The sequence below is a fragment of the Psychrobacter sp. NPDC078929 genome, assembly GCF_050267985.1.
Lineage (GTDB): Bacteria > Pseudomonadota > Gammaproteobacteria > Pseudomonadales > Moraxellaceae > Psychrobacter.
Genome location: NZ_JBNNFX010000002.1, coordinates 1 through 115343, shown reverse-complemented (window position 1 = coordinate 115343; position 115343 = coordinate 1). Strand labels below are relative to the sequence as shown.

Sequence of the window (115343 nt, the reverse complement as noted above, 5' to 3'; positions counted from 1 at the left end):
ATGGTGGAGTCAATGGCACAGGTGTCAGGTATGCTTGGTTTTATTAGTGCAGGGCTAACGGCAGAAGACGGTTACCTCTATCTGTTTGCAGGTGTGGATAAAGTCCGTTTTAAACGCCGTGTGATTCCTGGTGATCAGCTTATCATTCGTGCAAAGACCGTGATGCAAAGACACGGTATCTATAAATTTGATTGTACTGTTCATGTCGAAGATGAACTGGCTGCTAGTGCTCAAATCATGATTGCACGTCAAGAGCAGCAAAAACCTGCTAACACGAAGGGTGCTTAAGTTTTCAATAAGCCATACTGTACAAAGAGCGATATTGAAATCGCTCACTATCACTCCAATAAACAGCTATATGTAAACTCAACAACATAACTGGTATTAGCTTCGTTAGTAACACTGAAATAGCGATACTTTTTTATTATTTACTCGCATCAAATGATACAAGGGCCCATCTTATGAGTCAGATTCATCCTACAGCACTCATCTCACCGTCCGCGCAGATTGACGAGACTGCTATCATCGGACCCTATTGTATCGTTGGTGATGAAGTATCAATTGGTGCGCATACGGTTTTGCATAGACATGTCGTTGTGACTAAACTGACTCGTATTGGTCAACACAATGAGTTTTATCAGTTTGCGAGTATCGGTGAAGATCCTCAAGATTTGAAATATGCAGGTGAGCGTACTTGGCTTGAAATCGGCGATCACAATACGATTCGTGAAGCCTGTAGTTTACACCGTGGTACAGCGCAAGACGGCGAGCTGACTAAAATCGGCAGTCATAATCTACTGATGGTAAACACCCATGTCGCACATGATTGTGTCATTGGCGATCATAACGTACTGGCTAACAATGTCGGTGTAGCGGGGCATGTGACTATCGGCGATCATACCATTATTGGTGGTAACTCAGGCATACATCAGTTTTGTACAGTAGATGACTATAGCTTGATTGGCGGAGCAAGCCTTATTTTAAAAGATGTGGCTGCATTTACGATGGTGTCTGGCAATCCGGCAAAGGCCCATGGACTCAATATCGAAGGTATGCGCCGTAAAGGTTGGTCAAAAGAAACGATTAATGTATTACGTCAAGCGTACCGTACGATTTTCAGATCAGGTTTGACCACTGCGCAAGCGTTGGAAGTCTTACATAGTGAGCTATTGGCTAAAGAGCCAAAAATTCAGCTACTTATTGATTCATTACAAAATAGCAGCCGCGGTGTTGTGCGCTAAAAAAACAACTCGATTAATGATGAGTTTGATACTTTTAATCAGCTAAATTCTTATGGAATGAAGGCGAATTAGATGAAAGCCATAACTATTTGTTATGGCTTTTTATATTTATGAGCACTTGACTTTTTTGGTCGCTTAGCAGAAACTGAGCGTTTACGATATTGTAATCAATTCTTTCTTAATGTTGCTGGGCGTTTCACATCGAAGCGTTTACTAAATAGTCCAACGGTAAAGCCGACTATTTATGTTGATCAAGGAAGATTATCAGTAACGTTAATTGAAGCACGAGGACGGAAAAAATGGCTATCAATAAACAAGAACATGCCCAATGGAGCTCAAGCTTTGGCTTCGTATTGGCAGCAGTAGGCTCAGCAGTTGGTTTAGGAAACATATGGAAATTTCCATACATGGTTGGCGAAAGCGGTGGTTCAGCTTTCGTTATTGCCTATTTGTTCTGTATCGCGCTGGTCGGTTTTCCGATATTAGTTGCTGAATGGTTAATTGGTCGACGTGGTCAAAAAAACCCAGTCAATACTTTTTCAGACGTAGCAGCGACTGAAGGTAAGTCGCGTAGTTGGGGCATCGTTGGTGCTACTGGTATCTTAGGTGGTTTCTTAATTCTATCGTTCTATAGTGTGATCGGTGGTTGGGCGCTTAACTATATTACTAAAGTTGCAACAGGTAGCTTTGCTGGTCAAGACAGTGATTCTGTTGCTGCAACCTTTGATGCTATGCTTGCATCAGCTGGTACATTGACGATCTGGCATACGGTATTTATGATTTTAACCGCTGTCATCGTTGGTATTGGTGTGACAAGTGGTATCGAAAAAACAGCTAAGATTTTAATGCCATTATTGGGTGTAATTCTGTTCGTTATCGTCGGTTATAACGTGATGAACGGTGGATTTGGTGAAGCAGTTGCTTACCTATTTACACCAGATCTTAGCAAACTAACGGCTGATGTTATGCTTGCAGCATTAGGTCATGCATTCTTCACACTATCAATTGGTATGGGTATCATGGTTGCTTATGGTTCGTATTTGGGCCGTGAAGTAAACTTGCTAAAAACAGCACGTACCGTTGTTATTTTAGATACGGTTATTGCGTTGGCTGCTGGTCTTGCCATATTCCCAATCATCTTTAGCAATGGTCTAGATCCTGCATCAGGTCCTGGTCTTATCTTTGTGAGCTTGCCAATTGCTTTCGGTAGCATGGGTGCGGGTACCATTATTGGTGCATTGTTCTTCTTGCTTATTACCTTTGCCGCTATCACCTCATCTATCTCGTTGCTTGAGCCAACCGTTGAGTTGTTAGAAGAGCGTACATCGATGAGTCGTACTGTATCTACTATCGTGGCAAGTACAGTAATCTGGTTGTTAGGTATTGCAGCATTGCTATCGTTCAACCTATGGTCTGACTTCACTATCATGGGTAATGGTATCTTTGATGCATTAGATAAGCTTACTAGTAAGTTCCTATTGCCTCTAACAGGTCTGGCTGCAATCGTATTTGTTGGTTGGAAAATGGATCAACGTAACATTCAGCAAGAGCTTGGTTTATCTAATGGTACATGGCAGCTTTGGCAAATCGTTGCGAAATTCATCGCACCAATCGCTGTTATTGTAGTATTTGTGACGTCATTGATGGGATAGTAGTCAAGATTGACACTATATTAATCATTAGTTGATAATCATTAAATAATAAAAGCAGCACAGAAAAAGGGCTTAAGATTATTCTTAAGCCCTTTTTTATTTCAACAGATTCGTTACACAGTCGTGAATGTTAAACAGGATTAGCGCAAGTTTAACTCAGGAACCGTTTGACCGCGTTTGGCATAAAACTCACTGACAAACTCATCAAATTTATCTTGCTCGATAGCATCTCTAATACCCTGCATCAAACGTTGGTAATAGCGTAAATTATGAATAGTGGCTAACTGAGCACCTAACATCTCTTTGCACTTATTAAGATGGTACAGATAAGCACGGCTAAAGTTTTGGCAAGTATAGCAGTCGCACTCAGGATCTAATGAACATTCATCATTGCGATATTGGCTATTACGAATACGTACCACGCCAGCATTGTCTGCATCGCCCGTCACAAAGTAATGGCCGTTACGCGCGTTACGCGTTGGCATCACACAGTCGAACATATCCACACCGCGGCGTACGCCTTCAACTAAATCCTCAGGCTTACCAACACCCATAAGATAGCGCGGCTTATCTGCTGGCATATCATCAGGCAGGTAGTCTAGGACGTCTATCATCTCTTCTTTAGGCTCGCCAACTGATAGACCGCCAATAGCATAACCATCGAAGCCAATCTCTAACAGGCCTTCAAGTGATTGCTGACGCAAATCAGGATACATACTGCCTTGTACAATACCGAATAAAGCATTGGTACTGCCCAGTCTGTTGTGCTCATCGATACAGCGTTGTCCCCAACGTAATGATAACTCTAACGACTTTTTCGCTTCATCATGAGTGGCTGGATACGGCGTACACTCATCGAACTGCATGACGATGTCTGAGTTCAAGCTGTACTGAATCTGCATAGATTTTTCTGGTGAGAGAAATACCTTTGCGCCATCGATAGGAGATTTAAAATTTACGCCTTCTTCGGTAATTTTACGCATTGCGCCGAGGCTGAATACTTGGAAACCGCCCGAATCGGTCAAGATAGGCTTGTCCCAATGCATAAACTTATGTAAGCCACCGAATTTATCAATGACTTCAGTACCCGGACGTAACCAGAGATGGAAGGTATTGCCCAAGATAATATCAGCGCCAATGGCTTCGATATCACGTGGCAGCATACCTTTGACGGTACCGTAAGTACCAACAGGCATAAAAGCAGGCGTTTGCACGTCGCCATGATTGAGATGAACCGTACCACGGCGTGCACGCGTTGCACCGCTGGCCGTTTTATGTAAGACAAATTGCATATGATAACCGCTATTTAAGCTATGAAAATGGCGCTAATTATAGCATTGTTAGCGGTTTTTTTGGACATATAGTCAGAGAATCACTGAACTACTATGGCATTACTTTCCCTAAATATACTACTTGTACGATTTTCAATCGGCGGCCTTGTATCCGTTTTAGCGTTCTCTAACTATAAATATTAGGTGTCATCGATATACGCGCAATATACACTTTGGTCAATACCGCTTTACCATAACTAAAAAATACAGACAGCACGCCAAAAGACACAGACAGTGCTAGAGGTCTATTGATACAGTAGAAGTTATACAGGTGAGGTGATAATCATTACCATATCATGCTTTTAGATGCTGGAGACATAATATGAAAAAGACAGCTTATTTATTATTGAGTGGTTCATTATTGATATCAGGAGGGGCTATGGCTACCGAAGAGCCGAAATATACGGTGTTGACCCAAGCAGATCACTTTGAGCTGCGTCGCTATGATGAGCAACTAGTGGCGCAAACGTGGGTGAGTGGTGACCAAGACTCAGCAAGTCGTGAAGGGTTTAAGGTTTTAGCGGACTATATTTTTGGTAATAACACAGCACCATATGGAGACAGTAGTAAAATCAGTATGACGGCACCTGTCACGATGCAAGCTGATAACAAAAAAAGTGATAATGAGTCACAAAAAATTGCCATGACAGCACCAGTCAGTATGCAGCAAGATGATGGAAAGAGGTGCGTACAATTCACGATGCCCAGTAAATATACGATGGAGACGTCACCAAAACCAAATAACCCAGAAGTCGAAATCGTCGAAGTACGAGCTCAAAATTATGACATTATCAAATTCTCAGGATTTACTGGAAGTGATAAAGTAGATAAAAAGACACAAGAACTGCGAAATTGGATGCAAAGCAAACATTTAACGCCTACAGGTGAGCCAGAATTGGCACGTTACGATGAGCCATGGGCATTGCCATTTTTACGTCGTAACGAGGTAATGATTGCGTATGAGCAAAAGTAATACAAGGATACTAGGGTATATAGTCATTGTTCTTAGCCATTTAGGTTATTAACCGCACAAAAAAGACAGCACTTGCTGTCTTTTTTATCTGATATTTTGGTTATTCGATTTAGTTGTTTTGCTCACGAATGATATTCAGCATACGGCGCAATGGTTCTGCTGCGCCCCACAGTAGCTGATCACCAACGGTAAAGGCACCTAAATACTCAGGACCCATTTTAAGCTTACGTAAGCGGCCTAATGCAACTGTTAATGTACCAGTCACTGCGACTGGCGTTAAGCGATTCATAGTGGCTTCTTTGTCGTCTTCGACCAAGTCTAACCACTCGTTGCCGCTATTTTTTAGGGCGGCTTCAATCTCCTCTAGAGGGATATCTTTTTTGAGCTTGATGGTTAGACCTTGCGCATGGCAACGCATTGCCCCGACACGTACACACATACCATCGATAGGAATCGTGCTAGCTTCATCATTACCCAAGATCTTATTAGTCTCAACGCCGCCTTTCCATTCCTCTTTTGACTGTTTGTTTTCTAGCTGCGCATCGATGTAAGGAATCAAGCTACCAGCCAATGGTACACCGAAGTATTGTGTAGGAAAGTCTGCTGAGCGCTGAGTCTGAGCGATTTTTTTATCAATCTCAAGAATAGCACTAGCAGGGTCAGCCAATTCGTCTTGGACGGCATCACGTAACACACCCATACCGTTGATGAGCTCGCGCATGTTGTTTGCGCCAGAGCCACTAGCAGCTTGATATGTCATCGCGCTGACCCATTCGACCCAGCCTTTATTAAACAGCTCACCGATAGCCATCAGCATCAATGATACGGTACAGTTACCGCCGATAAAGTCCTTTTTACCGTTGGCTAGGGCACTATCAATAACGTTACGGTTGACTGGATCAAGAATGATGATGCTGTCATCTTTCATTCGCAGCGTACTTGCCGCATCAACCCAATAGCCGTTCCAACCACTATCACGTAGTGGTTGATGGACTTTTGACGTATAGTCACCACCTTGGCAAGTAATAACGACATCACAAGCAGCAAGTGCTTCAATATCATGAGCGTCTTTTAGTTGGCCGGTTTCAATACCGTCGAATTTTGGTGCATCACCACCAGCATTACTGGTAGAAAAAAACACCGGCGTGATACCGTTGAAGTCATTTTCTTCGTGCATACGTTGTATCAATACTGACCCTACCATACCGCGCCAGCCTACCAAACCTACTGTTAAATCACTCATGAAGTTCAATCCTATTTACAATTATTTGTTGCATCGTCAACCGATAACAATGCCGTGAATGGCGCGAAAAAGCAAGGCGTTTTGGCTATTATTTGGTCGTTTTCCATACACTATTAACTATGTCGGCTATAACTTTAAGTTATTACTATTGAAGAGGTACTTGGCTATCTGACGACCTCAAAAATATAATGTTAATAAATCACGCATTACATTGAATGAGCCAACATTGTAACGTTTTATGATAGTTGTCGCATAATTGAGACTCACCAGTAGGCGAGAATCTTCTGAAATGCTAAAGTAAGTCTCAAACACAATTACTCGACGTTAGTTATTTGACGTCAGGTGAGTTAAAGCTTAACCAATATACATCATCAGCTCTATCGACACTTTAATCAACGGTTAGTACCTACTTATGGATCTCTCACTATTGTATTACGCCTTACAAGGTCTAGCAGGATTCATCGCCTTTGTCACAATCTGGGGCTGGTTGCCGCTAGATAACTGGTGGGTGCGCGGTGTTGAGTTTCCACGTATTCAAATCATGGTGCTTGGTATTATCGCTTGGGTCGGCATGATAATGTTTTTCTCAGAGTGGGAATTAGGGCAGTGGATATTATTTGTTGTACTGAGCGGTACGTTAGCATTTCAGCTGAGAATGGTACTGCCATATACTAAATTGTGGAAAAAAGAAGTTCAAAAGGCAAAAGATAAGCCAGAAGGGCAAGCGCATCAAATAAAAATCATGGTATCAAACGTATTGACGCCCAATGATGAAACGCAAAAGCTGGTCGATTTGGTTAAGCAAAAGCAGCCTGATATCTTAATTACATTAGAGAGTGATAAAAAATGGGAGCAAGTCTTACAACAAGTCGAGTCTGACTATCCCTATACCGTGAAAGTGCCACTAGATAATTTATATGGTATGCACTTGTATTCTAAGCTTGAGCTAATTGATCCTGAAGTTAAGTACTTGATGATAGATGATATACCGTCTATCCATACTCAATTGCGTTTGCAAGGAGGCCGCGTCATTTGGTTATATTGCTTGCATCCCATGCCGCCTAGTCCAACTGAAGCTGATAAGTCCACCACGCGTGATGCTGAGCTGCTCATGGTAGGTAAACACATAAAAGAAAACGACCAAACGGCGATACTGGCAGGTGATCTTAATGATGTCGCATGGTCAAAAACCACGCGTCGCTTTCAACGTATTTCTGGTCTGTTAGATCCTCGTATTGGTCGACATTTCATTAATACCTTTCATGTTAAATATCCATTTCTGCGTTGGGCTTTGGACCATATCTTTCATAGTGCCTGCTTTACGGTAGTTGATATTCAGCGTATGCCATCCGTAGGATCTGATCACTTTCCTGTGATGACTACCTTGCAATATGAGCCAGAAGAGGCAAGCAATCAAGAAGGCAATGCGCCTACGGCACAAGCAGAAGATATCCAAGAAACTGATAACAAAATCGAAGAAGGCAAGAAAGAAGGCGAAAAAGTGTCAGAAGAGCACAGACAAGAGCAGCGCAGTTTTGGTTAATAAAAGAGGCTGTTTATTAACGGTAATGCATAGAAATGATGTAAGCATATGCTTACGCAAAATAGAGTCTTTAGCTTCTATCGGCACCAAATCCATTGGCCTATAATACATCCATCAACACAAGGATACGCATGGATGTAGTGTTGAGACAGTACCAATAAAAGTACAGGTCAGCCCGCTGTCTTATATAATACTGTTAAATGACTTAGGATGAGTCAGCACGGAAGAGAGATAATAACAATAACACGAAGTATTGAAACCCTGAACCAATCGCCCTAGGTTCGGGGTTTTTCTTTGTGTGGATTTTGGTTTAATAAAGTTTAAAATGCTTAACTCCGATATTTTTTTAAAGCTTCCAGTTAAATATCTAACTGCGCAAAATAAAGAAGGGTATATGCAATAGCATATACCCTTCTTTGTTTAAATCGATTCAGTGCTTTCGCTAACTTAATACTACTAGCTTATTGCAACATATCAGCCAAGTATCTGAATATAAGCGCCAGCACGTAGCTCTTGTAACCAGTCTTCTTGAGCTTGTGGCGCTAAACGTTGATACAATGCTTGACGTGCCATATTGCGACGATATTGCTCGCTAATATCTTGATCGCGCTTACCGTCGACTTTTAGGATATGCCAACCAAATTTTGTCTTAAATGGTGCAGAGTAGTCACCAACCGCTGTATTTTTCATGGTGGCTTCAAATGAACCAACCATATCTTCTTCGCTAACCCAATCAAGATCACCGCCACGTCCCGCAGAACCTGGATCATCTGAATACGTTGAAGCTAAACTAGCAAAGTCAGCGCCGCCACGAAGTTGCTCGTATAGATCATTGATTTTTTGTTCAGCAAGCGCGTCAGTCTGTAGGTCATCGACTTTGACTAGAATATGGCGAGTATGCCATTGTGGTATCAGCATCGTATTGCTGGCTTTTTTATCAGCAAGCTTGATGATATCAATCCCTTCAGGAGTCAATAGTGGCTCGCTTACAGTACCAACGTCTAGCTTGGTAATTTTGCTAGACAGTTCTGTCGGTAAAGAAGCAGCCTTGTGAAAGCCCATATCTCCACCTTGCAATGGAATCGGATAGCTACCTTGGCTAGCAGCAACGGCTTCAGCGACGTTGACATTTGGCTCAAGCAAACGCGTACGTAATGCTTGCGCGACTTTTAATGCTTCTTCACGTTGAGCGGCTGATAGGCGACTATAGTCATCTATATAAGGCACACGTACGTGAATGGTTTGATATTCGCTTTGATTCAGACGTTTGGCTTCAGGTGAGGCCAAAAATGCATCAATATCTTGCTCGCTAATACGTACTCGGCGAGTAATTTGACGCTGCTGTAGCGCTTGGATAGAAGCCTCTTCGATCAGTTTGGCACGTAGATTGGCATAACTACCAGGTTGTGCGGCATCTAGACGTTGCTGCAATGCTGCAATGCTATTAAGGCCTTCAGCTTGAGCGATTTGACCAAGACGTTGATTGATTTCTGCTTCATCGGCAGACAGTCCCGCACGTTTGACCATAGACAGTTGTAGTTCACGCAAAATAAGCGCGTTTAATACTTCAGACTGTAGTTGTGCTGAGTTTGCGATAGGCTCACCAGCAGCTTTGGCACGTGCTTGGGTTTGCTCGATAGCATCAACCAGTTCGCTTTTTAAAATAGCATTTTCATTAACTAGGGCAATAATACCGTCTGTGCTATTGGCTGGTGTTAAGCGATCAACTGAGCTTTGCGCAGCAGAAGTAGAAGCTTGAGCTGCTGCAGGTTTGACAGTAGCAGCGTTGGCACTTAACGTAAGCGTAAGGCCTGCCATAGATAGCAATACTGCTCTGCTAGTCTGACGTAAAGAAAAAAATCTCATGATGCTCCTCATCAATGTCATTGCATCGGATGGTAGTTGGTCAACTCTATCCGATACCCTTAATAATAAAATATTCGACAGCGTTTCCCATAATAGGGGTTTAAATAGTGTCTTATAAATATTTACGTAAATAACTCTAATCTAGCAAAAAACTGGTTAGTCTTTCCATGCCGTCTGTACAGGTTCAAAGCCCAAAATCTTATCAGCGAGCAATCGTGTCAAGCGGCTACTACCGCTGCCAAGACCATTTAATCTAACTTCTGCCATAATAGCTTGTGTTGGCTCGTCTTTTACGTTTAGGTCATTGTAATAGCGGCGACCATAAACAGCAAAGCCGAAACAGCAGTCTTCGTAATCAACGCCGATGAGTGAATCAAGCATCTTGTTACGATTATAATCGTACTGACCTTGAGCCAATATACGCCAGCTGTTATTGATAGGGAAAACAGCGGAAGCGGTAAACGCAGATAATGGCAACTGATCGGTATTGTCATCACGCTGACGCTTAACATAACCCACATTAAATAAGCTGTTGTCTGATGGCTGATAACGAAGTTCAGTAGTAATGTAGTTCAAATCATAATTACTGGTTAGGGCACCGCTGACATCAACCCAAAAATTATTATAAGGCTGAGTGCTGGTATCCCATACCATACCTGAAGAAGACGAGGTAAAAACAGGCTGATCGTCGTCAAGTGTTACACGTCCATCATCTAGATAGAACTGTTCTGCAATGCTACCATCAAAACGTGTCACACCCGTTGCATCGATGTAACGATAATTGACGCCAGGCGTAATAGAATGCAGATCCTGCAAACGATCATGACCTAAGAACCAACTGTCCGAAAACAGCTGCTCATAGTTAATAGAGGCAATACGCGTATTAAAGTTAGGAATGTCGTTTTGGTTCTCATACGGTGAATACGTATATTTTACGCGTGGGCTAAGTAAACGATAGCCGCCCATCGTATCGTCAAACGCACCAAATGGTGAGCCCGCTTGATAGAAGTGTAGACCTGCATCGATACTGGCTTGCGGAACAAACACAGACTGACTGCCATCTTCTTCACTAAGCTGATTATCTTCTAAACTATCTTCATCATATGACGTATATAGATGCTGCAAGCTGAGCTTAGGTTTGATATAGCCCCAAGATTTTTCCATCGGATAAACGGCGCTTAATTTATTATAAAAACGCGTGCCACTTTTTTCATTTTCATAGCCATCATCGATGGATTTTTTAAAATAAGCCGAGTCACTTACGCCTGTGATATCAAAGCTTTTTGCCCATGGTAGACGATAGTCAAGTTTAAGCTGTGGCAAGCGCGAGTACGGCTTGTCTTTATCTTGTAAAGGCTGTCCGTTATTGTTAAATGCATCGAGCGTTTGGAAAGTCTCGACTTTTAATTCACCATTGACATAATCGTTATAATAATTCACCCGCGCACGGCGTGGTAGGTTTAACGTATTGTCTGACAAACCCAAGGTATCGAAGTCGTTGAGATAATCGGCATCTGACACATAGCTATATTTTGCGTCGCCACTTAAGCGCGGAATACTGGTAGATGACCAATAATGATCGTAAAAAAAGCTGCTACGATCTTCGCCATCATATTTTTTATCATTGGGCAAATAAGAGCCGTTAAAAATTCCTTCGCCGTACTCCTCAGTTAGATAACGAAACTCACCGGAGAGCATGGGGTTACGGTTGGTATAAACGCGAGTATTAAGGGTGGCATCGTAGTTCGGCGCTAAATTAAAATAATAAGGTACGTCAACTTCAAGGCCGCTTTTACTACCGACACTCGCGCTCGGTAATAAAAACCCACTACTACGGCGACTGTCTATCGGGAAGTTAAAGTAGGGGAGATAAAATACGGGTATATCAGCCACACGGAAAGTGGTGTTATACGCTTCGCCGCGCCCTGTATCGGTATTTAGATCGATACTTTTCGCTTCAAACTGCCATTTGCGGTTGGTAGGTGGACAGGTACTAAACATCACCTGATCCAGCTCGTATTCACTCTCATTCGGTTTGTTTAAGCGTTTGGCATAGCCGTGCGCTTGTAGTCCAACACTAGCAAATGCCACATCATTGGCCGTTGATTGACCAGTCTCAGTATTGTAATTTAAGCTGTCTGCAACGCCAATTAGGCCGCCTTGTGCTGCTCTATCATTAAAGCTGGCTTGGCCATTATTTGTAGCGGCATTGTTTGTAGAGACGTTGCTTGTACGCTGTCCAGTCGCATTATCTGTAAACATGACTTTGCCTTGAGCAGCCGCAACGCCATTGCTCAAGTCAATCATGACTTTTTCTGCTTCGATATGCTGAGTGCCTTGGTCAATTTTTACATTGCCAGATAGCTCGGCATAATTAATATTGTTGTAATAACCGTAATCTGACTCGGTAAATAAAGGGGCTTGATTGTTCGGAACGCTAGCCACATTTGGTGCTGGTTGTCCGTTTGCCGTACCAGCTTCGTTTACAGCGCGTTGATAGTTGGGGTTACTCTGCGGATATACCCATTGACCTTCACAGCGCTGGGCACTGTCCACGGCATTTGGCAACAGACGTAAGTCTCTACCGACCTTTGGAATCGTCTGTGCAGCAGGCATCGCATTATTATGAGAATTGTCCGCCTCAGTGCTGACAGCCTCATTGTTTAATGTTGACGCATCGGTATCTGGTGTTAGCTCATAAAACTCTGCTAAGCGCATTAAGCTGGCTTGAATACTCTCATCATTAAGATCTAGCTTGCCATTTTCCGTTGTCACCGCTTTAGGGACAAAGGCACTGCTATCTGGTGTATTACTGATTGGTTGGTTGCTGGTTTCTGTATTTAGATTAGCAGTATTAGACACTTCGTTGCTAAAAGCTTCAGAGTCAGCAGCCTCATTAATCTCTGTAATATTTAGGTCATTGTTCTCAGAGAATCTGCTATCTAACGCAGTATCATTTAATAAAGTAGCGTTGTTCGTATTAGCAGAATTAGCATCGTCTGGATAGCTATCATTTAGAATATCTGCTTCTTGATAGCCATCATTACTTTGAGTACGACTAATACTATTGGCGTCAGTCGCCACACTATTAGACGCATAGCTGCCTGTACTGTCCGTAGTGAGTGGTTCAGTTTTTTGCGTATTGGCATCACCAATGGCAGCACTGACAGTTAGGCTAGATAAACCTAAGGCACCAAATAAGATCAAGCGGATGCTTTGGTAAAGCGGAGAATATAACAAGGGCACACCTATGATTGCAGAGCTTATTGGATTGCATGACTGAGTTTAGTAGCGGTATCACCGAACGACATAAAGCAGTGAACGAGCGACTAAAATATGACTAATGTATTCTCAAAAATTTGGATGTTTTACATATAATGACGACTAATCATAGTCAAAAAAAACCAAATCAGCTACACTATTTACCAAAATTTATAATATAGCCATGCTGATTTTTAAGTAGCGATAGCGATTCTATCCGACATCAAGTATTGAATGATATAGCAATACGTCTGTGACAGCTTGTAGAGCACCGACACATATCGCTATTTTAGCAAGTATTTGTCCGACTTATCACTACTTTAATTATTTATGACTTATATTTAACCAGCGATGCCCAATATGACTGACAAAACGACTTTAGAGACTGATATGATCGATGAAAATAACAACCGCCAACAGCAATTAGAACAATGGTTACAGCAAGTATTTTTAGATCAAACCTTTAGTCTAGATAGCTTACCTGGTGACGCTAGTGCCCGCCGATATCATCGTATCGAACTATCAGAGACAGACAATAGCGCCAACAAGCATTATATCGTCATGGACTCCGCTGACGAGCAAGATGCGATGCTGCAGTTTATCAGTGTGGCTAAGCTGATGGCACCTGCTGTCAACGTGCCGACACTGGCTGCACAAAATGTAGAAAAAGGATTCTTGGTATTACAAGATTTTGGCACAGTAGAATTTGCTCATTTGCTTGTCGATGCCACTGCAGACCAAATCAATGACTACTATCAACTAGCAATGCAGACACTAGTCGCGCTACAAACGGTACCAGTAGAAACGGCAAAGTCGCAACACCAGCTACCAGATTATGACACAGCACTATTAGACCGCGAGATGGATTTATTTAGCGAATGGTTTATGCCTTATATTGGTATAGCGCTAGATGAGCAGGTTTGGGGAAACCTAAAAACAGCGTTAATGAATGAGATTTTGCGACAGCCACAAGTGGTGGTACATCGTGATTATCACAGCCGCAACCTCATGCAAGATCAAGCAGATAAATCTCAGTTGGGCGTGATTGATTTTCAAGATGCTGTTATTGGTTCGTATGCTTATGATTTAGTGTCGTTAGTCCGCGATGCTTATGTTGAATGGCCAGAGAGCCAAATATCTACATGGATTAATGACTTTTGGCAGCTACAAAAACAAAAATCACTAACCACTGCTGATAGCGCGGTGCAGTTTGAAAACGATGTAAATGTCATAGGCGTACAACGTCACTTAAAGGTATTAGGGATTTTTATTCGTTTGTCTGAGCGTGATGGGAAAGACCGCTATTTGGCGGATATTCCTAAAGTCATGCGTGATTTGATTATTGAATTAAACTGGCTTGCCGAACATGGCAATGATGAACTAAAGCAATCAATTATATCGTTTAATCAATGGCTACAAGAGGCAGTGCTACCTGCTTATAAAGAGAAGTTTGCTTCAGCGTAGATGACGCTCAGCTAAATTAATTTAAATAATAAAGATAGGAGCGCAGATGTCTACCTCTACGATTACACAAGCCATGATTTTGGCAGCGGGCAAGGGTACACGCCTACGTCCATTAACGCTTGAGACGCCCAAGCCTTTGGTTGAAGTCGCAGGTCAACCGCTTATTGTATGGCATATTAAAGCACTACAAGCAGCAGGCATTACTGATATCACGGTCAATGCCTCATGGTTGGCAGATAAGCTAATGGACGCCCTAGGTGATGGTTCACAATATGGCGTAAATCTGCATTGGTCAGTAGAAGACGATGAGCCACTTGAGACTGCAGGCGGCATTTTTCAGGCATTACAATCAGGTAAACTAAAAGATGAGCCGTTCATTCTGGTAAATTCTGACGTCTGGACTACCTATGATTTCTCTCGATTAACAGACTATACATTGGGAGCGGATCAGCGCGCGCATTTGTTATTGATTGATAATCCAGAGCACAATAATGGCGGCGATTTCGCGATTAATAATGGCCTTGCTAGTGAACAACCGGTTGGCGATGCAGATAAGTATACCTTTGCAGGTATTAGCGTAATGTCACCAAAATTGGTAGAAGGTCTGGTATCAGGACAGCCTGCGGCATTAGCACCACTACTAAAGCAAGCAATGATAAAGTTTCAGATTACTGCTGAAGTGACGACAGATAATTGGATAGACGTGGGGACCCCAGAGCGTCTAACACAGGTTAATGAGTTTATCGAACAGAATGATATCAAGCATGCAGGTAGGCCAAGCTGATAAATTTAAGATAAATAAAAAGCAGCGTTGATTATTCAACGCTGCTTTTTTTATGCATATAGAGTTACTTTTTACGACATTCTTAAAAGAGGTATTTGCAAGACAAAAATGCAAATTTAGCATCTAGCAAGCTATTTATTAGCTAACTAACCAACTACTCAATCGTATGATTAGGCAGTTACGCTAAACACCCATGGCCAGTTTAATTAGCTGAGCAATGGTAAATACCACTAAGAACCCTGCCAAATATAGACCCACGAACCATGCCCATTGCGATTGTTTTTTACTGAACTTTTTCATAGAGATCTCCTGATTAGCGTATGAAGTGTGACTACCATCTATAAACGATGATAGCCATCCTTTTTAGCTGATCCGTTGTCCGTCGCGATTAGCGACTAGTACATTGGATTGTGATCAGACTTACCTTTAAAGGTATAGTAAGCAAATGCTGTATAGCTCAAGATAATCGGTAACATGATACAGGCGCCAATCAGCATAAATGATAACGAGGTATCGGCAGCAGCAGCTTCATAAATCGTCATTTGATACGGTACGATATAAGGGAATAGGGCGAAACAAACCCCAATATAACCCATTAAAAATAAGGCAACCGTTAGTAAGAATGGACGATACTCACGCTCTGTTTTTAAGTCTTTACGCATGATAAAGAATAAGAGCATGACAATGATAGGCATAGGAGCGAGGTATAATAAATCTGGGAAACTAAACCATCCTTCTAATGCATCGATGTCTGAGAAGTACATAAACGCTGTGACCACAACCATCGCTACTAGTAACGCAGTAAGCATCCATCTAGAAACTTGGCGCGCCCATACTTGTAATGTGTGCTCTGTTTTTATAATAAGCCACGTTGAACCAAGTAAGGCATAGCCGATAATCATGGCAAATCCGCACACTATTGAGAAGGGTGTGAGCCAATCAAATGGGCCACCAGTATATAGACGGTTACTGGCTTCTAACCCTTGCACTAACGCCCCAAGCATAATGCCTTGAGAGAAAGTGGCAACGACTGAACCGACAAAGAAAAAGGTATCCCATACATGCCGGCGCGAAGAGGATTTAAAGCGAAACTCAAACGCTACGCCGCGCATGATAAGACCGAACAACATGGCAGTTACTGGCAAATATAGACCTGTCATGATGATGCCATAAGCAACAGGGAATGCTGCGAATAAACCACCACCACCTAGGACTAGCCACGTTTCGTTACCGTCCCAAAATGGGGCGATAGAGTTCATCATGCGGCTACGGTTTTTATCTGAGCCTGCAAAAGGGAACAAAATACCGCAGCCCAAATCAAAGCCATCAAGCAGTACATAGACAAAGACAGACAAAGCAATCAAACCGCCCCAAATAAGAGGTAAATCTAATACATCACCGAAGTTAAACATTAGCGTAATCCTCCATCATCGACATCATTTGCAGGCTCATCTAAGCCTTCTTCAGTACCTTTAGCAGGATTACTATCACCACTTAACGCGCGGCCTTGGCTCTCAGTTACTGAATGCTCGTAGAAGTTATCTTCTGCAGGATCTGTATAAGGTTTCGGCCCTTGAGCAATCAAGCGCAAGATATAAAAACTGCCTGCACCAAAGACAAATATGTACAGAACGATAAAGCCAATCAATGTTGTCGCTACTTGCTGTGCTGCAAGCGGTGACATACTTTCAGCAGTACGAATCACCCCATAAACCGTCCAGGGCTGACGTCCTGTTTCGGTTACGAACCAACCTGATAATAAGGCGATAAAACCAAGCGGAGTCATCATCATCCAAGCACGGTGGAACCATACACTGTCAGTATTGAACTGCTGTTTTTTGAAGTATTTGTATAGACTGAATAGGCCGACCAGTACCATAAGCATGCCAATACCAACCATGATACGAAACGCCCAAAACACGATAATGACGGGTGGTTGATCTTCAGGCGCCCAGTTTTTAAGCCCTTTAACTTCACCATCTAACGAATGGGTTAAGATTAAACCAGTCACATAAGGAATTTTTACTTCGTACTTATTGGTCTGATTTTCTTGGTCAGGAATCGCAAAGAGACGTAGTGCGGCACCGCGCTCATCTTCCCAGAGCCCTTCCATCGCAGCTACTTTAGCAGGTTGATGCTCAAGGGTATTTAGACCATGCTCATCACCAATCAATACCTGCGCAGGCGCAACGAAGATGGCCATAATCATCGCCATACCTAGCATCACACGACCATGCGCGCGGTGCTCGACGTGCTTTTTGGATTGAATATAATATGCGCCGATACCACCAATGACAAAGGCAGTGGTTAGAAAGGCTGCGGTCATCATATGAGCGTAGCGGTAAGGGAATGAGGGGTTGAAAATAATTTCAAGCCAGTCAGTTGGATAGAGCAGGCCATCTGCACCCATCATAAAACCTTGAGGGGTCTGCATAAAGCTGTTGGCGGCTAATATCCAGAAACCTGAAATCAAGGTGCCGATAGCAACGATGGCGGTTGAGGCAAAATGCATGCGTTTGCTCACGCGACCCCACCCAAATAGCATAATCCCCAAAAAGGACGCTTCTAAGAAGAACGCTGTCAGTACCTCATAGGCGAGTAATGGGCCTAGAACGTTACCGGCTTTATCAGAGAATACTGCCCAGTTAGTACCGAACTGGTAGGACATTACCACGCCTGATACCACGCCTAAACCAAAGACGACAGCAAATATTTTGACCCAATGCTTGTAGACTTCAGCATAGATAGGTTCACCAGTTCTTAACCAGCGGAATTCAAGCACCGCAAGCCAGCTGGCAAGACCGATAGAAAAGGCAGGAAAGACGATATGGAACGAGATAACAAAAGCGAATTGGATACGCGCGAGCATCAGCGCATCGAGCTGGTCAATCATAAATGTAGCGAACATAAACGGTTACTCTCATCTGTTAGCTGAATAGCGCTGACTTCCATACAACGCTCAAGTAACTGTCCGTAACTATCCATCGATCAAAGTGGCAAACATTACGGGCAATAGCTCAGTGACGTGGACTTAGCTCCATTAGACATAAATTGTGGCTAAGTTTGCGACTCACTGTTTAGCTGAATTGAATAATTTATGTCCTTATAAATTTACATATTACTGTCATGTGCTATAGATATATTATGCGCTCACCTAGATATACACGCAAGCAACCCAGTCTGTCTGTTGCAGACCTAAGAGTCATCAAAATAACATAATTCAAACATTGAAAAATAAAATTAATATTATTAAAAACAAAGCAGTATGCGCGAACATACTGCTTATCTGAAAGCTATGACTGATGTTTAAAGGTTACGATTTATACGTCAAAAACCTTGTGAAATAACAAAAATCTACATCATTCTTGTAGCTGCTTATGCAAAATTCTTCGCAACGTCAAAATGGTCTGCGGATTAGTCTGGATACTATGACCACCATTGATAATTGTCTCAGATGCGGCACCATCGAGATGGGCACTATTATAAGGAACGATACCATCTGATAAACGCTCAGTCAGTGCTTGACTGATATCATCATTGACCGTTACAGCAGCAACAAGCGGCTCAGGTGGTAGCTGTGATGTCTCAGTATTATCGCTCACATCAACGCTCGCCGTTTCATTTCCAGCATTGTCTTCTACCGCTTGCGACAAATCAATCTTGGCACCATTTGGTTGTGTTTGTGCCAACCCTTTAGTGATATCGGCATCGTTATTGGCAATGATTGAATGATAAGTGATACGCTCATTAATAGTGATGTCTTTGGTTAACTCTATAAAAGAAGACTTATCACTTAACTGGCTGGCACCATTCTGCAAATACAATGCTCCTAGTGGGTTTTGCGCCAAATCGCCTTGTGTGGCAATAGTCGCTAAGTTATCCGTGAATGTCTTGACCAGACCTACGGGTAAGTAAACGATGCGGCGTAGTGCACGGGTGAACCATCGATCTGCATAATCGGTACCACGGAAAGGTGCAGATAGAAAAACAGCGGTGTCTACTTGTGGCAATGCCTGTAGCTCAAATCGTTCCTTTAACTCATCTTCGCCAAAAGACGTTTTGAGCGCGTTACGGATTTGCTGCTTCTCATTGCTAGAGAGGATGTCTTTATCATTGAGCTTATCTAAATCATCGATTAAATTTTCATCAGATAGCATCATACGAGCGATAATGGCACCCATACTATGACTGATAATCACACTGTTTTGACTGGCACGATTTTGTCCATTGGGATCAGTTTGCTGGTAGGTGCTGTTGATTAACTGTTGAATCTGGTAGCGATTTTCTAAAATAGGCAGATTGGTTGGATAGAATATCTGCCAAACTTGGTAGTTATCACGCAGCTTGTCATCATTAAGAATATCGTTGGTCAGATTGACCCAAGTGGCCGGACTAGAGGCTAGCCCATGCAACATAATCAACACGCGTTTATCAGGATCATAAGGCTCGAGCATGAAGAGTTTGGGCAGCTGAGCATCTGGTTGGCGAGTAATCAAGTTTAAATAACCCACACCATCTAACTGGTTTTCTGATAACCATAAGCCATATCCCGCAGAAAAATTGGCTGCCAGTGGGTAGTCATCGTTGAGGATATTGACGGATTCAGTTTGGTACGGATTGTATAAATGAATATCAAGCTTACGACTGCCTAGCGCGTCTAATACGCTATCGCCATCTGGCTTAATCAGACCTGTTAATAACAGGTGTCCAGTGGGATAAATACGTGAACTTGGCTCGCTATCGTCCGTGTTTGTATCTTCATTTGTTAGCCGACCAGATAATGAGGCGACCAATAATTGACGGATTGTGGTGGTATAGCGATCATCCAACGAGGCAACCAAGCTGATGCCTAAGCCGGGGCGTTTGCTCACGGAATTGAGACCTGAGAGTCGCAGCTCATAAGTGGATGATAAGTCTGCCAAAGCGGAAGTTTGTTTATGAGCGTTTTGCAGATAGTTGTTTTCGTTTGGCAAATAAATATCAAGGTTGTAGTTATCTACTGTCACTTTCATGACTTTGACTTGGTCTGTTGCTTTGCCCTTTAGTGGTGGTCGATTGGCAATCGCTGCTTCATCGGTGTTATCACGCTTGGTAGAGGTTATTGGCAGGTATTCTACTTTCGTATCACCCATCAATTTATTGGCATTTTCAGTCGATTGATAGATTTGAGTAATAACGTCGTTACTGGCAGCGTTATAAATATCTTGGGTTTGGATGTCATTGTCATTCGGAATACGGTTTTGCGCACGATGGCTATTACTATTTTGCTCTGCACCTTCAAAGTCATGGGTCAAACTGTCATAAAATAGATAGGTGTAGCTGTATTTGACGGCATCAAACAATCTTGCTTGATAATCGGTTAAACACAGGTCAGTCTCTTCTTGCTGTGTTTTTGAATCCTCATTACTTAAAGGCGCATTGGCGTAATACGGATCAAGTGGCGGGCGTGCAAGCGCATTACGACAGTTTTTTGAATCAGATAGTTGACGCGCTTTTGCATAGTGCAGTTCTGCAAAAATAGCTAAGGCAGGCCGATAGTGCCTGTTAAGCATACTATCAGAGAGCTGAGTCAAGCATAAGTCAAATTGCTGCATACAGGCTTGCTCATTCAGTCCTGCTGATAGCAAAGCAGATGTTGTGTCGCTACTTAGCGCATTGTCAGTGACGATATTGCCGCGCTGCGCTGAGATGGTCTTGGCCGAGGCTTGTTTATCGACCGTCACCGTACTACACGCTGGTAGCAATACTGCTGCCGCCAAAAGCATAAGTGACGTAATGGGCAGGGTTTTTTTATTAATATGCATTACTGTCTGTTTGCTAAAGCCAGCGAAAGTCATAAGTCAGTCCAATAAACGGTAGTTATGTATGAGAGTATCAATAATGAAAGTAGCAATTGATAATGAGTGTAGCGCAACTTTTGGCATTAGACTATTCATTTGCAGTTCTACAAAAGCATGTTTTAAAACGAAAGTGTTTCTACTAGTCGAAAAAAAGCGCTTTTGTCTTATAGATATAAAACAAAAGCGCTTGGTATTTAAAGCTTGGATTTAGATTATTTATTAGAGATTTGACCTAGTGAAGGTTTTATTAAACAAATATCTTATGAATCAAACCCTCAATAGCTAATCTCAACAAGTATAAAATTTCTAAGCACCTGGTTTTACACTGATGTCAGGGGCAGGAATATCCCAAATGTAGAATTTGCCTTCTTCAACGAGTTTGATTTGTTGAGGAATAACAGTATTGTTAGGGTATTGCCCTTCAAGACGACGTAGGCGTTCTAACGCATTAGCACGGCGGTCACTAAGTAGATCTGACTGTGCCAAGCTTTGTTCTGCTTCGGTGTACCCTAGAGCGACAGCGCGATCTAGATACTTTTGACCTTCTTTGAATCCGCCACCCTCTGATAGCATCATACCGTATAGGAAGTTAGCCTCACCACTATCAGGTTGCAGCTTGATAGCGCGATCGACATACTGACCACCACGTACCGTGTAGTCTGAACCCAAGTCTAGGTTACGACCCATACCGTTTAGCTTAGCAGCACGAAGCAACACATCATAAGAAGCATTTGGCGACTTAGCATAAGGTTCGATCCAATCCGCTAATACTTTGATTTTTTCACGAGTGTAATGACGCTGTGTGCGGTTAGGGAAGTTTGGTGGATAGTGGCGCGCGTTAGGGGATACATCAGCGATGAAGTCATCTAATAAGCTAACATCAAGCTTATCAGTACCTAGCCCTTTTTGTTGTGGAATTAGTACAGTTTTAACAAAGCTCATGTCTGAGAGCTGTAATTGCGGTGTAGGAATATTCGGAAGTTGTCCGCTACGCAGATCGATACCAGTAGCTGTCATTGGACCAGGCTCATAAACACGAGTAGTGCCGTTCATGACAGGTGCAGCAGCAGGCGACATCATTTGTGGTGTTTGAGGTTGAGCAGTGCTAACAGATGCGTTGTTTTGCAGAGTGCCGCTTAGTTGCATGTTAGTTGTTTGCGCATTAGTCGGCTGGCTGTTGCTCGCAGGTGTTGCTGGCAAGCTTGTTTGAGCGGCATTGGCTTGAGCAGGACTGATAGCTGCATTAGGACGAGCAAGACGAATCACACGTTTGCTTGAATCCATTGCACTAGGTACAGCCGTTGCAGTGGCGTCAGTTTCTGCAGCGTTTACAGGTGCAGATAACAGCATGGCACAGGTTGCAGCCATGACGGTCAACGTTGCAAACTTCGGTGACTTAATAGAGTGGCTACTAGAGAGAATCGCTTTCATAAAAATCGTTACCTTGTTTAATTTATTTGGTTGTTATTCATTGATTGGACGGTAATATAAATAGCGCATTGCTGCAAAATCGTACAAATTTTTAATACCGTAGCAAATTAAGCTTTACGCTATCTGTGGTAGGATTGTTAATCGCTAGAATTAAGCAAACCTACGTAAATCTGTGCAGCTATTAATTAGTAAGAAAATCGACAACAGCAACTAACCACAGTACCTGTAGCCATAAGTGATAAGCTATAAGTGATAAGCGGTATCTTTCATGCGATTTGCCATCCATCGCATGGTCCGACGTACTGCCGGAGAAAGGGCAGCGCCGCCACTTGCAAGTGCTAGCTCGCGATGATGCAGCTCCTCTTTATCCATTTGTGCCAGTATTTCTTTTGAGCGCTGATCATGTTCAGGTAGCTGCTTGATATGATCCTGTAGATGCTCGCTGACCTGCGCTTCTGTCTCCGCTACAAACCCTAGACTAAACTCATTTGAGATCGCGCCTGCGACTGCACCAAGTCCAAAAGACATACCGTACCAAAGCGGCGTAAATACGCTGGCATGGCTACCAAGTTCGCTTAGACGAGTCTCGCACCAGACCAAATGATCGACTTCTTCTTCGGCGGATTGTTGCATGGCTTGTTTGACACCATTATCTTTCGCGGCAAACGCTTGGCCATGGTATAGACCTTGCGCACATACTTCACCGGTATGATTGATACGCATAAGACCTGAGACGTGCCGCGCTTCTGTGATGGTCAGCTCAGGAATCTCATCGCTACTGACGGGCAACGGACGCGTGCTTGGATTGGAATGGGGCACGACAGCTCGTAATGCCTTATCGACCCCAAGTAACAACTGGTCAATTTTAGATAAAGGACGCAGGGTCATAATTCACTCCTGATGGTGTTAAAAACTGTCAATAAAATAAAGTATGTTACCGTCTAAAAGCAACGGCATGATGCGTATTACTATAACAAACAATCCAAATTATCGGCTCGAATATTACTGTCTAGGTAGCCCATAAATAATCTATAGATAGTTCATAGGTTGCTATAGCGATAAGAGCAACGAAGTCATCAGCGCAACATTAGACTGTATCTATGGAACTGAACTTATTTACGGCGCTATACCATCGTTGGTTTGGATAACGGCATGCTTAATATGCTTATTGAGTTTAATATATAAGAACGCACCAAACACAATATTTAATAGCCCTGTTACCAAGAATAGCTGCGGTAGCGTAAACCCTAAAACATTTAAAATAACAATCGCAAAAATCGCTGATGTAACCATAAATATCGCATTAAAAATATTATTCGCACCGACAATACGTGCTCGATGGCTCTTAGGTGCGTAGGCTTGCATAGAAGCATATAGCGGTACGATATACAAACCACCGCTGAACCCTAATAAGAACAAATCTGCAAACACCCGCCAGCTACCACTTATATTAAACAAATCACCGATGCCAAGTAATGTGTCATTATTCACATTTATATCTAAACCTGAAAGTGAAAAATACAAATCAATAGCAAAGATACTTAATCCAGCAATACCAAAAGGCAATAAACGCAAGCTGACTTTATTTCTGGTCAATGTTTTGCACAGCACCGAACCGATCGACACGCCAACAGAAAACAATGTGAGTAAGAAAATAACAACTGACTCATCACCAAGCAAAATCACCTTGCTGAACTCTGGCACTTGGGTCAAAAACGTCGCCCCATAAAACCAAAACCAGCTGTTACCAAGAATGATAAAGAACAAAAAAGGCAAGGAGTATAAGTAACGTACAGTGGCTAAGCTGGTGGTAATGATATTCCAGTTAATCTTCAGGTCAGGCTGCATCGCTGCCATAGTAGGAATATATCGTGCAGCTAAATATCCTAAAACAGCGACAACCAACACCGTGGCACTAATCCAATACAGGGATTGTGATAGTTGAGTCAAAATACCAGCGACAATCATACCGACCAAAATAGCCAGCGACGTACCCATCTGAAAAAGGCCGTTGGCGCCGACCAGTTCATCTTCTTTCATCGCTTGCGGCAGATAAGCGTATTTAATCGGTCCAAAGAAGGTCGAATGTGTGCCCATCAAAAACAACGCGACAAATAGCAGTGCATACCATTCAAAGACAAAGCCGACTGCGGCAACTGCCATAATGATCAGCTCAAGGAGTTTGATAAACTGCGTGAGCTTTGATTTTTCATACTTATCAGCAATCTGGCCTGCCAAAGCAGAAAACAAAAAGTAGGGCAGGATGAATAGCATAGCGGCCAAGTTATTAAGAATGCTGACCTCTACGCCTAATTTACTGGCGGCAGTATAAGTCAGCACCAGTATGAGCGCCTGCTTAAAAATATTGTCATTGAATGCGCCCAAAAACTGGGTAAAAAACATAGCGCTAAAACGACGGCGCTTGAATAACTGAAACTGGTTGGACATGGACATTCCTACAGATAAATCGCGACTGATAGAGAAAATAGCGGCGCTGAACGACAATTTTTTTATGAGAATAATCGTAAATTTTATTAAAAACTATATCAAGATATAGCATAGGTTTTATCAATATTAAGCCGTATAATAGCAAGGCTTCGGTGAAAATACATGCAGTCAATGCTATGATTCGATATTTAACTAAGTTATGATTTATAAATTTTATGTGATTGCGTTTTAGGGTATAAATAGTAGTGAAAACAAAGGCTACTACCCATTAATGCTATCTATAAGCTAGTAGCCTTTTCTAAGCTAGTAGACCTATAAGGCAGTAGACACAGAGTGCTAAAGCCGACACTATAGATAACCAGTCATAAAATTAAAGTAGTAAACCATTAATTCCAGATAACTGCTATAAGTTTATTCACCGGTCAGACTTAACGATCGTTATCGTTGATAAGATTGTGCCGCGTGAGCTGATAGGACGTAAAGATGATAAAGCAGCCTTCAACTCGAGCATGCAAGGGTCTAATGATGCAGCGTGACACAGCCATAGTCCAAAACGATAGTAATAATCCAAGTACGTATCCAGCAGCACCGCGTAAAAATTTCAGACGTTCGGCATTGTGCACTGCGCTTGCGACCAGTTTGTTCGGTATGGCACCTGCGGCAATGGCAGACACTACCAATAGTGTAAATAATACCGCTATCACCAACTCATCTGCTGCTGACCAAACTGATAGTAATCGAACGCTTAGTAAGCAGAATAACAATAGTCAAGCTGCTAATGATCAAGCGGCTATCAAGCAGTCAGCTACATTGTCCGATGACGATACTCAGCTAGATATGGCTCTAGATGCGCTACGTCTAAAAAAAGCAGTAGAACAAGGCATCATTGATCAGTCAGTATTGGACGACTATAGCGAACAAAGCTTAGGAATTAAAAAACCTAACTCGACAAAGTCAGGATCTAAAAACTCGACGAAGCAAAATGCCAATGCTCAAAACTTATCTTCTCAAAACAATAACTCTCAAGATCTAGAGACTTTCACTGATAGTCCAAGTACTTCATACAATCCAAATAACGCTCAATCAATCGCTTCTAATGATGACCTGTTGCAACAAGCAACTGAGATTCAGCAGCAGGGTTATCAAATGATGACGCCTGAGCAGATCGATCGTGAGCTAGCGGCAATGGATACGCAGAACGCTCAAGATATTGACAGTATCAATATCAGCAATAACGACAGTGATTTTGATGCGCCAATCGCTACGTTAGATGACACAATATCGCCAATTGGTCTCGATGTAGAGCTAGATGCGACAAACTTGCCAGCTCCGAACAATCTTGATACGTTGGGTAGAAATGAAACAACGGAAGAACAGGCGAGCACAGCTGAAGGGATGTCACGTCCGATTGAGGTGAGTGGCGCTGTTAGCAATGAAGATGTCGTTAGTAATGAAGCTACTGTTAAGAATGAAAATGGCCTGACGACTGATGATAGTAGTGATGAGGTGATAGCTGGCACGAATGTGCCTGCAAATGTAAAAGGTACGACAACAGACATTATCAATCCGAATGACTATCTACCAGATTATCAGAATGATACTCAGGCCGTCGATCAAAGTATCGAACAAGCCAATAGACCACGGCCACGCGCGCGTAATAGAGGTAATATCGTGACGCGTCTCTACAATCGTTTTTTTAATGACGGTGGCGTGGTGGCTTTGCCAAATGTAGAAACCACTATTTATCTAGAGCAAGTATCCGCTGAAGATTCTCCTAACGGTAAGGCTCAGTTGATTGAGGCTGACAATGATATTCAGCCGATGAAAAACATCAAAGCAGCACTGGATGACACTTCCGTTCAGTCGGTTATTGACTTTACTGCGGCATTGCCACGTTTGCGCGAAACAGCACAGAATGCTGCTAAAGCCGTGGGTTACTACGAGGTTGAGATGCGTTTGACCCAGCCTGATCGCGATACAGTCAATGTGGTGATTGAAGAGCTAGGCGAGCCGGTACTGGTAGACAGCCGTATTATTGAGATTCGCGGTGAGGGCAGTGAGCAAGAAGAGTTTGCATCGCTTGAGGCAGATTTGCCGCCGCAAGAAGGCGATATTTTTAATCATCGTGTCTATAAGAGCAGTAAAGCGGCTTTAGAGTCCTTGAGCAATACCTACGGCTACTTTGACCAGTATTGGCTGAATAAATCTGTTGATATCATCTTGCCGGACAACAAGGCAGATGTCTCGTTGGTTTATAACACGGGTGATCGTTACGAGTTTGACGATGTGGTGTTTTTTACCTACGACAAAGAAACCAATACGCTGACCCAAGACCCTGACAAGCTACCAGTAGAGCTTTCATTATTACAACAGCTCTATGGCTTTACGCCGGGTGAGCCGTTTTATCGTCCAGCAGTCACGAAGTTCAGTAATGACTTATCGGCAACTCGTTACTTTAATACGATCAACGTCGAGTCGATACTACCACCAACTGATAGTAGTGAAGCTGGTACCTTAGCGTTTGACAATGCTGCTACCGAGGGTAACGACACATTAGATGACGATATTAATAATGTGGACAATGATGGCATTGCAGATCTGAGTAGCAATGATGGCGCAGCTGCCTTAAATGTAACTGCTAGCACAGAAGATACGGTCAATGATAATAGCGACATAGGTGCAGAGAGCGATAATGCTCTGAGTGCTAACAGCGGCGCGACGGTCAATGAAGCGGATATCGCTGCGATTGATTTTGAAGCTGATGAAGCCACCCTTGATAAGCTGCAAGCCATCAGACAAAAAGCAGAACGACTAAGCCGCTTGCCGAATGATCGCGTGCTCGATGAAAAAGATCAGGAAGCCGATAATCTATTGGGAAAAATCAGTGACTCAATCAGTAATGTCGCGCAAAAGATATTCCCTGACGAAAAGAGTCTGATTGCTGACGAAAACTTTGTACCACCAACGCTAGCAGGACGTAAAACGCCGCAAGACGTCGCAGAAAGCAAAAAAGTACCTTTATATGTGTTTGTATACGCGGATAAACCACGTGATGCTCAAGTTGGTCTGGGTTATGGTACAGATACTGGCGTTCGCGCCACTGCAAAAATAGACTACAACTTGCTCAATCGCCAAGGCTATCAAGCAGGTGCAGAAACGGAAGTTTCGAGAATCAGCAAAAACGTGGCTGTGTATGCCAGTCGACCATGGAAGCACCCGCTCAATGATAAGCTAGATGCACGTCTTACTTATGAAGAGGAAGTGATTGACCAAGGTGAAGGCAACTTTGATCTATCAACCACAACGCTAAAAGCGGCTTTGGCACGTAACATTCGTAGTGACACTGGCTGGAATCGCAGCTACTCTGTGCGTTATCGCTTGGATGAGCTTGAGACAGGGGTTGATGGGGCAGCACTAGATGATCTGCCTATCCGCTTTACCTCTTCAAGTCCGAAACAGCGCGCGTTATTATTTGGCTATGGTATGAATAAAACAGATACTGATAACGCTACCAATCCAACGAAGGGCATGCGCCAGTACTACTCAATCGAGGCTGGCACTGATAGCGCATTCAGTGATACTGATATGGCGATTATTCGCGCAGGCGTTAGTGGTATCTATAGCTTTGGCGAAGACAAAAAACATCAAGTATTAGGTAGTGCTAATGCCGGTTATATCTGGGCGGATGATTTTTACGATGTGCCTTATAAATTGCGTTTCTTTGCAGGTGGCGATCAGAGTATCCGCGGTTATGATTACGAGAGCTTGTCACCATTAGATAAAGGCTATCTAACGGGCGGGCAGGTACTAGCGGTCGGTAGTGCTGAGTATAACTATGAATTTAAACCAGGTTTCCGTGGTGCATTCTTTACTGATGTCGGTAATGCTTATGACAAAGATTTTGATACTGAGACAAAAGTCGGCGTTGGTGTCGGTATCCGCTGGGCATCGCCTGTAGGAATGGTGCGCGTCGATGTGGCTGCTGGCGTGACAGAGGAAAGCATTCCTGTACGACTGCACTTCTTTATTGGGTCACCGTTATAATCGCTTAATGTAGTAGTTCCAAATGTTTAGTAGCTCCAAATGTTCTAATCATCACTTATCGTACCGATTGCTGGTCTTCATTTTTTAACGTAGTTGAGTGTCATGCTGACAGAAAATACCCCGCCTAATAATGCTCCAGATGAAGATCCAGCACAGCGTGATGCCCGTGCCGTTAGGCGTTGGTATCCGTTGTCATTTCTGCTCAAACTGCTGGTATTGGTGCTTATCGTACTGGCGATTATGTTTGCCATATTTTTTTATGCGGCAGGGACTGACGCTGGTACGAAGTTTATATTAGAAAAAATCAGTGTTGAAACAGGTATTGATTTCAAATACGGACGCGGTAACTTGCGCGATGGCATTTGGGTCACTGATATCGATATTGAAGCGACTGAAGATCTTGAGATATTGGTAGATAAGGCCTATGTAAAAATAGGCTGGCGTGCAGTATTTGCAAAAGAAGTGCATTTAAGCGATGCAGACATCCAGACCATAGAGATTATCAATAAGAAACCGCCTACTGGTGAACCGTTCGATTATAAAACCTTAAAGTTGCCAGTAAATTTGCGTTTTGATCAAGCAAAAATTAAGAAAGTCACCTATAAGCAAGTAACCAAAGATCCTATCGTTATTCAAGATATTACGGCACGTGATCTAACGTGGGTGGGTAGTACGGTGACCGTTGGCCGTGGTGACTTGCAGTACGCTGATATCGTGAAAGTCAGTGCCTTACAAGGAGAGATCGACCTACAGGGCGACTATCCACTAGATTTGAGTGCGATTGCGGAAGTCAGCGCCCTTGAAAAAGCCTATATCGACCCATTGAATATCTCTGCAACGGGAACGCTTAAACGTACTGTCGGTAAAGTACGCAGTCGTTATAACGATAGCGATGTGAGAGGCGACTTTGTAGTACAGGGGTTGGATGCGGGTGCGCCGTTCGATGCAAAACTACAGTGGGATGATATTCTTATCCCTTACGCCGATAGCCAAAACATTCGCCTACAAAGCGGTACAGCCACAGCTTCTGGTGTCATCTCTGAGATACGATTGCGTATCAATACTGAATTGACAGCCAAAGACATTCCATCAGGTCATTATCAAGGCCGCGCCGTTATTGCCAATAGTCAGCTACGTATAGATCGCCTAGATGCTGACGTGCCAGCGGGACGTTTGGCATTACAAGGTATCTTAGATTGGAAAGACAGCTTTGAGGCCACAGTGCGTGCGACGGGTAGTAATTTTAATATTCGCCAAGCTATTCCGGCTGAGTATGCTGACTTTAAAGCTTATGCGCCGCAAACCCTTAACGGTAGACTGTCACTGCGTTATCAGCAGCAGAATGCCACTGGTAATACGCAGATCGATGCAGATTTACGTCAGCGTGATGGTGAGCATATCAATGCCAATATGGTCCGTGGTAAAACCTCTGCTAAATCTAAGCAGGTTGCGCCTTGGTATATTGATGCTAACTGGAAAAATCTAACCCGCCGTAACGTACCCAATATTGGCAATATCGACAGTCCTAGTGGACAGGCAGACGTCATCGTTCGTGGTTCAACCCTATCAGTCGATGCCAATGCCGTTATCAATGAGCTAAATGCTGCCCCCAAGGGCAACTATGATTTACGTATACGTAAGGCTGGTGATGTCATAGATATAAATCGTCTTAATTATAACGGCATAGTAGGAGACTTATCCGGCACAGGACAGATTCAGTTGGCGAGCAACCAGCGTCCACTGACATGGCAGATTGACGCCAGTACCAAAGGTTTACTTCCTAAGAAATATCGTAGCGATTTACCGCTTGAGCGCCTAACAGGTAGTATAAGTGCGCGTGGTCGACTGCTAAATATCACTAAAAACGGCGTCAGCGGACAGCGTCACGTGATTACTTTAAACAATACCGATATGCAAGCGCAGCTCGATGCGACGCAAGCAGATCGTGCTATCGGTATTACCGGTGCTGGTGATGCCAGTGTTGATATCGTAGGTGGTGAGCTGTCAGTCTTTGATGCGCGTTTTGATGGTCGGATTGATACAGCAGATGTACCACAAGGTCGTCTATCTATCGATGCTGCGGGTACGCCAAAGCTGATTAGTATTCGTAAGCTGAACTATAAAGGTGAAGCGGGCGCAGTTGATGCGAAAGGTGTTATCGACTTACGTAAAAATATCGGCTGGAATATAGATGGTCGTTTTGACCAGTTCAACTTGGGTTATTTTTTACCCAATAATCCAGCGATAATCACAGGCGATCTAAAGACCAGTGGCGAATGGCAAAATGCGCCAAAAAACAGCAAAAACACCGCAGGCACATTGCAGCGCTTTGCCGTAAATTTCAACGGCATATTAGATGCCGAGCAATTGCCAGCAGGTAAGCTAAATATAGAAGCCAGTGGTGACAGTCAGTTGATCCGTATCAACCGTTTCCGTCATGTGGGTGCGGCAGGTAGTATCGATGCCAGCGGTACCGTTGATGTGCGTCAAGGCGTTGCATGGGATATCAACGCGGTGATGGATCGTTTTAACATTGGCTACTTCCTAAAAGATACTCCAAGCCTTATCACTGGTACGATTGATACAGATGGCCGCTGGAGTGACACGCAGCAGATTGTCAATATTAAACAAGTTAATCTAAATGGCATGCTAAAAGGGCAGCAACTGAGTGCCAAAGGCAGCCTATCAGCGAAAATGCGTTTGCCTAAAGATTTAGCAAGTTACTTCAAGCAACTTCAGACCCAAGATGCCCAAGCACAGTATAAGCAAGTAAATGCTTTGATTGATAGCTTAAATGCTAATAATCTGGTGCTGCGTTGGGGTGATAATTACGTCACGGCTAACGGCAATGCCAAACAGCTACAAACCAAAATTAATATCACCAGTCTAGATCAGCTGTCTAACCAACTGGCTGGTAAAGTCACTGGCGGTGCCACGCTGTCTCAACCATCTGGTCAAGCACTGCCTACTATTTATATTGATCTGGTCGGTGAGCGACTTGCGCTACCTGGCTTTATATTGCGTCAAGGCCGTGTACGCGGCAAGCTGGTTAACTTAGCCAATAGCCCAAGCCAGTTAATCGTAACGGCTGAAGGTCTAGATGCTGCTGGTCAAAGTTTCGATAGTGTCAAAGCGTCTTTTAATGGTACCGAAAAGTCTCATGTGGTCGATCTAAATGTGGCCAATAAGCAACTCGATGTCGGCGCTAGGCTAAAAGGTGGTTTTGATCGAGATAGGCTAAGTTGGTCAGGTGTCATTGGAAAAGGCCGCATTAGATCTAAATATGCGACTTTGAATCAGTTGCAACCTGCACAGCTGATTGTGAATTTACCTTACAATCAAGGTGGTGAAAACCGTGATCTAAAAGTACAGCTTGCCGCTCATTGCTGGCAGGCCACGGATCAAACTGGCAAGCTCTGTCTACGTGAAAAACTAGTAGCATCGCCGGACCAAGGCGAAGTCAATGTAGCGTTACAGAATTTAGATACGTCGTTATTCTCAGTGTTCTTACCAGAAGATATTGACTGGAATGGTAAGATTAATGGTAAAGCAATCGTCGGATGGCAACGTGGTCGTCCGCCAACCATTAATACCACGTTATACTCAGACAATGGCAAGATTGGCCTCGCTCAAGATGGCGAAAGCACATCAATGACTTTGCCATACAAGCGTGTGTCTCTCATTGCTCTGTCTGTGCCTGAGGGTATCAAGCTGCGTACCGATATCAATACTGGACGCGGGGCACGTGGTTATGCTGAAGTGATCGTTGATCCTTATAAAGACCCTAAACCAATCTCTGGCGCATTGGTGCTGAACGAGCTTGATCTTGCGATATTTAAGCCTTTCTTCCCCGGTATGCGCGTCCTAAGAGGTAATGTCACAATGGCGGGTGGCCTAGGCGGCACCTTAACCAAACCACAGTTCTATGGCGATGTAAAACTCTCTGACGGCCGTATAGCGATGCTTGATTTGCCAGTGAATCTGTCTAAAGTAAATGTGGCAGCCAAAATCCGCGGTACACAAGCAACCATTGATGGCACATTTAATAGTGGTACAGGTGAAGGCGAACTATCAGGGACAGTCAACTGGCAACAAAAACTGCAAGCCAAGTTGAGTATCGTCGGTGAAGGCCTAGTCATTACTCAGCCGCCATTACTGGTTGCTGAAATCGATCCTGATATCGATATTATCGTGCGTCCAGGCGACCGTTATGTTGATATAAAAGGGGCGATCAGTGTGCCGTCTGCGACCATTCGTCCGCCTGAAGCCAGCGAAGATATCATTACTCAAACTGAAGATGCAGTCGTCCTAGATCGTCGTTTGATTGGTAATATCGATGAAGTACTGGCTATCTCAAAACCTTGGTCAATCAATGCGGATATCGGTGTTGATTTGGGCGATGATATCAATTTCCGTGGTTTTGGCGCCGTCATTCCATTGGCAGGGGCGATTAATGTTACTCAGAATGGCACAGGTATCATGCGTGCTAGAGGTGTTGTGCAGGTCTCACGCCGTACCAATATCAATGCCTTTGGCCAAAGCCTAGAGCTGAATTATGGTCAAGTGCGTTTCAATGGCGATGTGATGAAACCGAGTCTGAGTATTGAAGCGGCCAAAACAATTAATGGCAAAACAGTTGGTCTGCGTGTCAAAGGAACGACTGAAAGCCCCAATATTATCGTCTTCAACAATGCAGGACTGACCCAGCAACAAGCCATGAATGCATTGGTGACAGGCCGCATCGATAATAAGAGCGCGACGCAAATCAGTGAGCAAGGGTTCAAATCGCAAGTGACCAATAATCTGGCTGCCGCTGGATTGAGCTTTGGTCTGAGTGGCACTCGTAGCCTGACCAATCAAATCGGACAAGCGTTTGGTTTGCAGAGTCTGACAGTCGATGCTTCAGGTAGTAGCGAGGACACCAATGTCAACGTCACAGGTTACGTTACCCCTGATTTGTACATTCGCTATGGCGTGGGTGTTTTCAACGCGCAAAACAGCCTTTCTGTTCGTTATCAATTGACGCGCCGCATCTATGTAGAAGCGAGCTCAGCAGCGGAGAATGCAGTAGATGTGGTCTATAGTTGGCAGTTCTAAATTGTTTATTAATAAGACGACTGCTTTTTAATTGATGTCAGCTGAGAGCGCTTTTGAAATTGTTTTTAAGTTGTATAACCTATAAAAAAACGCCTCATAATGAAGGCGTTTTTTTATAGAGGTATTGAGAAAGGTGTCACTGAAATAGACGTTACTTGGTTAGAATCAAGCGATTGTTGCGAGTTAGGCGTAGTCGATACTCTTCGCCTTCATGCTCGATACGTACCTCTTTGGTTAGTGCAAATAGATGTTGTGATTGCAAAGTAGGTAGACGGTTTTCACGACAGTTTAAATAACGAGAGATGACCATGCTCATAGTAAATTCCTTTTGAAAAAAAGTGGCTTAAAAAATTGGCTAACCATAGCGTAATTGTTTTTAACGATAATAATTATCATTTAGATTTGATGAATTTGCAAGGCAATTGATAAAATAAAATGCAGTTATTATGTAAACTTATCTAAGTTTACTGTCATAAAATATCTCAGTTGAATATTTTATCTATATAAATTAATAAGTTAGGTAATAAATTTAAATAAATCATCTAGCCTATAAAAACTATTAAATTATCAAAAATAATCAGAGTAAATACCGAAATAAAGGATATAAGTATGTTGAACGGGTCAAATCAACAATCAGAGACGAAGCCGGAAAGTAAGACAAATAGTAAGACGAAAACTGACAAACCTAGCATTGTAAATGTTGCAGTGGCTGTCATTCATTATAAAGATCAGTATTTACTTGGGTTTCGAGATGCTACTCAGCATCAAGGAAATCGTTACGAGTTTGTCGGTGGAAAGATAGAAGCAGATGAGTCAGCAGCGCAGGCGTTGATAAGAGAGGTGGCTGAAGAGACGGGTATCCTGATTGATAATAATACTATCGTTAAGCTTGGGCGTTTGCATCATGATTATGGCGACAAGCAGGTCAGCTTACAGGTTTATAAGATTGAGCTGACAGCAGAGCAGTACGAGCAGCATAGACACTGTGAACAAGGTTTAGAAGGGCAGGCACTGACTTGGGTAAGCAAATCACAGCTTTTGGCAGGAGAGTATCATCTGCCCGCTGCTAATAAGACAATCCTTGAATGGTTGAAACTCCCATCGAAGATAGCGATTACTTATCCTCTAGCACATTTCGGCACACACACTGATGCAGCGGCAGCATGGCTACAGCATCATCAAGAAAAGTTAGCATCAGAGTCATGGGTGTATATCCGCTTGAAGGACGCAAAATCTGAGCATCTTGCTGAGCAACTGATGACGGTACGCCCAGATATTTTAGCGATTTTACCTAGTGATAATGAGCAGCCTTTAAATGGGCAAGGCTCACTAACCGCTAATGAGACAAAGATTGGCCAGCGAATAGTTGCCAAGCATCTGACACAAACGACACTGATGCAGTGCTTTGATAAGGATGGCAGTTCTACAGCTCTTATACAGTCGTTATCTAAAGACCATCCGCTTATCGTCAGCTGTCATGACATCGCGAGCATAACGGCAGCCAATCAACTTGCCAGCATGCGCATACAGAATGCATTGCCACCAGTGATTGGTACTTTCGTATCGCCTGTGCTCGCCACCCAAACGCATCCTGATGACACACCGCTTGGCTGGGAAGCATGGTCAGCGTTGGCAGAGTTAGCTGATATGCCTGTCATTGGGTTAGGTGGTTTGGAGCCTGCAATGCTCAATCAAGCATTACAGTATGGTGGTATCAGTGTGGCAGGTATCCGTCAGTTTATATAATCCGCATGACTCGAGAAAGCTATCTACAATCTATAGTTCCATTTGCCTGAATGTGACCCGTATTAAACTTGCGTATTAAGCTTAGTAAGTTCAAATAACTGATTTTTAACTTAGTTGTCCAGCAAGTAACTGTGTGGTTATGATGTGTTCAAACAACACTCAAACCTCATAGTTACTTACAAACCGTTGCGTTTTCCTACATTGCACTACTGTTTTAATAGTCCAGTTGTCCTTAATATATATTGCATATCTACGATACGTTGATCTTATTTCTATAGACGAGTGACTGACCAAAAGTGATGCTCAAAATACAATAATAAAAAAGCTTTTGTAGAGTCAAGTTTTGCACGAATAATTTATACCAAAGCAAATGGCTTTTAGAAAACGAGACCAAATAGATGCCGTACATAAAGCGTTTTTAACAATCACTATTTAAGAATGGTACTCCTATGAAAACCAATAAGTTACCTGAATCAGCATGGACTGATTCACAGGCAGCTGGTTCTCAACTTCAGCAGCCTAAGCAATCGCTCAATGACAATGAATATGGCGACGACACGCAACAGACAAAACAAGCGAGTAACGATGCTAGCTATAATCACGATAGCTCGAATGGCGAATATTCGCACCATCTGGCAAAAGACACGTCTTCGCAAGACAGCTATTTTGGATACAAAAGCGCCGACAAAAGCCTTAGGGCAAAAGAGTCAGCTATGAGTAACAATGAGATAAGCAAAGATCTAAAAAATAGCAATGAGGACAATCATGACGTGGCTAGTGGCTACAAATCATCTGGCTATAAGTCAGCGCAAAATAAGCAGCCACAAAAGCTAAATGAAGATGAGCCATTAATATCAGGACTGTTAGAGGATCAAATAGATAATCTAAACAGTAGTTCTGAACACGCCATCGACGCTGAGCCAATCGGTGATACATCAACAAATAATTCATCCTACAAAGAAATACCGGAGCGCATATTTATGAATGGACTGATCAAACATACAGGCATTGCCTTAGCAATTATTATACCGTTAGCAGCGTTCTCAGCCTATGCGGCCACGCCGCCAATGAACTCGGCAACTAACAACGTAGTAACCAATGGAATGTCTGATGATGCGATGAGTGAGAAGACTACAACCGATATGCTATCGGTTCAGCCAAGTGATATTATTCATAAATCTGCAAGCACACCAACTACTGTAGATAGCGTAGATCTGAACACTTATGCAGGTACTTGGTATGAGATTGGCCGTTTGCCGATGTATTTCCAGCGCAAGTGTGCTGGTGATGTCACCGCCAACTATGCACAAAAAGATGACGGCTCGGGAATCACGGTTACTAATAAGTGTGTGAGCGAGGATGGTTCAGGCATTGTGGCAGAAGGTTTGGCTAAGCCAGTCGATGAAAGCGGCAGCAAACTAAAAGTGACGTTTTTACCGAAGTGGATTCGCTGGATTCCAGTCGGCCGTGCTGATTATTGGGTGTTGGCACGTGATGCAGAGTATAAAACTGCGCTAGTAGGGACACCTGATAAAAAATACTTATGGCTACTAGCACGCTCGCCAAATATCAGTCGGGAAACGTATACCAAATATCGTCAAATTGCTCAGCAGCAAGGTTATGACTTAAAAGAGTTTACATTGACGTCGCAGAGTAACCAAACGGTGAATCTAGCACCATAGGTGTTATAACTAAATTTACTGCTGTGGTTAATTAAGCCCTATAGCAATTATTATTTCATTACGTCTCGAATAAGGCAGCATATATAGCTGCCTTTATTTTTATTATTAGCTGTATATGAGAAGTATATATAAGAGCTATATACGAGAATGAAACCTATTATGCACGCTAGCTAATCGGTTACTACTGGCAAAATGAGGCGTTTTAGGCTAAAATCTAGGCGATTCAAATACTCTAGCGTCAATAACCCATATTGATAGTGGTTGATTATCATATTAGAGTCGCCATTTAGAGCATACACGACCTATCTATTTTACACTTCTTCATATTTTATTGATCATATATTACTGACCATAAGGATGTTTCTCGTGAGCAACGCTGATACCTTACGCCAATTACATCAAGACCACTTGAACAACTACAACAATCAAGAGCAACAAGCGATTGAGCTTATGGGGCTACTAAACAAGCTCTATAACAAGCAAGACGTACAAGTGACTTTGTTTGGCGAAACGCTAGACTCTACCTCAGTTGGTCAAATACTTGCTTTACATCAAAAAGTAGCGCTACGCGACCATGGCGCCAAAGCTATCGATATCGCTGATACTCTAGCGATGGTAAAAGTTATCTCAGAAAACACTGATATCCAAGCCACTCGTATCGATGTTGGTCAATTGATTGCTAATGATACTGACTTACAAACCGCTCTACAGTCTATCAACAACTCTGGTGCTGTAAATGGCGCGACGGACGTTGTACTGTATGGTTTTGGCCGTATTGGTCGTATCTTGACTCGTCTGCTCTTGTCACAAGCGTCAAGCGCAAAAGGTCTACAACTAAAAGCAATCGTTGTACGTCCAGCCGCTGCTGGTGACTTGGCTAAGCGTATCTCATTGCTTGAGCGTGACTCAATCCATGGTAGATTCTTAGGCGGCATCAGCATCGATGATGATAATAACGGCATGATCGTTAATGGTCGTTTTGTACAAGTTATTTATGCCAAAGACCCAAGCGAAATCGACTATACTGCTTATGGTATCGATAACGCTCTTGTTATCGATAACACGGGTATTTGGAAAGACGAAGCAGGCCTTGGTAAGCACTTACAGTCTACTGGCGTGAAAAAAGTACTACTAACCGCACCTGCTGGCGGCGATATCAAAAATGTCGTTTATGGCGTGAACAATGACACCGTTGGTGACGATACGATTGTTAGTGCTGCTAGCTGTACGACCAATGCGATTACGCCAACGTTGAATGTACTGAACGATGAGTACGGTATTGTAAATGGTCATGTAGAGACTATTCACTCATTTACCAATGATCAGAACTTAGTTGATAACTACCATAAAGCAGACCGCCGTGGTCGTAGTGCTGTGATGAACATGGTTATCACTAGTACTGGCGCTGCAAAAGCTGTTGGTAAAGCATTGCCAGAATTAAATGGTAAGCTAACGGGTAACGCTATTCGTGTACCAACACCAAACGTCAGCTTAGCTATCTTGAACGTGAATCTAAAAACTGCTCCAGCAAGCGCTGATGCATTAAATGAGTTCTTGCGTAAAATGGCTAACAGCAGCACTTGGCAGTCGCAGATTGCTTATACAGATTCTACAGAAGCGGTATCAACGGATTTCGTTGGTACGACTCATGTTGGTATTATCGATGCTCAAGCCACTATTTTGACTGACAACCAAGCTATCGTATATGTTTGGTATGACAACGAAGTTGGTTATAGTACTCAGGTATTGCGTTTGGCGACGCAAATGGCCGGAATCAGCTACGCTCAGATTCCAGCATAGGTTACTAAATACAGTAGAGCAATAACGTCATACCAAGTATAGTAGCGCTATAGTGTCATAAGAATGGCGCTGTAGCAGATGCTACTTTAAATAGCTTGGTAGGACTTTAACTGTCATACTTAAACACCCGATAGTCCGATTGATTATCGGGTGTTATTGTCATAATGGGCACTAAGTAAAATTAGTATTTATACAGTGTTCATTTTGACGCAACAACATAGCAAAACCCCAAAATACAACCGTTGGTTGTAACCAGTTTATAGACTGGATTGTGAATTAAGGAACGTAAGATGCGATTTATTGATGAAGCCGTCGTAACGGTAAAAGCAGGTGACGGTGGTAACGGAATCGCCAGTTTTCGCCGAGAAAAGTATGTCCCACGTGGTGGACCTGATGGTGGTGATGGCGGCAAGGGCGGAGATGTGTATGTCATTGCAGAAGACAACACCAACACCCTAGTTGACTATCGTTATACGCGTCGTCATGACGCCATGCGTGCTGAGAACGGCCATAGTAGAAACTGTTCAGGTAAAGGGTCTGATGATCTTTATTTACCAGTACCAGTTGGTACGACGGTAGTTGATACCGAGACAGACGAAGTATTGGGCGATTTGATTGAGATCGGCCAGACACTACTGATTGCCAAAGGTGGCGATGGTGGTCTGGGTAATACCCATTTCAAAAGCTCGACCAACCAAGCGCCGCGTAAAGCGACGTCAGGTTTTGAAGGCGAGCTAAAAGTTCTTAAGTTTGAGCTAAAAGTAGTGGCTGATGTTGGTTTGATTGGTTTGCCTAATGCTGGTAAATCGACCTTTATCCGTCAAGTCTCTGCTGCTAGACCAAAAGTGGCTGATTATCCGTTTACCACCCTAGTACCAAACTTGGGTGTGGTCGATATTGGTCGTCATCGCTCATTTGTAATGGCAGATATTCCTGGTCTTATTGAAGGTGCATCAGAAGGCGCAGGACTTGGTATTCGCTTCTTAAAGCATGTTGCGCGTACGCGTCGTCTGCTACACTTAGTTGATGTCAAGCCTGTCGATGGTAGCGATCCGGTCGAAAACGCCCGCGTTATCCTAAATGAGCTTGAGCGTTTTTCGCCTGAATTGGCCAACTTGCCGCAGATTTTGGTATTAAACAAAATCGATCAGGTCAATGATGAAGACTTGAACGCGCTTTGTACACATATTGTCGCAGAGCTTGGTTGGACAGGTATGGTCTTCCGTACAGCAACGCTGACTGGTGAAGGTGTTGATGCGGTAAAATATCATTTAATGAATGATATTGAACTTGAGCGTGAGCGTGAAATAGAAGATCCTATATTCGCTGAAGCACAAAAAGAGCGTTTTGAGCGTTTAGAAGCCGAAGTGCGTCTTAACACTGAAGCACAGCGTGAAGCATATCGTGCAGCTCGTAAAGCAGCACGTGAAGGCTTGGATGCGTCTGATTTGGATGATGACGACGATGGCGTTGAGGTAATGTACGTTCCTTAAGCTAGTATGCTTGAGCAGTTATACTTGAATTGTGAATTTAATCCCTACAATCAATTGATATGAAAAAAAGGAGTTTATATGGCAGATGACATAGCAAACACGATGGAAGAAGCAAGATTTGTTAAGCAAACTCGCAACTTTGATATTCAGCGCGTTATTGTCAAAATTGGTTCATCACTATTAACCAATAACGGTCGAGGGCTGGATCGTACTGCCATATATGAGTGGGCAAAGCAGATTGCTAAGCTGCACAAAAAAGGCGTTGAGGTACTGCTAGTATCATCAGGTGCTGTTGCTGAAGGTGTGGTACGTATGAACCTTGAGGAACGCCCTAAAAAACTAGCAGCACTACAAGCCTGTGCTTCTATTGGTCAAATGGGGTTGATTGAAACATGGTGGTCAGCTTTGATTCAGCATGGTATTCAAAGCTCGCAGCTACTGCTAACTCATGATGACTTGTCTAATCGTAGCCGTTACCTTAATACGACGGGGGCGCTGACCCAGTTATTAGAATGGCGCGTACTACCTGTTATCAACGAAAACGATACCATCACGATTGATGAGATTAAATTCGGTGATAACGATACCTTGGGTGCGATGGCAGCCGCAATGGTTAATGCTGATTTGTACATCATCTTAACCGACCAAGAAGGTGTCTTCACTGATAACCCACGTGATAATCCTGATGCCAAGATGATTCGCCAAGAACGTGCAATGGCGGATTATTTATTTGATATTGCAGGAGACGGCGGTAAGCTTGGACGCGGTGGTATGTTGACCAAAATCCGTGCTGGACGCCTTGCTGCTATGGGTGGCTGTCCTACCGTTATCGTCAGCGGTGCTATCGATGACGTTATTACCCGTGTGGTATCAGGCGAAGCGGTAGGTACATTGCTGACGACTAATGACGAAGATAAAATCATCGCGCGTAAACAGTGGCTAGCTGCGCATCTACGTATGTCAGGTAGCTTGGTCGTTGATGCAGGTGCTGCAAGAGCATTGACTGAGCACAATAGAAGTTTATTGCCAGTGGGTGTTGTAGAAGTGCGGGGCGGGTTTGATGAAGGTGATGTGGTAGAAATCATTCATCAAGATACTGGCGAACGCATAGCCGTTGGGCAGGTAAACTTCTCATCGAATGATGCGCGCCGCGTAGCTCGTGAGCGTACCGAACAGTTCGATAAGATCTTTGGCAGTAGCGAAGAACGTGTCGTCATGGTACACCGCGACAACCTTGCATTGACTGTATAGCGCTTTCATATAACCTTTTTTATTCAACTTATTTTATCCAGCACAATATCCATTTATAAATATGGATATTGTGCGGTTTTGGAGATTTGTACATGAGTGCTTCAGACGGTAGTAACTCGGCTCAGCAACAGTTTGCACCTTTAAAAAATGATAGATTGCTACGTGCATTACGTTTTGAGCCCATCGATACCACACCGGTATGGATGATGCGCCAAGCTGGTCGTTATTTGCCAGAATATAAAGCCACTCGTGCTGAAGCGGGTGACTTTATGAGTCTGTGCAAAGATACAGCCCGCGCTACTGAAGTGACTCTACAGCCATTGCGCCGCTATGACTTAGATGCCGCTATTTTGTTTAGTGATATTTTAACTATCCCTGATGCGATGGGATTGGGCTTGTATTTCGAAACAGGTGAAGGTCCTAAATTTAAGCATCCTATCCGTGAGCAGGCTGATCTTGATAGATTGCCAGTGCTTGAGCCAAACGACTCTCTAGATTATGTCATGCGTGCTGTAACCAGTATTCGTAAAGCATTGAATGGACAAGTTCCACTATTTGGTTTTTCTGGTAGTCCGTGGACGTTGGCTACTTATATGATAGAAGGCGGTAGCTCGAAGGATTATCGTTATACCAAAGGCTTTTTGTATAGTAACCCTGATTTTTTACATCAGTTACTAGACAAGCTGGCGACGTCAGTTATTGACTATTTAGATGCCCAAATCGTCGCTGGTGCTCAAATTGTACAGATATTTGATAGTTGGGGCGGGGCGTTAGGCCATCGTCAATTTATCGAATTTTCACACATTTACAATAAGCGTATTGTCGCTGAACTAAAAGAACGTCATCCACAAGTACCTGTAGTGCTATTCACTAAAGGTGGTGGGTTATGGCTTGATATTCAGGCTGACAGCGAAGCGGACGTGTTAGGTTTAGATTGGACGATGCCGATTGATCGTGCGCGTCAAGTGTTGACTGAAAGTCAGCGTCAGTTGACCAAGAAGCATAAAAAATTGCAAAGCAGCAAAGCTATCCAAGGTAACTTAGATCCAGCGACGTTATATGGCTCGCCTGCAACTATCCGTTCTGAAGTGAACGCCATGCTTGACCGTGCTTACGCTGACGGTGAAAAGACTGGTTACATAGCAAACTTAGGTCATGGTATCACCCAGTGGGTTAACCCTGACAATGCCAAAGTGTTTGTGGATGCAGTACACGACTATAAAATTTAAGAGTCAGAATATTTAGAGAGTGATTCTGTATTTGTTCGCATTTGCGGAACTGTATAATTTATGGAACTGAATGAGTTATAAGCAAATATAGAATCTATCAGTGCATATTTAGTATTTACCAAGAAAAGGGTGTTTTATGATTTCAGCAGCGATCGTCGGTGGCACAGGCTATACGGGTATTGAGCTCATTCGCTTATTATCTGCTCATCCTGAGGTTTCTATTGATTTATTAACTTCTCGTAGCGAAGCTGGCACTCGTGCTGATGAAATCTTCCCAAGCTTACGCGGTGTGTCTGACATCGTTTTTAGCGACTTGGGTGATAATACGCTTGCTGCATTGCAAAAATGTGATGTTGTGTTTTTTGCGACGCCACATGGCGTAGCAATGAAGCAAGCTGAAGCGCTTACTCAAGCTGGCGTCAAGGTTATCGATTTGGCTGCTGATTTTCGTTTGCAGTCACTGACTGACTTTGAGCATTGGTACAAGCAGTCACATGCTTGCCCTGAATTGTTGAAAACAGCAGTCTACGGCTTACCAGAAATCAATCGTGACAAGCTTGCGAATGCGTTACTAGTAGGCAACCCAGGCTGTTATCCAACCACTGCGATTTTGGGTCTAAAACCAATTATCGAAGCTCAGAATAAGCAAGCAGAGCGTTTGATCGAGTCTCGTATTGTAATTGACGCAAAATCTGGTGTATCTGGCGCAGGTCGTCAAGCATCACTTGCACTCAATTATGCTGAGACAACAGATAGTTTTAAGGCTTATAGCGTCGAAGGTCATCGTCATTTACCAGAGATTGAGCAGGGTGTCGCACAGTTATTAGACAGTCAATTTACGCACCGTATTCGCTTTTTGCCGCATTTAGTACCGATGATTCGTGGCATGCTCAGCTCTATTCATATGGAACTGACCGATGCTGGTGCGGCTATCGATTGGCAGCAAGCGTTTGACAATAGCTATGCGTCAGAGTTGTTTGTTGATGTCATGCCAAAGGGGCTTTATCCCGATACGCGCAGTGTTCGCGCTAGTAACCGTTTACGTATTGCCGTACATCAGGACAATGAGCGCGCTGAGCTAACAGTTATCGTTGTTCAAGATAACTTAGTCAAAGGTGCTGCTGGGCAGGCTGTTCAAAACATGAACGTGATGTTTGGTTTTGACGAGTCAATGGGGCTAAACTTTGCACCGATTGTTCCTTAATATCAACGACTTCATATTCCAATCATTCACATTTGCGGTGCTAGGTATTGATTATAAATTCGGCTATAATGACTTGCCCTTACCCTTAAGAGATACTGTCTAAATGCGTTCTCAGCTCGTACTACGCTTTTGCTCACAGCCAGCACGTCTATCGTGCAAAGACTTGGTTATAGATAGCTTGGAGCGCAAACAGCATTCCTTTAGAAATAATAATGTCCCTATAAGTGGTATTGCTAGCTCACAACGCGGCGCTTCTACATTGGTATTGGCACTGTTTGTAGTGGCTGTATTAGTGACAGCGGTGGTTGGGCTGGTATTCGGTCATAAGCTTGGTTACCAACGTGGCCTTCATTCGATGGAAACAGAAGCCAAGCAAGCAATCATCGATAGCACTGAAGCGACACAAGCATTAGAAGACTTGCGCCTTAGCAATAAGATAGCCACTAACCAAGCGGCAACTGCCAAACAAGAACTGGCCATCAGTTTGGCTAATTTAAAAGAACTGCGTGAAAGCCAGCAAGAATTAACAGTAGAAAATAAGCAAGTATCACAGCTCAACGAGCTATATTCAGATGTCATCCGTGAGAAAGGTGGTATGCCTTTACAGGTATTAGGTGCCAAAATTTCGCCACTACCTGAAAATGCTTTTGAGTATGGTTTTGATATTGGGATGCTCGGTAGCGATGGTCAAGCCAAACGCTTGAGGCCTGTATTGACGCTACTTAACAATGACGATCTTGTAGAAGTACCTCTTGACCCTGCATACCATATGATCGAAGGTATCGTTCGGATACGTGGTCGCTTTGTAATGCCATCAGGCTTTAGACCATTGCAAGCCAAACTGACTTTGCAAGCTGGTGGTCAGAAAGTAGAGCAATTGTATGACTGGAAGCTCGGTGATAGTGTGGATAACATGCTACCATCGCTCCTAGATTTACCAGAAGTTGATGAAAGTCCTATCGTACCTTGATTACCTCATGTCTTAATGAAATACTCAGTGACGATGCTGTGGTTGAAATCAAAGCACAATAGCCCTAGTTAGTAGTTGTGCTTTATACCATGCCTTATCGCCTGCCTTAACAACCTCTTCTATCTTAAACTTACCTTATAATTATATTTTGATTATGATGAAAAAAATGATATCACAAGCCACGCCAACGGTTGCTGATTGGCACTTTCCCAATATGCCTGCTCATCGTGCACAAGACGGTGATACCGATGGTGAAACGTCACCGCAAGCAGATGTATTGGTCGCAGAGCCTGAAGTAGCCAAACCGCCTATGTATGCGGTTGTTATGTATAATGACAACTACACGCCGATGGAGTTTGTTGTATATATATTGCAGTCAGAATTTCGTCATAGTATGGATTCTGCAGTCGAGATTATGCTGACTATTCATAATAGCAGCAAAGGCATTGCTGGCATTTATCCTAAAGATATCGCCGAGACTAAGGCCAAAAAAGTAAATAGTTTGGCACATCGTGAAGGCTATCCCTTATTAACCCAAATCGAGCCGCATCAAGGCGAGTAGAGCAATTTATTAATTTCTTATACTGATATATGGCTCTATTATAGCTGTACCTACTGTTCTTTATTTCTAAGCAATCCATATCAAAGCTCACCTTTATAGTGAGCTTTTTCGACTTTTCAGTCATTCCCCTTATATACAAGTAGAATCTTTTAAAATAGATTTATTATCCATAGAGTCTTGATTTCTATAGCGAATAACCCTATCTATTAAACAGCCTACTCAATAGTCTTAGACTAAGTATCTCAGTTAAACTTGCTAAAACTCTGTCATTTCTAGCTTCTAAAATATCAATCTCTCTTTCTATCTAATCAGTTTTTCAACATTTAATATTCGTTATTAGAGTTGTCGCTACTAGCTTGTAGCACGCTTTGATACATTTTAGTCTGTGTTAATAGATTGACTCCGTTGAAGTATCGTGTTGATATAAAGAAAAGCGGCCATGGATAGTTATGATTACTGTTGGCTGATAGCGAGATTATAGTATTTAATCAATAGTCTACCGCTCACCTCATTTATTCATGACTTCTAATAATACGAATATAGCCCTTGAACAATTCATCTACCGCCCTGATTTACTTACTAACTCATTCATAAAACTATCAATTATAAAGATAGATATAACCGTAGGAAGTTGTTATGTTAAGTCGTCATCTTGAAGTTTCTCTACGTTTAGCAATGACGCTTGCGCGCCAAAAATCGCATGAGTATCTCACTGTTGAACACTTGCTTTTGGCCTTATTAGAAAACACTCATGCTGCCAATACGTTGACTGCTTGTAATGCTAATGTCTCGGCGTTGCGTACTGAGCTTGAGGTTTATATTAATAAACACACGCCAACTATCGATGCTGATACAGAACAGTCACCGCAGCCGACTCAAAGCTTTGATCGTATCTTGCAGCGTGCTATTTTTCACGTGCAATCGATCGGTGGTGGTCGTTTGGTAGAAGGCTCTGATATTTTGGTCTCTATGTTTTCAGAGCATGATACCTATGCTGTCTACCTGCTTAAAAAACAAGGCATCAGTCGCCTTGAGCTAACCCAGTATTTGTCACATGGTCAAGATAAAGAAGAGCCGTCTGAATCACGTGGTTCTGCAGGCACTGAGCGTCGTAGTGCCTCTGAAAAGACCAGTAAAGATCCCTTAGTTGAATTTGCAACCAATCTAAACCAGCGAGCTGCTGAAGGTAAAACGGATCCTTTGATTGGGCGTGCTTCTGAAATTGAACGTGCTGCCCAAGTACTATGCCGTCGTCGTAAAAATAACCCATTGCTAGTAGGTGAGCCTGGTGTAGGTAAAACCTCTATCGCTGAAGGTTTAGCATGGTTAATTATTAACGACAAAGCGCCGAAGCCACTTAACGGTTGCGTGATTTATAGCCTTGATATTGGCTCACTAATTGCGGGAACTAAGTATCGCGGTGACTTTGAAAAACGCATGAAGTCGTTGCTTGATGCACTAAAGAAAAAACCAAATGCTATTCTTTTTATTGATGAAATTCATATGATTATTGGTGCTGGTTCATCTATGAGTAGCAATATGGATGTATCGAACCTTATCAAGCCAGCGCTTGCTAACGGTGAGCTACGTTGTATAGGTTCAACAACCTTTACTGAATATCGCCAAGTATTTGAAAAAGATCATGCATTGTCGCGTCGTTTCCAAAAAATCGATGTCAAAGAACCCAGTGTGGATGACACCATCGATATCCTGCGTGGCCTAAAACCTCGTTATGAAGAATTCCATAATGTTGAGTATACGGATGAAGCGTTGGTCACAGCGGTACAGTTATCAGCCAAACATATTCATGAGCGTTTTTTACCTGACAAAGCTATTGACGTAATTGACGAAGCAGGTGCGTATAAGCGCTTAGGTGTGGTGCCTGATGTCGATGATATCGAAGCGGAAGAAAGTTTCATTGCTGATTTAGAGCAAGATTTTGATGCGCAGATTGATGCTGATATCGAAGGTATCGATAGTGATACAGATAATGAAATGCAGGATGAAGCAGCGACTGCGAAAGCAAGCGATAGTGCTAAGTCAGCAGATGGTGTGAAATTATCAAAAGGTCAAAAGCCACCGATGAAAATCGATGTTGCTGATATCGAAGCTATTATTGCCAAATTGGCACGTATTCCACCCAAATCTGTATCGAGTGATGACAAGAGCATCCTTGAGCATTTAGATCGAGATCTTAAGCACTTGGTGTTTGGTCAAGATGAGGCGATTGCTACGTTGGCTGATGCTATCAAGCTATCACGTGCAGGACTAAAAGCACCTGATAAGCCAATTGGTTCGTTTATGTTTGCAGGTCCAACTGGTGTGGGTAAAACAGAAGTATCGCGTCAGCTAGCGAACCTGTTAGGTGTAGAATTGGTACGCTTTGATATGTCAGAGTATATGGAAGCGCATACGGCATCACGCTTGATTGGTGCACCTCCAGGTTATGTTGGCTATGATCAAGGTGGCTTACTTACTGAAAAAATCAATCAGCATCCACATTGTGTGTTGTTGCTTGATGAGATTGAAAAGGCGCATCCGGATGTCTTTAACTTGTTACTACAAGTCATGGATCATGGGACGTTGACCGATAATAATGGTCGTGTGGCCATTTTTAAGCAAGTCATCGTTATTATGACAACAAACGTTGGTGCTGATAGTATCAGTCGCTCGTCAATGGGCTTTACTCAACAAGACCATAGCCGTGATAACACAGAGTCGCTGAAACGTGTCTTTACGCCAGAGTTCCGTAATCGCCTAGACGCCATTATTCAGTTCAATCCTCTAGATACGTCAGTTGTTGTATCAGTTGTCGATAAGTTCTTGGTTGAATTGCAAGTGCAGCTTGATGATAAGCAAGTGACATTAGAGATTGATGATGATGTACGTGACTACTTGGCGGATAAAGGCTATGACCGTCTAATGGGTGCACGTCCGATGCAGCGTCTGATTCAAGATGAAATCAAAAAACCATTGGCAAGTATGATTTTGTTTGGGGATTTGGTCAATGGCGGTGTCGTACACCTGACCTTAGAGCCTAAAGTCGATGATTCTCAAGAGAGTGATACGATGAAGCTTGATAAGGTATCAGACAAAGGCTCAGCTGATAGTCGTATTATTCTAACAGTCGTTGAAACTCATGAACCGCATCCTGATTCTGAGTCTCTAGCCAGCTAAGTTTTTTGATATTGACATCATAAAAACGGCTACCGTATTACTGCGGTAGCCGTTTTTTTATTGCTATAATTCATCAACAAAGCACACACCGTTTTTTGTTAGTATGATTATTTACAGTAAATCAGCTTTAACGAACCTATTGAATTTATAACAAGATAACAAGTATAAAAAGGACACACTATGGAACTGTTTGATGAACCGAAAACCAAGACTCCAGAACAAAAGCAAGCGATTTTAGACAATGTCCGTTTACCAGAAGATTGGAAAACGGCATTAGCAGATGAATTAACGTCTGAGAATATGGACAATCTACGCGCGTTTTTAAAAGAAGCCTACCAGTCCGATGATAGTATCTATCCGCCTGCACCATTGATGTTCAATGCGCTTAACCTCACGCCTTTGTCACAAGTCAAAGTGGTAATCTTGGGCCAAGATCCTTATCATCGTCCAGGTCAGGCTATGGGGTTATCATTTTCTGTTCCTAAAGCCATTCCAAAGCCACCATCATTGAATAATTTGCTTAAAGAAATGGCAGATGACATTGGCATTCGCCCTTCAGCGCATGGCGATTTGACATACTGGGCGCAGCAAGGCGTTCTACTGCTTAATAGCTCACTAACTGTGCGAGAAGGCGAGCCAAACAGTCATCAGAATAAAGGCTGGGAGCAGTTTACTGACGCTGTCATCGATGCAGTCAATGAACAGACAAAGCATACCGTGTTTATTTTGTGGGGTAGTAAAGCCCAGAAGAAAGGCAAGTATATCGATACCGATAAGCATTTGATCCTGACAGCGGTACATCCATCACCACTGGCGGCAAACCGTGGCGGCTTCTTTGGCACTAAACCTTTTTCTAAAACAAATGATTACTTGGTGCAGTATGGCCAAACTCCAATTGACTGGCAATTACCACAATAAATGCAAAATATACAGAATATAAGCTTAATGCCGTATCAACCTTTAAATATGCAGGCCAGCACTTTTTGGTTAGCTGAAGATATTAAATGGATGCAACAAGCAATCGAACTTGCTAGACAAGGTGCTGAGCGAGGAGAGGTGCCGGTAGGTGCGGTATTGGTACATGAGCAGCAAATTATTGGCCAAGGGTTTAATCAACCAATTAGTAGTCATGATGCTACTGCTCATGCAGAGATAGTTGCATTGAGAGATGCTTGTACGCGTTTAGAAAATTATCGACTGCCGCTACAGACTACTTTATATGTCACTCTGGAGCCGTGTACAATGTGTATTGGTGCATTAATTCATGCGCGTGTAAACAAGCTGGTGTACGCAGCGAGTGAACCGCGTGCTGGGATGGTTGGTAGTCAAATGGACTTATCATTACAACCTTTCTATAATCACAGTATTCAAGCCTATAGTGGATTATGCAGCGAGCATAGTAGTCAAATACTTAAGACATTTTTTCGTGAGCGTAGGCAAGCGGCGAAAAAGAATAAGGCCACTATGTAAACTCAAAATACTAATAAACAAGATATCAGTCTTGGTGCTAGTGGTCACGATGATTTTTTGCTATAATATTGCCCTATTTGATAGCACCCATTTCAATGGGCTATTAAAGACTTAACATACGAATAAATATTGTTTTATTAATGACATACGATAAGCGATATAAGTAACGCATATTATTGAGTAAGTATTATGACTAGTTCTACACCTGATAATGTTTTACTCAATACAGAGGATAGCCATACCTCATCAGTGCGCTACCCTGTTATTTGTATCGATGGTCCCAGTGGCGCTGGTAAAGGTACGGTCACATGGCGTCTAGCACAAGTGTTAGGCTATCAGTTGTTAGACTCTGGTGCGCTTTATAGAATTGTTGGGCTAAAAGCCTTTGAAGCGGGTTTAATCAGCGCAGATACTAGCCAACCAATTGATGAAAATGCTGTATTAGCATTGACTGAAAGCTTAGAGATAGCGTTTGTACCAAACAATGACTCAGGACGTGTAGATATCATTGTTAATGGACAAGCAGTAGGTGAGCAAGTACGCAATGAAACGGTCGGAGGCTATGCATCACAGATAGCTGTCTTTCCACAAGTTCGTCAAGCATTGCTCAAGCTACAACAAGATATGGCCACTCGTTCAGGTTTGGTTGCTGATGGTCGCGATATGGGTACGGTTGTTTTCCCAGATGCTGATGTTAAGGTGTTTTTGACGGCCAGTGCTGAAGCACGTGCAGAGCGCCGTGTGATTCAGTTATTGAATGCTGGTCAAACAGCAGATTTTGAGGCGATTTTAGCGACGATAAAAGAGCGTGATGATCGTGATGAAAATCGCAGTACAGCGCCATCGAAGCCTGCGGCAGATGCATTATTACTTGATAGCTCAGCGCTTAATGCTGATGCAGTATATGAGCAGGTTAAGAAGCATTGCCAAGATAAAGGTGTTTTTTTCACTAGCTAGTCATTTAATAGCTAGTAAAAACAACATATTAAGTACTAAAAAGTTTCCTATTAATCATTGTTTTAGTATAAAATAATACGGTTAAGTTAAATTTTATTGAAGCCATAAGAAAAACTTAGTTTATTCAAGATATTGCATTCGATATAAGACAGTTGTTGTTAGTCAGTTTTAATTATAATGAGCTCGCTATCAACAAACGTTTTTTTATATGATTGTATGGGATATAAAACCAGTATTTCGTTCTATACAATCATAAATTTGATCCGTACTGTGCTGGACAGGATACGGCTATACAAAGGTAGACATAATGGAATCATTTGCTGAACTATTTGAAGCGAGCATTGAAGAGCAGGGCCTAGATATCGAGCGTGGCTCGGTTATTACAGGTGCTGTTGTGGCCATCGATAGCGATTGGATCACAGTAGATACTGGTCTTAAATCTGAAGGTATCGTCGCTCGTGAAGAGTTTTTAAGCGAAGAAGGCGAACTTGAAGTTGAAGTTGGCGATAGCGTTGATGTCGTAGTTGAAGCGGTTGATAACGGCATGGGTCAAACCTTGCTGTCACGTGAGAAAGCTAAACGTGTTGAAACTTGGAACTTCCTTGAAAAAATCGCTGATAACGATGAAATCGTTAAAGGTATCATTTCAAGCAAAGTTAAAGGCGGTTTCACTGTAGATATCGGTTCAGTACGCGCGTTCTTACCAGGTTCATTGGTAGATGTACGTCCTATCCGTGATACAACGCATCTTGAAGGCAAAGAGCTAGAATTCAAAGTCATCAAACTTGACCAGAAACGCAACAACGTTGTTGTTAGCCGTCGTGCAGTTATGGAAGCTGAAAACTCAGCTGAGCGCGAAGAGCTATTGAACAAGCTTGAAGAAGGCATCGAGATCGAAGGTATCGTTAAGAACCTTACTGATTACGGCGCGTTCGTTGATCTAGGTGGTATCGATGGTCTATTGCACATCACTGACATGGCATGGCGCCGTATCAAGCACCCATCTGAAGTTGTTGAAGTTGGCCAAGACCTAAAAGTTAAAGTATTGAAGTTTGACCGTGAACGCAACCGCGTTAGCCTAGGTTTAAAACAACTTGGTACTGATCCTTGGGATAACGTTGGCGGCACTTACCCAGTAGGTAGTGTTGTAAAAGCTCGCGTAACTAACTTGACTGACTATGGTTGTTTCGCTGAGATTTCTGAAGGTATTGAAGGTCTAGTACACGTATCAGAAATGGATCATACCAACAAAAACATCCACCCATCTAAAGTTGTTCAAGTGGGCGATGAAGTTGAAGTAATGATTCTTGATATCGATGAAGAACGTCGTCGTATCAGCCTAGGTATCAAACAAACTCTAGCTAACCCATGGGATGAGTTTGATAAGAAACATGAGCGCGGTGATAAAATCACTGGTACTATCAAATCAATCACTGACTTCGGTATCTTTATCGGTCTAGACGGTGGTATTGATGGTCTTGTTCATCTATCTGATATCTCTTGGAACGAAACTGGCGAAGATGCTATCCGTAACTACAACAAAGGCGACACCGTTGAAGCAATGGTATTGTCTGTAGATGCAGAAGCTAACCGTATCAGCCTAGGCGTGAAGCAGTTAAGCTCTGATCCATTCAACGAATACCTAGTCAACAATGACCGTGGTGCTATCGTTAATGGTAAAGTAAAAGAAGTAGACGCTAAAGGCGCTACTATCGAACTTGCTGACGAAGTTGAAGCTTATCTACGTGCTTCTGAAATCCAACGTGACCGCGTTGAAGATGCAACTAAGCATCTGACTGTTGGCGATGACGTTGAAGCGAAAATCATCAGTGTTGATCGTAAAACACGCAATATCAACTTGTCTATCAAAGCGAAAGACGAAGCTGAAGAGCGTCAAGCGATTAAAGATCTTGGTAGCACGAACACTACTGCTGCTCCAGGTTCTGATGCACAGCCAAAAACGATTGGTGATTTGATCAAAGAGCAAATGCAGTAAGCTGCAAACTATTGATATAAAAGTAATATAAAAAAAGCGACTTCGGTCGCTTTTTTTTATGATTAGATTTTATTAACACAGTTAGTAATAGAGGTTTTTAGCCAAATGGGCAAACTCTTATTCCCATTTACGCTAATATCCGCTATCATTTGCACCATTGAGTAACGAGATGATAGTTATAAGCTTTTTATAGTCATAATGTGATTCTGAATGTTAATTTTCAAAGATTCAGTATATATAGTTTAATTATACAACGCAATTACGTACTATAGAGCGTTGACTTATCATCAGCTTATCCATCAATCAACAAGGCAAGCGTAATAATGCAGCAAGCGATTAACAAATCCGAATTTATTAGTAATTTGAGTGCAAACTGTGACAACATGGCAGACACCGTGGTTGATGACGCAGTGCGTGAAATCTTAAACTTGATGACCCATACTTTAGCCAATGATGGCCGAGTCGAAGTTCGCGGATTCGGTAGTTTTTGTCTACATCATCGCCGTGCCCGTATGGGACGTAATCCTAAGACAGGTGAAAGCGTACCTGTACCGGCTAAAGCGATTCCACATTTTAAGCCAGGTAAGGCTTTACGCGAAGCAGTAAACGATACGGTAGCAAACGGTTAATTAAACCAGCACTGGCTATCTAACCGTCAAAATTTATCATTCCAAACAGAGGTAACTGTCTCATGCGCTTTCTACTATTTGTATTGCTATTCTTGAGCTTTGCCTATTCACTTGGTTTGGTATTGGCAAATAATACTGAGGTCGGAGTCAACCTACTGTTTTCACAAGCACCTACGATGAATCTAGGGTTGCTACTTATTTTGTGTTTGATGCTAGGTATTGTTATTGGTATTTTACTGGCATTACTTATCTTTCGTGTGCTACAGAATAAGTGGGAAATCTCACGTCTGCAAAAAGCAAACGCAAACCTGCAAGAGCAATTGGCTCAAGCCAACACAGTTATCGATCGTCAAGCAAGCGCGCCAACAGTAGATGAAGCTGTTTATGGTGCTTCTGCTGCCAATGTGCAAAACAGTGACGCAACTAGCCTAACTGAAGGCTCTACTCTGTCCAAGCGTAGACGAGATTAAGTCGTTAAGTGATTTTTTATGTGATCTGCTAGGTGATAGCTTAACGATCGCAGTACTGACCTCAAATACAATACTTTGATAACTTCAAAATATATGGTAAAACCATGAATAATGTAATTAACTCTCCAGTTGTCGTCGCTCTAGACAATATGACGGTAGAGGCGTCTCTAGCGCTAGCTGACCAGTTAGATCCATCCCAATGTCGATTAAAAGTCGGTAAAGAGCTGTTTACCCGTTGTGGTCCTGATATCATCAAGGCACTGCATCAACGTGATTTTGAAGTGTTCTTAGACTTAAAATTCCATGACATTCCTAATACTACTGCCCAAGCAGTATTGGCTGCCGCTGAGCTTGGTGTCTGGATGGTGAATGTCCATGCTAGCGCAGGTCTAGAAGCCATGTCGTTGGCAAAACAGCGCTTGCTAGATAGAGATCTTGATACCTTACTTATCGCAGTCACCGTACTGACTTCTATGGATAATGAAGCGTTGATGCAAACAGGAATCACTGATAGCTTAGATACCCAAGTGAGACGACTAGCACAACTGACTAAGCAAGCTGGACTTGATGGGGTGGTGTGCTCGGCTCAAGAAGCAAAGGCACTCAAAGCATTATGTGGTCAGGATTTTAAACTGGTGACGCCTGGTATTCGCTTAGCTGAAGACAATGCAGATGATCAAAAACGTATCTGTACACCAAGTCAGGCGCTAATAGACGGTTCTGATTATTTAGTCATTGGCCGTTCGATCACTCAAGCTTTAGATCCTGCTGCTAAACTACAGACAATACTTCAAAGTATTTAAGTTTGAATAAATGTTAAGAAAAAAGACAGCCTAAATGGCTGTCTTTTTACTTTTTGATGGTATAGAAAAAGCTGCTACACTACTTAAATTTATTCTTACAACCGTTCTAAAATATAATAACTATATTAAAAACGCTCATTTAGCTAAATATCAGTAGTACTGCTATGAGCGTTTATCGCTAATTAGATTTTTAATAATAACGCCACTAAATGATGTTGAATAATATGAAATTACAGATATTGAGTGACTTACATATTGATAGTTATGCACGTCAATCGCACCCCGTTGGACATATTCCTAAAACTGATGCAGATTTAGTATTAGTAGCAGGAGATACTGCTAACAGCGACAAAGGTATGCCGTGGTTGCAAGAACAAGCGGCGCGCTTAGAAGTTCCTCTGATTACTATCGCTGGTAATCATGAATACTTTGATGAAGACGTATTGAGCTTTGACTATAAATTGGCAACTTGGGATAACTATGATACTGCGTCTAAAAAAGGGGTTCGCGTCTTACAATGTCAGCATATCGATATCGGTGATATACGCCTTTTAGGTTGTACCCTTTGGACAGACTATCAGTATCATGCTAACGAAGACACCATGGCCGCTGCTCGTCATTTTATGCGTGACTACAAGCAGATTTACGCAGGCAACGAACTGTTTTCACCTGAAGTATCTATGCAGATTCATGCTGAGCATCGTCAGTGGCTACAGCAAGCTTTGATCGAATCTCATAAACTTGGTAAAAAAACAGTAGTCATGAGTCATCACAGCGTCAGTGCGTTATCGGTGTCTGAAAAATATGCCAATCTACCAAGTAATGCGGCTTTTGTCAGTGACTTATCGGGATGGATGCATGAGGATTGGGCACCGATGCTATGGGTACATGGACATACTCATGAAGCATTTGATTATAAAATTGGTAATACGCGAGTGATTGTCAATCCACGAGCTTATCCAAACGAGGTTAGCAGTACGGCATTAGAGTTTGCATGGGACAAAGTCATTGATATTGGCTAGGACCGTGTGTAAATATTTGGCAAATCTCCATTTATTCTAGGTATAGACTCTTTTGAATAACGCATTTTTCGAAAGAGTACATAGTATTTATAAGATATATTGCAACTAGATTTGTCTGTGGTTCATTCCTGATAAGAAATCTGCTAGGCTTGCTATCATGAGTAAATATCTAAATAACACCCTGTCCAAAATATCTGCTGACAAGCTTGCGAGTCACACCCCAAGCGCGCCTGCACCTTCGCACCTACCAGATAGTATGATTTCCTCCGTTAGCCTATTGCCTGAAAATAAGCGGCTGATACTATTTACTAGGCACTCTTTACGCGAGCGTTCTGATGGTAATGGCTTTGCTAGCTATCAGCTACCGTTGACTCCTAAAGGCCGTATACTGGCAAAGTCTTGGGGTCGTTGGTTATCAGGTCATCTACCATATTCGCTCGACGTCGATAGTATTTCTAGCCCGATTGGGCGTTGTATCGATACCGCGCAGCTGATGCAAGAGGGGGCAGGACTACGGCGTGACATTACGCATCAATCATTGTTGGTTGAGCCTGGCAGTCTCGTCACTGAGCCTGAAATAGCCAATCCTGTGTTCAAAGAAATTGGCGTCCTGAACTTTATTAATCGTTTTTTGCAAGGCAATCTCGAAGGGACTAAAAACACCTATCAAGGCGGTTTGGATATTCTGTCGCTTTTTTATCAGAATCAGCCGCAGCATGGCCATCTGATGCTCGCTGTGAGTCATGACACGTTGCTATCTGCGTTCTTGGCCGTCATGTTCGATGTGGTAGAGATTGATTGGAATGATTGGCCAAAGATGATGGAAGGCGTGTTCTTATGGTTCGATGATAAGCCATTTGATCAAGCGAGCGCGCATTTTATTTGGCGGGGTCAGGTATATACTCGGCCGATTAGTTCATTATTAGACGGTTACCGTGCAGCTGGCTATCATCCTAGCAAGTTGCTATTGCCGCCAGAAGTACAGTGGAATTGATGCTTTGTTCAAACATTGAATGAGTTGATAGAGCAACTATTCGTTGAATACGTTTTGAACAGGCATAAAAAAAACCTTGCCACGGTATTAGAACCAGTGACAAGGTTTTAGTCATTACGCTATAAAAACGAAATGCGGTCTAACCAATACAAATCTTAAGCTTGTAGGCCTTTGATTGTTTTGTTTAGGCGGCTCTTACGACGAGCAGCTTTATTCTTATGAATAATACCTTTGTCAGCCATACGATCAAGAACTGGTACCGCTTTTTTGTAAGCTTCGGTAGCCGCGTCATAATCTTTAGCTGCGATAGCCGCATCAACACGTTTTAAGTAAGTACGAACCATAGAGCGTTGTGACGCAGAGTTCTGACGACGTTTGGTGTTTTGACGGGCGCGTTTACGAGCTTGTGCAGTATTAGCCACGCGTATCTCCTTGATAAAGATAGATAAAAATATGAATGTTGATTGCAATAATGGGTTTAACAATCATCGGTGACGAGCAGCCGTCTCGTCAAATATGATGTCGATGTCTGATATTAAAGTATCTAATATAAATAGAGCATCGTAAGCGTCAGAGCTGTTTGGAATAATTAAACAGCGTTGACGTGTAAAGCCGATTATCTTAGCAAATTATTGAACTAAGGACAATATATTTGATGATTAATGCTCAAAGAAGTTACGTAATATCATTGAATCTGGGTCATTCTAGTAACTAAATCCTTAGTAAGCGCTGACAGACATAGAGGGTTGATAAAATCTCTTACAATATATCCTATATAATAGCATCAGTTATTGAGGAATTTAGGTATGATATTCTAACGATAGACCTTGATATAGGTATTTTCTCATCAATATAGTTCATCTAATGTTATATAAGTGGATAGGGTATGCAGCGAAAAGCAATTGTGATTGGCGCAACGGGGTTAGTAGGGCAGCATTTGGTAAAGCAACTGAGTGAGCTTTATGACACATTGATTGTGATTGCTCGTCGTCCGCCACGCTACATTAATGCCAGCATGCGTTTTTATCAAATCAATGATTTTGATAATCTCTCTGAAGTGTTTGCAAGTGTCGGTGCCGATCGAACCACGGATGCTTTTAGTTGTTTGGGTACGACAAAAAAACAAGCTGGTAGTGATGAGGCTTTTCGCAAGGTAGATCGAGACTATAATGTAAATTTTGCCAAGTTATGTCGTGATAAAGGGGTAGAAAATTTCTTTTTACTCTCCTCGATGAATGCGGATATTGAAAGCCGCTTTCTGTACAATCGAGTTAAGGCTGAGACAGAGCAGGCTGTTATGGCATTAGATTTCGGACAATTGGTCGTCTTCCGTCCGTCGTTATTGCTTGGTAAGCATAAAGGTCGTCCGCTTGAGAGCATTGGTCAAAAAGCCTTTAAACTCATCTCGCCCCTCGTATCAGAATCACTGTCGTTACATCCTATCTCGGCTAAGCGCGTTGCTAGTGCTATGGCCATGAGTGCTCATGGTATATATCATCGTAGTAAGTACCGTACTGAACCTCAAATCAAGCGTACGGATATTATCGAAAATAAGCAGATGCTAGCGATGACCCGTGTTAAAAAATAAAAGGACAGTTTTTCTAGTGACAGATTCAGTCTTAAAACTGGAAAGTTACAGATATCGATTGTTAATTGCATTGGGACAAGATTGCATTAGAACAAAAATATAAGAGTAAAAAACACAATAACTATTAACTATTATCAAAGCATCAATAAGTATTGAAAAACCAGTCAGTTGAAACACTAAAACAAGGAGCAGGAGCAATGTCAGAATCGATACAAATGGATAGAGGGAATTTTGTCACTTGTGATCTATTGGATGCCAATCCTGAATCGCAAGTATGCTTGCCAAATATCGAAGGCAAGTCATTCCGTCAGTTTGGTGCGAAAGACAAATTCTGCGGTGAAATCGTGACGGTTAAGTGCTTTGAAGACAATAGCCGCGTTAAGTCACTGTTGAATAGCGATGGCAAAGATAAAGAAGGCAATGGCAAGGTGTTGGTCGTTGATGGTGGCGGCTCTATGCGCTGTGCATTACTAGGCGATATGATTGCACAATCAGCTATCGATAATGGTTGGGCTGGGGTTATTATATATGGCTGTGTCCGCGATGTTGATGACATGGCAGAGATGGATCTTGGTGTGATGGCGCTTGGTTGTATCCCGCGCAAATCAACCCGCCGTGATGAAGGTCAAACGGATATCGAAATCAGCTTTGGTGACTTAACGTTGAACTCGGGTATGTTTGCTTATGCTGATAACAATGGCATCATCGCTAGCGATAAACCACTTATCAGCTGAAGTTTTAGGCTTGGCTTGATTAGTAAAAACGAAAACCTCAGCTGATAAGTTGGGGTTTTTTGTTATGTAACGACAGTTAAAGCGCAATAATCGTTGTTAACCCTTAATCATTAATGAGTAAACTCTTAAGTGACAAACCGTTACGGCATAAGTTTTGGTAATTGCTCAAATATTCGTATAATAGCTTTCTGACTCCTTAACTTTGATTCTACTCTTTATGCCTATTACTGCTCTGACTGACGCGTTTGACCCTATTAACCAGCAGTTGTTTCCTATCCAAAATGCCGAGCGGCGTTGGGTAGCGCCTGTCCATGGGGCGGTCAGCAGTTTATGGTTGGCAAGCTTGGTGCAAACACCTATGTGGAATGTTGCCGAGCGCCTAAAAGTTGTGGTAGCACGTGACCAGAACCAACTCAATCAAATAGAGACTGAGCTGGCATTTTGCGGAGTCGATGCTTATGTGTTCCCTGACTGGGAGACACTGACTTATGATGAGCTATCTCCACATCAAGACATCGTCAGTGAACGTATCAATCTATTGACGGATATGCCGAAAACGGGCGTGCTACTTATTTCGATACAAGCCCTCATGCATCGCGTCGCACCGCCAAGCTGGTTGATTGGACAGCATTTTGATTTGAGTGTCGGCGATCGATTTGATATCAATACCCAGCGAGGGCTACTGGCAAAGGCTGGTTATCGAGCGGTTGAAAATGTCTTTGAACCAGGTGAGTTTGCAGTACGTGGTAGTATTATTGATATTTTTGCCATGGGTCAGCCTTTTCCGCTACGTTTAGACTTGTTCGATGACGAAATCGAAACGATTCGCTTTTTTCATCCTCAAACCCAGCGTACATTGACTGCTGATGATTTGAAGGCGATGTTAACGGGCAACGATACCAGTATGGCAAAAGAATCGCTGTCACTACTGCACAAAATGCCAGATATCTCTAAACCTATTGAACAATTTCAAATCTTGCCTGCAAAAGAGTTTCCACTTGACGAAGGGCGGGAGACGTTTCGCACGAACTTTGCTGCGATGTTCCCTAATACCAGTAGCCGTAAGTCTGAGCTGCACAAAGACGTAATGGCAGGAATTGCTAGTAGCGGATTAGAGTATTATCAACCACTATTTTTTGACTTAAAAGACTGGAAGGCGGAGAGTAGTTTATTTTCCTATTTACCAAGCGATGCGTTATTTATCACCGATGAATTAATCAATGAAAAACAAGCTGATTACTGGTCACAAATCCAGCGCCGCTACGAAGAGCGTCGCCATGATATTGATAAGCCTATCGTAGAGCCAGCAATGCTGTATCTATTATCTAACGCGCTTAACGAGCAGTTAAACCAGTATCCACGAGTAATATTAAGTGCTCGTGATGAACTGGCTATGATGAATGATGTGGCAGCGCTAGAAGGTAGTGACTCATCTCAGCCGCAACTGCCATTAACGCCTACTAAAACGCCTACTAAGCAGCAAGGCTTGGTGACATTAAGTGCCGAAGAACCGCCGCAACTGGCAGTAAACCATCAGAAATCTGAGCCATTAACTGAATTGCTCGACTTTTTAAACGTTCAAAAACAAACAGCAACGCCAGTACTAATTGTTGCAGAAACCGCAGGCCGTCGCGAGATTCTTATCGAGCTGTTTAAGGGTAAGATTGACATCAAGGCATACGATAGCTTTGAAGCATTTTTAGCAGCAGACAAGACGAGCGCTATGAATAATGCTCGACTACCACATGTCGGTCTGACTGTGGCACCGATTGAGCGCGGTGTTTATGTGCCTGAGCGTTTGGTGTTGATTAGTGAAACGCAGCTGTTTGGTCGTCAAGTCTTACAGACGCGTCGTCGTCGCCAAAGCGGTGTATCAGAGGAGTTCTTGGTTAAGAGCGTCACTGAGATAACAGATGGTAGTCCAGTTGTTCATATTGAGCATGGTATTGGTCGTTATAATGGTCTGATTACCTTAGATGTGGGTGATGGTGAGCAAGAGTTTATTCATTTAAAGTATGACGATGACGCTAGTATCTATGTGCCAGTGGCTAATTTACAAATGATTAGTCGTTATAGCGGCGGCGATCCAGCCTTAGCACCGCTCCATAAGATTGGTAGTGGCAAATGGGATAGGGCCAAACAAAAAGCGTTAGAGCAAATTCACGATGTTGCGGCAGAGCTACTTAACATGCAGGCGCGTCGTGAGGCCAAAGTTGGTATTCACTTTAAAATAGATCCGTCTCAATACGAGCTGTTTGCCAGTCAGTTTGCGTTCGAGGAGACTGCTGACCAAGCAAATGCTATCCATGCAGTTATGGAAGACATGAGACAAAATCAGCCAATGGATCGCCTCATCTGCGGTGATGTTGGCTTTGGTAAAACAGAAGTGGCGATGCGAGCGGCCTTTATTGCCGTTAGTGCTGGTTATCAGGTTGCTGTGTTGGTGCCTACTACCTTGCTCGCGGGACAACACGAAGACAACTTCCGCGATCGTTTTGCCGATTGGCCAGTTCGTATTGAGAGCCTGTCGCGCTTTGGCGGTAAAAAACATCAAGAAATGGTCTTAGCTGACTTGGCTGCTGGCAAAGTAGATATCGTGATTGGTACCCATAAACTCTTACAGCCTGATGTGAAGTTTGCCAACCTTGGGCTAATGATCGTCGATGAGGAGCACCGCTTTGGGGTGCGTCACAAAGAGCGTATCAAGGCTATTCAGACAGATGTAGACAGTATGTCTATGACCGCGACTCCCATTCCTAGAACGCTTAATATGGCACTCTCAGGCATGCGTGACATGTCTATTATTGCCACACCGCCAGCACGTCGACTTGCGATTAAAACTTTTGTCATGCAAAAGACAGATGCCTTGATGAAAGAAGCCATCTTGCGCGAGCTGTTGCGCGGCGGGCAAGTCTATCTCTTGCATAATGATGTGGCTAGTATTGAGCGTATGGCAGAGACTATTCGTGACCTCGTGCCAGAAGCGCGGGTAGGGGTTGCCCATGGACAAATGCAAGAGCGCCAACTTGAGCAGATTATGCAGCAGTTTTATCATAAAAAGTTCAATGTGTTGGTTTGCTCTACCATTATTGAGACGGGTATTGATGTGCCCAATGCTAATACGATTATCATTGAGCGTGCAGATAAGTTTGGTCTTGCGCAATTACATCAGCTGCGTGGCCGAGTAGGACGTAGTCATCATCAAGCGTATTGTTACTTACTAGTGCCATCTCTAAAAGGACTCAAAGGTGATGCCAAGCGCCGTTTACATGCGATTGAACGCGCCAATACTTTGGGTGCAGGTTTTATGCTGGCAAGTGAGGATTTAGAGATTCGCGGCGCAGGTGAGATATTGGGTAAGCAGCAAAGTGGCAATATGCAGGCGATTGGTTTTAGCTTATACATGGATATGCTTGAGCGTGCGACTAAAGCCATTAAAGCTGGCAAGGAGCCTGATTTAAATACACCATTGTCGCTAACCAGTGAAATAAACTTACATAGTTCTGCTCTTATTCCAGAAGAGTATCTACATGACGTGCATCAGCGCTTATTGTTCTATAAGCGTATTAGTAATACCGATGATAAAGAAGCATTGACAGATATTCGTACGGAGATGATAGACCGCTTTGGAGCACTGCCAGATCAAACCAAGCAGCTATTCGCTATTCATGGATTACGCTTACAAGCAGAGCCGCTTAAGATTAACAAAATTGATGCCAACAGTAGTAGTATGACGCTGGAATTTGCGCCAGATACTCCAGTTGATGCGTTAGCGATTATTAAATTGATCCAATCAAATGGTCAGCATTATCGTATGAATGGCGCATCTGGTATCCGTTACCAAAATAGCGATAAACTGGCCACACCGCAACAGCGCGTAACGGTCATACAAGAGCTGCTGCGCTATTTTAGCGAGCACATGGTGACAGAGCCTGCTTAGTACATGGCTAGATATCAGTAGGCTCAGTAGTCATATTAAACCAATAAATTATGGTGCTATTTTATCAACCCGATAACTGATAAAATAGCCCAACTAACTTTTTAACCCTCTGTATTTTATTTGCATTAAACAACAAGAGAACCGTCATTATGTTCCAACTTCATCATAAACTTGCTGCTGATAGTTTTTTAGTGGGGGATTTTCCATTATCCACTTGTCGTTTAATCAATGACTGCCAATTTCCTTGGCTGATATTAGTGCCACGTGTCTCCGGTATCAAAGAGTTATATGAGCTGTCTGAGGCAGATCAAACACAGTTTTTACGAGAGTCCAGCTGGTTGTCGAGTCAGTTAGCTAAAACCTTTCAAGCTGATAAAATGAATGTGGCCGCTCTTGGTAATCAAGTGCCACAACTTCACTTTCATCACATTGTCCGTTATCAAAATGATATGCAATGGCCAAATCCAGTATGGGGTGTGCCAGCTGTCCCATATACTAAAGAAGTATTGGCGCAAATGCAGCAAACATTGATGATGGCATTACGTGGTCATCACCAAATGCCGTTTGATTGGCAAATGTAATTATTATTCTATTTTGCCTTCAATAAGAATAGATTGAACCTTAATTTTATATGTAAAAAGAGAGGCCAGATACTTAAATGTATCTGGCCTCTCTTTTTATTTAAATTTGGATAAAAACTGTAAAACAGTGAATAAACTAGACAAAAGGTCGCCTTATAGTCATCAGTAACCTTGTTTAAACTTATTTCAAAAGTATAATATATTATTAGATATATCTTATGATAAATCGTCATAAGGACAAATAACGTACATATGTTAGTGTAGTATGCCTTTGTCTCTCAGGTAGCTCACCTTATTTAAGTGAATCTCATATGACCTTCTCAGAGACATTCAAACCAATGACACCGTTAAAGGACACCGGGACATGTCGTTTTGACTATCCAGAAGTGTTCGTGTTGATACTGACGGTTGTTTTGCGTGCTATATACTACGACTTCCGCTCTATCTCAATGGCACTATTGGTTATTATTACATTGCCAAGCCTTATGATCCTGATATATAACTACCGACGCCAGACCAGCTTTTGGACGTCTAATATCGTTATTATTCTATTATCGGTTGTCATTGGCTCGCTACAATGCTGTACGGTCATATCAATCAGTTTGGCTGCTTTGATTGGTGTACGTATCATTCTTAGCCGACCTGAGAATCACCTCAGACTGTTATCTGTATCTGTTGTGACTATCATTGTGTTTTTCTACGTTAGCACAGTCTTAAATGCAGACAGTATGGACTTTGATGAAGGCTTATTACCATTGATAGTAATGGTGGCAAGTCTAGGCGTTATTTTATACCAGTTCTGGCGTATCTATCAGCAACATATTACTTTTAAAGTACGTACCCATCAGGCTAGTGGACGCCTGAACACAATGGTATCAGTGATCAATAAGCTTACCCGTTTTGTACCACCACAAATTTGGGAGCCTATTGTCAAATCGGATAGCCCTGTTAGGGTTTCTAATAAACGCGCAAAAATAACTATCATGTTTTCGGATATTGTCGGTTTTACCGAGTTGTCTGATAGTCTAAGTTCTGATAATTTAGCAGATATTCTCAATACTTATATGCATTGCATGACATCGATTGCTGACAAACACGGTGCAGTACTTGATAAGTTCATTGGTGATGGCATGGTATGTTTCTTTGGTGAACCGAATAGCCGCGGCTCGCGTCAAGATGCACTAGATTGTGTGGCGATGGCAATCGATATGCGCCGGGAAATGCGTACTTTACGCCAAAAATGGCGGCTAATGGGATTTGAAGGCTTATATATACGTGTTGGTATCACAACTGGCTACTGTCACGTTGGTAATTTTGGTAGTAATAGTCGATTAAGCTATACCATCATTGGCAAAGAAGCCAACCTAGCCTCTAGGCTTGAGTCTTGTGCGGGCAAAGATCAGATATTGGTCAGTGAAAGCACTTACGATTATATATGCCATAACTATGAGTGTGAGCACGTTGCCGCATTTTGCTTGAAGGGAATTGATGAAAAGGTCGATGCATGGCAAGTACTTGACCCTAGTGCCAGTACAGGTCATTTATCTAAATGGGTCGACCACACATTGCCTGGTTTTAATTTGCATTTGAATTTCAAAGATATGAAAGACAATGATTATCAAGATATTAGAGCTCGTTTAAATTTTGCGCTGGAACGCATCGAGCAAGAGGAAGAAAAAGTAGTAAAGAGTATAGCTGCAGAAAGTAAGCGTGAGAATGCCAATCGCAAGTAAGCGTTTCAAGTCTATCGTCTTAAAATCATATATAGAGAAAGGCCAGCTATCACATAGCTGGCCTTTTTTATCTTAACTAGAAAGAATCATCAGTGTTTAATGATTTTCTTTAGCATGATTAAGGGTATATTTAGGAACTTCGATGGTCAAATCCTCGTCATCAAGCATGACCTGACAAGATAAACGTGAATCAGGCTCTAGTCCCCAAGCACGATCAAGTAGATCAGCTTCGATATCATCCATCTCATCCAAACTGTTGAAACCCTTACGTACTACAACATGGCATGTAGTACAAGCTTTCGACATCTCACAGGCATGCTCGATTTTAATGCCTTTTTCTAGTAGTGCTTTGCATAAGTTTTCACCAGCTTGCAACTCAACTTCTGCGCCTTCAGGGCAGATTTCGTGATGGGGTAGTACGGTAACTTTTGGCATAAATTATCTGTCCGATGCTAATCAATTTAAAAAATATTAGAAATTAGCTTAACGTGTTAGCTAAGCTATATATGTCGATGTATTTATTACCAGTCTTTGGCACTAGTACCTGCCATACTGGTCTTGACGCTTTGATTCATAATACGTGCAGCAAAGGCATCACTATGTGGCTTGAGCTGTGCTTGTTGTGCTTCAATAAGCGCTAAGTCATCAGTGCTAAGAGAGTTACGTAGCGCTTGTATATGCTCTGCTAGTGACTGTTGTTCTTCAGTAGAAAGCAACGCCGCAAATTCGTTAAGTGCCGACTCTAGGGCAAGTACTTCACGTTCCGCTTCTACTTTGGTCTCAATTAAAGAACGCGCGTTTTTGTCTTCTTCAGCGTGTTTGAACCCTGCAATGAGCAACTGTTCTTTTTGCTCATCTGATAGACCATAAGAAGGCACAATCTCAATTTTGCTTTCTGTTTTGGTCGTAGTTTCTTGTGCACTGACAGTAAGCTGACCGTTGGCATCGATACTAAAGGTAACTTCGATACGAGCAAACCCAGCTTTCATTGGCGGGATGCCATACAGCTCAAAACGTCCAAGTGAGCGACAGTTTTCTACCGTTTCACGCTCACCTTGCACCACGTGTATCACCATGCCTGTTTGACCGTCTTGATACGTGGTAAACACTTGACGTTTCTTCACAGGGATAGGCGTGTTGCGTGGGATGAGTACTTCAACCAAACCGCCCATGGTCTCAAGACCTAATGATAATGGCGTCACATCCAATAATAATAAATTGTTGTCACTATCACCATTCACCAATTGATGAGCAGTTTGGGCAGCGCCCAAGGCAACAACCTCATCTGGATTCAGACGACAAAGTGGCTGCTTAGCAAAAAACTCAGTCACGACTTGCTGTACGGCAGGCATACGAGTCGAGCCGCCCACTAAAATAACTTCATCTAGATCTGTAGTAGACAGCTTGGCATCGCGTAGGACTTGTTCGCACACGCTTAGGGTACGGCGGCTAACAGGCTCTACGATAGTTAGCACGTCTGTACGGCTTAATACGCCTTGATAAGACTGACCATTGACAACCACATTGATGTCCACTTGCTCAGCATCAGTCAATGCTTGTTTATAAGCTTTTGCTTGTTGAGCTAGTATTGATTTGTCGTGCAGGCTTACGTCTTTTGGATCGATATTTAATTGTTTAATAATCCAATTGGTAATAAGACGATCGATATCATCGCCGCCTAGTGCGCTATTACCACCAGTTGCCAACACTTCAAAGACACCGTCGGTAAGCTTTAAGATAGAAACGTCAAAAGTACCACCGCCCAAATCATAGATTAAGTAATAGCTCTCTTTTTTACTGTCTTCTGATGATTGGTCAAGCCCGTAAGCGACCGCAGCGGCCGTTGGTTCATTCAACAAGCGAAGTACGTTGATACCCGCTGCTTGTGCAGCATCTTTGGTTGCTTGACGCTGTGCTTCATCAAAATAAGCGGGAACTGTAATCACAGCACCCTCGATGCTATCTGCAGGTAAGGCACTTGCTGCACGTTGCTCAAGAGCGGCTAAGATACGCGCTGATACTGCAACAGGAGACACCTCACCTTGAGCCGTTACAAAGGCGGGCATATCATCTTTATTACCAGATAACTCATAAGGATGAGAGAATTTGATATCAGCTTGACTACGACCCATAAAACGCTTAGCCGAGACGATCGTATTTTTTGGATCATCTGCTAAATGAGCTAGGGCGTCATAGCCAACCAATGGCGTACCAGTAGCTGGATAATAGACAACAGACGGTAATAATGTATCTGTCGCTGCGCCTGCCTCTAAGACTTGTGCCTTACCTGAACGCACCACAGCAACCAACGATCGTGTAGTACCAAGGTCGATGCCCAAGCCAAATTTATGTTGGTGAGGTTGAGCGCTTTGATTGGGTTCAGCAATTTGCATTAAAGACATAAGGATAACTCAGAGATAAAATGAATAAGTGAAATGGAGCAAATATAGCATATGCAGTACGAGAGCTTAACGTCAGTAATCTCACTCCATGGAATACGGATTCTGACAGTTTAATGCGCTTAGACTCAAAGATTATACGGTATCACGGTCACTATTTTAACCAAATATATAGAATTTAGCTTGTTAGTGAAAGCCATAACCACAGATGTTTAGACGTATAGGTCATCGTCATCTGAATGCGATGCATTTGCAACGTCATCAAGCCCCGTCGTCACATCAGCATTTAGCTTAACTAAAAATTTTAGCTTCTGTGTCGCATCAATCGCTGTTTGCCAATCTTGATTTTGATAAGCACTATTAAAGCGCTCAGATTGATTTGCTAGACGCTCTGTAATTTGAGGGTGTAATTGCTGCAAGGCTGCAAGATCTTTGTCTTCGATAGCATCATCTAGAGCCATACGCATCTGCATCGCATCTTCCAAAAAGTCTAAATCTGCGATTGAGTGCTCTATATTTTGTGCTTGATCCGCCATGTCTAATAAATAACCAGCACGGCTATCAGGAGCGCTTAGTGTTTGATACGCTTGATTGATTAAAGCGGACGCTTTTTCAGACTGCAGCTGTGCTTGAACCATATCGGTCTGATTTTTGGCGACATTATCAGGATGAAAGCGTTTTTGCAGCAATCGCAAACGTTGCTCTAGATTGCTTTGATTAATTTCAAATTGTACAGGCTGCTCAAATAGGGCAAAGAAGTTATCAAACTGTGGTTCTGAAGTAATATCTGTCATAATCTGATGCCTTGCTTTTTTATTTGTTTTTGAAGTCATGACCTAGCTAAGAATATTGAATCGCTCGGCTACTCAACTACATTAATATTTCTTCATAGCGATAGCAGAGATACTGCACTATTCTTATGAAAGCTTGCTGAGCATAAATCTATTAGTTTTCAGCCATTGAACAATTAAACGGTAAACGACTCACCGCAGCCACATTCACCTTTTTGGTTAGGGTTGGTGAATTTAAAGCCTTCGTTTAAACCTTCTTTTTCGTAATCCATCAACAAGCCGTCTAAATATACGAGGCTTTTAGGATCAATAAAGATGCTAACGCCGCGACTTTCATAACGGGTGTCGTTTTCATCAGGGGTATCTACAAACTCTAAAACGTAAGCCAAGCCCGAGCAACCCGCCGTACGGATACCAACTCGAATGCCTTCGCCTTTGCCGCGATTGTCCAAAAAATCTCGAACATGCTGAGCGGCGCGTTCTGTCATTTCAATCATGCCAACTCCCATTGACTATTAATCATAAATATCAATAAAAAAATCTAGATAAACTGACAACCAGAATTACAAGATTGCCAAAACAATAGGCTTGCGACTATTAGAAAACAAAAGGTGACAATTACATAAGTGTCATTGTCACCTCTTTAGCGTCAGTAGCGATTACACATTGCTACTTTAGCGTTGCTAGTACAACGTAGCGCATACGCTAGCAGGTTTAGCCTAGCTTAGATCGCAGCTTCTTCTGCTGGAGCTGCTACGCCATGCTTGCCTTTATAGTCGCTAATAGCGGCTTTAATAGCGTCTTCTGCAAGTACAGAGCAATGCACCTTTACTGGTGGTAATGCTAGCTCTTGAGCGATATCGTTGTTTTTGATTTCGCCAGCTTGATCCAAGCTTTTGCCTTTTAGCCACTCAGTAACAAGCGAGCTTGAGGCAATCGCTGAACCGCAACCATAAGTCTTGAAACGTGCATCTTCGATAATACCATTATCGTCGACTTGGATTTGTAGACGCATTACATCGCCACATGCTGGGGCACCGACCATACCAGTACCAACGTTCTTGGCGTTTTTATCAAGATTACCAACGTTGCGTGGGTTTTCGTAATGATCAATAACTTGGTCACTATAGGCCATGGGGTTTTCTCCTAGTTAGATGATGAGTAGTTGTTTAGCAACTTTAAATGTCTAACTACTCATCGATAATTGGGGTCAAACGCTTAATTTAATTGTCTGATCAATTGTTTAATAAATATATTGCTAGCTATACTAAAAAGCCATATTAGAAATTAGTGCTCAGCCCACTCGACTGAATTTAGATCAACACCTTCTTGATACATATCCCAAAGTGGTGATAGGGCACGTAGTTTATCAACAGCTTCATGCATCTGCTTGATAACAGTATCGATATCTTCTTCAGTGGTATAACGGCCGAAGCTGAAACGGATTGAGCTATGTGCCAATTCATCTGGGCGACCGATTGCACGTAGTACATATGATGGCTCAAGCGTTGCTGAGGTACAGGCTGAACCTGATGATACAGCTAAGTCTTTAAGTGACATCATCAATGACTCGCCTTCAACGAAGTTAAAGCTGATGTTTACAATATTTGGTACGCTATTCTCAAGATCACCGTTTAAGTAAATCTCTTCGATATCTTGTAGGCCATCCCAAAGTTTTTGACGTAATTTGGCTGCATGTGCATGGTCAGCTTCATAGCTTTCATTAGCCAAAGCAAATGCTGCGCCTAGACCAACGATCTGATGCGTTGGTAGTGTACCTGAACGCATACCGCGCTCATGACCACCGCCATGTTGCTCAGCTTTCAAGCGAATACGTGGCTTACGACGAACAAACAATGCGCCGATACCTTTAGGGCCGTATGCTTTATGACCTGAGAAGCTCATCAAATCAATTTTCATTTCTTCAAGATTGATTTTTACTTTGCCAACAGACTGAGCGCCATCAACATGGAAAACTACGCCAGCTTCGCGAGTGATTTCACCAATCGCTGCAACATCAGTAATAGTACCAAGCTCATTGTTCACCATCATAAGTGATACTAAAATAGTATCATCACGCAGTGCTTCTTTTACTTGCTCTGGCAGAATAAGACCTGTGCTTGGCTGTGGCTCAAGATACGTAATCTCAAAACCTTCTTGCTCAAGCTCACGGCAGGTATCTAATACAGCTTTGTGCTCAATTTTACTGGTAATGATATGTTTGCCACGAGACTGATAAAAATGTGCCGCACCTTTAATGGCTAGGTTGTCAGACTCAGTCGCACCAGAAGTAAAGACGATTTCGCGTGGATCAGCGTTGATAACTTCAGCAACTTGACCGCGAGCAGTTTCTACTGCTTCTTCCGCTTGCCAGCCGTAACCATGTGAACGTGAAGCTGGGTTACCAAAGACACCATCTACAGTCAAATACTCGCTCATTTTAGCAGCTACTGATTTAGCAACTGGGGTAGTGGCGGCATAATCTAAGTATATAAGGTTGTTATGTTGGCTCATGCTGGGTTTGCCTCGCTGTTCGATAGAGTAATAGTATTAATGTCTTTTATGGAAATATCTTTTGTAGAGGTGTGCTGACGCTCTGAGACTGACTGCACATTTTCCATATCTAATAATTGCGCTAATGTTATATTTTTCAAGTACTGTTCGATATGATTTGATAGTGCACACCACAGATCGTGAGTTAGGCACATTGTACCACCTTGACAGTCACCGCGTCCTTCACACTGCATCGCGTTTACTGACTCATCAACCGCAGATATGATGCTCATCACATCTATCTCATTCAATGGCTTAGCTAGGTGATAACCACCTGCAGCACCGCGAATACTCGTGACAAGGCCGCGTTTGCGAAGTTTAGAAAATAACTGTTCAAGATACGAGATTGAAATCGATTGCCGTTTGGCGATATCGGATAACGATACAGCACTGTCTTGTTGGCTGGTCTGTAATGCCAAATCTAATAATGCGGTAACAGCGTATCTGCCCCGAGTAGTCAAACGCATGTGTTATCTCCAAACTTGATGTCATTTATGTTTAACAACGATCTTAGCCGAAAGTCTTAATAAGTACTCATAAGATAAAAAGAGCAACCAATAATACGTCAGCTAAGTTTTGTCTTGTCGTTATTGAACAACAGATGATTAACCCGATGTGTGCAACGATTAAGGTAATTATACTTAATCCCGAGTAATTTAGTCAAGATTAAAGTGTGGTTCAATGGTTAATCAAGCTTATTGCTGTAATTGATAAAAATAATGATGTTTAGAAAAGATATATGAGTGAGACATAAGCAGCTTAATTTGTCTGCTACAGATACGTTTGACGAAGTAAAAAATAAGCGTTCAATATCTATAGAAGACATTGAACGCTTATTTATAGGTAATTCAACGAAGCAAAACTAATTCATCAATAGTGCGATGATTGAACCGATCATAATGACAAGGGCAACAACAGTGACAATCATCAACATCTTTTGCTTGCTTTGAAGCTCTCTCACGGTTGTTTCAAGTTCACGGTTTTTAATGGTCAAGGTATTGATCTGTGTTTGCTGTTCTTTAATACGCAGTTTGTAGTTGTTCTTTTTTTCTTCCAAGTCAGCTTCTGTAGGTTTGGTTTTAGCTTTACCACCCTTTATCTTTTTGATCAGCCCCTGAATCAAGCTGCCAAGCCCAAGTTGCATAATAAACTGTTTAACCAGTTGTACTTGAATCGACTCACCGCGCATCTGTAGCTTTTCAGTGGTTTCGCTATCATGAGTGGTGATGGCGTTGATAACTTGAATGCTGTAGGCATTGATAACCACGTCAGGCTCACTACGACCAATCGGCAGCTGAGCATCTAGTAACACGCCTTTGGTACTAAAGGTGGCAAATACTTCTACATGCGGTAAATACAGGCGAAGCGCCACCACGGTGCCTTGCTTAGCAAGCGGATAAGCGGCCTTACGCAATTCAGGATCCAAACGTAACAATAATGTCAGCGCCGACTCGATAAATACTAAAATGATATTAAGAAAAGAGTGAGACAACGTAGAACGCTTCATGTAAGTAATCCGTTTTTTATTTAGCAAGTTTTAGATATTTAGCAAACAGAAGTCTGTATTTGCCCAATACTTGCAGTGATATTTTGCTTATAGTAACGTCTTTATAATAAAAAGTAACGCTAGTTTCTGTAGTGGCTAAACTATTACATTACAATTTAGCAGTCAATAAAGACACTCTTATTTATGACCAGTAATATACAAACTTAATGCATAGCAATGCACAGACGGCAATTGACAAATCTGACAAAGCGTAGAAAATAGGAAAGCCAATCGTCTCAGTTATACAGAGCCACTTATATATAAGTTCCTAACGCTTTGCGTAACATTAGGTGTCAAATACGTAGTGTAGAGCACAAAAATATGTAAAATCGCTTGCGCTCCTTATGCTGCCTTGATATAAAGACGATAACAAAGAAGAACCTGTTAATGCGCCAGTTAGGTAGTTTTTATTGCGTAAGCACCATGAGAGCGTTACAATACTTGGCGTGAGCATTTATTACCCCCTTAAACTTGAAGGAAATTTTATGAATAAGTCAGAATTAATTGATAGCATCGCAGACAAAAGTGGTCTAAATAAAACCCAAGCTGGTGATGCACTAAACGCTGTTATGGAAAGTGTTGGCGAAGCGCTAGAAGCTGGCGATAGCATCTCATTAGTTGGCTTTGGTACTTTCAGTGTAAAAGATCGCAAAGCACGCACTGGTCGCAACCCTAAGACTGGCGAAGAGCTAAGCATTCCAGCAAGCAAAGTACCAAGCTTCAAAGCTGGTAAAAACTTAAAAGAGCGCTTGAATTAAGCCGCCTTTTTAAGCATAAAATGATAGTCGGTGGTCTATAGCTGAAGTAATGAGCTAACCATCGAAGAGAGCACCTAATATTTAGGTGCTTTTTTTATCGCTATAGTTTGTATCATGCGTCGTGAATATTTTGAGTCTGCATGAAAAATCACGTATCATAGGGCGCGCGATAGGTGTGTCATTTAAGTCAGATTTCTTTAGTAAATTTTGTTTTTTACTATAAAATGCATACGCTCTTACTCTTACCATTGCTAGCTTAAATAGTACTGATATTGACAGGTTGCACTCAACAGCTCCTAACAGTATTACAATGGTTTTTCATCAATATAGGTTAATAAAGCAGAGATAACTATGGATAAATTGCGCGATTTCTTAAAAAGCTGGCCAGGTCGCATTTTATTGATTTTATGCCTATCGCCGCTCGCTCTCTTGGGTGTCGAAAGCTATTTTGGCGGCAACGTCGATCCCAACCAGATTGCGCAGGTAGGTGAGGCAAGCGTAGGACTGTCCGAGTATCAAACTGCTGTCAATAGCCGTCGTTCTGAAGTATTAGAGCAAGTTGAAGATGCCAGCTTATTGAATGAAGATGTGCTTCATGAGCAAGTATTAAAGGGTCTAATCGACCGTACGTTGTTAGAGCAGCAAGCAGGTAAGCTTGGTATGACAGTGTCTGACGACACGATCAATCGTTTGCTGCGTCAAGAAGAAATATTCCAAGATGCAGAAGGTAACTTTTCAAACGATCAGTTCTCAAACTTCTTGCGTCAGCGCGGCATGACCAAAAATCAACTATTTGCAGAATTTCGCAATCAGTTAAGCTTGGATCAATTGAACGCCAGTATTGTTGGGACGGCCGTCTATCCTATGCAAGCGGTCAGTCAATTGATTGACTTGCAACTTGAGTCGCGCAACGTTTGGGTGCATCGCTTTAATTGGCAAGACTATGCTGACAAAGTTAAGCTTAGTAAAGCAGACATTCAATCATACTATGATGCCAACAAAGACACATTGAAAAGTGCAGCGATGGTTGACTTGGCTTATATCCAGCTTAGCCCGCAAACTATCAAGGTTGATGAAGTAACCGCAGAAGAGTTGCAGCAGCAGTATGAAGCATATAAGCAGAGCATTGCGGCTACTGATGAGCGTAAAGTCAGTCAGATACTGTTTACTGGTAAAGATGCTAAGACACGAGCCGATAAAGTGAAAGCGCGTCTGAATAAAGGTGAAGCGTTTGCTGCGCTTGCTAAAGCAGAGTCGGATGATCCATCAGGTGAAACAGGTGGTGATATCGGACGCTTTAATCCGTCAGTGTTTGGCAGTGACGCGGATACTGTGCAAGAGGCACTAGAAGGGTTGAGCGTTGGTGATGTGACTGCGCCTATCAAGACTAGCTTTGGTTATCAGATATTTACGGTTACTGAAGATAATGGCAAAAAAATTCCAAGTCTAGACAGTATGCGTGAAGAGCTAACTGCGAAAGCAAAAGAGTATAAACGTCAGGAAATCTATGCTGATAAAGTGACATCAATCAATGATTTGGCAGCAGATGGTTTCAGTATCGAAGATATTGCACAGCAAGAAAACGTCAGCCTCAAGCGTATCAAAGATTATCGTAAAGTGAACAACAAATCAGCACTGCCGCAACCAGTAGTGGTTAAGCAGGCCTTTGATGAGTTTACTATTCAAGATCAGGCGGTAACGGCAGGCGTAGAAGTTGGCAACGGTACCGTATGGTTACAGCCAAGCAATTATCGTCCTACTAAGACGCTTGCTCTAGCAAATGCAACTCCAAGAATCACTCAAATACTCCGTCAGCAGAAAGCGACAGCATTAGCTTTAAAAGATGCTAAAGCATTGGCTGCTGGTATCAAGACGCCAGCTGATATAAGTAAGCAGTCGGTTAGTTTCCAAGCACTGGGTGAGATTAACCGTCAAACGACGCAGCTAACGGACAAAGAGCGTGGATTGGCCTTTAGCCAGCAAGCCGCTGATAATGGCGTCGTCGCGATTGCTAGTGAGACTGAGATGGGTGCAACGCTACTGGTTGGAGACCGTATTAAAACTGAGCAGCAGTCACCACTGTCTGATATGCAACGAGCGCAAACAGCCAGTATCATTCGTGACAATTTAGGCCAAGACCAGTTGCAAGACTATTTGGACTATCTACGTATGGTGTATACGGTTGAGATTAATGAAAGCAACATGGCAAACGCACAAGGCCGCTAAGTATTTGCTAGATTCTTATTTTTATTCTTATTTTTAGACGTAAAAAAGCCACCGTATCAATTGATACAGTGGCTTTTTTTTGGGTGATGCTTTAACGATAATTATCACGAATATTATATAGACTGAAAGTTAGTCGCATTAATAAATACAGCTGCTGCGACTAATTCCAGTCTTAAATTAATAGGTGATTGTTTAATGGCGGAAATGGCGCATACCCGTGAATACCATCGCGATACCATGCTCATTAGCAGCAGCAATGGTTTCGTCATCACGCATAGAACCACCTGGCTGAATGATAGCAGAGATACCTACTTCAGCAGCATTGTCGATGCCATCACGGAAAGGGAAGAACGCATCTGATGCCATAACAGCACCTTCAGTTGCTAGTCCAGCATGTTCTGCTTTGATAGCGGCAATACGTGCTGAGTTAACGCGGCTCATTTGGCCCGCGCCAACACCGATAGTACGTTGGCCTTTTGCGTAGACAATGGCATTAGATTTGACGTATTTTGCTACGTTCCAACTAAATAGTAGATCTGCCACTTGCGCTTCAGTTGGTTGTACATCAGTAACGATTTTTAGGTCGTTAGCCGTGATTAAACCAAGGTCTTGCTCTTGTACGAGTAAGCCACCGTTAACGCGCTTATAGTCAAGTTGGATATCACGCTGATCTGGTGCTGGTAGCTCGCCGCATACCAATACGCGTACGTTTTTCTTAGTAGCTGTCGCTTCAAGTACACCGTCTTCGATACTAGGTGCAATGATCACTTCTACAAACTGATTGTCGATAATGGCTTTTGCCGCAGCAAGCGTCAACGGACGGTTGAATGCGATGATACCACCAAAAGACGATTCAGGATCGGTGCTAAAAGCAGTACGATAAGCCGCTACTTGGTCATTATCAACCGCGACACCGCAAGGGTTGGCATGCTTAACGATAACGCAAGCAGGCGCGCTGAAAGCTTTAACGCACTCAAGCGCAGCATCGGTATCAGCGATGTTGTTATAAGATAGCGCTTTGCCTTGTAACTGCTTAGCTGTCGCGATTGAAGCTTGTTTGCTTTTTAAAGGCTGGTTTTCAGTATAGAAAGCCGCGTTTTGATGAGGGTTTTCACCGTAGCGTAGGTCTTGTACTTTTTCGAGCTGTACATTGAATGTACGTGGGAAGTTTTCTGGCTCTTGAGTTTCGTTGACACGGCTACCTAAGAAGTTTGCAATCATACCGTCGTACTGTGCCGTATGCTCAAACGCCTTTACTGCTAAGTCATAACGCAAAGCAGTTGTCAGTTCGGTGCCACCGTCTAACGCGTTAAGTACACGGTCATAATCAGCTGGATCAGTGACGATACCTACATGAGCGTGGTTTTTCGCTGCTGAACGCACCATGGTAGGGCCGCCAATATCGATGTTTTCGATAGCGTCGTTCATAGTCACGTCAGCACGTGCAATCGTTTCGGCAAACGGATATAAGTTCACGACGACCAAGTCGATACGTTCGATCGCATGATCACTCATTACTGCATCATCTGTACCGCGGCGTCCTAGGATGCCACCGTGAATCTTAGGATGTAGCGTTTTAACACGGCCATCCATCATTTCGGGAAAGCCTGTGTAATCTGATACTTCAGTCACGTCGACATTGTTTTCTGTGAGCAGACGATAAGTACCGCCAGTAGATAATAAACCAAAACCTGCTTTGAGAAGGCCTTGAGCAAACTCGACGATATTAGACTTATCGGAGACCGATAGTAGGGCAAGTGGGGTTGTACTCATAAGAAATTTTCCATAAAAAAAGCCTGACGTAAACGTCTGGCAAGGTGATGATGACAATGGTATGCCGTATCATGATAGATAAAGCGCGGAACATTTAATTGCCATACATAATGATAGTCAATGATGGGTAAGCTCATATAACAATGTTACATTAAATCATAGGTTTTCATTTTTTTGCGCAAAGTGCCTCGATTTAGGCCTAATATCTGAGCACATTTGGTTTGGTTGCCTCTTGTTTTTTCTAGGACGACAGATAAGAGAGGCTCTTCGACTTGCTTCAAAATCAGCTCATATAAATCAGTGGGCATCTCATCTCCTAGCATCGCAAAGTACTGACGTACCACACGCTCCACATGAACTCGTAGAGGTTGCTGCGCACTATTTGTATAGTGTTGACTAGCAAAATCAAAGCCGTGCGTAGGTGATTGGTATTCGTCTTTATTATAATCGGCAGGGTGCTCAGAGCTTTTAGCAAAATGATTAGCATTATGCTGTGCATGAGGTGCCATAAAATAATATCCTTGAGATGAAGAAAAATTCTGATTGTGAGGGGTCAGAACCATAGTATATCAAATTAATATCGCCTAGCGCTGATAGATTCATCGTTATCTTGGCTATCACGGTTTAATTGAAAATGAATTTACGGTGTATTTTCTACTCACGCTTATTTATATATGACACCCTAGTTTAATAAAGAGCGGTCATAGTAATGTCGCGAATTTGCGCATTAGCGACAGGGATAGTAAACAATAGCTGTCTATCTGTATTGGCCATTAACTGACTTTGCTTGCCTAATAAATAATCGTTTGGACCTGCAATAAACTCTCCAATAAGCTCATTTCTACCGTAAACGCTTATTTTTACATTTGGGTATAGTTGTGATTGCGGGCTGCCATTACTTAGAGTAGCGCCTATATCGCTAAATGTACCAGCAGTTTTAATCTGACTGCTTCTATGAAAGGTATTGCTGATGGTAAGCGCTGATAAATCTGCACTGGGCAAGCTGCAGGCAGCGACAGAGCATATCGATTGGAGACGCTGAGCATAGGTTGGGTTTTTGACTAAGTTCTCTAAGTTAAAAATAACATACTGAGCCGCGAGTAGCAGTGCTAGGACCAAACAACCTAATATCCATAATAATGATGCAATAGAACGTGTCGTTTGGGTTGGTGCAAACGGTAGCTGTGTTTTTCTTAAACGATCGTCGACAGCAGGCTCTTCATCTTTAACGGGTACTCCCATATCAGATAGAAGCTGTGATAAGTCTGTGTCATCTGGCGGTGTTTCTTCGTCTTGATTTTGTTCTTCTAATAGTTTTTGTAGCCATGAATTGTTATCACTACTCTCAACATTGGCATGAATATCATTGGCCGCTGCCGAGCTGAGCATGTTCTGTGTTGATGCTGATATTGTACTAGTAGATGGTTTCTTTGTTGATGGATTAGAGGTTTTGATAGTTTCTTTAGAAGAGGGCGCTTTTGGTTTTTCTGTGGTTGCTGCGCTAGGACTGGTATTACTGGCTTGGGTTAACCATGCATCCATATTATCTAAAGAGTCATACTCTTGAACGTCTTCTTCTGGCTCGTCTATATCCATATCGTCATAAATTAAGTCGTCATGAATCAAAGTATCAGATGATTTTTTCTTACTGATTGAAGATGTAGGGCGATTTGGCACATTTTGAGGTTTATGCTGATTACTATTAGTAGACGTTTTTTGCTCGTTCGAAATTGGTTGAGTTTGAGCTTTTTGTTGAGCAGGAATATTTTTTTGTGGTGTTGGTTTTTGAATGACCTCAGAATTTACCACAAGATGTTTATTGACCAAAAAACTTTGCTGGCACCGATCACAGCTGATGGTAGCATTGACTTGATTTAGTTGAGTTTGTTTAACGCTATAGCAAGCTTGGCAATGGGGGCATTGGGTTTCTATTGGCGTGGTCATAGAGGCGAATCCAAAAAAGTATGGTTATCAATACCGCTTAGCCACTCACCAATAGCGGCCCACAATACGCATTTTACTTATTTAATTTCGATGAATTGTAGGCAAAGACAGAGTGGCGTCAAACACATAACATTTGACTGCCCTCTATCGTAACAGATGTAATTAAATGTTGCTAGCTAGTAAATGTACCTGATAAACGTTGCCAATGCTGGTCTTCTTGCGCAGTAAAAGCATGCTTAGGATCGAGTGCAAAATATGGCTGATAAGCTTCAGTGACTTGCTCGGTTTGCGACTCAATCAAACCTGCCAAAACGATACGGCCCTTTGGCGCAACCAGTGTTGCAAAGTAAGGTGCTAAACCAATAAGCGGCTTTGCTAAAATATTGGCAACAATCACTTCTACAGGCAACACATCATGTTGCGAGCAGTACTCTGTAAATTCTTCTGGTAGAAATGCCTGTAAACGTTCGCCTACATTGTTGCGTACTGCATTCTGATTGGTAGCAAGTACCGCCTGCGGGTCAATATCGACTGCATATACCTGACGTGCACCCAATAGCAAAGCAGCAATCCCTAGAATACCTGAGCCACAACCATAATCGATAACCACTTTGTCTGTTAGGTCTTGCTCTGTTAGCCAGTCTAGGCATAGGCGAGTCGTAGCATGATAGCCAGTCCCAAATGCCAAACCTGGGTCCATAATGATATTGGTGGCTTCAGGGTTAGGCGGTGTTAGCCAGTCAGGCACAATCCATAGGTCATTAGCACATTCGATAGGATGATAGTTGCTCATCCATTCGCGCTCCCAGTCTTTATCATCAACAGCCGTTAGCCAGATACGAGTAGCCTGTACTTGTGCAGCAATTTCATGACTTAATTGCTCAACCGCTTGACGACTACCTGCATCAGTAGTCGCATCAAACAATCCTGTTAGTATCACCTCATCCCAAAGCGGCGATTCACCTGGAAGTGGCTCAAACAAAGGTTGATCGCCAGCATCGTCTAAAGCTATTGATAATGCGCCTGCTTCTAACAAAAGCGCTTCAGCCAAGTCGACGTTTGATTTTTCGCATTGTAAATGCAGTTGTTGCCATGCCATAAAGATAACCTTAAGCGGAAATAAAAATAAGTGTAGGTGTTAGGGAATACCCTAGATAAGTCTACATACAACGAAATTCATGATGTATATAGATGTTTTAACTAATGAATCTAAGAGGCACAAATACTCAGCTATTAGCGCAGTGCTTGTTTTGCTTCATTGACCACGCGTGAGTTACCCTGAGCTTGTCCTGATTGCAATATAACTTGCCATAGTGCTCGTCTACGACTGCTATCCTGAGAGACGCTAAGACCACGACGTGCCATCGCTTCTGCTTTACGAGGCTGGTTCTTTTTTAATGCTACTTGTGCCAAATAGAAGTATACCGCCGATGATTTGGGCGCTAGACGCTGTGCACGGGTAAAGCTGTTCTCGGCATTGGTTAGATTGCCCGCTTTCAACTGACTGATACCTACTTGCATCAAATTGCGAAACGCAGGTAGATTACTATTATTGCTTACAGATTGTTGAGTACGTTGCTGCGAGTTTCTTCTAGCGTGCTCAAGTAATTCATTATGCGACGGTACTGATGGTTCAGAGATTATATAGTCGTTACGAGAAGGTGCAATGATAACAGGATCAGGCTGCATCACTTCTGGAGCAGGAGGCGTAAATACAGGGGTTTCTTGCGTTAACGGATTTGGTGTTTCGGACTGTTCAACCGCATCGTAAGGCTCGGTTGGATAGTTGCTTTGATCATTTGCTTCCGTGATATGCGCTGGAGCAGTTGTCGTTGATGGCACGGTCGGTTGTGACGTTGGTAATGTTTGAACAGGCGTGGTTTGCACTGTAGTCGACGTGCTAGGTGCCGTCTGACAAGCACTTAGGCTTAGCATGCCAACGATCGCGCTGCCTGCAAGTAATGTATTGTTTGACGTGATTTTATTGCGCCATAGCACTATGGTTTGTTTTACTGAAGTAGTTGTCCGTAAAGATGACACCATCATGTTAAAACCTTTTTTAAATATTAAAAGCTAAATATCAAAAACACTATTAGAGCCATTCAACAGCTAGAACCACTCAATAGCTAGAACCATTCAACAGCACGGTCATACCAAGTATCAGCACGGTCTTCATCACCTTCACTTTGCTCGCTGCTACCTGCTGCATCATCAGATTCAACATTTGGAATCTCTAAACCTTCGCGGCGACGTTGTTGATTGATATCACCTTGCTGGTTCTGAAACTGTGTCTGTTCACGAGCGCGATCTTGCTGATACAGGCTCAGCGCACAACTGCTGGCTTCTTCTGGTAGGTGAGCTGACATTACTGGTAAGTAGCGAGCGTTAGCGCAGCGTTCATTAGACAGTTTGCCTGAATTGTTCTCTAGCCATAACCACTCGATACCTTCTGGCTCTGGTAGGGCAACTGGAGTCAGTTTTAGGCGTTTCATATAATCTACCCAAACTGGTAAGGCGCCAGTGCCACCACTTAAACCAATCGGTTTATTATCATCACGACCAACCCAAACGACACTCACATAGTTACCACTATAGCCTGCAAACCAAGCATCACGGTAGTCGTTTGTTGTACCTGTTTTTCCGGCTAGGTTTAAATTACTGCCGAGTGATTGGGCGCGTCTGGCTGTACCATTTGAGACGACTTGCTGTAATGCATAGTTGGTCAAAAAGTTGGTTTCAGGTGGAATACTGCGCTGAGTGTTAAGCCCAGTACGCTGTAAGATACGGCCGCGATCATCAATGACCGTACGAATACTATGAATAGGCGTACGGAAGCCACCAGTGGCAAAGACTTGATAAATGCCAAGCATATCCATCGGACTCAAATTAACTGAGCCTAACAATGCTGATGGGTAAGGTGGTATTTTTTCTTTGATACCCATGCGCTGTAATTGCTTAGCAAAGGTATTAACGCCGAACTCCATACCTAAGCGTACTGCCGCCTGATTATAGGATTGAGATAGTGCCGTGGTAAATGGTACATAGCCATGATCACGGTTGTCGTAGTTTTTAGGGTTCCAGTCAGTACCGTCGTTTAGATTGACCGTAATAGGGGAGTCATCTACTGAACTGGCTAAGTTATAACGACCGCTCTCAAGCGCAGTCATATAAATGATAGGTTTAAGCAATGAGCCGACTTGGCGTTTGGCATCGACCGCACGGTTAAACCCTGTAAATTCACTACCACTACCTACAACAGACACTAGCTCGCCAGTCTCAGGGTTGGCACTCACTAACGCGCCTTGTAAATCCTTAGTTTTGCTACTATTACGACGCAGCTCACCAAGTTTTCTATCAACGGCCTTGTCTGCTGCCAATTGAGCGATAGGGTCTAAGGTGCTGATAATAATCAGACCTTCGTTTTTGAGGTCGTCAGAATAGTAAACGGTATTTAGCTCACGTTTAACAATATCCAAGAAGTCAGGGAACTGACTTTTGCCTTCAGCAGGCTTATCCACGATGCCAAGCGGTTGCTTTAAGGCTTTGTCGTAGTCTTCTTGGCTCAGTGTACCCATGGTCAGCATGTTATTAAGCACCACATCACGGCGTGCTTTTGAGTCGTTTGGATTACGACGTGGGTTATAGATACTTGGGCCTTTTGCCATACCAACCAGCATCGCTTGCTGATCTAAGCGCAGCTCATTAAGTGGTTTGTCAAAATAAAACTGTGATGCCAAACCAAAGCCATTGATAGAGCGGTTGCCATTTTGACCCAGATAAATCTCATTCAAATAGGTCTGTAAAATTTCATCTTTGCTGTAATGCAGTTCAAGTAGCACGGCCATCAATGCTTCATTGGCTTTGCGTTTGATAGTGCGATCTGAGTTGAGATAAAAGTTTTTGATCAGCTGCTGGGTGATTGTCGAACCACCTTGTCTGGCACCACCAGTAAAGTTATTGATTACGGCACGGGCGATACCACGTACCGATACCCCTTTATGCTCATAAAACGCGCGATCTTCGGTAGCGATAAGGGCATCAATTAACGGCTGAGGCACTTCGTCCAAAGACACAACCATCCGATCTTCATTACTGTCTGGATAGATACCACCGATATTGACAGGCTCTAGACGAATGATGCCGCTTTTGGCAGGCAGAGTACTCTGGATAGATTCTACTTTATTGCCAGAAATTGTCATTTTGATGACTTGCTCGGCATCTTTATCATTGGCGCTATACGTAAAGCCGCGCGTGTGAATAAAGTAAGTATTACCTGTTCGATGATAGGTGCCTGTACGATCATAAGCTTTGTTGCTTTGATAATTAAGCAACTCTAGCCATGTCTTCATCGTATCTCTATCGACATTGGCACCTTGATACAGCTCAAGCGGCTGCGAATACACTTTGGCTGGAATGTCCCAGCGCTTGCCCTCAAACTTATGAGTAATGGTGCGATCAAGTTTGATCAAATATAGCGCCAACAGCACCATGCCTGCGATGATGATAATTAATAGCAGACTACTAAAGACCAAGCCGCGCTGCTGCGAGGGTAGCGTGTGCATAGCAGACTTAGATGACGCTGATAACTTGGTATTTGGTAACTTGTAATTAGGTTTTTGCACGGATGTCGCACCATTTTTGGATAAAAAACTGCCTCATAATGACGCAAATTGACAAATTTTTCAATCTATCATCGTCAACGCAGGCATTTATTGGTCGTAGACTATGAGCGATGATACTGCTCATAGCGATAGCTTATAGTATAATCCCTATTAAAATACCGATACTTGTAATAAAGCGTCAGTCACTTTCAATCTGGTAGATAAACGCCATATAAGATAACAATTTACGATTGCCCTCACGATGTATTTTGTATGAATTCGCTGTTGCTAATGGTTTGCTATTAGCCGTTCGTTATGAATACTATGCTACTAACAGTAGTAATATTCATGTGATTAAAAACGGCTCTATTGCATGACGTACAGTACAGTCAATACGAGCAAGTTTGCTTTAAATGAATGCATTTTAAGCAAGCCTGTCAAAGGAAGTAAGCGCGACTATGTCTAGTATCCCATCATCAGTATCATCTGCTACCAATCACTCTTATGAAGACACTTCTATCATCGAAGGCTTAGTGCTTCCGCTGGCTGACCACTGCTTTCACTGCGGCGATCCCGTACCTCAGCCACCGTTTTATGCTGAGATATTAGGTCAGTCACGAGAGATGTGTTGTATGGGCTGTCAGTTAGCTGCCCAAAGCATAGTAGAGGCTGGTCTTGAGCAGTATTATCTTGACCGATCGGAAATTAATCGTACGGCAAGTTTGCCAACTCAGCTGACGCGTCTTGAGGTCTACGATCATGACGAGATAAAATCACAGTTCGTTTACGCGCAAGATGGCATGTCAGTAGCAGAGCTGTCGGTTAATAACTTACGCTGTGCTGCCTGTACTTGGCTGATTGAGTCGCGTCTCGATGAGCTAGAGGGTATTGGTAAATGTCAGGTAAATCTGACCAACCAACGTATGCGGGTCATTTGGGATGAAAACAAATTACCCATCAGTCGTATTTTAGCGGTCATCAACGAAATCGGCTACGAAGCCAAGCCTTATCGCCAAGATACACACGAAGCCATGCTGGCACGTCATAACAATCAAATGCTATTGCGTCTCGGCATCGCTGCACTAGGTTCGATGCAAGCGATGATGTATGCCGTTGCGCTTTATTTTGGTGAGTATAGCGACATGTTGATATTCCAACGTGACTTTTTGCGTTGGGTGTCTTTATTTGTGAGTACGCCTGTATTTTTCTATGCTGGCATTCCTTTCTTCACCTCTGCATGGTCAGCAATTCGTGCGCGCCAAGTCAATATGGATGTGCCCGTCAGTCTTGCATTGATTATCACTTTCTTTGCCAGTCTCTACGCTACCATCACTGGGCAAGGGGAGACGTATTATGACTCGGTCAGCATGTTTATCTTCTTTCTGTTAGCAGGGCGTTATATCGAGCATAACGCACGTCTAAAAGCCGCGACTATGGCTAATGATTTGGTGGTGGTCGAGCCGGTATTGGTGCAAAAAGTCGCTGAAGACAAAGCAGCTGCCGAGCGTATTTTACAACTGCTGAAAGAAAATGAGTCTCAGCAAGATGAGCTTATTGAAAATGAAACTACTAAAGGTGAGTCGGCTACAGTAGAGCCGATGCCTGACTTTATGCAGCGTATGGACGCCAATGTTTATCAGCTCACATCGCGTATCGCTCAAGAATGGCAGCAGTCACGTAACCAACCGAATACGCAATCACAGCCCGAAGGCGATATAGAGTCAAAGCAAATGGTCACCGCTCATAGTTTACAAGTGGGCGACATCATTTTGGTTGAAGCGGGTTCTGAGATTATCAGTGATGGTATCTTGCTAAGCTCTACTGCAACAGTGTCACAAAGTCTACTGACGGGCGAGGGTGATTTAATCATCAAATCTCAAGGCGATTATATTGTTGGTGGTGCACAAAACGATAGCCAGCCGTTTGAGATGCTAGTCACCGCCTTACCAAAAGACAGTCAGATAGGCTTAATTGATCGATTGATGAATCGTGCCATGAGCGAAAAACCCAAATTGGCGCAGCAAGCAGATAAGCTGGCACGTTGGTTTGTCGCGCGTATTTTGGTTTTATCCGTCTTAGTATTTGTCGGCTGGTATATTGTTGACCCAAGCCAAGCCATTTGGGCAACCGTGGCAGTCTTAGTCGCTACTTGTCCATGTGCATTGTCATTGGCGACGCCGATTGCCTTGACCGTCTCAACCAATCGTCTGGCAAGTTATGGTTTTTTGACGACGCGTGGACATACATTACAAACGCTAGCTGAAATCACGCATGTTGCTTTTGATAAAACTGGCACGCTGACTTATGGCAAACCAAACCTACTAAATATCGAGTTAATCACATCAAAAAGCCAGACCGAAACTGACGATTTGTCATTAACAGCGCAAAAAGATACGCTGTTGGCAATTGCAGCTGCACTAGAAGTAGGGAGTCGTCATCCAATTGCCCACGCGTTACTGACGGCAGCCTATCAGTTACATCTACCATCGACGCAAGCCGTACAGCATTATCCAGCAGGCGGTGTAGAAGCGATGATTGATGGCACTGTATATCGAATCGGTCACAAGGACTTTGCGTTAGATAAAACAAATGACAGCGCCAATGATATAGATGCTAGTAATGATTTAACCATTGATCTGGTAGCTCAGCGAGCCAGCTCAGCAGTGGTATTGTCTTATCAAAATACTGATAGCAAAAAATGGCAAGCGCTGGCATGCTTTTATTTCAATGACAAGGTACGTGATAGTGCGCAGTCGATGCTCGATACGCTTAAAGCACTAGGTATCGAGTCTGTTATGTTGACAGGTGATCCAAGCCCGCAAGCGCTAGTCATGGCTGAGAGTTTAGGTATGCAAGCAGCATACAATGGACTATCACCAACTGATAAGGTCAATCATATCCAGCAGTTGCAAGCTAATGGTGCTGTGGTATTGATGGTAGGTGATGGTATCAACGATGCACCAGTGCTAGCCGCAGCAGATGTGTCGACCTCGATTGCAGGTGCGGCAGACTTAGCACAAGTATCTAGTGATAGTATTATCTTAAATGGACAGATCGAGGCCATCACTGCGGCTAAACGCATCTCTGATAAGACGGAACGTATTATCAAGCAAAATTTCCGTTGGGCGCTCGCTTACAACAGTATCGTCCTGATACCAGCGGCTTTAGGCTATGTGCCACCATGGCTCGCTGCAATTGGTATGTCGCTCAGCTCATTGTTTGTTGTATTAAATGCATTGCGTCTAAAACGTGCTTAGTCTCTTTAAAAAGTATTTAATGTAAACAGGTCTGTAAAGTTTGCCCATAAAAAAACCGCCTTGCATCAAATGGAAGGCGGTTTTTTCTATACAGAGATACTGTTAGGTTACTCTTACAATTAGTCTTGTAGATAGCTTAGCAGACGCATAAATTCGATATACATCCAGACGAGGGTTGCAAGAATACCAATACTGAACAACCATTCGTAATCTTCAGAAACACCCATCGCAACACCGCGATCAATATTATCGAAATCTAATAGCAAGGTGAAAGAAGCGATAACGATGACAAATAAGCTAAAGCCAATAGCGATAGCGCCACCTTCAAATAGGAACGGCAATGATGAACCAAACGCTAGAGAAAGTACCCACTGTGCTACATAAACAAGCATAATGGCAATAACCGCTGAGGTCACGATAGAGCGGAACTTTTCAGTAACCTTAACTAAACCTGAACGATATAAACCTAGCATAACTGCAGCTGTGACGAAAGTTGCACACATTGCAGTGACTGGTACTGTTGGATACATTCTCATGAAAAATAATGAGATGCCGCCCAAAAAGATACCTTCTAACAAGGCGTAAGGCACTGCCAAAGTCTTGGCTTTTTGCGGCTTAAAGGTAATAAAAAGAGCCAGAACAAACGCAGCAATCATGCTACCAAAGGCTGCCATCGTAATAAAACCTTGCGATAAACCTGCCATAAGCGCATAAAAGAAAAAGCCCACACCAGTAATGGCTGATAAACCAAGTAACAAGCTGGTCTTTTGAATTACGCCCTTGACCGTCATTGGATTACCGCCGATCGCAAGTTCTGCGCGACTGACAATAGGATTGGCCATACATAAGTCCTTAATAATAAAATATAAAAATAGTGATGTTAGTTACTTTAGCAAAACCGCCATTATTGTCAACTGTGTTTGCGTGACAACTGCTGCGGTGCAACCTCAGGCTGTTCATTGTCTAGTGCATCGAGCTACAGTATCGCCCAATACGCTAATTGAAAAACTGAACAGACAGATCTGACTAAGTAAAACATTCGATAGCTTTTATATGGGGTCAGTTACGACAGTTAACAACGATAATTCATAAACATGCTAGTCTAAGCGCGCATTTATCGCTATCATTACCTTGTACTTCACCGTTATACCGAGTCGTTTTATGGAAAACTCAGCGCAGTCAGCAAGATTGCCACACTTACATGAATCAGAGCTATTCCACGCTATTAAAAACCCCGCCTTTAGGCGTATTGGTCTAATGGGCCGTGCTGGTAAACGTAGTGTCACTCAAAGCTTGGTACAGATTGCCCAAACCGTGAATGATATGAATTTGACGTTGATAATGGATGTACAAACGGCCAATTTGCCAACGCTTGATCTCACAGACATAGAAAGAGTCAAAATCGTCAAACGTGGTTTGATTGGTGAGATTTGTGATTTGGTTATTGTTGTTGGCGGTGATGGTTCGATACTACATGCGGCTGAAGCGCTAGCACGCTACCGTGTACCTGTATTAGGGGTTAACCGTGGTCGTTTAGGATTTTTAGCAGATGTAAAACCTGATGAAGCTGCCTTTAAGTTACGCCAAGTATTGATGGGGGACTATCAACTGGACCATCGGTTTTTATTGACTATGGAGATACGAGAAGGGCGCAAAATTATCCATGAAGACATGGCGCTGAACGACATCGTACTGCATGCTGGTAAATCCGTACATATGATTGATTTTCAGATGAAAATTGATGGACATGACGTTTATAGACAGCATAGTGATGGCTTGATAGCAGCAACACCGACTGGTTCTACTGCTTATGCCTTATCAGGTGGCGGTCCAATTATTCATCCGAGTATGGACGCTATTTGTCTGGTGCCGATGCATCCCCATACATTATCTAGCAGACCGATTGTGGTCAGCGGTAATAGTGAGGTTTGTATTCGTATCCACGAAGACAATCGTACTCAGCCGATGGTAAGTGCGGACGGTAAGCCAAGCGTGCCACTTGAGCAAGAGCAGCGCCTCCATATTCGTAAGCATCCTGATAAGCTTACCTTGTTGCACCCACCTGGGTTTGACTTTTATGAGGCCTGCCGTACAAAGCTGCACTGGAACGTACATGCCGAAGAATTCAGTCTTGATGTCGATGATGATATTATAGACGATGAATAAGCGTATCTATTAGACCAAAATATGATGCAAAAAATGGTAGTGGAGAGTAGGCAAGATGGATAAACAAACAATACTAGCAAGTCTAACGCCCGAAGTGGTTGATAAATTTCGTATGGCGATTGAGCTAGGTAAATGGCCTGACGGTCGTAAGATTACCGCTGAGCAGCGTGAGACTTGTATGCAAGCTGTGATGGTATGGGAACATGAGCATCTGCCGCCAGCTGAGCGTACAGGTTATATTCATAAACCCGTAAAAGACGATGGTACTGTCGTTGGCGCTGAATGTGATGTCGAGCACGAGCATCACTACCCTAATATGCCGAATCCTAAAGGTGCGGTACAGCCTGTTAAGTTTCGTGATAAATAGATTTATAAATAAGTTGTAATAGTTGTGATAAAAACAATTATCATAAAAAGCCACGCTATATAGCGTGGCTTTTTTACTTTATCAATAATTAAATTATCAGAAATAGCTTAATCATCATAGACGATTAAATAGCAGTCGTATCGACACTAGGACGAACCGTTAGCGGGTTCTTTTGCATCAAAAATCCTTGCCAGCCCCAATGTAAAAAATTACGGATATTGGCATGATCGGTACCGTTAGGCGTTGCTTGAACCTTGGCATAATGCTCGCCAAATAGCTTAAGCGTGTCCAATTGGTTCAGGCCATGGTGCTTAGCAAAACCAAAAATCTTTGCGCTACCTTCGTTCTCACCGGCTGCATTATGTACCATTCCATTTACGAAAGGAGCAGGCGCATAGCGATAAAAATCATCGATAAAGCTGATGACATCATTGAATCCAATGGCTTTTTTGTTCAAACCATTAAGTAATGCCGATACATCTGATTGGCGGATACTCATAAATAAATGACCTCAGAGCAGATTAAAAAAACAATATAATATTTATGTGTGCTCAATGATGATAGTAGCCGTTGAGCGTTCAGCATTATAATTTAGCTAGCTTAGCGATTAAAGTAGTCTTCGTCATCAAACGAAGGCGAAAAGTTGCCTTGTTCAAGATGCTGCATTTGCGACTGTACAGAACGCTCATGCTGAATACGTTGATAAATCTCTTCGCGGTGTACTGCAATATCTTTAGGTGCGTTTACACCGATACGTACTTGATTGCCTTTGACGCCTAGAACCGTCACACTTACTTCGTCGCCAATCATTAGCGTTTCGCCCACGCGGCGTGTCAAAATTAACATGCGTCACACTCCTTATGTCGCATCAACAAATTATTACTCATCAGATTACTTCTCAATTGCAGAACATCACCGCAGCACCAAACATGCAATATAACCATTATCACGATGCCAGATATCGTGCCAATAGCGGTAATGATAGGTAGATTCATTTAGCCCAAATGAAAGCCCCATTATAGGCGGCATAACAGATACTGTCACGGTTTTTCACAAAACTATTAGGTAAATGCTCATTTCAACTATGCTAAAAAATAAAAATAGGACCTAAAAAGATCCTATTTTATTTAAGTACTGTTTTTATTTAGATACTATTAATTCAAACGCTATTAATTTAAATGCTGTTTATCTATATACTATATAAAGTATAAAGTCATTAATAGCGATTAATAGATAACCATTAAAGCTAATGCTATATTTTAACAGTTTTTATGTCTTATAGCCCAGCGATTTTGCTTTCACCGTCTTCACGATCTAGGCCAAATGCCGTGTGCAATGACTTAACGGCTTTTTCTAAGTGTTGATCCTGAATTAGGACCGACACTTTGATTTCGCTGGTTGAAATCATTTGGATATTGATGTTGTTTTCAGCCAGTGTTTGGAACATAAGACTAGCGACACCTGCGTGTGAACGCATGCCAACACCAACCAATGACACTTTGACGACTTCACTGTTGCCCAATATTTCTTTGGCGCCAATTTCATCTTTTACTTCTTCGTTAAGCACTTTTAGCGTCTTATCTAAATCAGTGCGGTTAACCGTGAAAGTAAAATCAGTGGTACCGTTATCCGAAAGGTTTTGTACAATCATATCGATTTCGATATTGGCACGACCAATTGGGCTTAAGATAGCAGAGGCGATACCAGGATGGTCAGGCACGCCGCGTACTAAGATTTTTGCTTCGTCTCTATTGAACGCGATACCTGAGATGATTGCCTGTTCCATATTGTCTCCTTCGTCTATCGTAATTAGGGTACCCACGTTGTCTTGAAATTCTTGGTCAAAGCTACCGTCTGTGTTTTCATCAAAGCTAGAGAGTACACGTAGCGGCACGCCATATTTACCAGCGAATTCTACTGAGCGAATTTGTAGAATCTTAGAGCCAAGACTTGCCATTTCAAGCATTTCTTCAAATGTAATTTTTTCAAGTTTTTTGGCTTTTGAGGTCACGCGAGGGTCAGTGGTATAGACGCCATCGACGTCGGTATAAATTTGACACTCGTCAGCGCCCAAGGCCGCGGCAATCGCCACACCTGTGGTATCAGAACCACCGCGTCCTAATGTGGTCGCGTTGCCTTCTTCGTCGATACCTTGGAAACCTGCCACAATAACGATATTGCCAGCATCTAATTGCTCACGTATGTTTTTGTCATCGATGCTTTCGATACGGGCTTTGTTATGGGCGTTGTCGGTCTTAATCGCGACTTGGCGACCAGTCATTGAACGGGCACCAATACCAAGCTCTTTAATGGCCATAGCGAGGAGTGAGATAGAAACCTGCTCACCTGTTGAGACCATCTGATCGTATTCGCGAGGATCAGGTTGCGTGCTAATTTGGCGAGCTAGATCAATCAAACGGTTGGTTTCGCCGCTCATGGCTGAGACCACGACGACCACTTGATGACCATTGTCATGCCAGCGTTTGACTCGTTTGGCGACGTTTTTGATGCGGTCGATACTGCCCATCGAGGTGCCGCCGTATTTCTGTACTATTAACGCCATAAAAATCTACCTATTTATTCAATAATGACTTTTTATTGTCATTGATGAGAGTCAATGTGATGCTCGTCAATGCTTGTATAGATAAAGCCAGATGATAAGAGTTATGCCTTTAGGTCTTTCATTCTTCTAATGGTATCTATCAACCTTATGGAATGAACAATATGCCCAAACGTTGACCTTTATACCATATCTGCCGCATAACTTTAAGCCTCAGGAGCGCTTAGATGTATGGCGATTGGTTATAGTAGTTATAACCAATCACGTATTCTATGCGTAGTGGAGTAAAGCTATGCGATAAATATAAGGTACATTGTGACGCGCTATACCAGTATATTCGCGAGTTTAATATTCGCCAGCTTAGCTAAGCTGGGTTTCAATCCAAGCAGGTAGAGCGCTGATAACCGCTGTACTATTGCCAGACTTCGGTGCACCGCCTTGTGCGTAGTCAGGCTTACCGCCACCTTTACCACCAAGCTCACCTGCCAAGTGACGAATAATATCACCAGCCTTCACTTTGGCAGTAACAGATTTTGCGACGCTCGCTGCGAGTGCTAACTGGTCATCTTTATCACCAATTAATACAATCACGCTATCAGGCAGTTTTGATTTGATATCGTCCATCAGCGTACGGATAGATTTACCATCGATACCGCTTAAGGTGCTGATAAGAACTGGCGTACCGGCGATCGTTTGTACATCATCAAGCAAATTGGCTGCTTGAGCGCTGGCGATTTTTTGCTGCAAGCGCTCTAGTTGTTTTTCTAGGTCGCGTTGCTTATCAGCCATCGTACGGACACGCTGCGCTACTTCAGGACGTTTTACTTTTAGCTGACTTGTGAGCTCGCTCAGTTGTTGCTCGCTTTGCTGAATGTTTTTGACCGCGTTCATGCCAGTGACAGCTTCAACTCGGCGGATACCAGCAGCAATACCAGACTCACTGGTGATTTTTAGCACACCGATATCGCCAGTACGCTGTACGTGCAAGCCACCACATAGCTCGATAGAGAAAGGCTTGCGCTGACCATCAACGATACGATCTGTACCCATGGTTAGGACTCGAACGTCACTGCCATACTTTTCGCCAAACAGTGCCATAGCGCCTTGATTCATCGCTTCGTCAATCGACATATGCTCGATACGGGCAGGGGTGTTGGCTTGAATTTGCTCATTAACGAGACGTTCAACACGCATGATCTCAGCGGCGCTGACAGGTTTGTCATAAGCAAAGTCAAAACGTAACACTTCGCTTGAAACTAGTGAGCCTTTTTGCGTGACCGCGTCGCCCAGCACTTCTCTTAGCGCTGCATGCAATAGGTGAGTGGCTGAGTGGTTTTTGGCGCTGGCTGCACGAATGCTGGACAGTACTTGCGCTTCAGCAGTCTGCTTAGTACTGATATCACCCATGGTCACGACACCATAATGGATAATCGCCTGACCAGATTTTTTGGTATCTTGTACTTCAAAGACGCCAGATGCTGTACGAATTTCACCAAGCTCACCAACTTGACCACCACCTTCGGCATAAAATGGGGTGCGATCTAATACCACAACGCCTTCCATGCCTTCTGTTAAGCTGTCTGCTGGGTTGCCGTCTTGATAAAGCGCGTCAATAGTCACGCCGTCTTCTTCAAGCTGCTCATAGCCGATAAATGTCGTTGGTGTTTCTACTTGGATGACACTGCTGTAATCGACGTCAAACTTGCCAGCATCACGCGCACGCTCACGTTGTGCCTGCATATGCTCATCAAATTCCGCTTCATCAATAGCAATACCACGCTCACGAGTGATATCGGCGGTCAAATCAAGTGGGAAACCATAGGTATCATAAAGCTTAAATGCCGCTTCACCAGATAGCGTATCGCCATCTTGCAAGCCTTCAAGTTCGCTGGCAAGTAAACGTAAGCCTTGTGCCAGTGTTTTAGCAAACTGTGCTTCTTCTTTTTGAATGGCGTTTTCGATGACGCTCTGCTTGTCTTTTAGCTCAGGATAGGCACTGCCCATTTCAGCCACAAGCGGCGCAACCATTTTATAGAAGAATTCGCTATCAGCACCAAGTTTGTTGCCATGACGTACTGCGCGACGAATGACACGGCGCAATACATAGCCACGACCTTCGTTACTTGGCGTGACACCATCAGCAATCAAAAATGCTACAGCACGAATATGGTCGGCGATGACTTTTAATGATGATTGTTGCTCATTATTGATTTCTAAGATGTCAGCCGCTGCGTCCATCAAATGGACAAACAAGTCGATCTCATAGTTGCCATGAACGCCTTGCATGATGGCACTAATACGCTCAAGCCCCATGCCTGTATCGACGCTAGGTGCAGGGAGTGGTAATAGCGTGCCGTCTTTTTGACGATTGAACTGCATGAATACGCAGTTCCAAATCTCAATATAGCGATCGCCGTCTTCTTCTGGGGTACCTGGCAAGCCGCCTTCGATGTCGGCGCCATGGTCATAAAAGACTTCGGTACAAGGACCACAAGGACCAGTATCACCCATTGTCCAAAAGTTATCAGAAGCGTAAGGAGCACCCTTGTTATCACCAATACGAATGATGCGCTCACTTGGAATGCCGATATTTTTATTCCAAATCTCAAAGGCTTCGTCGTCAGTTTCATAGATAGTGACATAAAGACGATTTTTATCAATCGCTAACCACTTCTCCGAGGTCAAAAACTCCCAAATGTACTCGATGCCTGCTTGCTTGAAATAATCACCAAACGAGAAATTACCAAGCATTTCAAAGAAAGTATGATGACGTGCGGTATAGCCGACATTATCCAAATCATTATGTTTGCCGCCAGCACGTACGCACTTTTGCGAGGTTACCGCACGTGTATAGTCACGTGGTTCCATACCCAAAAAGGTTTCTTTAAATTGATTCATACCGGCATTGGTAAATAGCAATGTCGGATCATTGTGTGGAATCAAGCTAGACGATGAAACTTGGGTGTGCTGCTTGCTTATGAAAAAATCGATAAAGGCTTGGCGAATATCGGCTGAGCGAAATGGCTGGCTCACAGCGGCTCCTTACTGACGGATAGAATTGAGTAAATGACATAAAATAATTTTGCAAGCGATTTTAGCACAAACGCCCAAGCTCTTGGTACAAGAGTTATAACTACTAGGTTATTATACGTGTGCTAGTCATCGCCTAATTTATAGAGTATTAAGATTAATTGGTCAAAATTGCCGCATCCGTTTCATCCAATTTGTCTTGCGTCGTTGGATTGGACTCGATTACTTGCACAGGCAAATAACGTAGTTGGAGCTTAATTGGCAAGTACTCTGGGAAATTCTCTGCCATATCATTAGTAATGAGTGTCTCAATCTGGCGTACGTCATATGAGCTCGGCAAAGTCTCTCCACGTACGATTGCCCGCACTACTTGATTTTCTTCTGAGGTATCAAATTGCGTATTGGTTAATACATTGCCTTGGTCGATAAAGTAGTTGTTAATGGTTTCTTTGACATTACTCTCAAACACTTGCTGCTTGGCATTGGTCTGTAGGTTGATGGTTAAGTAGGCACCTAAGCCACCAAGTAGTAATAAAGTCACGGCGTTACGCTGCAAAAAAGTCAAATAGGTATTGGATTTATAATCGTCATCGACCAAACGACGAAACCCTAAGACCCACAATACAAGCGCATTGGTAAACTGGATAGCAAGAATGTTGGTCGCTGCCAATAATAGCGCACCAAGCCCAAGCTGCATCTCGCCATTAGCGAGCAAGATACCACTAGCAGCCAGTGGTGGCACCAAGGCTGTGGCAACCGCAACGCCAACAACCGCAACCGAGAGATGCGGAGATACCATCGCGTACGCGCCAGCTGTACCACCTGCTAAGGCAATCATTAAATCCATAGAGGTGGGCTGGGTACGTGATAGGATTTCTGCCGTTAGCGGTTGGTCTTTATGTAGCCAACCAACGATAAAGCCGACCAATACCACCAGCGAGACACCGATAATAACGGTAAAAAGCGACTTACGTAGCAGTGGCATACGGTGATCGATAATTGCTAGCGCTATACCCGTAATAGGGCCTAGCATCATCGCAACTAACATTGCTCCAATGACCACGGCTGCTGAATTGGTCACTAGGCCATAACTCGCAATGATGGCAGATAAGATGTTCATGATGAAGTACATCTTGCTAGGCAGCGCGTTCGCCTCGATTCTAACCCGTACTTCTGGGTAATCTACCTTTTGATTGCTGAACTGCTCGGCGACAAACTGCTTATAAGATTCAAGCTTGGCTTCTTTTTCCTCTTGAACCTCATCTTCGTCACTTTCATCTTGAGGTTTTTGAGCGTCGCTATCTTCTACATCGTTGTTTTTACTTTGGTTTTTATCTTCTGAGTCATTATTTTGATGGTCGTCATCGCGACTAGATTTGTTTTTTGTTTTTGGTTGATTGGCTGTTTTGTTATCTGATGACTGTGCTGCGATATTTGTGTCATCAGCAGGGTCGTCTTCTACTTCTACCGTTACTTCAGCATCACTATCATCTTGAGCACTTTTTTCTGTTGTTTCTGCCGTATCCGACTGGAAGAAATCGGACTTCTCTTTCGCTTCTATAGACTCTGATTCTGCAACCTCAGACGCTTCAGTATTTGATTGTGACTCAGGTTCTGTCGATTCTAAGGTTGCTACGACCACATCGTCACTGATAGTTTCCATGGTTATCTCAGCGTCAGGTGGCTGCGCACATTCAGTGTCTACTTCGGAGTCTATTTCGCCATCTGTATCAGTCGATTGCTTGTGTTGATTGTCTTCGCTTTCATCATTGTCTACAGCGGCATCATCAACTACTGGGTCAATTGTCGCGTCTTGATTGTGAGAGGCGTCAATAATGATTGGTGAATCATTTTGATCCACTGAGTTAGGCGCAGTGTTTTTTTCAGATGAGGACATAGCAGATAGCGTTCTTAGTAGGTAAAGAAAGTCATTATTGTAATGATAAATAGATAAAGATATAGGGGATTCTTGAAAATATAAAAAAGAGTTGAGAGAAGGTGGGAGTAAGAACTGGTATTTCTTATGATTAAGTCTAAAACCTTAATAATAGCATGGTTTTTATTCTAAAGTCATTCAATATAGATGCTACAAGGGTTCACGATAAATACTTACTTTTTTTGTGGAATTAAGGTTAAATATATTATATCCACAATAAAGATAAGGAATAATTTATGAACTGGCCGTTATTTTCTGTCATCTACTCAATGGCAGCTACTGTGACTATCGGACTTTTTATGATTGGTGCTCTCATTACAGGGTTCGATGAGATATTTCATATTCAAATAGCAGTGGGATTGGGCGTTCTAGCTTCGATACCTGCAGGATTATTCTTTACCAAAAAAATTGGCAGTATTACTGGCAATGAAGAAGGCTATAAAACATAAAATCAAACATAAGGACAAGCAATGTTATCGATGTGAAGTGGAACCGCCTATCAGCAAACAAAAAAAGACCTCAATATTGAGGTCTTTTTTATCATTAAAAATATCTGCTAACTAGCATCGAAGCTAGATTCAATAAGGTTCTATTTATTGAAGTTCGACAACTGCGCCATTTTCGATATTGGCATAAACTTCTAACACATCCCAGTTGGTCAAACGAACACAACCTGCTGAGCCTTGACGACTGATACCTTCAGGTACTGGTGAGCCATGTAAACCGTAAGAAGGCTTAGATAATCCCATCCAAACGACACCGACTGGGTTGTTTGGTCCTGGTGCTATCATATGAACTTTCTTTTGAGCGCCTTCACCAACGGTTGATTTATACCAAGGCATTTTCACTTTATTGATGATTTTGAACGTGCCTTTTGGAGACGGTGTGGCATCGCTACCAACGGTCGTCGGATAAGTAGCAACCAACTTATCACCATTATAGGCATACAATGTTTTATCGGCTTTGTTGGCGACTACGCGATTAATACGTTGGTTCAGCTTGTCGCGAGTATTTAGTACTGTGATAGTCTCGCCAACAGCATACTTTTTGTTTTTGTTAAGTTTATCTAAGTAACGTACATCCATATGGAAACGTTCACCTAGCATCTCTTTGATATCTTGATAATAAAGACCTTTCATTTTTGACTTCGCTTCCGAACCAGAAGGGGTAGTCGCAAAATTGGTATTGATATCGTCTGCGGTCAACGTATAAGTGACCAGTACAGGTTTGTTCGCAGGGATATTTTTAACCAAGGCATCCCAAGTTTTTTGGTCCATTTTACCAGTCGCTGGCAAGCCTTTCATCGTTTGGAAGTTAACAAGGGCTTTTTTGCTGTTCATACCCCAACCGCCATCAATAGGACCAGGAGAAGCATGGTTCCAATCAAGCAATGCCTGCATTTTGATCGTCATCGCTGAGTTGACTTTCATATTAGGTGACCAGACAGCACCATTCACTTGCTTGGCATAGTTCGACAAGTTCAGCGTTGTATGCTTCTTACCATCTTTGTCTTCGATGTTTTTGATGGTTGGATCGTCGCTAAAGTCTTGACGCTTTTCGTTCTCTGGTAACTCAAAAGCGAGTGGATCAGACGAGTCGATAGATGATAGGTCGCTAGGCGCAGCGACGGCTTGACCTTCACTAATGTCATCATTGCGGTCAGCTTGCTCATCTTTACGCGTTAGTTCTGCTGCACTCATATTATCAGCAACTGGGGCTGGCACGTTTTGGTTGGCTTCTTGCTTATTATTGATAAGCTGGTTCATGCTGTCGACTGGTTTCGCTTTCTCTGTATTTAACTGTACAGTAGCAGCGCCATCTGAGCGACTACGGTTTTCTTGCACATTAAGGCTAACCTTTTTGGCAAGACCTGGCATAGCGTCAGCCGTGCGTACTGGCAATGTGCGAGTACTATCGGCAGGTGCAGCAAGTGCGGCTACACTAGCACTTACAGCTGCGATAGATATGGCAGTAATAATTGGCTTTATTTTCATCATATTGAGTCACTTGTGGTTGCTACTAATGCGGCTATTATGCGCATAATTTGATTGCATCGCAAACTTTTGACACATCTTTTTGCATTTAAGACTTGCCAAACGTCAACTGCTGACGTATTCGCTACAGTTGGGTAATAATTTAACCAAGGTGTGTATGGCGTCGTGCTCGATTCTTACGCAAACTGTCCATTATTCGCACTATTTTTTGTGCAAGTAAAAATGACAGTTATTGGCGCTACTAGAGGTTTACGTCTATAATGTATGACTGAATTTTATTTAATATAACGATTTTTAGCAAACAGCAATTTAACCCGCTAGCAGTTAATCCACAAGGTGCGATATGTCAGAAGACCAAACAATGAGTGCAGAAGAGTTTCAAAACCAATACTTCAATGATGAGTCTGAAGGCTTAGACGGTGAGATGGAGTATGATTTAGAGACTGGACTTCTTGGTGAGCACGATGAATTTGCTAACTTACATGCAGAGCTAAACGAAGCACGTGAGCAGCTTGTCAGTATTCGCGACTTTATTCGTTTTTCAGTCACGCAGCTGCGTAACTACGACGTCGTTGTTGCACAAGGTACGACCGATGAGTTTGCAGAAGCGTCAGCCATTGTCTTGCACTCTTTGTCTCTCGATTGGTCTGCTAATGAGCAGATTTTAGACTGTCGTCTGACCACGTCTGAAAAACAGTTGGTACTAGGACTATTAGAAGAGCGTATCGCTGAACGTAAGCCACTCAGTTATTTAATTAACTTGTCATACTTCTGCGACCTGCCTTTTTATGTCGATGAGCGTGTTCTTATCCCGCGTTCACCGATTGCAGAGTTGATTCGTCAGCAGTTCCATCCGTACTTTGAAGTTACTGAATTGGCCAAACCACTGGGTGTCAGTCCGAACGAAAAGTCAGCGGTATTTTATGACCATGGCTTGGATGTGAAGCAATTGTCGCAGCCTGAGCGTATCTTGGACTTGTGTACTGGCTCTGGTTGTATCGCAATCGCGCTTGCTACCCGTTTCGTTGATGCGTTGGTCGATGCTGTTGATATCGATAAAGGCGCATTAGAAGTGGCAATGGTCAATGTCGATCATCATGATCTTGGCCATCAAGTAAACGTAATCGAGTCTGATTTGTTTGCCAAGATACCTGCTGAAAACCAGTATGAGCTTATCGTCACCAATCCACCGTACGTCGATGCGGCTATCATGGCAGATTTACCGCCTGAGTTTTTGTATGAGCCTGAGCATGCACTAGCAGCTGGCCAAGACGGCTTAGATTTGGTACATCGTATCTTATTTGAAGCGCCAGATTACCTTAGCCCAGATGGTTTGCTGATCTGTGAAGTAGGTGACAGCGAATGGGCACTAAAACAAGCCTATCCTGAAATCCAGTTTGATTGGTTGAAGTTTGCACATGGCGGTCATGGTGTCTTTGCGATTACCTATGATGAGCTAGTCTCAAACCGTCAATTGTTTGCCTCTTATGTTCAGCTATTAGATAGCCTTCAATAGACAGATATTGGGTCGGATAGACATCGGCTGCACGAGCCGAAACTATAAATAACAATACAATTACTCATTATAAGCAGTATAAGCAATAACCATGAGTGATTGGTCACATAGTCATCAGTAGCGTTTACTTGTTTAAGGACAGTTATGGCAGGCAATAGTATTGGGCAGGTTTTTACGGTCACCACTTGCGGTGAGTCACATGGCGCAGGCCTGATGGCCATCGTTGATGGCGTACCACCAGGTTTAGCATTATCTGCAGAAGACCTGCAAGTAGATTTGGATCGTCGCAAACCGGGTACGTCTAAGTATTCAACCCAGCGCCGTGAGTCTGATGAAGTTGAGATTATCTCTGGCGTATTTGAAGGCAAAACCACAGGTACGTCTATCGGTCTATTGATTCGCAATACCAATCAAAAATCTAAAGACTATAGCGATATCAAAGATACTTTCCGTCCTGGACACGCTGACTATACTTATAGTATGAAATATGGCTTCCGTGACTATCGTGGTGGCGGTCGTTCGTCAGCGCGTGAGACGGCTATGCGTGTAGCAGCTGGTGCTATCGCTAAGAAATACTTGCAAGAACGTCTGGGCGTACAAATTCGTGGTCACGTTACCCAAATCGGCAATGAGCATAGTAACGTCCTAGATCCGAGCCAAATTGATTGGGAGTTTGTAAATAGTAATCCGTTCTTTTGTGCAGACAGAGAAGCGATTGGCCGTTTTGAAACCTTGATTGATAACTTGCGCCGTGAAGGCACTAGCTGTGGCGCGCGCCTTGATATCATTGCGAGCGGTGTACCAGTCGGACTTGGCGAGCCAGTATTTGATCGTCTGGATGCTGATATCGCTCATGCGATGATGAGTATCAATGCGGTTAAAGGGGTTGAGATTGGTGATGGGATGGCGGTGGCAGGTCAATTCGGACATAGCGCTCGTGATGAGCTGACCCCAGATGGGTTTGCAGCCAATCATGCTGGTGGTGTCTTGGGCGGTATCTCATCAGGTCAAGATATCCGTGTGAGTATTGCGCTAAAACCAACGTCTAGTATTACCACCGCTGGCAAGAGCATTAACACTCAAGGTGAAGCAGTCGATATGCTTACTAAGGGTCGTCATGATCCTTGCGTTGGTGTGCGTGCTACGCCCATTGCCGAAGCGATGTTAGCGATTGTAGTGCTTGATCATTATCTGCGTCACCGTGGTCAAAACGCGGATGTGAAGCCGCCAGTACAATCGATTACTTAGTGTTTCATTGAATTCTGTTGAAAGTACACTTATCTTAAAAAGGCTTAAGTATGTCTGTTTATCATTATATATTAGCATGGTCTGAAAATAAGCCATTGTATCTAAGAGACAGTCTTCGAAGAATTTTAAATGCTTCTATTGATAATGATGATATTAATGAGCTAACTTTATTAGTTAAGAAAGAACACGGTGATGATACAGTCAATATTCAACCTATTTTTTATGATCAAACGCATATTCCGACAAGTATTCAAACTAATAATGACTATCCAAAATTACTAGGTTTGAAAAATCCTAAAAATATATCTGCTTTACATAGTGAAGCAGATTTAAAGTTTTCAGAAGATGGTCTAACCGTCATTTACGGTAATAACGGTTCTGGGAAATCAAGCTATTCAAGGATTTTTAAGAAGTTATGCTGGAGTAGAGCACCAAATATAGAATTGAAAACTAATATTTTTAGAAGCGATCAAACACAGCAGCAAGTTGAGATAAAAATAGGTTTTGAAGGTCAAAATATTGATTGGATATGGAATCAAAGTAATGAAAGTCATTCTCTGTTAAAGTCTATATTCGTATTCGATAGTGAATGTAGTGAAGTTTACATAAATAAAGATAACCCAGCTGAATATAAACCTGTTGGTATAGATTTGCTAGAAAGCTTAATCGATGTTTTTAACCAAATACAATCTAAGCTAAAATTGGAAATTTCACAATATAATGTAGTCAAGCCCGCTTTACCAGATTCACCAGTTAATGTACCAATCTCTAGCTGGTACAGTCAGATCGAGAATATCGATAATAAGCAGTTAAATGATTCTATCCAATTTAATCAAAGAGATATTGATAGAAAGAGTTTTTTAGAAAGTATTTTAGATAGCCCAAACCCAAGCAGAGATATACAGGACTTGAGGATTACCAAAAGCAACTTACAAAGTTACTTTCAAAAAGTATCAGAAATTGAAAGTTATTTCAGTACTCAAGCTATAGTTAATATTCGAGATTTCAAGCAAAGTTTTGACAGTACTAAACAGGCTTATGAAATAGCCAGGAATGAACTGAATGATTTGAATACTTTCCAAAGCTTTGGTACAAGCCCATGGAGGATTCTGTGGAGTTCAGCTCAGGATTTTGCTCACAGTTCTAATATGTCTGATGGACAAACCTTTCCATCAAATGAATCCTTGGATAAATGTGTATTATGTCAGCAAGACCTTGATGAAGAAGCTAAGAGGAGAATGCTACAGTTTAAGCAATTTGTTCTTAATGACATATCAAGTCAACATAATGAATTAAATAGAATATACGATAATAAAAAAAGGGGCTGTAGTAGATAAGGATTAAATATCACACCATTTTCTCAAGGTTTTCAGCTGATTAGATGGTGAGCCATAGTTGAATCTAAACTCGCACTCTTTTAAAAACAAATGGAAGTTCTTCTTATTGATCCCATTATACTTTCTGAGTGTTCGTTTGGACTGATTCCAGAAGTTCTCAATGCCATTGATGTGATTGTTCTTACCGCAAATGAACTCTATAGAGTGATTGACTCTGAAATGTTTAAACTCACTCACATCTAATGCATTGTAACTTCGATAGCTATCCGTATAAACAAAGCTGTCAGGCTTGATTTTACGCTTAATAACAGGCATTAGGGTAGTCTGTTTGGTGTCTGCTACGACAATGGTATAAACCTTACCGTTTCGTTTTAGAATACCAAATACAGCGGTTTTACCAGCTGCCCCGCGACCTCTTTTGCCTTTGCGTACACCGCCAAAGTAACTTTCATCTAATTCGACCTCACCATCAAAAAGCTCATCAGCTTCTAATGAGAGATGGTAATCTATCACAAGTCTTATTTTATGATAAAAAAGTGCAGCAGTATTAGGCTGGATATCAAGCAAATCTGCGGCTGTTCTAGCAGTCACTTCAGCCGTAAAAAACTCTAACAGCCTTCGCTGTGCTTTTTTACTTAGTTTACAACGGGTTATCTTCATAAAAGTAGTCTAGCATAGTGCTTATCTACTACAGCCCCTAAAAAAATGCTTTATTCAAATATGTCTGTTTCGGCTTATGGCAATATTGATGAAATAGAATACTATGTTAATAACTTTAATGAAATATTTCAGAAATTTGAACAAGAAGTTCGTTTTTCTATCAATTCAATTTTGACTTATTTAGAAAATGGAGGAGGATTGATATTCCCTATTCCAGTAATGCCAGTAGATATCGAGCCTATATTAGAGGATATTAGTAAAAAAATTCACGAACTAGCTCAGTTACAGCAAAATAGAAATAATTTCTGGATTGAATATCACAATATTGCTGCAAAAGAATTTATATTTAATAACAAAGCTACTATCATCCAATATCATCAAGAACTTAAGTATAAACAATGGTTAAGCCATCTAATTAAACAGTTAAATACCTCGATAATATCTAAAAAAATCGGTGATATTATGACCGAAGAAGCTATTAATCTACAGCATGATGAGTTCATCGCTCATTTAAACTGTTTTAATTCTGAACTATCTAATAAAGTAAAGATTTCTAAAAGTAGAACGACTATAGGTCAAGCTTTCATGAAATGTAACTTCAGTGAAGTTAGCGACGATATGGGTACTATTCTAAGTGAAGGCGAACAACGTATTGTTTCACTCTCAAATTTCTTAGCAGAATGTACGATTGATAATAAATTAAATAGTATTATCTTTGATGATCCTGTTACTTCTTTAGATACGGATTATAGAGAGCTTATCGCAGTCAAATTAGTTAATTTAGCTCAAACTAGACAGATTATTGTACTGACGCATGATCTATCTTTTATGAGATTGCTTATGGATATTCATAAAACTGAGACCTCAAATGATTGTGAGATAATAGGAATTGATAAATATAATGGAGTAACAGGTATTGTAACAGATGAAATTCCATATTTAGCTAAGAATCTTCAGGAAAGAGTTGACTCAATCCAAAGAATAATCAGAGAGCATGACTCACTTTCAATCACAAATGCTCATGAGCGAGAAGTTAAATTAGACTCTGCTAGGAAAAGGTTCAGAATGCTATTAGAAAGGTCTGTCGAAGAAGTACTATCAAACCGTACATATGAACGCTTTTCAAAGAATATCAATTTGAAAAGAGGCTACTTATCAAGCTATGTCGTTACTGAGGAAACTGATATTAATTTCATATTAGGTTTGTTCGGTAAATATTCTATTACTGAACATGATGGAGGGATATCAACTATACCTAGGTTACCTAGTAAAACTGACATAGAAGATGATATTAGAGAATTTAGTTTGTGGAAAAATAGCTTCAAAGCTAAACTTAAAGCATTTAGAGAGGCCAGTGTGGGTTGATTTTTGATGAATCTTAATATTTTGAAGTTAATAAAACTTATTCCGATTTTAGATGACTGTAATCACTAAGCAGCTACTTGATAACTATCAATAGCTACACATTGCTGATGTCGAAATACCAATAATAACCGCTGACTAGGAATTGCTAGCCAATGACCAAACTCAATACTATCGACGCCTTGGCTCGTTAATGTCTGTGTACAGTGATGACGGCTAAAGCCGATTAGATTCTTGATAATAGGGTTATCGGTCAATTGATGTGACATAGGTTGTCTAATCCTCATTTACTTTACAAATTTGACGGTTCAACAGATCTTAGTGCTATCGTAAAACAATAAAGTAGAAATCCTGTGTAGTCATGATGGAAAGTTGATGAATCCTTATAAAATTCTTATTCTAAAGCTAGTGGTAGGGTGATACTAACCATCACACCAGAACGCTGGTTTTTACCAGTATCAGTATTATCAGTTCTAGCTTTATTAGTGTCAGCTTTATCATCATTAGTACGGACATTATTGAGGGCTACCTGACCACCATGATGTTCAATTACTTGCTTCACTAGTGTTAGACCAAGGCCCGTGCCTTTTTTAAGCGTATTACTACTATAGTCAGTCTGCCTTGGCTTAGTCGTTGGATCTGCCGCCTCTGTATTTAGATCATTGCTGTCTGTATGATTCGTTGTTTGAGATGAGGGTTGGCTTTGATGAGATAGGCTAAAATAACGTTCAAAAGCTTTTTCAATAGCATAATCAGGCAACAGCTTTCCATCATTAAATATATCAATGATTACCGTTCGCGCTGTGCTATGCAAAGAGATGTTAACAGTGCTATCAGCAAAATGAATGGCATTATCCAGCACATTTTGTAGGACTTGTATCAGCCAAAATTGGTCAGCAAACACACTGGTAGAGGCCAACAACTCTGCTGGCAAGTTTGTAGTGTTTGTCATGTGCTGATCATCGATGTATATATCGATAGGGTATAGATTCTGCTGTTGCTGCTTGGCTGTATTATCTTTGATCAGACTTTGCAAAAGTGGTAATAGGGGAGTCAGTTGTCGGTTGAGCTTGAAGGTAGGCTGTTCAACCTTCGCAAGCAACAATAGGCGGTCGATGAGCTGTTGCATTTTTACGCTTTGCTCACCAACCGTCTCAATGAGCATCTGCCGATCATCCTTATCAAGCATATGACCATCTAATCCATCATCTTCTAACAGCTCACTACTGGCGCGAATGGCGGTCAAAGGGCTTTTTAGCTCATGGGTCAAAGTATGGACATAATCAGTGACATAAGCTCTATTTTCGAGTCGATGCTTCATGGTCTCGATGGTATCTGTCAGGCTATTTAATTCATGACCCAGATAAAAATAGGGCTTTTTGGTGTCTTCTGCCAATGCACTGGTATATTGAGTCACCAAGGTAATACTTTGCTTGAGCCACCATGCGATGAGACCCGCCAGTATAAGGGCGGCGATACTGATAAGTAGTGCGGTGATAAGCATGCGGTTACGTGTGTCATCTAAATAAGGCAATACGCTAGCGACAGGCTTACCGACGCTGACCACGCCGATAATATCGCCAGACATATTCTTTATTGGCTGTGCGACATACATGACCGAACCATCACGCTGCTGGCCATCCCGCAGCGTACTTCTTGCACCGTATTGACCTCTTAATGTGAGATAGACATCATTCCAGCGCCCATAATTTTGCCCTTCATTATTGTCAGGTTTGGGTAGCGAGTCGTAAATGACTATGCCGCTACTGTCTGTCACATACACGCGAAAGCTACTGTAGCTTTTGGTTTGATCGACAGGACTGAGTATTTCATCCATCGCTGGCATGCCCACAAATGCAGCATCAAGTTGCGCTTGATATTCCTCATCATATAATTGTCCTGTAGATAATGGCACTTGGAGACTGGCTGCTAACAGTTTGCTAGTGTCTAGGAGCGTGTCTTCGATGACTTGCTGCGCGGTTGGCTTGACGTAGCCAAACAACTGAGTAAACACAACCACACCGCATATGACGAGCACCAACGCAACGGCTAGCCAAATCCTAAAAAATATACTTAAATTGAGCAGCCGTTTGCGTTTAGGAGCTTGCTGAGCAGTACCAATAGGGTGCAGTTTGGCATACCAATTGCTTTGGTCGTTATGAATAGCATTCTCAGCAGGATTAGTTTTATTATTCATAAACTAGCAGCCACTGTTAAGCGGGACATAATGCGTAACCCAGTCCACGATGCGTATGGATGACATCGACATTAGCATCTACCATAGCGAGCTGTTTACGAATTGATTTGATATGGCTGTCTATCGTGCGTGCCAAGCGGTGGTCGGGATAGTCGCTTACTGCGCTAAGCAATTGCTCACGGCTAAATACTTGATGCGGTGCTTGCAATAACGTTAGCAAAATTTTGCGTTCTGTATTGCTAAGCTCAAGCTTTTGCTCTTGCCACGTTAATGAATAGTTAAGCGGTTGATAATGCCAAACGCCAGATTGGTTCTCAAACGTTAATGCTTGTCCTGATAGATTATTCGAGGAAGTATTATCCGTACTGTTATCTGAGTTTATGATATGAGAGCCTGACTGTTGAATTAGCTGTTCACGGCGCCAAATGGCTTTTAAACGCGCGACCAACTCACGTGGACTAAAGGGTTTGGCACAATAATCATCGCCGCCCATCTCCAATCCCAAAATCCGATCGACCTCATCGCTACGCGCGGTCAAAAACACGATAGGCAAATCTTTTAAGGCGTCGATATCAGGTGTGTGACGTATTTGCTGACATAGGCTCAAGCCGTCACCATCTGGCAGACCGACATCCATAATGATCGCCGACAGATCTTGTGCTTCATAACTATGCAGCATGGGTAACACACTACTGGCATTATCCAACCAAGTTATTTGCCAACCTTCGCGCTTGCAGGTGACCTTGAGTGACATCGCGATCGCAGGATCATCTTCTACCAGTAAAATATGGGTCATAGTATCTACATCGTCTTATAAGCTTAATAAATTATCGTAGCACAAAACAGCAGACTGCTCTTGCTGCCACGAGTCAAATGGTGTGAAAAGTTAATGGAAAAGTAAGGTGCTCAGTAGATAGTGTGCGATGTAATTATTTTAATACATTCAACAAAAAGGCCAGCTCAATAAATAAGCTGGTCTTGATAACGAAGATTAAGCATGGTTGTTTATTAATAGACTAAGCGAAAACCTATTTAAGACCTTTGCAGTTGGCATAGTAGCTCACTGTAGCGGGCCAATCTGAAAAAATGCCTTGGACACCGACGTCTTGCGCTAGTACGTCAATATAATTCATCATATCACCATCATTGTTGATATCATCACCAAGACCGCTATAGTACCAATCGCCACCATCGGTTAGTGGTCCTGAACGCTCTATCGACCAGGTAATGATTTTTAGACCATTGGCTTTGGCTTGTTTTGCGTATTCTGATGGTTGCATATTTCCCTTACCATCAGTAGTGACTAACGACCAAAGTGCTGGAGCAATGGTGTTAATGCCGCGTGCTTTGATATTAGCCAATGAGTGCTTCCAAGTGGTTGCGTCATTTTTATTAAATGTTTTATCGTCAGCGGTCTCATTGCTGTCATCAATCAGATAAACGGCATTAGCCCCATAAGCTGGCTCGTTTTTGATCCAGTAATCCAGATCTTCTATATTAAATGACTGGGCAAATACATCGCTTGCAGGCACATCTGCTGCCTTATAAGTATCTATCAGCTGTTGGCGGTAATCATCTAAATGATAGCCGTTAAACGGCATGGTCACTGCAGGCGCTTTTAGCTCAGGCGTGTGTTTCATACCTAGCTTGCGAGCCAATGCGATATGCTCTTTTAATGTCATTACCTGACCATTTTGTGAATACAAATCCGTTCGCCAAGGCGCAGTTGCGTTCATATATTCACTAAGGCTGGTTGCTTTTTTATTGGCAGCATCCATCTTACCCGTCAAGGTCTTGAACTGAGCGGCACTGATATCTGAGGTGCGACATTCGATATTATCGGCATTGGTAAGTTTGCCTTTAGCATCTAAGATGGGCGGTACGGTACATTGCTTGGCCAGCGGCGTGGCTAATATATTAGTAGTGGTGTGCAAATCGTTCTGGGCATGACGACAGACAAGCTCACCGTCATTGGTAAAAGCGACATCACATTCCAAGATGCCAGCACCCATTTGTGCTGACGCCACGTAGCTATCATAAGTATGTTCAGGCAGCTGTAATGGCGCACCTCGATGCGCAATAGAGAAATCTGTCTTACTTGGCAGTTGCCCTCTGCATGCCTGTAGCTCTTCTTTTAGTGGTCCCTCATCCATATCATTTATCAAATAAAACGGACGCACTCCATAGGTATATGCGACAGGTGAAGACGATTGTGGCTGTGATTGCACTGTCGATAAAGGGGCTTTTGATGTGAGCGTTGATCGGCTATCGGTAGTGCAGCCTACTATCAATAATGAGCTGATCAGCGTTAAAGGTAAGGCGATATTAATCTTATTAACCTTAGCCAGCGTGTGCTTACTCAGCTCAAGCGCTGATTTATTAGAAATTGTCATGTAAAATGTTCCTGCAAAATTATAAAAAAATCCCATCGGACGTATGGATAGGAATTGAAAAATTAACGTTTGACTATTGGTTGCTACTTGCCAAAAGAAGCTAAGTGTCGTGCATTCTTGTAAAAGCTTAGTTTTGTAAGAGCTTAGCCTTGTAAGAACTTAGCATTAATGCGGATACAATTGTAGGCACATGTACTAAAGAATAGACAGCTGACAGTACTTGAGCCTGATGGTATTGAGCTTATCGGTCGTAAAATCATACGTGTCTTCTTATACTGTTCACATTTTTGCTATTGTCCGTTTAGTACCTCACTATTGACCATACTCTCAAACTAACAGATGATATTGACCATATAATGACACACACATTATTTCGGCAAAAAATACAAAAATGCTTAAGGCATATCTCACTACATTATTAAGGATAACTATGAGTAACTATTTAGACGCCGTCGTCGTTGAGCACAATCCCTCTCAAAAAAAGATAGATCGCGCAGTGATTTGGCTACATGGCTTAGGTGCTAGCGGTCATGATTTTGAGCCAGTTGTACCGCAGCTTGGCTTGGCTAATGATATGGCAGTACGTTTTATCTTTCCGCATGCGCCCAAGCGTCCTGTCACGGTCAATGGTGGGATGGTGATGCCGGCTTGGTATGATATCTTGGAGATGAGTCTTGAGCGCAAAGTTGATGTGACACAAATTGAGACATCCTCGCAGCAGATTCGCGATTTGATTGCCCGCGAGATTGAACGCGGCGTCAAACCTGAACATATCGTTATCGCTGGGTTTTCGCAGGGCGGGGCGGTTGCTTATCATGTGGCGCTCAGTCATCCAGAGCGCTTAGCGGGTCTGATGACGCTCTCTACCTACTTAGCAACCAATGACAATATTGAGTATAGTGCTGCCAATAGAGACCTACCGATTTTGATTGAGCATGGTACGCATGATCCAGTCGTACCTGTGATGCTAGGCGAGCAGGCGCAGCAGTTATTGACGAGCAAAGGCTACAACGTTGAATACCATACTTATCCGATGGCACATCAAGTCTGTATGCCGCAGATTCAAAATATCGGCAGATGGCTAAACACTGTTTTAGCATAGCCCATTAAGCTGTAACGTAATGTAATGCAGGCTACTTATAGGTTGAAACCTAACCGATATCTCCTATATAATAGCCAGTCTTATTGGGGATGTTCTGGCTTCGACGCTGGTGATGAAACTCAATGATGCATGTCGAGAGTGTATGTCCTCTCGTTAATCAAACATATATTGTTATAGTCGCAAACGACGAAACTTACGCTCTAGCAGCTTAAACCCTGCTTACTTAGTTGCTGATCACCTACAGTTGGTTAACTAAGTTGAAGCGTCCGCATGTAGGCTCGCCACAAGTGATTGTCTCAATTGCTTGGGTTCAAAAGTAGAGAATCGTCCAATCCATCCTGACTGTCGGATCGGTGCGGATTAAATTTAAAGACAGAAACTAAACATGTAGATTCATGAGCGTAATGCTGGCGGACGCGGGTTCAACTCCCGCCATCTCCACCAAACATTAAAAATCCGATCACTTAGGTGGTCGGATTTTTTTTGTCTAAATTTTATGGTTAATTAAAGAAACAATGATACCAATAAACTTTTGATGAGAAAGTAAAAACTATTTATATAGAGTAATCATCAAGTCTTTGAAGTTGAATCACAGTTTTTCGTCGCCTATGGAGAACATAATATTAACTTGTCTTAAAGAATAATTCTGATTATTCTTAGTTGAGGCCTATTCTTCGCATCAGGCAATGCAGTAGCAAGAATAAGCGGACTTTCAAATAACTACAGGGAATGTATTATGTTAGGAAAAATGATGTATCAGCCATTGCTGATCAGTGGTCTAATCGAACACGCTGCCCGTTATCATGGTGATACGGCGGTTTTGTCCAAAGAAGTCGATGGACAGATGACTCATACCAATTGGCGTACTGTCTCAGATAACTCAAAACGATTGGCCAATGCGTTGGCTACACTGAGACTTAAATCATCAGAACGCATAGCAACTTTGGCTTGGAATAATCGTCGTCATTTAGAAGCTTGGTATGCGATTTCAGGTAGTGGCATGGTTTGCCATACTATCAATCCACGTTTGTTCCCCGAGCAGCTGAGCTACATTATCAATGACGCTGATGATCGTGTGCTATTTTTTGATACTACTTTCCTACCGCTAATTATGGCAATCAAAGAGCATATCAAAGGTGTTGAATACTTCATTTGTCTAAGTGATCGAGATGATAGTATCGTAGAAAAACTGCCTAATGTACTGTTCTTTGATGAGCTATTAGCAGAAAACTCTACTGACTTTGACTGGCCTCAATTCGATGAAGCGACCGCCAGCTCTTTATGCTACACATCAGGAACTACCGGTAATCCTAAAGGGATTTTATATACGCATCGCTCTTCTGTGCTGCATGCGATGGCATTGTGCATGCCTGATGTCTCCGCGCTCTCTGCACAAGACGTTTTGTTACCCGTAGTACCGATGTTCCATGTCAATGCGTGGGGCACACCTTATGCAGCTGCCCTGACTGGTTGCTCTCTCATATTTCCTGGTCCAAATCTCGATGGTGACAGCCTAGTATCTTTCATTGATGATTGTCATGTTACGGTTGCTCTAGGGGTTCCAACAATCTGGCAAAGCCTATTAACCGCTGCCAAAGCCAGAGGTAGTAAGCTTGATAGCATGACGCGTACTATCGTCGGAGGAGCCGCATGCCCACCATCAGTAATCAAAACGTTCAGAGAAGACTTTAACTGCGATGCGGTGCATGGTTGGGGCATGACAGAAACCAGCCCACTTGGAACGATGAATCAAATAAAAGCCAAGCATAAATCGCTGAGTAAAGATGAGATTAATGAGTTGCGTAACTCTCAAGGTCGTCCACCCTACGGCGTTCAGCTACGTCTCATAGATACTGACGAGCCGCTACAGCGAGTTGAAGAAGATGGTATGTCTCAAGGTCGTTTACAGATCAAAGGGCATTGGATCATCAACGATTATTACACAGAAAATCCTGACGCGATAACTGAAGATGGTTGGTTCGACACAGGCGATATTGCAACCATTGATGCCGATGGCTATATGAATATTCGGGATCGCTCAAAAGATTTGATTAAATCTGGTGGGGAGTGGATATCGTCAGTAGAGCTAGAAAACATCGCAGTCGCCCATCCGCAGATAAGAATGGCGGCCGCTATTGCTGCAAAGCATAAAAAATGGAGCGAACGTCCAGTACTGATTGTGGTGAAGGAGCCAGATTCAGAAATTGATGAGTCGCAAGTACTGAACTTTTACGAAGGTAAAATCGCCAGCTGGCAAATACCCGATAAAGTCATCTTTGTAGATAATATCGTGCTAAATGGTGCTGGGAAAATGGTCAAAAAGGATTTGCGTGATGACTATGGCAACGTATTGTTGGATAGCTGATTTGGTTATCAAAAGCGTAAATTAATAATGCTACTTGCCAAACCCAGTGTGTAATCTAGATAGGCTTTTTAAGAATAGTGGTATAGGTGAATAGAGCGTTTGAGATGCTCGTCATCTATATCACTTTTCATAATCAGTATTTTAAATGTGCACTGGGAGGTTAATGTACATCAGATGCATGGATTGGGATAGATAGAGCAGGACAGTATAGAACGCCAGATACAACAAAGCCCCTGATATCAGGGGCTTTAGCTGTTCTATAAGATAGTATAGGACTATGTAATGGTACCCGGAGCCGGAACGGTTAATTGTTGTTAAGTGTTTGATGTATATAGATAAATATTTAAATATATATTTTAGTACACTTGTGAGTATACTTTAGATTTGTTTTTCAGTTTTATAATTTAATAGTAACTAAATATTATCGCTTGACTAGTTTTTAGTATAACAGAAGCTATAAACGTAATCTGGAAAGGCAGAAGCCGTTGCTAGACTTACAACAAGTGTGAGGTTAACCTGAAGCATCGTCCTTATCTACGAGACCATCCCAGATTCTGTGTAACTGCCATTTAGATTAAATGCTTACTAATACGATCATCAAACATAATCATAAAGCGATTAAGAGCAGACGTCCAGTTACGGATCGGCATTGACCACTTTTTGGATGCCTGCTGGGTGGCTAAGTACACCACCTTGAATGCCGCCTGATCAGACGGGAACACCTTACGCTTATTCACCGCCGTTCGAATCACACTGTTTAGCGACTCTATCGCATTGGTGGTATAAATCACTTTTCTGATGTCTTTCGGGTACTCAAAGAACACTGTTAGGCCCTCCCAGTTATTACGCCAAGACTTGATGACATGCGGATATTCCTTGCCCCATACTTCATCAAAGTGCTCAAGGTTGGCCTCTGCTATCTCAAGCGTATCAGCACCGTAGATGGCCTTTAAATCAGCTGCTACGGCCTTCTTGTCCGTCCAAGGTACGAACTTCATCGAATAGCGCACCAT

General features: G+C 42.6%; 84 protein-coding genes, 1 other RNA gene and 1 pseudogene (1 of these 86 running past the window's edge). 46 read left to right on the top strand and 40 right to left on the bottom strand.

Annotated features, from left to right (window positions below; all coding sequences use genetic code 11):
- From fabZ to ACQKCG_RS01680, 3 genes are all read left to right on the top strand, one after another.
- Nucleotides 1-288, top strand: the 3' portion of a protein-coding gene (fabZ, locus tag ACQKCG_RS01690) for a 3-hydroxyacyl-ACP dehydratase FabZ (RefSeq protein WP_102094407.1). The gene continues 249 nt to the left of window position 1, outside the view; 288 of the gene's 537 nt are visible here — the last part of the coding sequence; its start codon lies beyond the left edge, outside the window; the stop codon is at nucleotides 286-288.
- 173 nt (nucleotides 289-461) lie between these two features.
- On the top strand, nucleotides 462-1241 hold the full coding sequence (lpxA, locus tag ACQKCG_RS01685) for an acyl-ACP--UDP-N-acetylglucosamine O-acyltransferase (RefSeq protein WP_057759135.1): 780 nt from the start codon (nucleotides 462-464) through the stop codon (nucleotides 1239-1241).
- A 299-nt stretch (nucleotides 1242-1540) separates the two neighbouring features.
- Nucleotides 1541-2893 (top strand): sodium-dependent transporter, encoded by a 1353-nt coding sequence (locus tag ACQKCG_RS01680; protein ID WP_102094408.1) that lies wholly within the window; start codon nucleotides 1541-1543, stop codon nucleotides 2891-2893.
- A gap of 140 nt (nucleotides 2894-3033) precedes the next feature.
- Here the strand turns inward: ACQKCG_RS01680 and tgt are convergent, their stop codons facing one another.
- Nucleotides 3034-4185: a tRNA guanosine(34) transglycosylase Tgt gene (tgt, locus tag ACQKCG_RS01675; RefSeq protein ID WP_427584968.1), complete on the bottom strand. Its 1152-nt coding sequence runs from the start codon at nucleotides 4183-4185 to the stop codon at nucleotides 3034-3036.
- 361 nt (nucleotides 4186-4546) lie between these two features.
- Here tgt and ACQKCG_RS01670 point away from each other — a divergent pair, with 361 nt between their 5' ends.
- Complete coding sequence (locus tag ACQKCG_RS01670; RefSeq protein ID WP_427584967.1) at nucleotides 4547-5197, top strand: SOUL family heme-binding protein; 651 nt, start codon at nucleotides 4547-4549, stop codon at nucleotides 5195-5197.
- A 109-nt stretch (nucleotides 5198-5306) separates the two neighbouring features.
- Here ACQKCG_RS01670 and asd read toward each other — a convergent pair whose 3' ends face one another.
- The gene (asd, locus tag ACQKCG_RS01665; protein ID WP_427584965.1) at nucleotides 5307-6440 is read right to left on the bottom strand and encodes an aspartate-semialdehyde dehydrogenase; all 1134 of its coding nucleotides are present in this window, start codon (nucleotides 6438-6440) and stop codon (nucleotides 5307-5309) included.
- 412 nt (nucleotides 6441-6852) lie between these two features.
- On the opposite strand from asd, the gene ACQKCG_RS01660 reads away from it, so the two are divergent.
- Entirely contained in the window at nucleotides 6853-7983 is a 1131-nt protein-coding gene (locus ACQKCG_RS01660) for an endonuclease/exonuclease/phosphatase family protein (RefSeq protein WP_102094413.1), read from the top strand.
- A 474-nt stretch (nucleotides 7984-8457) separates the two neighbouring features.
- Here the strand turns inward: ACQKCG_RS01660 and ACQKCG_RS01655 are convergent, their stop codons facing one another.
- The gene (locus ACQKCG_RS01655; RefSeq protein ID WP_102094414.1) at nucleotides 8458-9849 is read right to left on the bottom strand and encodes a peptidylprolyl isomerase; all 1392 of its coding nucleotides are present in this window, start codon (nucleotides 9847-9849) and stop codon (nucleotides 8458-8460) included.
- Between the two features lie 156 nt (nucleotides 9850-10005).
- Nucleotides 10006-13089, bottom strand: a complete 3084-nt coding sequence (locus tag ACQKCG_RS01650; protein ID WP_102094415.1) for an LPS-assembly protein LptD — start codon at nucleotides 13087-13089, stop codon at nucleotides 10006-10008.
- Nucleotides 13090-13470: 381 nt separating this feature from the next.
- Between ACQKCG_RS01650 and ACQKCG_RS01645 the strand changes: the two genes are divergently transcribed.
- Together ACQKCG_RS01645 and murU are read left to right on the top strand one after the other, a co-directional pair.
- Complete coding sequence (locus ACQKCG_RS01645; RefSeq protein WP_371546792.1) at nucleotides 13471-14574, top strand: aminoglycoside phosphotransferase family protein; 1104 nt, start codon at nucleotides 13471-13473, stop codon at nucleotides 14572-14574.
- 46 nt (nucleotides 14575-14620) lie between these two features.
- On the top strand, nucleotides 14621-15358 hold the full coding sequence (gene murU / locus ACQKCG_RS01640; protein ID WP_102094417.1) for an N-acetylmuramate alpha-1-phosphate uridylyltransferase MurU: 738 nt from the start codon (nucleotides 14621-14623) through the stop codon (nucleotides 15356-15358).
- A gap of 183 nt (nucleotides 15359-15541) precedes the next feature.
- Here the strand turns inward: murU and ACQKCG_RS01635 are convergent, their stop codons facing one another.
- From ACQKCG_RS01635 to ACQKCG_RS01605, 7 genes are all read right to left on the bottom strand, one after another.
- Nucleotides 15542-15658, bottom strand: coding sequence for a DUF2474 domain-containing protein (locus ACQKCG_RS01635; RefSeq protein WP_101206161.1), 117 nt, complete (start codon nucleotides 15656-15658; stop codon nucleotides 15542-15544).
- 95 nt (nucleotides 15659-15753) lie between these two features.
- Nucleotides 15754-16770, bottom strand: coding sequence for a cytochrome d ubiquinol oxidase subunit II (cydB, locus tag ACQKCG_RS01630; RefSeq protein WP_057759155.1), 1017 nt, complete (start codon nucleotides 16768-16770; stop codon nucleotides 15754-15756).
- Complete coding sequence (locus ACQKCG_RS01625) at nucleotides 16770-18266, bottom strand: cytochrome ubiquinol oxidase subunit I (RefSeq protein WP_101206159.1); 1497 nt, start codon at nucleotides 18264-18266, stop codon at nucleotides 16770-16772. Before ACQKCG_RS01625 ends, cydB begins: the two co-directional genes overlap by 1 nt.
- 451 nt (nucleotides 18267-18717) lie before the next feature.
- Nucleotides 18718-21195 carry an esterase/lipase family protein gene (locus ACQKCG_RS01620; protein ID WP_228153225.1) on the bottom strand — a complete coding sequence of 826 codons (2478 nt, stop codon included), beginning with the start codon at nucleotides 21193-21195 and terminating at the stop codon, nucleotides 18718-18720.
- Nucleotides 21196-21504: 309 nt separating this feature from the next.
- The gene (locus tag ACQKCG_RS01615; RefSeq protein WP_102094418.1) at nucleotides 21505-22629 is read right to left on the bottom strand and encodes a tetratricopeptide repeat protein; all 1125 of its coding nucleotides are present in this window, start codon (nucleotides 22627-22629) and stop codon (nucleotides 21505-21507) included.
- 243 nt (nucleotides 22630-22872) lie between these two features.
- Complete coding sequence (gene coq7 / locus ACQKCG_RS01610) at nucleotides 22873-23517, bottom strand: 2-polyprenyl-3-methyl-6-methoxy-1,4-benzoquinone monooxygenase (RefSeq protein ID WP_102094419.1); 645 nt, start codon at nucleotides 23515-23517, stop codon at nucleotides 22873-22875.
- A 228-nt stretch (nucleotides 23518-23745) separates the two neighbouring features.
- Entirely contained in the window at nucleotides 23746-25077 is a 1332-nt protein-coding gene (locus ACQKCG_RS01605) for an MFS transporter (protein WP_102094420.1), read from the bottom strand.
- A gap of 483 nt (nucleotides 25078-25560) precedes the next feature.
- Between ACQKCG_RS01605 and ACQKCG_RS01600 the strand changes: the two genes are divergently transcribed.
- On the top strand, nucleotides 25561-29121 hold the full coding sequence (locus ACQKCG_RS01600) for a BamA/TamA family outer membrane protein (protein WP_102094421.1): 3561 nt from the start codon (nucleotides 25561-25563) through the stop codon (nucleotides 29119-29121).
- A gap of 102 nt (nucleotides 29122-29223) precedes the next feature.
- A complete protein-coding gene (locus ACQKCG_RS01595; protein ID WP_102094422.1) occupies nucleotides 29224-34218 on the top strand; it encodes a translocation/assembly module TamB domain-containing protein in 4995 nt (1664 codons plus the stop codon).
- A 151-nt stretch (nucleotides 34219-34369) separates the two neighbouring features.
- On the opposite strand, the gene hemP is transcribed toward ACQKCG_RS01595, so the two are convergent.
- On the bottom strand, nucleotides 34370-34528 hold the full coding sequence (gene hemP / locus ACQKCG_RS01590; protein ID WP_227672156.1) for a hemin uptake protein HemP: 159 nt from the start codon (nucleotides 34526-34528) through the stop codon (nucleotides 34370-34372).
- A gap of 299 nt (nucleotides 34529-34827) precedes the next feature.
- Between hemP and ACQKCG_RS01585 the strand changes: the two genes are divergently transcribed.
- The 19 genes from ACQKCG_RS01585 to ACQKCG_RS01495 all read left to right on the top strand — a co-directional run bounded on the left by ACQKCG_RS01585 (nucleotide 34828) and on the right by ACQKCG_RS01495 (nucleotide 57673).
- On the top strand, nucleotides 34828-35964 hold the full coding sequence (locus ACQKCG_RS01585; protein WP_102094423.1) for an NUDIX domain-containing protein: 1137 nt from the start codon (nucleotides 34828-34830) through the stop codon (nucleotides 35962-35964).
- Nucleotides 35965-36413: 449 nt separating this feature from the next.
- Nucleotides 36414-37646: a lipocalin family protein gene (locus ACQKCG_RS01580; RefSeq protein WP_102094424.1), complete on the top strand. Its 1233-nt coding sequence runs from the start codon at nucleotides 36414-36416 to the stop codon at nucleotides 37644-37646.
- A gap of 357 nt (nucleotides 37647-38003) precedes the next feature.
- Nucleotides 38004-39446 (top strand): glyceraldehyde-3-phosphate dehydrogenase, encoded by a 1443-nt coding sequence (locus ACQKCG_RS01575; protein ID WP_102094425.1) that lies wholly within the window; start codon nucleotides 38004-38006, stop codon nucleotides 39444-39446.
- A 290-nt stretch (nucleotides 39447-39736) separates the two neighbouring features.
- Nucleotides 39737-40939: an Obg family GTPase CgtA gene (gene cgtA, locus ACQKCG_RS01570; protein ID WP_102094426.1), complete on the top strand. Its 1203-nt coding sequence runs from the start codon at nucleotides 39737-39739 to the stop codon at nucleotides 40937-40939.
- Between the two features lie 78 nt (nucleotides 40940-41017).
- On the top strand, nucleotides 41018-42190 hold the full coding sequence (gene proB / locus ACQKCG_RS01565) for a glutamate 5-kinase (protein WP_102094427.1): 1173 nt from the start codon (nucleotides 41018-41020) through the stop codon (nucleotides 42188-42190).
- Between the two features lie 92 nt (nucleotides 42191-42282).
- A complete protein-coding gene (gene hemE, locus ACQKCG_RS01560; RefSeq protein WP_102094428.1) occupies nucleotides 42283-43419 on the top strand; it encodes a uroporphyrinogen decarboxylase in 1137 nt (378 codons plus the stop codon).
- A 136-nt stretch (nucleotides 43420-43555) separates the two neighbouring features.
- The gene (argC, locus tag ACQKCG_RS01555) at nucleotides 43556-44623 is read left to right on the top strand and encodes an N-acetyl-gamma-glutamyl-phosphate reductase (RefSeq protein ID WP_102094429.1); all 1068 of its coding nucleotides are present in this window, start codon (nucleotides 43556-43558) and stop codon (nucleotides 44621-44623) included.
- Nucleotides 44624-44726: 103 nt separating this feature from the next.
- Nucleotides 44727-45593: a hypothetical protein gene (locus ACQKCG_RS01550; RefSeq protein ID WP_102094430.1), complete on the top strand. Its 867-nt coding sequence runs from the start codon at nucleotides 44727-44729 to the stop codon at nucleotides 45591-45593.
- A gap of 166 nt (nucleotides 45594-45759) precedes the next feature.
- The gene (locus ACQKCG_RS01545) at nucleotides 45760-46155 is read left to right on the top strand and encodes an ATP-dependent Clp protease adaptor ClpS (protein WP_101206289.1); all 396 of its coding nucleotides are present in this window, start codon (nucleotides 45760-45762) and stop codon (nucleotides 46153-46155) included.
- Between the two features lie 636 nt (nucleotides 46156-46791).
- The gene (locus ACQKCG_RS01540) at nucleotides 46792-49332 is read left to right on the top strand and encodes an AAA family ATPase (protein ID WP_102094431.1); all 2541 of its coding nucleotides are present in this window, start codon (nucleotides 46792-46794) and stop codon (nucleotides 49330-49332) included.
- Nucleotides 49333-49512: 180 nt separating this feature from the next.
- The gene (locus tag ACQKCG_RS01535; RefSeq protein WP_102094432.1) at nucleotides 49513-50250 is read left to right on the top strand and encodes a uracil-DNA glycosylase; all 738 of its coding nucleotides are present in this window, start codon (nucleotides 49513-49515) and stop codon (nucleotides 50248-50250) included.
- A 27-nt stretch (nucleotides 50251-50277) separates the two neighbouring features.
- Complete coding sequence (gene tadA, locus ACQKCG_RS01530; RefSeq protein ID WP_228153226.1) at nucleotides 50278-50802, top strand: tRNA adenosine(34) deaminase TadA; 525 nt, start codon at nucleotides 50278-50280, stop codon at nucleotides 50800-50802.
- Between the two features lie 189 nt (nucleotides 50803-50991).
- Nucleotides 50992-51759, top strand: a complete 768-nt coding sequence (gene cmk / locus ACQKCG_RS01525) for a (d)CMP kinase (protein ID WP_102094434.1) — start codon at nucleotides 50992-50994, stop codon at nucleotides 51757-51759.
- A gap of 307 nt (nucleotides 51760-52066) precedes the next feature.
- Nucleotides 52067-53755 (top strand): 30S ribosomal protein S1, encoded by a 1689-nt coding sequence (gene rpsA / locus ACQKCG_RS01520; RefSeq protein WP_057759193.1) that lies wholly within the window; start codon nucleotides 52067-52069, stop codon nucleotides 53753-53755.
- A gap of 323 nt (nucleotides 53756-54078) precedes the next feature.
- Nucleotides 54079-54384, top strand: coding sequence for an integration host factor subunit beta (locus ACQKCG_RS01515; protein ID WP_057759195.1), 306 nt, complete (start codon nucleotides 54079-54081; stop codon nucleotides 54382-54384).
- Nucleotides 54385-54446: 62 nt separating this feature from the next.
- A complete protein-coding gene (locus tag ACQKCG_RS01510) occupies nucleotides 54447-54854 on the top strand; it encodes a lipopolysaccharide assembly protein LapA domain-containing protein (protein WP_102094435.1) in 408 nt (135 codons plus the stop codon).
- Between the two features lie 104 nt (nucleotides 54855-54958).
- Nucleotides 54959-55657: an orotidine-5'-phosphate decarboxylase gene (gene pyrF, locus ACQKCG_RS01505; protein ID WP_102094436.1), complete on the top strand. Its 699-nt coding sequence runs from the start codon at nucleotides 54959-54961 to the stop codon at nucleotides 55655-55657.
- Between the two features lie 209 nt (nucleotides 55658-55866).
- On the top strand, nucleotides 55867-56679 hold the full coding sequence (locus ACQKCG_RS01500; RefSeq protein WP_102094437.1) for a metallophosphoesterase: 813 nt from the start codon (nucleotides 55867-55869) through the stop codon (nucleotides 56677-56679).
- Between the two features lie 157 nt (nucleotides 56680-56836).
- Complete coding sequence (locus ACQKCG_RS01495; RefSeq protein ID WP_057759202.1) at nucleotides 56837-57673, top strand: histidine phosphatase family protein; 837 nt, start codon at nucleotides 56837-56839, stop codon at nucleotides 57671-57673.
- 155 nt (nucleotides 57674-57828) lie between these two features.
- Here ACQKCG_RS01495 and rpsT read toward each other — a convergent pair whose 3' ends face one another.
- Nucleotides 57829-58095 (bottom strand): 30S ribosomal protein S20, encoded by a 267-nt coding sequence (rpsT, locus tag ACQKCG_RS01490; RefSeq protein WP_010200097.1) that lies wholly within the window; start codon nucleotides 58093-58095, stop codon nucleotides 57829-57831.
- Nucleotides 58096-58559: 464 nt separating this feature from the next.
- On the opposite strand from rpsT, the gene ACQKCG_RS01485 reads away from it, so the two are divergent.
- The 5 genes from ACQKCG_RS01485 to ACQKCG_RS01465 all read left to right on the top strand — a co-directional run bounded on the left by ACQKCG_RS01485 (nucleotide 58560) and on the right by ACQKCG_RS01465 (nucleotide 66249).
- The gene (locus ACQKCG_RS01485; protein WP_102094438.1) at nucleotides 58560-59261 is read left to right on the top strand and encodes an NAD-dependent epimerase/dehydratase family protein; all 702 of its coding nucleotides are present in this window, start codon (nucleotides 58560-58562) and stop codon (nucleotides 59259-59261) included.
- A 197-nt stretch (nucleotides 59262-59458) separates the two neighbouring features.
- Nucleotides 59459-59995 (top strand): ribonuclease E activity regulator RraA, encoded by a 537-nt coding sequence (gene rraA / locus ACQKCG_RS01480; protein WP_102094439.1) that lies wholly within the window; start codon nucleotides 59459-59461, stop codon nucleotides 59993-59995.
- Nucleotides 59996-60212: 217 nt separating this feature from the next.
- Nucleotides 60213-63935 (top strand): transcription-repair coupling factor, encoded by a 3723-nt coding sequence (gene mfd, locus ACQKCG_RS01475; protein WP_102094440.1) that lies wholly within the window; start codon nucleotides 60213-60215, stop codon nucleotides 63933-63935.
- A gap of 149 nt (nucleotides 63936-64084) precedes the next feature.
- Complete coding sequence (locus tag ACQKCG_RS01470) at nucleotides 64085-64516, top strand: HIT domain-containing protein (RefSeq protein WP_057759208.1); 432 nt, start codon at nucleotides 64085-64087, stop codon at nucleotides 64514-64516.
- Nucleotides 64517-64827: 311 nt separating this feature from the next.
- Entirely contained in the window at nucleotides 64828-66249 is a 1422-nt protein-coding gene (locus tag ACQKCG_RS01465; protein ID WP_205962089.1) for an adenylate/guanylate cyclase domain-containing protein, read from the top strand.
- 96 nt (nucleotides 66250-66345) lie between these two features.
- Here the strand turns inward: ACQKCG_RS01465 and fdx are convergent, their stop codons facing one another.
- The 8 genes from fdx to ACQKCG_RS01425 form a co-directional block, all read right to left on the bottom strand.
- Nucleotides 66346-66684 (bottom strand): ISC system 2Fe-2S type ferredoxin, encoded by a 339-nt coding sequence (gene fdx / locus ACQKCG_RS01460; RefSeq protein ID WP_101206134.1) that lies wholly within the window; start codon nucleotides 66682-66684, stop codon nucleotides 66346-66348.
- Nucleotides 66685-66770: 86 nt separating this feature from the next.
- Entirely contained in the window at nucleotides 66771-68651 is a 1881-nt protein-coding gene (hscA, locus tag ACQKCG_RS01455) for a Fe-S protein assembly chaperone HscA (protein WP_102094272.1), read from the bottom strand.
- A gap of 209 nt (nucleotides 68652-68860) precedes the next feature.
- Nucleotides 68861-69442, bottom strand: a complete 582-nt coding sequence (gene hscB, locus ACQKCG_RS01450; protein WP_102094270.1) for a Fe-S protein assembly co-chaperone HscB — start codon at nucleotides 69440-69442, stop codon at nucleotides 68861-68863.
- Nucleotides 69443-69615: 173 nt separating this feature from the next.
- Complete coding sequence (gene iscA / locus ACQKCG_RS01445) at nucleotides 69616-69936, bottom strand: iron-sulfur cluster assembly protein IscA (RefSeq protein WP_021814983.1); 321 nt, start codon at nucleotides 69934-69936, stop codon at nucleotides 69616-69618.
- 227 nt (nucleotides 69937-70163) lie between these two features.
- Nucleotides 70164-70574, bottom strand: a complete 411-nt coding sequence (gene iscU / locus ACQKCG_RS01440; protein ID WP_057759218.1) for a Fe-S cluster assembly scaffold IscU — start codon at nucleotides 70572-70574, stop codon at nucleotides 70164-70166.
- Between the two features lie 152 nt (nucleotides 70575-70726).
- A complete protein-coding gene (locus ACQKCG_RS01435; RefSeq protein WP_101206130.1) occupies nucleotides 70727-71953 on the bottom strand; it encodes an IscS subfamily cysteine desulfurase in 1227 nt (408 codons plus the stop codon).
- Complete coding sequence (locus ACQKCG_RS01430; protein WP_057759222.1) at nucleotides 71950-72459, bottom strand: Rrf2 family transcriptional regulator; 510 nt, start codon at nucleotides 72457-72459, stop codon at nucleotides 71950-71952. The genes ACQKCG_RS01435 and ACQKCG_RS01430 overlap by 4 nt, the downstream gene beginning before the upstream one ends.
- A 395-nt stretch (nucleotides 72460-72854) precedes the next feature.
- Entirely contained in the window at nucleotides 72855-73499 is a 645-nt protein-coding gene (locus ACQKCG_RS01425) for a hypothetical protein (protein ID WP_102094268.1), read from the bottom strand.
- Between the two features lie 524 nt (nucleotides 73500-74023).
- On the opposite strand from ACQKCG_RS01425, the gene ACQKCG_RS01420 reads away from it, so the two are divergent.
- Both ACQKCG_RS01420 and ACQKCG_RS01415 read left to right on the top strand, forming a co-directional pair.
- Nucleotides 74024-74296: an HU family DNA-binding protein gene (locus ACQKCG_RS01420; RefSeq protein WP_045445077.1), complete on the top strand. Its 273-nt coding sequence runs from the start codon at nucleotides 74024-74026 to the stop codon at nucleotides 74294-74296.
- A 351-nt stretch (nucleotides 74297-74647) separates the two neighbouring features.
- The gene (locus ACQKCG_RS01415; protein WP_102094267.1) at nucleotides 74648-76522 is read left to right on the top strand and encodes a SurA N-terminal domain-containing protein; all 1875 of its coding nucleotides are present in this window, start codon (nucleotides 74648-74650) and stop codon (nucleotides 76520-76522) included.
- A 192-nt stretch (nucleotides 76523-76714) separates the two neighbouring features.
- Here ACQKCG_RS01415 and purH read toward each other — a convergent pair whose 3' ends face one another.
- The 6 genes from purH to mrcB all read right to left on the bottom strand — a co-directional run bounded on the left by purH (nucleotide 76715) and on the right by mrcB (nucleotide 84861).
- The gene (gene purH / locus ACQKCG_RS01410; RefSeq protein WP_102094265.1) at nucleotides 76715-78295 is read right to left on the bottom strand and encodes a bifunctional phosphoribosylaminoimidazolecarboxamide formyltransferase/IMP cyclohydrolase; all 1581 of its coding nucleotides are present in this window, start codon (nucleotides 78293-78295) and stop codon (nucleotides 76715-76717) included.
- A gap of 146 nt (nucleotides 78296-78441) precedes the next feature.
- Nucleotides 78442-78804: a DNA-binding transcriptional regulator Fis gene (gene fis / locus ACQKCG_RS01405; protein ID WP_057759230.1), complete on the bottom strand. Its 363-nt coding sequence runs from the start codon at nucleotides 78802-78804 to the stop codon at nucleotides 78442-78444.
- Between the two features lie 178 nt (nucleotides 78805-78982).
- The gene (locus tag ACQKCG_RS01400) at nucleotides 78983-80239 is read right to left on the bottom strand and encodes a DUF3426 domain-containing protein (RefSeq protein WP_102094264.1); all 1257 of its coding nucleotides are present in this window, start codon (nucleotides 80237-80239) and stop codon (nucleotides 78983-78985) included.
- Nucleotides 80240-80411: 172 nt separating this feature from the next.
- Complete coding sequence (gene prmA / locus ACQKCG_RS01395; RefSeq protein ID WP_102094262.1) at nucleotides 80412-81338, bottom strand: 50S ribosomal protein L11 methyltransferase; 927 nt, start codon at nucleotides 81336-81338, stop codon at nucleotides 80412-80414.
- Between the two features lie 134 nt (nucleotides 81339-81472).
- The gene (locus ACQKCG_RS01390; protein WP_228153215.1) at nucleotides 81473-82285 is read right to left on the bottom strand and encodes a tetratricopeptide repeat protein; all 813 of its coding nucleotides are present in this window, start codon (nucleotides 82283-82285) and stop codon (nucleotides 81473-81475) included.
- An 80-nt stretch (nucleotides 82286-82365) separates the two neighbouring features.
- Nucleotides 82366-84861 (bottom strand): penicillin-binding protein 1B, encoded by a 2496-nt coding sequence (mrcB, locus tag ACQKCG_RS01385; RefSeq protein WP_416220489.1) that lies wholly within the window; start codon nucleotides 84859-84861, stop codon nucleotides 82366-82368.
- Nucleotides 84862-85298: 437 nt separating this feature from the next.
- Here mrcB and ACQKCG_RS01380 point away from each other — a divergent pair, with 437 nt between their 5' ends.
- Nucleotides 85299-88097, top strand: a complete 2799-nt coding sequence (locus ACQKCG_RS01380; protein ID WP_371546754.1) for a heavy metal translocating P-type ATPase — start codon at nucleotides 85299-85301, stop codon at nucleotides 88095-88097.
- Between the two features lie 119 nt (nucleotides 88098-88216).
- Here ACQKCG_RS01380 and ACQKCG_RS01375 read toward each other — a convergent pair whose 3' ends face one another.
- Nucleotides 88217-88939 carry a Bax inhibitor-1/YccA family protein gene (locus tag ACQKCG_RS01375; protein ID WP_057759239.1) on the bottom strand — a complete coding sequence of 241 codons (723 nt, stop codon included), beginning with the start codon at nucleotides 88937-88939 and terminating at the stop codon, nucleotides 88217-88219.
- A 319-nt stretch (nucleotides 88940-89258) separates the two neighbouring features.
- On the opposite strand from ACQKCG_RS01375, the gene ACQKCG_RS01370 reads away from it, so the two are divergent.
- Nucleotides 89259-90263, top strand: coding sequence for an NAD(+) kinase (locus ACQKCG_RS01370; protein ID WP_179798759.1), 1005 nt, complete (start codon nucleotides 89259-89261; stop codon nucleotides 90261-90263).
- 55 nt (nucleotides 90264-90318) lie between these two features.
- A complete protein-coding gene (locus ACQKCG_RS01365) occupies nucleotides 90319-90630 on the top strand; it encodes a YeaC family protein (protein WP_102094259.1) in 312 nt (103 codons plus the stop codon).
- 124 nt (nucleotides 90631-90754) lie between these two features.
- On the opposite strand, the gene ACQKCG_RS01360 is transcribed toward ACQKCG_RS01365, so the two are convergent.
- The 5 genes and pseudogenes from ACQKCG_RS01360 to ACQKCG_RS01340 all read right to left on the bottom strand — a co-directional run bounded on the left by ACQKCG_RS01360 (nucleotide 90755) and on the right by ACQKCG_RS01340 (nucleotide 98117).
- Nucleotides 90755-91129 carry a HopJ type III effector protein gene (locus ACQKCG_RS01360; RefSeq protein ID WP_057759243.1) on the bottom strand — a complete coding sequence of 125 codons (375 nt, stop codon included), beginning with the start codon at nucleotides 91127-91129 and terminating at the stop codon, nucleotides 90755-90757.
- A gap of 179 nt (nucleotides 91130-91308) precedes the next feature.
- Nucleotides 91309-91476, bottom strand: a pseudogene (gene csrA / locus ACQKCG_RS01355) (carbon storage regulator CsrA); the annotation flags it as partial.
- 430 nt (nucleotides 91477-91906) lie between these two features.
- Nucleotides 91907-93193 (bottom strand): aspartate kinase, encoded by a 1287-nt coding sequence (locus tag ACQKCG_RS01350; RefSeq protein ID WP_057759246.1) that lies wholly within the window; start codon nucleotides 93191-93193, stop codon nucleotides 91907-91909.
- Between the two features lie 357 nt (nucleotides 93194-93550).
- Entirely contained in the window at nucleotides 93551-96223 is a 2673-nt protein-coding gene (gene alaS / locus ACQKCG_RS01345; RefSeq protein ID WP_102094258.1) for an alanine--tRNA ligase, read from the bottom strand.
- 154 nt (nucleotides 96224-96377) lie between these two features.
- On the bottom strand, nucleotides 96378-98117 hold the full coding sequence (locus ACQKCG_RS01340) for a DUF389 domain-containing protein (RefSeq protein WP_102094256.1): 1740 nt from the start codon (nucleotides 98115-98117) through the stop codon (nucleotides 96378-96380).
- A gap of 275 nt (nucleotides 98118-98392) precedes the next feature.
- Here ACQKCG_RS01340 and ACQKCG_RS01335 point away from each other — a divergent pair, with 275 nt between their 5' ends.
- Entirely contained in the window at nucleotides 98393-98605 is a 213-nt protein-coding gene (locus ACQKCG_RS01335) for a hypothetical protein (RefSeq protein WP_102094255.1), read from the top strand.
- A 144-nt stretch (nucleotides 98606-98749) separates the two neighbouring features.
- Here ACQKCG_RS01335 and ACQKCG_RS01330 read toward each other — a convergent pair whose 3' ends face one another.
- On the bottom strand, nucleotides 98750-100153 hold the full coding sequence (locus ACQKCG_RS01330; RefSeq protein WP_185156643.1) for a L,D-transpeptidase family protein: 1404 nt from the start codon (nucleotides 100151-100153) through the stop codon (nucleotides 98750-98752).
- A gap of 340 nt (nucleotides 100154-100493) precedes the next feature.
- Here ACQKCG_RS01330 and prmB point away from each other — a divergent pair, with 340 nt between their 5' ends.
- The 3 genes from prmB (at nucleotide 100494) to ACQKCG_RS01315 (ending at nucleotide 104251) form a co-directional block, all read left to right on the top strand.
- Nucleotides 100494-101666 (top strand): 50S ribosomal protein L3 N(5)-glutamine methyltransferase, encoded by a 1173-nt coding sequence (gene prmB, locus ACQKCG_RS01325; RefSeq protein WP_101206117.1) that lies wholly within the window; start codon nucleotides 100494-100496, stop codon nucleotides 101664-101666.
- A 144-nt stretch (nucleotides 101667-101810) separates the two neighbouring features.
- On the top strand, nucleotides 101811-102914 hold the full coding sequence (gene aroC / locus ACQKCG_RS01320; RefSeq protein WP_102094253.1) for a chorismate synthase: 1104 nt from the start codon (nucleotides 101811-101813) through the stop codon (nucleotides 102912-102914).
- 50 nt (nucleotides 102915-102964) lie between these two features.
- A complete protein-coding gene (locus ACQKCG_RS01315) occupies nucleotides 102965-104251 on the top strand; it encodes a hypothetical protein (RefSeq protein WP_371546744.1) in 1287 nt (428 codons plus the stop codon).
- A gap of 3 nt (nucleotides 104252-104254) precedes the next feature.
- Here ACQKCG_RS01315 and ACQKCG_RS01310 read toward each other — a convergent pair whose 3' ends face one another.
- Complete coding sequence (locus ACQKCG_RS01310) at nucleotides 104255-104911, bottom strand: IS1595 family transposase (protein WP_045455674.1); 657 nt, start codon at nucleotides 104909-104911, stop codon at nucleotides 104255-104257.
- Nucleotides 104912-104971: 60 nt separating this feature from the next.
- Here ACQKCG_RS01310 and ACQKCG_RS01305 point away from each other — a divergent pair, with 60 nt between their 5' ends.
- A complete protein-coding gene (locus tag ACQKCG_RS01305) occupies nucleotides 104972-106276 on the top strand; it encodes an AAA family ATPase (protein ID WP_185156611.1) in 1305 nt (434 codons plus the stop codon).
- 65 nt (nucleotides 106277-106341) lie between these two features.
- Here ACQKCG_RS01305 and ACQKCG_RS01300 read toward each other — a convergent pair whose 3' ends face one another.
- The 4 genes from ACQKCG_RS01300 to ACQKCG_RS01285 form a co-directional block, all read right to left on the bottom strand.
- Complete coding sequence (locus ACQKCG_RS01300; protein WP_102093530.1) at nucleotides 106342-106542, bottom strand: hypothetical protein; 201 nt, start codon at nucleotides 106540-106542, stop codon at nucleotides 106342-106344.
- A 125-nt stretch (nucleotides 106543-106667) separates the two neighbouring features.
- Nucleotides 106668-108470: a two-component system sensor histidine kinase CreC gene (gene creC, locus ACQKCG_RS01295; RefSeq protein WP_102093532.1), complete on the bottom strand. Its 1803-nt coding sequence runs from the start codon at nucleotides 108468-108470 to the stop codon at nucleotides 106668-106670.
- 16 nt (nucleotides 108471-108486) lie between these two features.
- Nucleotides 108487-109266: a response regulator gene (locus ACQKCG_RS01290; protein ID WP_102093533.1), complete on the bottom strand. Its 780-nt coding sequence runs from the start codon at nucleotides 109264-109266 to the stop codon at nucleotides 108487-108489.
- Between the two features lie 232 nt (nucleotides 109267-109498).
- Nucleotides 109499-110863 carry a glycerophosphodiester phosphodiesterase family protein gene (locus ACQKCG_RS01285; RefSeq protein ID WP_102093535.1) on the bottom strand — a complete coding sequence of 455 codons (1365 nt, stop codon included), beginning with the start codon at nucleotides 110861-110863 and terminating at the stop codon, nucleotides 109499-109501.
- A 430-nt stretch (nucleotides 110864-111293) separates the two neighbouring features.
- Between ACQKCG_RS01285 and ACQKCG_RS01280 the strand changes: the two genes are divergently transcribed.
- From ACQKCG_RS01280 to ACQKCG_RS01270, 3 genes are all read left to right on the top strand, one after another.
- A complete protein-coding gene (locus ACQKCG_RS01280) occupies nucleotides 111294-111965 on the top strand; it encodes an alpha/beta hydrolase (protein WP_102093536.1) in 672 nt (223 codons plus the stop codon).
- Nucleotides 111966-112050: 85 nt separating this feature from the next.
- Nucleotides 112051-112409, top strand: a transfer-messenger RNA (tmRNA) gene (gene ssrA / locus ACQKCG_RS01275).
- Nucleotides 112410-112701: 292 nt separating this feature from the next.
- Complete coding sequence (locus ACQKCG_RS01270; RefSeq protein WP_427584964.1) at nucleotides 112702-114330, top strand: long-chain-fatty-acid--CoA ligase; 1629 nt, start codon at nucleotides 112702-112704, stop codon at nucleotides 114328-114330.
- Nucleotides 114331-114899: 569 nt separating this feature from the next.
- On the opposite strand, the gene ACQKCG_RS01265 is transcribed toward ACQKCG_RS01270, so the two are convergent.
- Nucleotides 114900-115343, bottom strand: a 444-nt coding sequence (locus ACQKCG_RS01265; RefSeq protein WP_427584963.1) for a transposase, incomplete at its 5' end; no start/stop codon positions are given.

Excerpts from the sequence above, each read along its gene's own strand:
- murU (WP_102094417.1), top strand. The coding sequence starts at position 14,621 with ATGTCTACCTCTACGATTACACAAGCCATGATTTTGGCAGCGGGCAAG.
- ACQKCG_RS01315 (WP_371546744.1), top strand. The coding sequence starts at position 102,965 with ATGTCTGTTTATCATTATATATTAGCATGGTCTGAAAATAAGCCATTG.
- ACQKCG_RS01485 (WP_102094438.1), top strand. The coding sequence starts at position 58,560 with ATGCAGCGAAAAGCAATTGTGATTGGCGCAACGGGGTTAGTAGGGCAG.
- prmB (WP_101206117.1), top strand. The coding sequence starts at position 100,494 with ATGTCAGAAGACCAAACAATGAGTGCAGAAGAGTTTCAAAACCAATAC.
- ACQKCG_RS01380 (WP_371546754.1), top strand. The coding sequence starts at position 85,299 with ATGTCTAGTATCCCATCATCAGTATCATCTGCTACCAATCACTCTTAT.
- ACQKCG_RS01645 (WP_371546792.1), top strand. The coding sequence starts at position 13,471 with ATGACTGACAAAACGACTTTAGAGACTGATATGATCGATGAAAATAAC.
- coq7 (WP_102094419.1), bottom strand. The coding sequence starts at position 23,517 with ATGACCCTGCGTCCTTTATCTAAAATTGACCAGTTGTTACTTGGGGTC.
- ACQKCG_RS01620 (WP_228153225.1), bottom strand. The coding sequence starts at position 21,195 with ATGACTTTCGCTGGCTTTAGCAAACAGACAGTAATGCATATTAATAAA.
- asd (WP_427584965.1), bottom strand. The coding sequence starts at position 6,440 with ATGAGTGATTTAACAGTAGGTTTGGTAGGCTGGCGCGGTATGGTAGGG.
- ACQKCG_RS01550 (WP_102094430.1), top strand. The coding sequence starts at position 44,727 with ATGCGTTCTCAGCTCGTACTACGCTTTTGCTCACAGCCAGCACGTCTA.
- ACQKCG_RS01350 (WP_057759246.1), bottom strand. The coding sequence starts at position 93,193 with ATGGCGTTAATAGTACAGAAATACGGCGGCACCTCGATGGGCAGTATC.
- ACQKCG_RS01535 (WP_102094432.1), top strand. The coding sequence starts at position 49,513 with ATGGAACTGTTTGATGAACCGAAAACCAAGACTCCAGAACAAAAGCAA.
- tgt (WP_427584968.1), bottom strand. The coding sequence starts at position 4,185 with ATGCAATTTGTCTTACATAAAACGGCCAGCGGTGCAACGCGTGCACGC.
- ACQKCG_RS01500 (WP_102094437.1), top strand. The coding sequence starts at position 55,867 with ATGATGTTGAATAATATGAAATTACAGATATTGAGTGACTTACATATT.
- ACQKCG_RS01420 (WP_045445077.1), top strand. The coding sequence starts at position 74,024 with ATGAATAAGTCAGAATTAATTGATAGCATCGCAGACAAAAGTGGTCTA.
- ACQKCG_RS01390 (WP_228153215.1), bottom strand. The coding sequence starts at position 82,285 with ATGATGGTGTCATCTTTACGGACAACTACTTCAGTAAAACAAACCATA.
- ACQKCG_RS01515 (WP_057759195.1), top strand. The coding sequence starts at position 54,079 with ATGCAGCAAGCGATTAACAAATCCGAATTTATTAGTAATTTGAGTGCA.
- ACQKCG_RS01305 (WP_185156611.1), top strand. The coding sequence starts at position 104,972 with ATGTCTGTTTCGGCTTATGGCAATATTGATGAAATAGAATACTATGTT.
- cydB (WP_057759155.1), bottom strand. The coding sequence starts at position 16,770 with ATGTTTAACTTCGGTGATGTATTAGATTTACCTCTTATTTGGGGCGGT.
- ACQKCG_RS01470 (WP_057759208.1), top strand. The coding sequence starts at position 64,085 with ATGTTCCAACTTCATCATAAACTTGCTGCTGATAGTTTTTTAGTGGGG.
- fis (WP_057759230.1), bottom strand. The coding sequence starts at position 78,804 with ATGGCACCTCATGCACAGCATAATGCTAATCATTTTGCTAAAAGCTCT.
- ACQKCG_RS01600 (WP_102094421.1), top strand. The coding sequence starts at position 25,561 with ATGATAAAGCAGCCTTCAACTCGAGCATGCAAGGGTCTAATGATGCAG.
- aroC (WP_102094253.1), top strand. The coding sequence starts at position 101,811 with ATGGCAGGCAATAGTATTGGGCAGGTTTTTACGGTCACCACTTGCGGT.
- ACQKCG_RS01335 (WP_102094255.1), top strand. The coding sequence starts at position 98,393 with ATGAACTGGCCGTTATTTTCTGTCATCTACTCAATGGCAGCTACTGTG.
- rraA (WP_102094439.1), top strand. The coding sequence starts at position 59,459 with ATGTCAGAATCGATACAAATGGATAGAGGGAATTTTGTCACTTGTGAT.
- ACQKCG_RS01425 (WP_102094268.1), bottom strand. The coding sequence starts at position 73,499 with ATGAAGCGTTCTACGTTGTCTCACTCTTTTCTTAATATCATTTTAGTA.
- ACQKCG_RS01300 (WP_102093530.1), bottom strand. The coding sequence starts at position 106,542 with ATGTCACATCAATTGACCGATAACCCTATTATCAAGAATCTAATCGGC.
- mfd (WP_102094440.1), top strand. The coding sequence starts at position 60,213 with ATGCCTATTACTGCTCTGACTGACGCGTTTGACCCTATTAACCAGCAG.
- prmA (WP_102094262.1), bottom strand. The coding sequence starts at position 81,338 with ATGGCATGGCAACAACTGCATTTACAATGCGAAAAATCAAACGTCGAC.
- ACQKCG_RS01415 (WP_102094267.1), top strand. The coding sequence starts at position 74,648 with ATGGATAAATTGCGCGATTTCTTAAAAAGCTGGCCAGGTCGCATTTTA.
- hemE (WP_102094428.1), top strand. The coding sequence starts at position 42,283 with ATGAGTGCTTCAGACGGTAGTAACTCGGCTCAGCAACAGTTTGCACCT.
- ACQKCG_RS01365 (WP_102094259.1), top strand. The coding sequence starts at position 90,319 with ATGGATAAACAAACAATACTAGCAAGTCTAACGCCCGAAGTGGTTGAT.
- ACQKCG_RS01580 (WP_102094424.1), top strand. The coding sequence starts at position 36,414 with ATGAAAACCAATAAGTTACCTGAATCAGCATGGACTGATTCACAGGCA.
- ACQKCG_RS01655 (WP_102094414.1), bottom strand. The coding sequence starts at position 9,849 with ATGAGATTTTTTTCTTTACGTCAGACTAGCAGAGCAGTATTGCTATCT.
- rpsA (WP_057759193.1), top strand. The coding sequence starts at position 52,067 with ATGGAATCATTTGCTGAACTATTTGAAGCGAGCATTGAAGAGCAGGGC.
- cmk (WP_102094434.1), top strand. The coding sequence starts at position 50,992 with ATGACTAGTTCTACACCTGATAATGTTTTACTCAATACAGAGGATAGC.
- purH (WP_102094265.1), bottom strand. The coding sequence starts at position 78,295 with ATGAGTACAACCCCACTTGCCCTACTATCGGTCTCCGATAAGTCTAAT.
- ACQKCG_RS01370 (WP_179798759.1), top strand. The coding sequence starts at position 89,259 with ATGGAAAACTCAGCGCAGTCAGCAAGATTGCCACACTTACATGAATCA.
- lpxA (WP_057759135.1), top strand. The coding sequence starts at position 462 with ATGAGTCAGATTCATCCTACAGCACTCATCTCACCGTCCGCGCAGATT.
- ACQKCG_RS01330 (WP_185156643.1), bottom strand. The coding sequence starts at position 100,153 with ATGATGAAAATAAAGCCAATTATTACTGCCATATCTATCGCAGCTGTA.
- ACQKCG_RS01400 (WP_102094264.1), bottom strand. The coding sequence starts at position 80,239 with ATGACCACGCCAATAGAAACCCAATGCCCCCATTGCCAAGCTTGCTAT.
- ACQKCG_RS01495 (WP_057759202.1), top strand. The coding sequence starts at position 56,837 with ATGAGTAAATATCTAAATAACACCCTGTCCAAAATATCTGCTGACAAG.
- creC (WP_102093532.1), bottom strand. The coding sequence starts at position 108,470 with ATGAATAATAAAACTAATCCTGCTGAGAATGCTATTCATAACGACCAA.
- ACQKCG_RS01605 (WP_102094420.1), bottom strand. The coding sequence starts at position 25,077 with ATGTCCAACCAGTTTCAGTTATTCAAGCGCCGTCGTTTTAGCGCTATG.
- ACQKCG_RS01595 (WP_102094422.1), top strand. The coding sequence starts at position 29,224 with ATGCTGACAGAAAATACCCCGCCTAATAATGCTCCAGATGAAGATCCA.
- argC (WP_102094429.1), top strand. The coding sequence starts at position 43,556 with ATGATTTCAGCAGCGATCGTCGGTGGCACAGGCTATACGGGTATTGAG.
- iscU (WP_057759218.1), bottom strand. The coding sequence starts at position 70,574 with ATGGCCTATAGTGACCAAGTTATTGATCATTACGAAAACCCACGCAAC.
- ACQKCG_RS01635 (WP_101206161.1), bottom strand. The coding sequence starts at position 15,658 with ATGAAAAAGTTCAGTAAAAAACAATCGCAATGGGCATGGTTCGTGGGT.
- ACQKCG_RS01280 (WP_102093536.1), top strand. The coding sequence starts at position 111,294 with ATGAGTAACTATTTAGACGCCGTCGTCGTTGAGCACAATCCCTCTCAA.
- ACQKCG_RS01435 (WP_101206130.1), bottom strand. The coding sequence starts at position 71,953 with ATGAGCCAACATAACAACCTTATATACTTAGATTATGCCGCCACTACC.
- pyrF (WP_102094436.1), top strand. The coding sequence starts at position 54,959 with ATGAATAATGTAATTAACTCTCCAGTTGTCGTCGCTCTAGACAATATG.
- ACQKCG_RS01510 (WP_102094435.1), top strand. The coding sequence starts at position 54,447 with ATGCGCTTTCTACTATTTGTATTGCTATTCTTGAGCTTTGCCTATTCA.
- ACQKCG_RS01465 (WP_205962089.1), top strand. The coding sequence starts at position 64,828 with ATGACCTTCTCAGAGACATTCAAACCAATGACACCGTTAAAGGACACC.
- ACQKCG_RS01670 (WP_427584967.1), top strand. The coding sequence starts at position 4,547 with ATGAAAAAGACAGCTTATTTATTATTGAGTGGTTCATTATTGATATCA.
- ACQKCG_RS01430 (WP_057759222.1), bottom strand. The coding sequence starts at position 72,459 with ATGCGTTTGACTACTCGGGGCAGATACGCTGTTACCGCATTATTAGAT.
- ACQKCG_RS01375 (WP_057759239.1), bottom strand. The coding sequence starts at position 88,939 with ATGGCCAATCCTATTGTCAGTCGCGCAGAACTTGCGATCGGCGGTAAT.
- ACQKCG_RS01660 (WP_102094413.1), top strand. The coding sequence starts at position 6,853 with ATGGATCTCTCACTATTGTATTACGCCTTACAAGGTCTAGCAGGATTC.
- cgtA (WP_102094426.1), top strand. The coding sequence starts at position 39,737 with ATGCGATTTATTGATGAAGCCGTCGTAACGGTAAAAGCAGGTGACGGT.
- ACQKCG_RS01585 (WP_102094423.1), top strand. The coding sequence starts at position 34,828 with ATGTTGAACGGGTCAAATCAACAATCAGAGACGAAGCCGGAAAGTAAG.
- iscA (WP_021814983.1), bottom strand. The coding sequence starts at position 69,936 with ATGATTGAAATGACAGAACGCGCCGCTCAGCATGTTCGAGATTTTTTG.
- ACQKCG_RS01340 (WP_102094256.1), bottom strand. The coding sequence starts at position 98,117 with ATGTCCTCATCTGAAAAAAACACTGCGCCTAACTCAGTGGATCAAAAT.
- hscA (WP_102094272.1), bottom strand. The coding sequence starts at position 68,651 with ATGTCTTTAATGCAAATTGCTGAACCCAATCAAAGCGCTCAACCTCAC.
- tadA (WP_228153226.1), top strand. The coding sequence starts at position 50,278 with ATGCCGTATCAACCTTTAAATATGCAGGCCAGCACTTTTTGGTTAGCT.
- hemP (WP_227672156.1), bottom strand. The coding sequence starts at position 34,528 with ATGGTCATCTCTCGTTATTTAAACTGTCGTGAAAACCGTCTACCTACT.
- fdx (WP_101206134.1), bottom strand. The coding sequence starts at position 66,684 with ATGCCAAAAGTTACCGTACTACCCCATCACGAAATCTGCCCTGAAGGC.
- ACQKCG_RS01615 (WP_102094418.1), bottom strand. The coding sequence starts at position 22,629 with ATGAAAGCGATTCTCTCTAGTAGCCACTCTATTAAGTCACCGAAGTTT.
- ACQKCG_RS01290 (WP_102093533.1), bottom strand. The coding sequence starts at position 109,266 with ATGACCCATATTTTACTGGTAGAAGATGATCCTGCGATCGCGATGTCA.
- ACQKCG_RS01310 (WP_045455674.1), bottom strand. The coding sequence starts at position 104,911 with ATGAAGATAACCCGTTGTAAACTAAGTAAAAAAGCACAGCGAAGGCTG.
- proB (WP_102094427.1), top strand. The coding sequence starts at position 41,018 with ATGGCAGATGACATAGCAAACACGATGGAAGAAGCAAGATTTGTTAAG.
- ACQKCG_RS01680 (WP_102094408.1), top strand. The coding sequence starts at position 1,541 with ATGGCTATCAATAAACAAGAACATGCCCAATGGAGCTCAAGCTTTGGC.
- ACQKCG_RS01575 (WP_102094425.1), top strand. The coding sequence starts at position 38,004 with ATGTTTCTCGTGAGCAACGCTGATACCTTACGCCAATTACATCAAGAC.
- hscB (WP_102094270.1), bottom strand. The coding sequence starts at position 69,442 with ATGACAGATATTACTTCAGAACCACAGTTTGATAACTTCTTTGCCCTA.
- ACQKCG_RS01360 (WP_057759243.1), bottom strand. The coding sequence starts at position 91,129 with ATGAGTATCCGCCAATCAGATGTATCGGCATTACTTAATGGTTTGAAC.
- ACQKCG_RS01270 (WP_427584964.1), top strand. The coding sequence starts at position 112,702 with ATGTTAGGAAAAATGATGTATCAGCCATTGCTGATCAGTGGTCTAATC.
- ACQKCG_RS01625 (WP_101206159.1), bottom strand. The coding sequence starts at position 18,266 with ATGTTCGCTACATTTATGATTGACCAGCTCGATGCGCTGATGCTCGCG.
- ACQKCG_RS01285 (WP_102093535.1), bottom strand. The coding sequence starts at position 110,863 with ATGACAATTTCTAATAAATCAGCGCTTGAGCTGAGTAAGCACACGCTG.
- ACQKCG_RS01545 (WP_101206289.1), top strand. The coding sequence starts at position 45,760 with ATGATATCACAAGCCACGCCAACGGTTGCTGATTGGCACTTTCCCAAT.
- ACQKCG_RS01540 (WP_102094431.1), top strand. The coding sequence starts at position 46,792 with ATGTTAAGTCGTCATCTTGAAGTTTCTCTACGTTTAGCAATGACGCTT.